This is a genomic window from Fibrella rubiginis (assembly GCF_017353185.1).
In the GTDB taxonomy this organism is placed as follows: domain Bacteria; phylum Bacteroidota; class Bacteroidia; order Cytophagales; family Spirosomataceae; genus Fibrella; species Fibrella rubiginis.
In genome coordinates this window covers 115344-211073 of record NZ_JAFMYV010000012.1, presented here as the reverse complement: position 1 = coordinate 211073, position 95730 = coordinate 115344, and the positions used below count along the sequence as shown (strand labels likewise).

At 55.1% G+C, this 95730-nt stretch carries 88 protein-coding genes (1 of these 88 cut by a window edge); 35 read left to right on the top strand and 53 right to left on the bottom strand.

The window, feature by feature from the left end:
* The first annotated feature begins 100 nt into the window (after window positions 1-100).
* The gene (locus tag J2I47_RS21720) at window positions 101-448 is read left to right on the top strand and encodes a hypothetical protein (RefSeq protein ID WP_229374852.1); all 348 of its coding nucleotides are present in this window, start codon (window positions 101-103) and stop codon (window positions 446-448) included.
* A gap of 103 nt (window positions 449-551) precedes the next feature.
* On the opposite strand, the gene J2I47_RS21715 is transcribed toward J2I47_RS21720, so the two are convergent.
* Window positions 552-707, bottom strand: a complete 156-nt coding sequence (locus tag J2I47_RS21715) for a hypothetical protein (RefSeq protein WP_207338255.1) — start codon at window positions 705-707, stop codon at window positions 552-554.
* A gap of 123 nt (window positions 708-830) precedes the next feature.
* Here J2I47_RS21715 and hisS point away from each other — a divergent pair, with 123 nt between their 5' ends.
* The 3 genes from hisS to J2I47_RS21700 all read left to right on the top strand — a co-directional run bounded on the left by hisS (window position 831) and on the right by J2I47_RS21700 (window position 3311).
* On the top strand, window positions 831-2195 hold the full coding sequence (gene hisS, locus J2I47_RS21710) for a histidine--tRNA ligase (RefSeq protein WP_207366717.1): 1365 nt from the start codon (window positions 831-833) through the stop codon (window positions 2193-2195).
* A 43-nt stretch (window positions 2196-2238) separates the two neighbouring features.
* Window positions 2239-2745, top strand: coding sequence for a hypothetical protein (locus J2I47_RS21705; protein ID WP_207366716.1), 507 nt, complete (start codon window positions 2239-2241; stop codon window positions 2743-2745).
* A 143-nt stretch (window positions 2746-2888) separates the two neighbouring features.
* The gene (locus tag J2I47_RS21700; protein ID WP_207366715.1) at window positions 2889-3311 is read left to right on the top strand and encodes a response regulator; all 423 of its coding nucleotides are present in this window, start codon (window positions 2889-2891) and stop codon (window positions 3309-3311) included.
* 17 nt (window positions 3312-3328) lie between these two features.
* On the opposite strand, the gene J2I47_RS21695 is transcribed toward J2I47_RS21700, so the two are convergent.
* From J2I47_RS21695 to J2I47_RS21685, 3 genes are all read right to left on the bottom strand, one after another.
* Window positions 3329-4261, bottom strand: coding sequence for a PhzF family protein (locus tag J2I47_RS21695; RefSeq protein WP_207366714.1), 933 nt, complete (start codon window positions 4259-4261; stop codon window positions 3329-3331).
* 61 nt (window positions 4262-4322) lie between these two features.
* On the bottom strand, window positions 4323-4937 hold the full coding sequence (locus J2I47_RS21690; protein ID WP_207366713.1) for a hypothetical protein: 615 nt from the start codon (window positions 4935-4937) through the stop codon (window positions 4323-4325).
* A 133-nt stretch (window positions 4938-5070) separates the two neighbouring features.
* Window positions 5071-7773, bottom strand: a complete 2703-nt coding sequence (locus J2I47_RS21685) for a sodium-translocating pyrophosphatase (RefSeq protein WP_207366712.1) — start codon at window positions 7771-7773, stop codon at window positions 5071-5073.
* A gap of 186 nt (window positions 7774-7959) precedes the next feature.
* Here J2I47_RS21685 and J2I47_RS21680 point away from each other — a divergent pair, with 186 nt between their 5' ends.
* From J2I47_RS21680 to J2I47_RS21655, 6 genes are all read left to right on the top strand, one after another.
* Entirely contained in the window at window positions 7960-9231 is a 1272-nt protein-coding gene (locus J2I47_RS21680) for an N-acetylmuramoyl-L-alanine amidase (protein WP_207366711.1), read from the top strand.
* A gap of 122 nt (window positions 9232-9353) precedes the next feature.
* Window positions 9354-11900: a PIG-L family deacetylase gene (locus J2I47_RS21675; protein WP_310587709.1), complete on the top strand. Its 2547-nt coding sequence runs from the start codon at window positions 9354-9356 to the stop codon at window positions 11898-11900.
* A gap of 107 nt (window positions 11901-12007) precedes the next feature.
* Entirely contained in the window at window positions 12008-14182 is a 2175-nt protein-coding gene (locus tag J2I47_RS21670) for a TonB-dependent receptor plug domain-containing protein (RefSeq protein WP_207366709.1), read from the top strand.
* A 65-nt stretch (window positions 14183-14247) separates the two neighbouring features.
* Window positions 14248-15183 carry an endonuclease/exonuclease/phosphatase family protein gene (locus J2I47_RS21665; protein WP_207366708.1) on the top strand — a complete coding sequence of 312 codons (936 nt, stop codon included), beginning with the start codon at window positions 14248-14250 and terminating at the stop codon, window positions 15181-15183.
* A gap of 77 nt (window positions 15184-15260) precedes the next feature.
* The gene (locus J2I47_RS21660) at window positions 15261-16109 is read left to right on the top strand and encodes a hypothetical protein (protein WP_207366707.1); all 849 of its coding nucleotides are present in this window, start codon (window positions 15261-15263) and stop codon (window positions 16107-16109) included.
* A 106-nt stretch (window positions 16110-16215) separates the two neighbouring features.
* Window positions 16216-16422 (top strand): hypothetical protein, encoded by a 207-nt coding sequence (locus tag J2I47_RS21655; protein WP_207366706.1) that lies wholly within the window; start codon window positions 16216-16218, stop codon window positions 16420-16422.
* A 102-nt stretch (window positions 16423-16524) separates the two neighbouring features.
* On the opposite strand, the gene J2I47_RS21650 is transcribed toward J2I47_RS21655, so the two are convergent.
* Window positions 16525-17577 carry a spore photoproduct lyase family protein gene (locus J2I47_RS21650; RefSeq protein ID WP_207366705.1) on the bottom strand — a complete coding sequence of 351 codons (1053 nt, stop codon included), beginning with the start codon at window positions 17575-17577 and terminating at the stop codon, window positions 16525-16527.
* Between the two features lie 318 nt (window positions 17578-17895).
* Here J2I47_RS21650 and J2I47_RS21645 point away from each other — a divergent pair, with 318 nt between their 5' ends.
* From J2I47_RS21645 to J2I47_RS21635, 3 genes are all read left to right on the top strand, one after another.
* Window positions 17896-18621 (top strand): hypothetical protein, encoded by a 726-nt coding sequence (locus tag J2I47_RS21645; protein ID WP_207366704.1) that lies wholly within the window; start codon window positions 17896-17898, stop codon window positions 18619-18621.
* A 213-nt stretch (window positions 18622-18834) separates the two neighbouring features.
* Window positions 18835-20565, top strand: a complete 1731-nt coding sequence (locus J2I47_RS21640) for a glutamine--tRNA ligase/YqeY domain fusion protein (RefSeq protein WP_207366703.1) — start codon at window positions 18835-18837, stop codon at window positions 20563-20565.
* Between the two features lie 218 nt (window positions 20566-20783).
* On the top strand, window positions 20784-21590 hold the full coding sequence (locus tag J2I47_RS21635) for a hypothetical protein (protein ID WP_207366702.1): 807 nt from the start codon (window positions 20784-20786) through the stop codon (window positions 21588-21590).
* Window positions 21591-21658: 68 nt separating this feature from the next.
* Here the strand turns inward: J2I47_RS21635 and J2I47_RS21630 are convergent, their stop codons facing one another.
* From J2I47_RS21630 to J2I47_RS21620, 3 genes are all read right to left on the bottom strand, one after another.
* On the bottom strand, window positions 21659-23761 hold the full coding sequence (locus J2I47_RS21630; RefSeq protein WP_207366701.1) for a vWA domain-containing protein: 2103 nt from the start codon (window positions 23759-23761) through the stop codon (window positions 21659-21661).
* Between the two features lie 107 nt (window positions 23762-23868).
* A complete protein-coding gene (gene fabG / locus J2I47_RS21625; protein ID WP_207366700.1) occupies window positions 23869-24615 on the bottom strand; it encodes a 3-oxoacyl-[acyl-carrier-protein] reductase in 747 nt (248 codons plus the stop codon).
* Between the two features lie 184 nt (window positions 24616-24799).
* On the bottom strand, window positions 24800-25258 hold the full coding sequence (locus J2I47_RS21620) for a hypothetical protein (protein ID WP_207366699.1): 459 nt from the start codon (window positions 25256-25258) through the stop codon (window positions 24800-24802).
* Between the two features lie 147 nt (window positions 25259-25405).
* Here J2I47_RS21620 and J2I47_RS21615 point away from each other — a divergent pair, with 147 nt between their 5' ends.
* A complete protein-coding gene (locus tag J2I47_RS21615; protein ID WP_207366698.1) occupies window positions 25406-27262 on the top strand; it encodes a carboxypeptidase regulatory-like domain-containing protein in 1857 nt (618 codons plus the stop codon).
* A 163-nt stretch (window positions 27263-27425) separates the two neighbouring features.
* On the opposite strand, the gene J2I47_RS21610 is transcribed toward J2I47_RS21615, so the two are convergent.
* Entirely contained in the window at window positions 27426-28931 is a 1506-nt protein-coding gene (locus J2I47_RS21610) for a glycosyltransferase family protein (RefSeq protein ID WP_207366697.1), read from the bottom strand.
* Between the two features lie 149 nt (window positions 28932-29080).
* On the opposite strand from J2I47_RS21610, the gene J2I47_RS21605 reads away from it, so the two are divergent.
* Complete coding sequence (locus J2I47_RS21605; protein ID WP_207366696.1) at window positions 29081-30496, top strand: glycosyltransferase; 1416 nt, start codon at window positions 29081-29083, stop codon at window positions 30494-30496.
* 65 nt (window positions 30497-30561) lie between these two features.
* Here J2I47_RS21605 and J2I47_RS21600 read toward each other — a convergent pair whose 3' ends face one another.
* A complete protein-coding gene (locus tag J2I47_RS21600) occupies window positions 30562-32064 on the bottom strand; it encodes an ATP-dependent DNA helicase (protein WP_207366695.1) in 1503 nt (500 codons plus the stop codon).
* Between the two features lie 181 nt (window positions 32065-32245).
* Here J2I47_RS21600 and J2I47_RS21595 point away from each other — a divergent pair, with 181 nt between their 5' ends.
* From J2I47_RS21595 to coaD, 4 genes are all read left to right on the top strand, one after another.
* The gene (locus tag J2I47_RS21595) at window positions 32246-32683 is read left to right on the top strand and encodes a CBS domain-containing protein (RefSeq protein WP_207366694.1); all 438 of its coding nucleotides are present in this window, start codon (window positions 32246-32248) and stop codon (window positions 32681-32683) included.
* Window positions 32684-32774: 91 nt separating this feature from the next.
* Window positions 32775-33272, top strand: a complete 498-nt coding sequence (locus J2I47_RS21590) for an NUDIX domain-containing protein (RefSeq protein ID WP_207366693.1) — start codon at window positions 32775-32777, stop codon at window positions 33270-33272.
* A 21-nt stretch (window positions 33273-33293) separates the two neighbouring features.
* The gene (locus J2I47_RS21585; RefSeq protein WP_207366692.1) at window positions 33294-34178 is read left to right on the top strand and encodes a DUF3822 family protein; all 885 of its coding nucleotides are present in this window, start codon (window positions 33294-33296) and stop codon (window positions 34176-34178) included.
* Window positions 34179-34513: 335 nt separating this feature from the next.
* A complete protein-coding gene (gene coaD / locus J2I47_RS21580) occupies window positions 34514-35005 on the top strand; it encodes a pantetheine-phosphate adenylyltransferase (protein WP_207366691.1) in 492 nt (163 codons plus the stop codon).
* A gap of 45 nt (window positions 35006-35050) precedes the next feature.
* Here coaD and J2I47_RS21575 read toward each other — a convergent pair whose 3' ends face one another.
* The 4 genes from J2I47_RS21575 to J2I47_RS21560 all read right to left on the bottom strand — a co-directional run bounded on the left by J2I47_RS21575 (window position 35051) and on the right by J2I47_RS21560 (window position 39049).
* Window positions 35051-36106 (bottom strand): saccharopine dehydrogenase family protein, encoded by a 1056-nt coding sequence (locus J2I47_RS21575; RefSeq protein WP_207366690.1) that lies wholly within the window; start codon window positions 36104-36106, stop codon window positions 35051-35053.
* A 204-nt stretch (window positions 36107-36310) separates the two neighbouring features.
* On the bottom strand, window positions 36311-36874 hold the full coding sequence (locus tag J2I47_RS21570) for a 50S ribosomal protein L25/general stress protein Ctc (RefSeq protein ID WP_207366689.1): 564 nt from the start codon (window positions 36872-36874) through the stop codon (window positions 36311-36313).
* 139 nt (window positions 36875-37013) lie between these two features.
* On the bottom strand, window positions 37014-37955 hold the full coding sequence (locus J2I47_RS21565) for a ribose-phosphate pyrophosphokinase (RefSeq protein ID WP_207366688.1): 942 nt from the start codon (window positions 37953-37955) through the stop codon (window positions 37014-37016).
* A gap of 62 nt (window positions 37956-38017) precedes the next feature.
* Window positions 38018-39049, bottom strand: a complete 1032-nt coding sequence (locus J2I47_RS21560) for an AMP-binding protein (protein ID WP_207366687.1) — start codon at window positions 39047-39049, stop codon at window positions 38018-38020.
* Window positions 39050-39193: 144 nt separating this feature from the next.
* On the opposite strand from J2I47_RS21560, the gene J2I47_RS21555 reads away from it, so the two are divergent.
* Complete coding sequence (locus tag J2I47_RS21555; RefSeq protein ID WP_229374849.1) at window positions 39194-41422, top strand: carbohydrate binding family 9 domain-containing protein; 2229 nt, start codon at window positions 39194-39196, stop codon at window positions 41420-41422.
* A 103-nt stretch (window positions 41423-41525) separates the two neighbouring features.
* Here the strand turns inward: J2I47_RS21555 and J2I47_RS21550 are convergent, their stop codons facing one another.
* Entirely contained in the window at window positions 41526-41981 is a 456-nt protein-coding gene (locus J2I47_RS21550; RefSeq protein ID WP_207366686.1) for a QcrA and Rieske domain-containing protein, read from the bottom strand.
* Between the two features lie 137 nt (window positions 41982-42118).
* Between J2I47_RS21550 and J2I47_RS21545 the strand changes: the two genes are divergently transcribed.
* The 7 genes from J2I47_RS21545 (at window position 42119) to J2I47_RS21515 (ending at window position 46928) form a co-directional block, all read left to right on the top strand.
* Window positions 42119-42574: a DUF2452 domain-containing protein gene (locus J2I47_RS21545; protein ID WP_207366685.1), complete on the top strand. Its 456-nt coding sequence runs from the start codon at window positions 42119-42121 to the stop codon at window positions 42572-42574.
* A 126-nt stretch (window positions 42575-42700) separates the two neighbouring features.
* Window positions 42701-43522 (top strand): 1,4-dihydroxy-2-naphthoyl-CoA synthase, encoded by an 822-nt coding sequence (gene menB / locus J2I47_RS21540; protein ID WP_207366684.1) that lies wholly within the window; start codon window positions 42701-42703, stop codon window positions 43520-43522.
* A gap of 108 nt (window positions 43523-43630) precedes the next feature.
* Window positions 43631-44353 carry a bacillithiol biosynthesis deacetylase BshB1 gene (gene bshB1 / locus J2I47_RS21535; RefSeq protein ID WP_207366683.1) on the top strand — a complete coding sequence of 241 codons (723 nt, stop codon included), beginning with the start codon at window positions 43631-43633 and terminating at the stop codon, window positions 44351-44353.
* 74 nt (window positions 44354-44427) lie between these two features.
* Window positions 44428-44652: a helix-turn-helix transcriptional regulator gene (locus J2I47_RS21530; protein ID WP_207366682.1), complete on the top strand. Its 225-nt coding sequence runs from the start codon at window positions 44428-44430 to the stop codon at window positions 44650-44652.
* Entirely contained in the window at window positions 44636-44959 is a 324-nt protein-coding gene (locus tag J2I47_RS21525) for a HipA N-terminal domain-containing protein (protein WP_207366681.1), read from the top strand. The genes J2I47_RS21530 and J2I47_RS21525 overlap by 17 nt, the downstream gene beginning before the upstream one ends.
* Window positions 44956-45897: a HipA domain-containing protein gene (locus J2I47_RS21520; protein WP_207366680.1), complete on the top strand. Its 942-nt coding sequence runs from the start codon at window positions 44956-44958 to the stop codon at window positions 45895-45897. Before J2I47_RS21525 ends, J2I47_RS21520 begins: the two co-directional genes overlap by 4 nt.
* A 17-nt stretch (window positions 45898-45914) precedes the next feature.
* Complete coding sequence (locus J2I47_RS21515) at window positions 45915-46928, top strand: ABC transporter ATP-binding protein (RefSeq protein WP_207366679.1); 1014 nt, start codon at window positions 45915-45917, stop codon at window positions 46926-46928.
* A 352-nt stretch (window positions 46929-47280) separates the two neighbouring features.
* Here J2I47_RS21515 and J2I47_RS21510 read toward each other — a convergent pair whose 3' ends face one another.
* The 10 genes from J2I47_RS21510 to J2I47_RS21465 all read right to left on the bottom strand — a co-directional run bounded on the left by J2I47_RS21510 (window position 47281) and on the right by J2I47_RS21465 (window position 59916).
* Window positions 47281-50448 (bottom strand): DUF5689 domain-containing protein, encoded by a 3168-nt coding sequence (locus J2I47_RS21510; RefSeq protein ID WP_207366678.1) that lies wholly within the window; start codon window positions 50446-50448, stop codon window positions 47281-47283.
* A gap of 226 nt (window positions 50449-50674) precedes the next feature.
* Complete coding sequence (locus J2I47_RS21505) at window positions 50675-51982, bottom strand: hypothetical protein (RefSeq protein WP_207366677.1); 1308 nt, start codon at window positions 51980-51982, stop codon at window positions 50675-50677.
* Entirely contained in the window at window positions 51963-52694 is a 732-nt protein-coding gene (locus tag J2I47_RS21500; RefSeq protein ID WP_207366676.1) for a hypothetical protein, read from the bottom strand. Before J2I47_RS21500 ends, J2I47_RS21505 begins: the two co-directional genes overlap by 20 nt.
* A 20-nt stretch (window positions 52695-52714) precedes the next feature.
* Entirely contained in the window at window positions 52715-54040 is a 1326-nt protein-coding gene (eat, locus tag J2I47_RS21495) for an ethanolamine permease (RefSeq protein WP_207366675.1), read from the bottom strand.
* Window positions 54041-54152: 112 nt separating this feature from the next.
* Entirely contained in the window at window positions 54153-54923 is a 771-nt protein-coding gene (locus J2I47_RS21490) for a hypothetical protein (RefSeq protein WP_207366674.1), read from the bottom strand.
* Window positions 54924-54978: 55 nt separating this feature from the next.
* Window positions 54979-55380, bottom strand: coding sequence for a hypothetical protein (locus J2I47_RS21485; RefSeq protein WP_207366673.1), 402 nt, complete (start codon window positions 55378-55380; stop codon window positions 54979-54981).
* A 10-nt stretch (window positions 55381-55390) separates the two neighbouring features.
* Entirely contained in the window at window positions 55391-56641 is a 1251-nt protein-coding gene (locus tag J2I47_RS21480; protein WP_207366672.1) for a sulfite oxidase, read from the bottom strand.
* Between the two features lie 85 nt (window positions 56642-56726).
* On the bottom strand, window positions 56727-56945 hold the full coding sequence (locus tag J2I47_RS21475) for a YgaP family membrane protein (RefSeq protein ID WP_207366671.1): 219 nt from the start codon (window positions 56943-56945) through the stop codon (window positions 56727-56729).
* Between the two features lie 308 nt (window positions 56946-57253).
* Window positions 57254-58144, bottom strand: coding sequence for an N-acetylmuramoyl-L-alanine amidase-like domain-containing protein (locus tag J2I47_RS21470; protein ID WP_207366670.1), 891 nt, complete (start codon window positions 58142-58144; stop codon window positions 57254-57256).
* 50 nt (window positions 58145-58194) lie between these two features.
* The gene (locus tag J2I47_RS21465; RefSeq protein WP_207366669.1) at window positions 58195-59916 is read right to left on the bottom strand and encodes an alpha-amylase family protein; all 1722 of its coding nucleotides are present in this window, start codon (window positions 59914-59916) and stop codon (window positions 58195-58197) included.
* A 228-nt stretch (window positions 59917-60144) separates the two neighbouring features.
* Between J2I47_RS21465 and J2I47_RS21460 the strand changes: the two genes are divergently transcribed.
* On the top strand, window positions 60145-60303 hold the full coding sequence (locus J2I47_RS21460) for a winged helix-turn-helix transcriptional regulator (RefSeq protein WP_207366668.1): 159 nt from the start codon (window positions 60145-60147) through the stop codon (window positions 60301-60303).
* A gap of 24 nt (window positions 60304-60327) precedes the next feature.
* Entirely contained in the window at window positions 60328-61350 is a 1023-nt protein-coding gene (locus J2I47_RS21455; protein WP_207366667.1) for a quinone oxidoreductase family protein, read from the top strand.
* On the opposite strand, the gene J2I47_RS21450 is transcribed toward J2I47_RS21455, so the two are convergent.
* From J2I47_RS21450 to trhO, 6 genes are all read right to left on the bottom strand, one after another.
* Window positions 61274-62479, bottom strand: a complete 1206-nt coding sequence (locus J2I47_RS21450; RefSeq protein WP_207366666.1) for a DUF6786 family protein — start codon at window positions 62477-62479, stop codon at window positions 61274-61276. The two genes, J2I47_RS21455 and J2I47_RS21450, sit on opposite strands and share 77 nt — an antisense overlap.
* Before the next feature lie 358 nt (window positions 62480-62837).
* Window positions 62838-63692 (bottom strand): SDR family oxidoreductase, encoded by an 855-nt coding sequence (locus tag J2I47_RS21445; protein WP_207366665.1) that lies wholly within the window; start codon window positions 63690-63692, stop codon window positions 62838-62840.
* A 70-nt stretch (window positions 63693-63762) separates the two neighbouring features.
* Window positions 63763-64341 (bottom strand): TetR/AcrR family transcriptional regulator, encoded by a 579-nt coding sequence (locus J2I47_RS21440; RefSeq protein ID WP_207366664.1) that lies wholly within the window; start codon window positions 64339-64341, stop codon window positions 63763-63765.
* Between the two features lie 184 nt (window positions 64342-64525).
* Window positions 64526-65338 (bottom strand): GLPGLI family protein, encoded by an 813-nt coding sequence (locus J2I47_RS21435; RefSeq protein WP_229374847.1) that lies wholly within the window; start codon window positions 65336-65338, stop codon window positions 64526-64528.
* A gap of 45 nt (window positions 65339-65383) precedes the next feature.
* Entirely contained in the window at window positions 65384-68227 is a 2844-nt protein-coding gene (locus tag J2I47_RS21430; protein ID WP_207366663.1) for an outer membrane beta-barrel protein, read from the bottom strand.
* 277 nt (window positions 68228-68504) lie between these two features.
* Window positions 68505-69455: an oxygen-dependent tRNA uridine(34) hydroxylase TrhO gene (gene trhO / locus J2I47_RS21425; RefSeq protein ID WP_207366723.1), complete on the bottom strand. Its 951-nt coding sequence runs from the start codon at window positions 69453-69455 to the stop codon at window positions 68505-68507.
* 520 nt (window positions 69456-69975) lie between these two features.
* Here trhO and J2I47_RS21420 point away from each other — a divergent pair.
* Together J2I47_RS21420 and J2I47_RS21415 are read left to right on the top strand one after the other, a co-directional pair.
* Window positions 69976-70677, top strand: coding sequence for a hypothetical protein (locus J2I47_RS21420; protein WP_207366662.1), 702 nt, complete (start codon window positions 69976-69978; stop codon window positions 70675-70677).
* Complete coding sequence (locus J2I47_RS21415) at window positions 70674-71000, top strand: hypothetical protein (protein ID WP_207366661.1); 327 nt, start codon at window positions 70674-70676, stop codon at window positions 70998-71000. The genes J2I47_RS21420 and J2I47_RS21415 overlap by 4 nt, the downstream gene beginning before the upstream one ends.
* A gap of 33 nt (window positions 71001-71033) precedes the next feature.
* Here J2I47_RS21415 and J2I47_RS21410 read toward each other — a convergent pair whose 3' ends face one another.
* The 4 genes from J2I47_RS21410 to J2I47_RS21395 form a co-directional block, all read right to left on the bottom strand.
* Window positions 71034-71504: a hypothetical protein gene (locus J2I47_RS21410; protein WP_207366660.1), complete on the bottom strand. Its 471-nt coding sequence runs from the start codon at window positions 71502-71504 to the stop codon at window positions 71034-71036.
* Window positions 71505-71534: 30 nt separating this feature from the next.
* Window positions 71535-72500, bottom strand: coding sequence for a glycoside hydrolase family 16 protein (locus tag J2I47_RS21405; protein WP_207366659.1), 966 nt, complete (start codon window positions 72498-72500; stop codon window positions 71535-71537).
* A gap of 115 nt (window positions 72501-72615) precedes the next feature.
* Window positions 72616-73371, bottom strand: a complete 756-nt coding sequence (gene cobA / locus J2I47_RS21400) for a uroporphyrinogen-III C-methyltransferase (protein ID WP_207366658.1) — start codon at window positions 73369-73371, stop codon at window positions 72616-72618.
* Between the two features lie 103 nt (window positions 73372-73474).
* Window positions 73475-75664: a ferredoxin-like domain-containing protein gene (locus tag J2I47_RS21395; protein WP_207366657.1), complete on the bottom strand. Its 2190-nt coding sequence runs from the start codon at window positions 75662-75664 to the stop codon at window positions 73475-73477.
* A gap of 254 nt (window positions 75665-75918) precedes the next feature.
* On the opposite strand from J2I47_RS21395, the gene J2I47_RS21390 reads away from it, so the two are divergent.
* Window positions 75919-76626, top strand: coding sequence for a WD40/YVTN/BNR-like repeat-containing protein (locus J2I47_RS21390; protein ID WP_207366656.1), 708 nt, complete (start codon window positions 75919-75921; stop codon window positions 76624-76626).
* On the opposite strand, the gene J2I47_RS21385 is transcribed toward J2I47_RS21390, so the two are convergent.
* From J2I47_RS21385 to J2I47_RS21375, 3 genes are read right to left on the bottom strand one after another with little or no spacing between them, the layout of a single operon-like run.
* Window positions 76623-77471 (bottom strand): CHAD domain-containing protein, encoded by an 849-nt coding sequence (locus J2I47_RS21385; RefSeq protein ID WP_207366655.1) that lies wholly within the window; start codon window positions 77469-77471, stop codon window positions 76623-76625. The two genes, J2I47_RS21390 and J2I47_RS21385, sit on opposite strands and share 4 nt — an antisense overlap.
* Window positions 77472-77502: 31 nt before the next feature.
* On the bottom strand, window positions 77503-78084 hold the full coding sequence (locus J2I47_RS21380; protein WP_229374845.1) for a DUF1003 domain-containing protein: 582 nt from the start codon (window positions 78082-78084) through the stop codon (window positions 77503-77505).
* A gap of 26 nt (window positions 78085-78110) precedes the next feature.
* Window positions 78111-78470 (bottom strand): DUF3471 domain-containing protein, encoded by a 360-nt coding sequence (locus tag J2I47_RS21375; protein WP_207366654.1) that lies wholly within the window; start codon window positions 78468-78470, stop codon window positions 78111-78113.
* A gap of 159 nt (window positions 78471-78629) precedes the next feature.
* Here J2I47_RS21375 and J2I47_RS21370 point away from each other — a divergent pair, with 159 nt between their 5' ends.
* From J2I47_RS21370 to J2I47_RS21360, 3 genes are all read left to right on the top strand, one after another.
* Window positions 78630-79190, top strand: a complete 561-nt coding sequence (locus J2I47_RS21370) for a (2Fe-2S)-binding protein (protein ID WP_207366653.1) — start codon at window positions 78630-78632, stop codon at window positions 79188-79190.
* A complete protein-coding gene (locus J2I47_RS21365) occupies window positions 79187-80194 on the top strand; it encodes an FAD binding domain-containing protein (protein WP_207366652.1) in 1008 nt (335 codons plus the stop codon). The genes J2I47_RS21370 and J2I47_RS21365 overlap by 4 nt, the downstream gene beginning before the upstream one ends.
* 98 nt (window positions 80195-80292) lie before the next feature.
* The gene (locus tag J2I47_RS21360; RefSeq protein WP_207366651.1) at window positions 80293-82539 is read left to right on the top strand and encodes a xanthine dehydrogenase family protein molybdopterin-binding subunit; all 2247 of its coding nucleotides are present in this window, start codon (window positions 80293-80295) and stop codon (window positions 82537-82539) included.
* Between the two features lie 100 nt (window positions 82540-82639).
* Here the strand turns inward: J2I47_RS21360 and J2I47_RS21355 are convergent, their stop codons facing one another.
* The 15 genes from J2I47_RS21355 to J2I47_RS21285 all read right to left on the bottom strand — a co-directional run.
* Window positions 82640-83557 carry an NmrA family NAD(P)-binding protein gene (locus J2I47_RS21355; RefSeq protein ID WP_207366650.1) on the bottom strand — a complete coding sequence of 306 codons (918 nt, stop codon included), beginning with the start codon at window positions 83555-83557 and terminating at the stop codon, window positions 82640-82642.
* An 18-nt stretch (window positions 83558-83575) separates the two neighbouring features.
* Window positions 83576-84160, bottom strand: coding sequence for a nucleotidyltransferase family protein (locus J2I47_RS21350; RefSeq protein WP_207366649.1), 585 nt, complete (start codon window positions 84158-84160; stop codon window positions 83576-83578).
* A gap of 11 nt (window positions 84161-84171) precedes the next feature.
* Window positions 84172-85431 (bottom strand): sulfate adenylyltransferase subunit 1, encoded by a 1260-nt coding sequence (locus tag J2I47_RS21345; RefSeq protein ID WP_207366648.1) that lies wholly within the window; start codon window positions 85429-85431, stop codon window positions 84172-84174.
* Window positions 85431-85865: a HepT-like ribonuclease domain-containing protein gene (locus tag J2I47_RS21340; protein ID WP_207366647.1), complete on the bottom strand. Its 435-nt coding sequence runs from the start codon at window positions 85863-85865 to the stop codon at window positions 85431-85433. The genes J2I47_RS21345 and J2I47_RS21340 overlap by 1 nt, the downstream gene beginning before the upstream one ends.
* Window positions 85858-86154 (bottom strand): nucleotidyltransferase family protein, encoded by a 297-nt coding sequence (locus J2I47_RS21335; protein ID WP_207366646.1) that lies wholly within the window; start codon window positions 86152-86154, stop codon window positions 85858-85860. The genes J2I47_RS21340 and J2I47_RS21335 overlap by 8 nt, the downstream gene beginning before the upstream one ends.
* 26 nt (window positions 86155-86180) lie before the next feature.
* Window positions 86181-87077, bottom strand: coding sequence for a sulfate adenylyltransferase subunit CysD (gene cysD, locus J2I47_RS21330; RefSeq protein WP_207366645.1), 897 nt, complete (start codon window positions 87075-87077; stop codon window positions 86181-86183).
* Window positions 87078-87207: 130 nt separating this feature from the next.
* The gene (locus J2I47_RS21325; RefSeq protein ID WP_207366644.1) at window positions 87208-87921 is read right to left on the bottom strand and encodes a phosphoadenylyl-sulfate reductase; all 714 of its coding nucleotides are present in this window, start codon (window positions 87919-87921) and stop codon (window positions 87208-87210) included.
* Between the two features lie 2 nt (window positions 87922-87923).
* The gene (locus tag J2I47_RS21320; RefSeq protein WP_207366643.1) at window positions 87924-89015 is read right to left on the bottom strand and encodes a Gfo/Idh/MocA family protein; all 1092 of its coding nucleotides are present in this window, start codon (window positions 89013-89015) and stop codon (window positions 87924-87926) included.
* A gap of 150 nt (window positions 89016-89165) precedes the next feature.
* Window positions 89166-90356, bottom strand: a complete 1191-nt coding sequence (locus J2I47_RS21315) for a trans-sulfuration enzyme family protein (protein ID WP_207366642.1) — start codon at window positions 90354-90356, stop codon at window positions 89166-89168.
* Window positions 90357-90495: 139 nt separating this feature from the next.
* Window positions 90496-91563 (bottom strand): sulfite exporter TauE/SafE family protein, encoded by a 1068-nt coding sequence (locus tag J2I47_RS21310; RefSeq protein WP_207366641.1) that lies wholly within the window; start codon window positions 91561-91563, stop codon window positions 90496-90498.
* Window positions 91564-91685: 122 nt separating this feature from the next.
* Window positions 91686-92270, bottom strand: a complete 585-nt coding sequence (locus J2I47_RS21305; protein WP_207366640.1) for a YdeI/OmpD-associated family protein — start codon at window positions 92268-92270, stop codon at window positions 91686-91688.
* A gap of 23 nt (window positions 92271-92293) precedes the next feature.
* Window positions 92294-93586: an acetylxylan esterase gene (locus J2I47_RS21300; RefSeq protein ID WP_207366639.1), complete on the bottom strand. Its 1293-nt coding sequence runs from the start codon at window positions 93584-93586 to the stop codon at window positions 92294-92296.
* Window positions 93587-93644: 58 nt separating this feature from the next.
* Window positions 93645-94334, bottom strand: coding sequence for a uracil-DNA glycosylase family protein (locus tag J2I47_RS21295; protein WP_207366638.1), 690 nt, complete (start codon window positions 94332-94334; stop codon window positions 93645-93647).
* 88 nt (window positions 94335-94422) lie between these two features.
* Window positions 94423-94956 (bottom strand): GNAT family N-acetyltransferase, encoded by a 534-nt coding sequence (locus tag J2I47_RS21290; RefSeq protein ID WP_207366637.1) that lies wholly within the window; start codon window positions 94954-94956, stop codon window positions 94423-94425.
* Window positions 94953-95730, bottom strand: partial view of a helix-turn-helix domain-containing protein gene (locus tag J2I47_RS21285; protein WP_207366636.1) — the 3' portion only. Its footprint extends 716 nt past the window's final position; the window shows 778 of its 1494 coding nt (coding positions 717-1494); its start codon lies beyond the right edge, outside the window; its stop codon occupies window positions 94953-94955. The genes J2I47_RS21290 and J2I47_RS21285 overlap by 4 nt, the downstream gene beginning before the upstream one ends.

The window sequence follows — 95730 nt, the reverse complement described above, 5'->3', positions numbered from 1 at the left end:
CTGAGCCTGTCGGGGACGCCTAGTCGAAGGGCCTCGCGACAGCAACCTTCAGTCCCTGGCCACCAGCGTCAGCAAAAATCGTTATTCGTACATTTCCAACATGGCCAATCCAGGAAAACCGCCGGGACAGCGTTTAGTCAACCGGATGAGTGCACGTACCAAATGGCTCTTGCTGGCCCCCGCCGGGCTGTTGCTCATTGGCGCGGGGCTATGTGTGCTGGTGGGCGCGGGCTACGAAATGAACGCCGGGGTACCGTTTATGCGCTGGTTTATCAAAGGCACCTATAGCCTGATCCTGGTCAATGGGGGTATCTCCATCTTTGGTACGGCTATCCGGTTTCGTGTCATGATCGACACCCGGCAGATCATTCGGCAAGAGCTAAAACGCAACTACAAAAAATACGACAAGCACAAAAAAGCCCCGTCGCAGAAGAGAGACGGAGCTTAAAAGAGGTTTACCGTTCAATGTCTGAGGTTTAACGTTGGCTGACGCAAGCGTATTCTAGCGTCAGCCAACGTTAAACCTTAGACATTGAACGGTAAACTTATGTTTACGCTGCTTTTTTCTCAGCGAAAGAGGCTTTGATGGCTTCTACGTCAACATTTTTGAGCGTTGGCTTCAGCGTCAGTTGCTTGATGGCGTTCACCTTGTTGGTGGCAATGGCGCGGTTGCGGCGGCCTTTACGAAGTAGTTTGGTAACTCCCATTGTGGTATGTCGTTAATTGTCGGTTCTTTTTCGGAACGCAAAAGTAGTGATTTCCGGCCAAAAAGGGAATCCTGTCCATTCTGAAATCCTGTCTAAGCGCCTCTTTGTCCGTAATTTTGCGGCATGAAACCATCCGTTGTTAAGGGTACGCGTGATTTTGGGCCGGAGCAGATGAGCAAACGCCTGTTTATTTTCGACACCATCCGGCAGACCTTCCGCCGGTTTGGTTTTCAGCCCCTCGAAACGCCCAGCCTGGAAAACCTCTCGACGCTGACGGGTAAGTACGGCGACGAGGGCGACCAACTGCTCTTCAAAATTTTGAATTCCGGCGATTTTGCGGGTGGCCTTACCGAGGCTGATCTGGCCGAAGGCAGCAAGAAACTGACCCCAAGAATTGCCGAAAAAGGGCTACGGTATGACCTTACGGTGCCATTTGCCCGCTATGTGGTCATGAATCGGCACGCCCTGCCCATGCCCTTCAAGCGGTATCAGATGCAGCCCGTTTGGCGCGCCGACCGCCCCCAGAAAGGTCGCTACCGTGAGTTTTACCAGTGCGATGCCGACGTGGTGGGTACCGATTCGCTGCTGTGCGAAGCCGAAATTGTGCTGATGGTACACGAGGTCATGCGCAACCTGGGTATCGAAAATTTCACGCTGAAAATCAATAACCGAAAAATTCTGGCGGGCATCGCCGAAGCCATTGGCCGCGCCGGTGATGAAGGTGCGTTGGCCGTAGCCATCGACAAACTCGACAAGATCGGTCCCGAAAAAGTAGCCGACGAGCTCCGCGAGCGCGGCTTTTCGGACGAAAATCTGGCCGCGCTGCAACCGTTGTTCACCATCAATGGCGCACCCAATGAGGTGCTGGCAAGCCTGAAAACATGGCTTTCCGGCTCAGAAACGGCGCAAAAGGGTATTGCTGAATTGGAAGAAACGCTGACGCTGGTGGAGCAGCTGGGCCTCGAAAAGCCGCAACTGGAACTCGACGTGACCCTGGCGCGGGGGCTGTCGTATTACACCGGGGCTATTTTCGAGGTAAAAGCAGATGGCGTCAGTATTGGCAGCATCAGCGGCGGTGGTCGCTACGATAACCTCACGGGCGCGTTTGGTATGCCGGGCCTGTCGGGGGTGGGTATCTCGTTTGGCGTCGACCGGATTTACGATGTCATGGACGAGTTGAACCTGTTTCCTGCGTCGGCAGGGCAGGGAACACAAGTACTCCTTGCTTGTTTCGACGCCGACGGACGGGCCGTAGCCTTGCCCTTGCTGAGTCAATTGAGGGCCGCCGGCGTACCCGCCGAGTTGTATCCCGATCTGACCAAAGTGAAGAAGCAACTCGACTACGCCAACGCCCGGCAGATTCCGTATGTCGTGCTGATTGGTTCGGATGAAGTGCAGTCGGGGCAGTTATCAGTAAAGAACATGGTGACAGGAGAACAGCAAAAGCAGACTGCCGACGAGGTGGTAGCGATGCTAACAAACCTGTAACACTAATTTAACTGCGTGTTAGTGCCTTAAAAATCAATCGCTTATGAAATATACGCTCATTCTGTTCCTGCTTTTTCTTGCCGCCATTAGCTACGCTCAAAACCCGTATGCGGCGGTGATCCGGCAGCAGGCTACGGAACTGGCCGAAGCGCTGCCCAGGGGGCAATATCAGAAGGTGCCGCTGTATACGCACCCAAAAATCGTGGGGTTGATGGGTGGTCCGGCTAAGATGGTAGCCCGCATGACCGAACAAACCACGACCATGAAACAACAGGGCATCCGGTTTGTGAGTGCTAGCATCGGGCAACCGTCGGCGGTGGTAACGGTAGGGAAGGAACTACAATGCGTGGTACCGCAAACCGTAGTGCTGCAAATGCCGCAGCAGCGCATTGCCCAACGCTCGTCGCTTATCGCGTTTTCCGAAGACGGCGGCAAACGGTGGGTCTTTATCGACACGCAGCCGGGTATGGAAAAGGTGCGGCTGGTACTACCTACCATAAGTAGTAAACTGATTATCCCCGCCCGGCAGGAACCGCAGGTATTGAAGTAGCGGAAAGAAGGACGTCAGATAGGCTGGTTTTCAGCTGCTACATACAGAAAACAAAACAAGTTGGCCACTTGTGGGTATAAGTGAAGACCGTTTCTTTAGACTATCTATCCTATCTAAAAAGATTATTATACCCGACGCTGCTGATGATTACCGAGGCCATTTTTGTCGTCGATGATTCGGATGACTACCGCTTCTTGTTACAGCAAATTTTTGCCCGTTTTCTCCCTGCCTATCGCGTCCATTTCTTTACCAGCGGCAGCGAGCTATGCGACTATATGATGGCGCAAATCGACGGCCCGCTACCGTTGAAAACCCCACCCCAGCTTATTTTAATGGATTTGAATATGCCGGGCTTTAGTGGCCAGCAAACCCTGTCGTTCGTCAAAAAATCGGTTTGGCAGGCCGTACCTGTTGTCATGATTACCAATGAAGGCTCGGAGCAGGAGCGGGCGGCCTGTTATAAGGCGGGTGCCAACTCGTTTCTGACAAAGCCAATTGGGCTGGAAGCCACCAAAGACATGCTAACGCAACTCTGCCACTATTGGGTCGATCTCAACCAGACCTAGCTTAGTCACTCAGGAAGTTAGATAAACCAACTGCCCGCTGCCACCAGTTTGGTGTGGCCACCTACATTGAGTTCGTACCGATCATGCTGGAAACGACCGTTGATGTAGACGTATGACTTTCGGTTGATCTGAAATCCCTGTTCAACCGTAGCATTGATAACGTCGCCCGGCCGCAGATTACGCTGATAGCGAAGCAGGTAGGCCAGAAAACAGCCATTGGCACTACCCGTTGCGGCATCTTCCGACACCACCTCATTCTCGATCAGTCGCATTCGCGTGTTAAACGAACTGGCTGGCTCGTAGGTCTCGGTTGTGAAAAAGAAGAGCGACGTTGAATGACCTGTGCTGCTGTTGGTCCGGTACTTATTTCTTTTCTCTAAAAACCCCCGAAACGACGTGTAGTCGAGGGTCAGTTCATTCATAGCCGCCAAATTTTTGAGGGGAATAATAATGTAGGGTAACCCTGTGCTTATTTCCTGAACAGGCCATGATTCATCCAGTTGGTCGAGGCTGATGCCCAGCTCGTCGGCCACGACGGCATGTGGTAATTGCTCCCTAAATTCGGGCTGCGCCTGCCGCATAAACAAAACACTGTCGTCGATAGCGTTGGGCTGTAAAATAGTGATGTCAATCTGGCTATGAGCTAATTCCAGTACCAGTCTGACAGGTACGTCTGGCAGCAGAAATTTGGCAATAACGTAACTGGTACCAATAGACGGATGCCCCGCAAAAGGCACCTCATGCTCCGGCGTGAAAATTTTGACCACGAAACGACCGCCTCCGTTATCGGCTTTGACAAACGTCGTTTCGGCAAAATTGATCTCCCGCGCTATTGCCTGCATTCGATCATCGGCTAGCTCATCAGCCAGGTCTACAAACACGGCCAGCTGATTGCCTTCATACCGGCTGGATGCAAACACATCGACTATATAAAACGGTAGAGTCGTCACGCAACTGGTGTTAGTTGATTTGCTGCCAATCAGAGAAGGCACACCTACTTATCAAGGCAACTTATTCGTTGCCCAACGCTCTCAGTACGGCTAATTTAATCGAGCTCAGTTTTTTGTCTCCCGGATTTTGAGCTGTCATCACGTCGAGCATTTTCTCAACGTTAACACGATTCATGTAATTGTAGCCCATCTTGCCGGGCTTTTTATCGTTCGGCAAGAACTTGGTGGCTTCTGTATGGTCGCTTAGATTAATGGGATTTGGCAGCAGATGAATGTGCTTGGCCAGCGACTTTATATTGGTTTCAACGTCATGCGTTATTGCATCGGTTGGCGATTGAACACGCTCCTTTTTGAAAATAGGAAAGGCATAGAAGCCAACCAGGTAGGTTTTGCCGTCATGCCAGTCTTTCGACTTAATAAAGACGATGGCAACATGCCTGGACTTTTCGGCGTCCGGCGATTTTGTGAACAGGTGTGGCAAAAAACCCCGATAGTATCCAGACTCGTCGGCTGGAAAGAGCAGGTGCCCAAAATTCAACGACGTGTAGGTGATGTCTTGTTCTTTGACAAAATTGAAATTGGCATTAGCCAGGTCTTCGGGCGTAGAGGGGCCTTGCCAACCCTGTGAATTCCAGTCGACCGCTGCCAGAACACCGTAAAACGCATCTTTTGTCATAATAACATCTTTTAAAAACTACGTAGAATAGCTGCGTTGAGTTCTGTAAAGCAAAGTCAACAAGCGTGAAAAAGGCCAGTCCCTCCCAGAGACTGGCCTTTGCATTGGCAATTTTACCCAAAAAAAACGGGATTTACTTCTTTGTCACGCGAATAGCGATGCGGCGGTTTTGAGCGCGACCTTCTTCCGTATCATTCGATGCCACAGGGTGTTCCTGACCGTAGCCTTCCGATTCCAGGCGGCTGGCGGCAATACCAAGGCTCTGGAGTTCGGCTTTTACTGAGGCGGCCCGTTCGGCTGAGAGCTTCATGTTGGCCGCCGCGTTGCCCGTATTATCAGTGTAGCCACCAATTTTAACGTTCACATTTGGATAGGCCTTCAGCACCTCCGCTACGTTTTTCAACTGCTCCTGCGATTCGGGTTTCAGCGTAGCCTTGCCTGTATTGAAGGTTAGCCGGTCGAAATCGAACCAGGTGTTTTTGTCAACGGCCTTGTCTGACTTGATAAAGTTTACCAGGTTCGACTCGATGCCTTTCACGTCTACCCCTTTCAGCAACGCGCCACCGGCCAGTGTAAGATCGGTAGGCGTGAAGTCCCGGTTGGGGGTGCTGACGTCGTTATTGTCGGCAGCCGTTGACTTTTCCAGATCAACGCCCTGCATGCCACCCGCCGCCGTGATGTTCTCTTTGGCATGTGCGCCCTGATCCGTTGACTTGATAGCGATGTATGGCGCGATTACCAGCGACACAATTGACATCAGCTTGATCAAAATATTCATCGACGGACCCGACGTGTCTTTGAACGGGTCGCCCACGGTGTCGCCCGTTACCGAGGCTTTGTGCGGCTCCGATTTTTTGTAAAACATCTCGCCGTTGATCAGCACACCCTTCTCGAACGACTTCTTGGCGTTGTCCCAGGCACCACCGGCGTTGTTCTGGAAAATACCCATCAACACACCCGATACTGTAACGCCCGCCAGCAAACCGCCCAGCACTTCGGGACCAAAAATGAAGCCGACAATGATGGGCACACTCAGGGCAATGGCCCCCGGCAAAATCATTTCGCGGATGGATGCCTGCGTCGAAATGGCCACGCATTTTTCATATTCAGGCTTACCCGTACCCTCCAGAATGCCGGGAATCTCGCGGAACTGACGACGTACTTCTTCTACCATCGCCATCGCCGCACGACCCACGGCAGCAATGGCCAGTGATGAGAAAATGAACGGGATCATGGCCCCCACAAACAAACCCGACAGCACATCGGCCTTGTAGATATCAATAGCCGAAATACCCGAAATGCCCACAAATGCGGCAAACAGGGCCAGGGCCGTCAGGGCAGCCGATGCAATGGCGAAACCTTTACCCGACGCGGCGGTGGTGTTACCCACGGCGTCGAGGATGTCGGTACGACCACGAACCTCTTCGGGGAGGTAGCTCATTTCGGCAATACCACCGGCGTTGTCGGCGATGGGACCGAAGGCGTCGATGGCCAGTTGCATGGCCGTAGTAGCCATCATACCCGCCGCCGAAATAGCCACCCCATAGAGGCCGGCAAATTTGTAGGACATCATGATACCCGCGGCCAGCACCAGAATGGGCAGCACGGTCGATTCCATACCCACCGACAACCCGCCGATGATGTTGGTGGCTGCTCCCGTTGCCGACTGCCGGATGATCGACAGCACCGGCCGCCGACCCATGGCCGTATAATATTCGGTGATCACGCTCATCAGCGCCCCCACAATAGAGCCGGTTACGATAGCGTAGAACACGTCCATACGGGTGAATTCGATGCCCCGAATTTGCATTGGGCCTTCTGGCAACACCGCGTTAACGAGAAAGAACGAGGCCACTACCGTCATAATAATAGACCCCCAGTTGCCCAGGTTCAGGGCTCCCTGTACGTTACCGTTGTCGTCTTTTACGCGCACCAGGTAGCAGGCAAGAATCGAGAAGATCAGACCCATGCCAGCAATCAGTACGGGTAGTACAATGGGCGCGTGGCCCACAATGGGGTCGTTCTGGATCACGATCTCGCGGCCCAACACCATCGTGGCCAGGATCGTGGCAACGTATGAACCAAACAAGTCGGCACCCATACCGGCCACGTCACCTACGTTGTCGCCCACGTTATCGGCAATAGTAGCGGGGTTACGCGGGTCATCTTCTGGAATACCGGCTTCTACTTTACCCACTAAATCGGCCCCCACGTCGGCGGCTTTGGTGTAGATACCGCCCCCCACACGGGCAAACAGGGCAATGGATTCGGCACCCAGCGAAAAGCCCGCCAGCACCTCCAGCGCCCGTTCCATGGGTACGCCATTGACGGCCAGCTCACCATCTGCCGAGGCCACGCCCGCTACAAAGTAATTGTACAGCAAAATAAACAGCACACTCAGGCCCAATACGGCCAGACCAGCCACGCCAATGCCCATCACCGAGCCGCCCGTAAACGACACGTCGAGGGCGCGGGTGAGGCTGGTGCGGGCGGCATGCGCCGTGCGTACGTTGGCTTTGGTGGCCACCTTCATGCCAATGTAGCCCGCAAAGGCCGAGGTGAAAGCACCGATGGCGAAGGCCACGCCAATGAACCAGTGTGAATTGGCCACTTGTGACCCGGCAAAAGCCAGGATGGCAGCCACTACCACGCCAAAAACGATGAGTACGCGCCATTCAGCCTTAAGGAAGGCAATGGCGCCGTCGGCGATGTAGCCGGCGATTTCCTGCATGCGGGCATCACCGGCGTCCTGACGGTTCACCCAGCTAAACTTGGCGATCATGACCGCCAATCCCACCAAACCCAGCAAGGGGACGATGTAAAGACTATTCTGCATACTACGTAAAAAAAGGTTGGTTGAATGGCCGCAAAGATAGAATTTGCCGTAGCATAACCATGCGCAGCTAAGGCTATTCTTGACTTTTTACATGGTTATTTTGCCCGTTTTCGGGATAAATCGTCACCATTTGGCGCAGTCTGTAACCTGTTTACCGGCTAACCCGATCAATAAACACGACAATGTATGAAGGCCTCTTTACTCGTATGTATCGGTTGGCTGCTGACAGTCAGCGTGGTAGCACAGGTGCCGAAGGAAACGGAAACGCGCAGCCTGACCGTACAGCCCAATCAACCAATCCAGGTGGCGTATGAGCAGCCTTTTTCCAGCGCCATTTTGCTGCTTCAACCGGGGCAGTCGCTAACCAATTCGTACCTGATTGCCGGTGCCGACACGCTGCGCCTTTACCCCGAACCGCACCCCGAACGCGGCCCGTCATCGGCGTTGTGTGTGTTTCGGAAGCCCGTTTCCCGCCTGACGCTGCTGACGGGTGAACTGAGGGGTATTGTTTCGCTGGTGAGTTTATATGCTCCCCCCTTACCAGCGGGCTACGTCGATAACGCCATGCGGTCGGCGGCACGGCAGGACTGCGGCAAGCCCCCTGTAGTACCGGCTGCGATATGGCGAACGGGCCTGGCCCCGCCCAAAGAGGCTCCTGTTGCCACAAAGGTGCAGTTTGTCATCGTCCATCATTCGGCGGGGGGGAACACCGTGGCTGATTATGCCGAAGAGGTGCGCAATATTTATTTGCTGCACACCCAGAACAACGGCTGGAACGACGTGGGCTATAATTTCCTGGTCGGTCAGAACGGCGTGGTCTACGAAGGCCGCGATGGGCAGGGCGTTATAGATGGCGATAATGTACTGGGCGCACACTTTTGCAGCCAGAATTCGGGTACAATGGGCATTTGCCTGATGGGTAATTTCAACGACGTGCCACCCAATGCTGCCTCGTTAGCCGTGCTGGAGCAGTGGATTGGCTGGAAGCTGAAAAAAGAAGGCATTGCCGACCTCAATGCCCGTGCCATCCATGCCAGTTCGGGCAAGCTGCTTGGCTTGGTTTCGGGCCACCGCGACGGCTCCTGTGCTACCGAATGCCCCGGCGAAAATCTCTACGCGGCCTTGCCCGCTGTTCGGCAACGCGTAACCCAGACGTGCTCCTTTACCATGGCCGTGAGCCCAATGCCCCTGGCTACTGAACCTCTTGCTGGAGCAACGTGGACGGTATACCCCAATCCCAGTAACGGACCAGTCACCGTTTACCATCATGCCGCTGACCCCGCCCAGGTTCACTTCACATTACTGGACGCGCTGGGGCGGTCAGTAGCCATAACAGCGCATCAGTCAACCGCCGATACGTGGGTGCTGGAACCGGCGGGGCGTTTGTCGGGCCTGTACTGGCTAAGGGCGCGCGACAAGACAGACGTGGTGGTGAAACCTGTACTGATTGGGCAGTAATGGACTAATTAGTTATTAATCGGCTTGATTGAACCAACAAATGACCAAATTATCGTTGGCTGACGTTGCGCTGACAGCGGGCAACCTGTTTCTTTGCTCCATAACCCATAATGACAGCCATCGTGATTCGACGTATCCTCTTGTTAACCTGTTTGCTGAGCCATTGGCTTACTACCACTACCTACGCTCAAGTTCCCTTCGGTAAACCCCGCCCCGCCACGTCTGGCGACATTCAACAGGGTATTCGTCGGCTTAACGTGCTGGGTAGTGTGCTCTACATTGCCGCTCACCCCGACGATGAGAATACCCTGCTGCTAACCTACCTGCACAACGAGCGTAACCTGCGCACGGCCTACCTCTCGCTTACACGCGGTGACGGTGGTCAGAACCTGATCGGCTCGGAGCAAGGCGAAGCCGTTGGCGTGATACGTACCCAAGAATTGCTCGCCGCCCGCCGCATCGACGGTCCCGAACAGTTCTTCAGCCGCGCCTATGATTTCGGCTTTTCGAAATCGACGGAAGAGGCCGTGAAAAACTGGGGACGCGAACAGGTGCTGGCCGATATGGTCTGGCTCATCCGCAGCTACCAGCCCGACGTTATCGTGACGCGTTTCCCCCCCGACAGCCGGGCCGGGCATGGGCACCATAGCGCGTCGGGTGCGTTGGCCGAAGAAGCCTTCAAGCTGTCGAATGATCCGAAAGCCTACCCTGAGCAACTAAAGCTGGTGAAACCCTGGCAGGCCCGGCGGCTATTCTGGAACGTCTTTATTCCGGGGCAGTTTCTGAGTAATAAAAAGCCCGAAGAGGCCGGCACGATTCTGGGCATCGAAACGGGGTTGTACAACCCCCTGTTAGGTAAATCATACGGCGAAATTGCTGCCGAAAGCCGCAGTCAGCACAAAAGCCAGGGCTTCGGGGTGGCCGCCAACCGGGGTGCCAAGATCGATTACCTCCTTCTGAAAGCAGGTGATACACCGCAGGTGGATTTGATTGAGGGCATCGACATGACCTGGAACCGGGTGCCTAACTCTGAGCGTATTCAGGAACTGATCTACCAGCTCAACACGCAGTTTGTGCCCACCCAGCCCGCCAGCATTGTGCCTGCGCTGGTGACGCTGCACCGCGAAATCAGCCAGCTCGATACCAGCCAGATCTACGTCAGAACCAAGCGGCAGGAAGTAGAAAACCTGATTCAGCAGTGCCTGGGCCTGGTTTTTGAAGCGCTCCCCGCCGACTACGCCAGCACTCCGGGTGGACGCATGGACGTGCGCCTAACGGCTATCAACCGCGTTAATTTCCCGGTGAAACTCACCCGGCTCCGGTTGCCACAAATAGGCCGAGATACCACGTTTACGCTGCCCCTGAAAGCCAATGAACAGGCGTCGTTCACGTTTTCGGCCCTGCTGCCGAAGAGCCTGAAACCCACGCAGCCGTACTGGCTCGAAAACCCGCGCAACAAGGGTCTGTTTACCGTGCCCGATCAGCGGCTCATTGGCAAGCCCGTAAACCCGCCCGCCCTCACTGCCGAGTTTACCGTGGAACTTGAAGGCCTTTCGTTCACCTTCACCCGTCCGTGGTTCTACAAATACACCGACCCCGTAGACGGCGAGTTATACCGCAACTTCGAGGTTCGCCCCGACGTAACGGCCACGCTCACCGAACCCGTATACGCCTTTGCCGACAACCTGAGCAAAACAGTAGACGTAATCGTGAAAGGCAACCGCCCCAATGCCACCGGCTCCGTGTGGTTGGAGGTGCCCGCCGGCTGGCGCGTAAGCCCCTCAACGGAAGCATTCACGTTCACGGATAAGTTTCAGGAACAGCGGTTCACCTTTACGCTCATGCCCCTCAGCAGCACCGCACCGGAAGGTAAATTAACCGCCGTAGTCATGAGCAACGGCGGGCGGTTCAGTAGTGGTCTGCGCACCATCAGCTACCCTCACATTCCTCCCCAAACGTTGTTTCCCCCCGCCGAAGCCAAAGTAGAACGGCTGAACATCACGGTGAAAGCTAAAAACGTGGGTTACATTGCCGGGGCAGGCGACGAAGTACCTGCTGCCCTGCGGCAAATGGGTTGCACCGTCACTATGCTCGACGAGGGTGAACTGACCAAAGATCTGTCGCGCTACGACGCCATTGTGGTGGGTATCAGGGCCTACAACACCGAAGACCGCCTGAAGTTTTACCAGGAGAAACTGCTCAGCTACGTCCAGAAAGGCGGGACTATGGTAGTGCAATACGCCACGCCGGGTGGTGGGGGCATTAGTCAGTCGGGGTTGAAAGTAAGCCAGATAGGACCGTATCCGTTTACCATTGGCCGCGACCGTGTGGCCGAAGAAGACGCCCCCATCTCGATTCTGAACCCAAATCACGTGCTGCTCAACAAGCCTAATAAAATCACCGACGAAGACTTTAAAGGCTGGGTGCAGGAGCGGGGCATCTACTACGCTGTTGACTACGGGCAGGCCTACGAATCGCTGTTTGCCATGAACGACACCGGCGAAGCGCCCAAGCTGGGTAGTCTGATTTACACCCCCTACGGCAGAGGCCATTTCATCTACACAGGCCTGTCGTTCTTCCGTCAGTTACCCAACGGTGTGGCTGGCGCCTACCGCCTCTTTGCCAACCTCATATCGGTTGGGGCAGGGACATCTGGCGCTCGGAATTAGGTCACTGGTTGTTTTGGATGACAGGGATCATCCAAAACAACCAACAATCCGTGAGCGCATAGCGGGTACCCAATTCGTATCTTGCCAGCCCATTGTCGACTGGCTTTATGAAACACGCGTACCTCCTCTTTTCACTACTGACTACCCTTACCTACGCCCAAACCGATACCGTCCGGCTTAACACCGTTACCGTGTCGGCCACGCGGTTTGTGCAACCTGCCCGCCTGTCGCCCTACCAGATCGAGACGGTTTCGCGGGAACGTATTGCTTTCCTGAATCAGCAAAATACCGCCGACCTGCTGCAACAAACGGGTAATGTGTTTGTGCAGCGAAGTCAGGGTGGGGGTGGTAGCCCGGTGTTGCGCGGATTCGAGGCCAGCCGGGTGTTGCTGGTGGTGGATGGAATAAGGCTGAACAACGCCATTTTCCGGGCGGGGCACCTGCAAAACGTGCTGCGCATTGACCCCGCCATGCTGGAACGGGCCGAAGTGCTGTTTGGTCCCGGCTCTACACTCTACGGCTCCGATGCGCTGGGCGGGGTGCTCTATTTCCAGACGCGCAATCCTGACTTGTCGGCGGGCGGCACCACCTTCCGGCCCAACGCCTACGTGCGGGCCGCCTCGGCCACCGGCGAACGTACCGCCCATGTAGACCTGAGCATTGGCACGCGGCGGCTGGGGTTTCTGACGGGCGTGACGGCGGCAAGCTACGGTGACGTGCTTCAGGGGGCTAACCGCAGCGCGGCTTATCCTAATTTTGGTAAGCTATTACAGTATGTCGACAATGCGTCGGCACCGGATCAGATCGTGGTCAACCCCGACCCAAACCGGCAGGTGGGCACCGCCTACCAGCAGTTGGATTTATTGCAAAAAGTGCTCTTCCAGCCGGCAGAGGGTATTCGGCACACGCTGAACGTTCAGTATTCGACCACCGGCAACGTACCCCGCTACGACCGGCTGAGTGAAGTAACAGCCGGCAGGCCCAGCTATGCCGACTGGTATTATGGCCCTGAAAAACGACTGCTCACCGCCTACCAACTGGCCGTCACCCGGCCCACAACGGCGTATGATCAGTTGCAGGTATCGGCGGGATATCAGGCCATTGAAGAAAGCCGCAACAGCCGCCGCCTGGGTGCCGCCACCTTGAAACGGCAGGTGGAAAACGTAGGTGTCTGGTCGCTGAACGCCGATGCCCAGAAACAACTGGGCAGCCATGCGTTTCAGTATGGGCTTGAGCTGACCCACAACAACGTTGCCAGCACCGCCACCCGCCTGAACGTGAAAACGGGGGCTATTACGCCTGCCGACACCCGCTACCCCGACGGGGGCAGCACCCTGCAAACGGTGGCGCTCTACCTCAGCGACCGGCTGACGATCTCGCCTGTTTTGAATTTACAGGCAGGGCTGCGCTTCACACTTACCAACCTGAAAGCCACATTCCGCGACAAAACGTTTTTCCCCTTTCCGTATAACGACATACAGCAGTCGCCCACGGGGTTGGCGGGATCACTGGGCGCGGTGTTTACGCCAACGACAGCTTCCAAAATCAGTTTGCTGGGATCAACGGGTTTCCGCGCGCCCAACGTAGACGACCTGACGAAAGTGTTTGAATCGTCGCCGGGAACGCTCATCGTACCCAACCCAACCATCAAGCCAGAATACACCTACAACGTCGAACTGTCGGCTAGTCAGTGGTTGGGCGATCTGCTTCAACTCAGTGGAACGGTTTATCACACCTGGTTCGAAAATGCCATTGTGGTCGACGCCTTCACGTTCAACGGTGCGTCAACGGTGGTGTATGACGGGAAAGACAGCCGGGTGCTGGCCCCCCAAAACAAACGTCGGGCCGCTCTGTCCGGCTATAACCTCGGCGCTACACTACGCCTGGGTAACGCGCTGACTGTCAGCGGTTCGGTAAACGGAACAACGGGTAGGATTAGCGATGACAAGAACACACCACTCGACCATATTCCCCCCACCTACGGCCGGGCGTCGGTTAGCTACCGCCGGGCGGGCGTGCAGCTTGAGGCGTTCACCCTGTTCAGTGGATGGAAACGCATTGCCGATTACAGCCCCGATGGGGAAGACAACGGAGCCTACGCCACCCCCGACGGCATGCCCGCCTGGGCTACGGCCAACCTGCGCGGCAGTGTGCGTATTGGTCGCATCGGCAGCATTCAGGCCGCCTGCGAAAACCTTTTTGATACCAATTATCGCACCTTTGCCAGCGGTTTCAGTGCCCCCGGCCGCAACTTCATGCTCACTCTTCGGCTAGGGAAATAAAGTTGTCGGGTTGACGTAGTAATGGGATTGCACCCCGCTCCGCCAAACTGCCCACTGGTACTCATATGCGTCGCTTTTCTTTCTCATTCTACCTCAGCTGGGCCACCATCGGCCTTGCGTTAGGCACCCTGCTGGGGCAATTGGCTGGCAGTTATTTCTTTCTTTTTGAGCTGCTAAGCCACTTTTCGGTGCAGTATGCCGTGCTTGGCCTGGGGCTGGCCGTGGCCTGGTTGTGGCAGCGGCAGTGGCTATGGGCCACATTGGCAGCAGCCTGCCTAAGCTGGCACATAGCCTTGATTATCCCCTGGGTACTGGCCGAAAAACCGGTATCAGCCGGGCAGCAAGCCGACCTGCGGGTACTCCATGCCAACGTGCTTTTTACCCGGTCAGACCTAAGCAAAACAATCCGGTTTGTGCAGGAGCAACGGGCTGATATTGTGGTGTTGCAGGAAGTAACGGTAGTGCATATTCCGCAGGTCTGGGCAGCCATGCGGGGCGAATTCCCGTACCGCGATACGATCCGGTCGAAGGGGCCGTGTCATATACTGGTCCTGAGCCGAACGCCGATACAGACCGACTCGGCGGCGCGGTCCCTAAAAGTCATTCACCTGACTACCTCTGTTCGGGGGCATTCATTCGATCTGTTTACGGTGCATCCGCGCACGCCGATCTGGTACCCCTGGTTTCGGGAGCGCAACAAACAGCTTGCCTTTGTAGCTGCTGGCCTAACCCAAACCAAAGGCCCCGCCCTGCTCACCGGCGACTTCAACATCAGCGTGTTTTCACCCATTTACCGCTCCCTGTTTGCCGCGAAAACGCCCGTCACAGCCTGCCGACGTGGTTTTGGGCTGCAACCTACCTGGCCCCGTTTTCTTCCCCCAGCCTACCTGCCCATCGACCATACGTTTATCAACGAGGGCTTTGTCACCACCCGGTTCACCACCCTCGATCAGCCTGGCTCAGACCACAAAGCCGTGCGCGTTGATCTACGATTCCGATGAGTAGCCGACGGTAAGTGTATCTTTGAGAAGTACAATGCAGTACGCACATGTATTCACCCGTTAAACCGGCTCAACCCATGAAAAAAGTAGTCGCCGCCTCGCTCATTAGCTTCATTATCAGTACGCCGTTGTTTGTCCAGGCACAAACCGTTAACCTAAAACCGGTCTGGGAGACCGATACAACGCTGCGAACGCCCGAATCGGTGCTGGTAGTCCCTGGCTCGAAGGTGATGTACGTGGCCTGCATCAATGGCAGTCCGAAACTGGAAAACAAAAGCAGCTACATCGCCAAACTTGGCATGGATGGTAAAGTGATCCAGCCAAAATTCACCGAAAACCTGAATTCAACCAAAGGCATGGGTATTTTGGGCGACAGGCTCTACGTGACCGAGATGGATCAGGTGGCCGAAATTTCGCTCGCTACCGGCAAGATCCTGAACCGGTACCCCATTGCCGGTGCCAAGTTCCTGAATGACATTGCCGTTGACACAAAGAAGGGAATCGTGTACGTCACTGATTCGGGCGATAGCAAAGTGTGGTCATTGACCAAAGGAAAAACGGGTCTTGTGCGTGATGGCGCACCCATCAAAGGACCCAACGGCCTTTTGTTTGAAGACGGACAATTGCTTATCGGCAACGGTGATGGCTCGTTGCTTACCATGGACCCCGCCACGAAGCAGGTAAATACAGTTGCCAAAGTATCGGGCGGTATCGACGGCATTGTGGCGCTGGGTGGTAAGCAGTACATCGTAACTGAGTGGGGAGGTAAGGTATGGCACGTCCGTTCCGATGGCACCACCGAACTGAAAATGGACACCTCGGCCGAGAAAATCAACTCGGCAGACATTGGTTATGACCCAACCACCAACAGGCTGTTTGTACCTACCTTTTTTCATAACACCGTTAAGGCCTACTCCCTGAATTGAACCAGAGGTACTTTTCGGTCTTTTCAAGCAAAAGACGATTACTTACCAAAACACCCCACTAGATAAATGGGTTAAGTTGGTCAGTCAATTCAACTGAATCAACGTTATGGCAACCAAAAACAGCAAGACCCTGGAGGTCGTTGAAGAGGAGTACAAAGACCAGCATGCTGGCGGCAAAGAAGACAACGGCGCAGGCCATGGCAGCAGTGGTGCAGGCCGCAACAGCACCTCGCACAAGAGCAGCAAAAAGAGCAAGGGTGGCAGCAGTGCCGGTAGCTCAACGGGTGGTTCTAAAGGTGGCCACAGTAACTAAATAAGCAGAAGCAAGAAGTGAGAGTTAAGACGCAAGAACTTGTGCAATGGAAATACTCCTGCGTAAGCGCTTGCTTCTCAACTCTCACTTCTTGTCTCTCCCTTAAAAAATATACCGAATCCCACACCAGGGAATCTCTTCGGCGACCATGCGTTCAAAAACAGCCACCATTTTGCCCTTAAGCTGATGGTCGTAACGGATGTTCCAGCCGCCAAACTGACTCTGTTTGTTTTCCTGAAGTTCTGGTACCCACAGTAGCTCTTCGGCTTTGGGGTTGATAGCCAGATTAGCCTGATGCTGCGCCTGGTTGTGCGTCAGAAAAATCACCTCGCTTTGCAATTGCGCCTTCACGTCGGGCCGCACCGCCGCATCAAGCTGACGGAACAGGTCGCGGTAATCTTCGCGCCATTGCTTACGATCTCCGTTAGGACTACTATAGACAATCACGGGCGAAAAGTTAACGTGCACATCATAGCCCGCATCATAAAAATCATTGATGGCGGCAATACGCTTCTCGATACTATCTGTCCGTACGTCGACAAGCTTGCTGACGTGAGCAGGCATAAGGCTAAACCGGATACGCACCTTCCGTTTCGGGTCGAAATCAAGCATAGCCCGGTTCACAAATTTGGTAGCAAACGTAGCCTTTGCGCGGGGATGATCGCGGTAGAAGGCAAACACATCGCGAATGCCATCGTTCAGGTCATAATCAACTGAAATGTCTGAATTACAGCCAATGTCATATGTCCAGTAGGTAGGGTCGGTCTGGTTGGCAGGCTTGGGCCAAGGCAGCGTGTGCACGTGCTGATCAACGGCGGTGGTGATCTCGCCGACGTTGGTAAAAAGCGTGATGGGGTTCACCGTTTTGTGCCGGTCTACATAGCAGTAAGCGCAGCCTGCAAAGCAACCGTTCGCCAGGCTCGGTGCGATGTAGTCTGAGCTACGGCCACTCCACTTACAGGTGGTGGTCTTCAGTTTACCCAGCACCAGCACATCTGATTTCACTTTGAAATGCGACATGCCCAACTCAGGAAGGCGGTTGTGCTGACCCACCTGCAGCGTTTCGGCATCAGGGTACTGCGCTAAAATAGCCTCACCCTGCTCGTTCATAGCATCGGCGGTATAGAGAACAATAGATGGCTTGAAGTCAGGCATAGAAACGTGTTGAGTACTGCACTTTAATAACGTGCCCGTTGCGTCAATAGTTCATACATTAATACAGGTAATACATTGACTATAAGGTAGTTAAAAAGTGAAAAGCACTTAATTGTGGATGGTTATCCTGCACGCTAAGCCTTCATTTTGTTTCCAGTATAGCGGCGCTTTCAGGTCTTGTTAATTGATTATAGCGGTTAGCTGTCTACGCCATTCGATTATTTTTTTCGTCAATTCCTTTGTATGCATTAAACGACTTAATATCTTGCTGACGATCAATCGTATGATCATATATAACAAACCTTATCTAACTTTTGTATGAAAAAACTTGTATGTGTTCTGGGCTTCAGCACTGTGCTGTTTGCCGCCTGTCAGCAACCCTCGTCCGACTTAGCGCCGGTTACTCCCGATGCTGCCCGTGCGGAGGCTACACCCACCAAATGCAGCTCGCCACTGTCGGTTAAAATCAAAAGTTCGTATAAAGACTACGACCGGCTGTATCTGTTCGAGGCGATGTATGTGGGCCGCAATGGCAAGGATTCTACGTTGGCCGCGTCGGTGTATCAGGATCTGATTAATGGTGACGAGGTAACCTTCGCTGATTTGGCTTACAATAAGCCGGTGCGGGTGCGCTTTTACGAAAATGAGCAGGATAAAACCAAATTTATCAGCTCGGGCATATTCTCCTCATGTGGGCAGGGTGGGGCTGATTTCGACTTTAAGTCGTTCAAACCAGCGGTGACAGCCTCCCCGGTTACGTTTCAGGTAAAATTCCCCTGCACAGATGTCGACAACAAGAAATTGCCTGCAACAGTGGCCGTTGAGTTCCGTCAAACCGGCACGAGCCAGTGGTTACCGCTTACGACGCTTAACCGCAATGATGTAAAGAAAAATCTACTGGAAACTTCGACATACCGGGTTATCAAAGGCAAATCGTATGACGTTCGGATGCTCGTATTCTCATCCCTGTTGACGCAGAATGCAACGCTGCTTAACAAGGATGTTTGGGAGGTTCCGGTCAAGTCAACAAACTTCTGCAAGTAAGCAGGCCACGTCAATCGTTCTTTGAAAACCGCTTCCGGCCCTGCTGGAAGCGGTTTTTTGCGTTTATCGACGTTAATCTGATCGGGAGAAAATTATGGATTGACCGGTGGTCAGGTTCATGTCAGCGCACCTGTTAGCCAGCCCTGAGGGTTGCCAAACCGGCCCAATGGGCGTAATTTTGACCTTTTCCCGACGCGACAACCTGAGCGCATTATGACATCACCTGCCAATGAATCACCAACCGAACACAGCCATGCTGAACGGTCGCTGAACTTTATAGAACAAATCGTTGAGGAAGATATTTCGGCGGGCCTCCACGAGGGGCGTGTGCTAACCCGCTTCCCACCCGAGCCCAACGGCTACCTGCACCTGGGTCACGCCAAATCCATCTGCCTGAATTTTGGCCTCGCTCAACGCTACGGCGGACAGACCAACCTGCGCTTCGACGATACCAACCCCGTCACAGAAGACACCGAATACGTGGATTCCATCAAGGACGATGTACGCTGGCTGGGCTTCGAGTGGGCGCAGGAACTGTACGCATCCGATTACTTCGATCAGCTTTATGCATTTGCTGAAACACTGATAGAGAAGGGGTTAGCTTATGTAGATGATTCTACGGCCGCAGAAATTGCGGCCCTGAAAGGCACGCCTACTACGCCGGGCCAGCCCAGCCCATTCCGCGACCGGACCGTGGCCGAAAATCTGGACTTATTCCGCCAAATGAAAGCAGGCGCCTACCCCGACGGGGCCAAAGTGCTACGAGCCAAAATTGACATGGCCTCGCCGAACATGCACTTCCGCGACCCCATCATCTACCGCATCAAGCATGCGCACCACCATCGTACGGGCGATACCTGGTGCATCTACCCGATGTACGATTTTGCGCACGGACAGTCGGACGCGATTGAGCAGATTACGCACTCGATCTGTACGCTGGAGTTTATTCCGCACCGCCCGCTGTATGACTGGTTTATTGAACAACTGGGCATTTTTCCCTCTAAACAGTACGAGTTTGCCCGCCTGAACCTGACCTACACGGTGATGAGCAAGCGCAAATTGAAACGGTTGGTAGAAGGCGGGCACGTAACGGGCTGGGACGACCCCCGCATGCCCACGCTGGCGGGTATCCGTCGCCGCGGCTACACCCCCGACAGCCTCCGCGAGTTCTGCGAGCGCATCGGCGTAGCCAAGCGCGATAACCTCATCGACGTGGGTTTGCTGGAATTCTGTATCCGCGAAGAGCTGAACCGTACTACCCACCGCGTGATGGCCGTAGTCGACGATAAACCGATCAAGCTGGTGCTGACCAACTACCCGGAAGGGCAGGAAGAGATCATGCACATCGAAAACAACCCTGAAGATCCTGATTCAGGCACGCGTGAGGTGCCTTTTGGTCGTGAGGTGTATGTGGAGCGCGACGACTTCATGGAGATACCGCCGAAGAAATATTTCCGGCTCGCACCGGGCCAGATGGTCCGGTTGAAGGGTGCCTATATTGTGCGTTGCGACGAGGTGATCAAAAACGAAGCGGGCGAGGTGACGGAATTGCATTGCACCTATATTCCCGAAAGCCGCAGCGGTTCCGACACGTCAGGCATTAGCGTCAAAGGCACCATTCACTGGGTGTCGGTGGCGCACGCCATTCGGGCCGAGGTGCGGTTATATGACCGGTTGTTTGCAGCCGAAAACCCGGCTATGGAGGAGAAAGAAATGGAGTCGGAAGACGACAATGCGTTTCTGAGCCTGCTCAACCCCAACTCGCTGGTGGTGGTGCAGGCGCTGGTCGAGCCGAATCTGGCGCACCGACCCGTTGGCGACCGGGTGCAGTTTATGCGTAAAGGATACTTCACCGTCGACGCCGATTCAACCACCGACCAACTCGTTTTCAACCGCACTGTAACGCTCAAAGACACCTGGGCGAAGGAGACGAAGAAGGGGTGAAAGGAATGAACAATGAACAATGTACAATGTACAATGGCTTCGCGCACTACACTCAATGCGCGAAGCCATTGTACATTATACATTGTACATTGTTCATTCTTTTCCCTTTTATCACTATTTAATTCCCTGAATACAACCTTCTTAGCAAATTTGTACTCGTTCGTTTATTAAACTCCGGCATGTCCGGTTTGTCTTACGGGCAACCAACTCTGTTTGCTATGAAAAACAAGGCTCTACCTATTCGTTTTGGCATTTTGCCACTAATTTTTCTCTTCTTCCTAAGCAACTGCGCCACGCAGTATTACCAGCTTCGACCGGTATCGGGTGAGGTGGCGCAGATTGACGGTCGGTCGGTGACGAAAGCCACTGCTGATAGCCTGGAAGTGGTGGCGTCATTCGAGCGCGAAGACATGGAATACATGGCTCTCGACATTGAACTCAAAAACCGCACTGACCGGCCCCTCGATATTGATCCCTCGAATTTCCGCATGGTGGCCCTCGATGCCAACAAGCAGCCTATTGTAACGCCGGGCATGGTCGATTTCAAACAAGCCGCTGACCCCGACTATGAGGCGGGCAAGATGGGTTATAAGATTCAGCGCGAAGAAACCCGCCTGAAACGGGCTAAGATCATGAACACGGTGCTGGCCGTGGCGGTGGTAGCTGCTTCTGTGGCAGCAGCCACGTCATCGTCGCCCCGGAGCCGCAATGGTCGCGACATTGCCAATTATTACAACACGCAGAATAACCTGTCGTTGGCCTATAGCGCACTGCAGATGAAGCGGGTGATTGACTACGGCACCTTCGCCGACCGTATGCAGCGCCTTGATTTCGAGGCGTACCGCTGGCGCCAGTTGGCCCTGAAACGGTCGGTAGTACAGCCAGGACAATCGGTCCGTGGGTTTGTGTACCTGCCCAAAGCGGCTAAAGAAGCGGCTTTCCTGAACCTGACCTACCCCATGCCCAGCGGCTCAGCAGTCGAGATCCTCTTCCAGCAAAACCTGACGAAGCAGCGGCCGCAATAGGGGAGGCGAGTTTAAAGTCTACTGTTGCTCCGTCAGACACTGGCGAAGCAATAGTAGACTTCACTTCCTCAATACCCTCCGTTATACTTCCGAAGTGCCCACTCGGCTCCGGCCAGGGTCAGGATGATGAAGAAAATCCAGCGCCAGTTGATGATCTCATTCAGGGATTCGGTACTGCTGAGGCGGGCGGGCGTGGCGCGTTTGGTGAGGTCGTTGACAATGGCTCCGGCGTCGGCTCCTTTGTAGAACGTGCCGCCGCTTTGCGCTGCCAACTGCCGCAACAAACCATGATCGGCGGTAGTGTTAACGGCTTCCAGTTGAATATCGCGGACAATAAACTGCCCTGCCGACTGCTCCGCGCGGTTGTTGAGCGTAGCCGTGGCTTTGAATCGGTACACGCCTTCGGGCAGGCGGCTCACGTCGAATCGGCTGTTGGCTTCGGTGGGGGTATAGTTGAAGGTGCGGGTTACGTCGCGCTCATCAACCAGGTCGAGTCGGATGGGCACACCGTATTGGCGTTCGTAGATGTCGTTGTAGAGTTCAGTTTCAAACGACACGGCTTCTCCCGCCAGAAACTCGTTGCGAACAGGGTAGACGCGCAGCTTACGGCGGTCTTCTTTCACCGAAATAAGCTGCAACACCTTCTGCATCAGCTCGTCCACGATCTCCTGTTTGCCGGTGAGTGCGTATTCCTCCAGCCGCCACTGCCAAAATCCTTCGCCCAGCAACACCGCTGTTTTGCGGGTACCGGTGGTATTGATGGCCAGCAGGGGTTTGGTGGTACGCACTGTGCCAATCTGTTGCCAGAGTACCGTTTCTGATCCCGGCAACAGCTTGTATTCGCCGTAGGGGGTCGTGAGCGGGGGTAGTTTGTCGAGCAGGTCGAGCCGGGTCTGGTCGAGGTTAAGCTGCTTGAAATCGGGGTTAAAGTAGGCAGCGGCTTTATCTGATTGGTTGGGCGGCCCCAGCACACTGATCACCGGGTTGAGTGGATTCAACGCCGCTACGGATGACTGCACACCCACCACAAACAGGGTCGGCGTGTTTTTTGCCAGCAGCTTAGCCACCGCCGCGTTGCCGATGTTGGTGATGTCGGGCAGTTGGTGCAGAATCAGCAGGTCATACGTCTTGTCAATCGGGATGCTCGTGCCTTCGGCGGTGCTGAGCGTGCGCACGTCGACGTCGTAGTTCTGATTTTTCTCCAGAATAGCCCGGAACGCTTTCAGGTCGGGGTGGGGGGAGAGGCCCAGCAGCAGTACTTTTTCGCGCCCGTCGATCACCTCGATATACACGTCCTGCCGGTTGTTGACCTTGCTGAATTCGCCCTCCTGCGGCAGCACGTCGACCGTGAACCGCTGCACCCCTTTTTGCGTAGCCGTAGTCTTGAATTCGACGGATGAAAAGGTGTCGTTTTTGTCGAAACGCACCGTTTGCCGCCCCACCTCGCGGGTGCCTTGCCGCAGCACCACCACTGCACTCCGCCCGGCGAATCCGTTGCTGGTAATTTCGGCTTTTACGGGAAATGAATTGTTGAGATACGCCACGCGGTTAGCCACTACGGCCTTCAGCAGCACATCCTTTTTGGGCACGGTGTCGCCCACCCCCACGGCCCGGATAGCAAACGGATAGGTGCCAAACGTAGGCGAAAGGCCCTGATTACTAAGGCCATCGGTCAACAGAATAACGTCGGTCAGGTGCCGCCCTTCGTAGTCCGACCGGATGCCGTCGAGCAGTTTCGACAAGTCGGTGGTGCGCTGCCGGAAGGCCAGTTGCGTCAGCTCTGCGGGGGCAGCGGTGTCTGAGAGGGTGCGCACCGACACGTCATAACCTTTGTCGGTCAGTTGCTGCCGTACGGTTTGCAGCATCGTCAGCGTCTGATTCAGCGCGGGCCGCCCGGCGGCGGTCATCGACTCAGAATTGTCGATGGCCAGCACCACTTTTGGCGCTTCGGTGCGGGTTTGCAGGCTGCGAATGAGCGGGTTGAGCAGGAGCAGGGCCAGCAGGGTCACGGCCAGAAACCGCAGAGCCGCCAGGCCATAGTTTAATCCCCGGCTCCAGCCTTCGGCCACAGCCTTTCCCGGCAGCGGCTGATACAGCAACGCTGCATAGCCCACCCCCGCCAACAAACACACCAGCACCCACCAGGGCGACGTTTGGAAGATTAGAGACATACTTGAATGAACAATGTACAATGAACAATGTACAATGAACTGACTGGTCCAACAGGGTATGCTTGCGCAAGCCCATTGTACATTATTCATTGTACATTGTTCATTCGTTAAGTCAACATCCCCCCATCTACCTGCAGCACCTGGCCGGTGATGTAGCGCGAGAGGTCAGAGGCAAGGAACAGGCAGGCGTCGGCTACTTCGTCGGGTTGGCCACCACGCCGGAGGGGAATGGACTGTTTCCACCCTTCGACCGCTTTTTCGTCTAGTTCGCCCGTCATTTCGGTTTCAATAAAACCTGGCGCGATGGCGTTCGACCGGATATTCCGCGACCCCAACTCCAGGGCCACCGACTTGGTAAAGCCAATGATGCCCGCTTTGGAGGCCGCATAGTTAGCCTGCCCTGCATTACCTCGTATACCCACCACCGACGTCAGGTTGATAATAGAGCCTGATTTGGCTTTCATCATGGGCTTGATAACGGCTTTGGTCAGGTTAAACACCGACTTCAGATTAACCGTAATCACCGCGTCCCACTGCTCTTCCGACATCCGCATCAGGAGGCCGTCGCGGGTGATCCCGGCGTTATTGATCAGGATGTCGAGCGACCCGAAATCGGCAAGGACCTGGGTAGCGAGGTCTTCGGCAGCTTTGAAGTCGGAGGCATCGGAGCGGTAGCCTTTGGCGGTGATGCCGTAGGCGGCCAACTCGGCGGCGAGGGCCTCCCCTTTTTCGACGCTTGAGAGATAGGTGAAGGCCACGTTGGCACCTTCCTGGGCAAAACGGTGGGCAATGGCCCGCCCAATTCCGCGTGATGCCCCCGTGATGAGGGCGACTTTTCCGGCAACTAGATTCATGAACGAAATGAATTGTCAAACTGAACGGCTGGCCTTCCAACGCTCAAGCAGGCCAACGGGTCTTGTTGGCAGGTGAGCGGTGACGGCACAAAAAAACCGTAATTACGAACCGTTCGGGCTGGTCTGGCAATACGTGCCTAGCCAACCCGAACGACCAAAATTACGGCTTTACGACGGATGACAACTACTTTTTTGTGCCCGTCATGGTCGTGACTTTTTTGATCTGCGTGTATTCGGATACGCCCGTCAGGATAAACTCATTTTTGGCCGTAATCTGTCCTGAACCTGTGTACTGACCTACAAATGACTGTCCGTTAATGTAGATTGGCTCTGTTTTTTTGTCGATGATCGTATAGTTTGTATCATCTTTCAAGGCTGCCGTTACGCGTTCTTTCCCGTTGGGTAGCTCAAAATCGAAGTACAGTTCTCCCGCGTTGGGTGCTTTAGAAAGGGTTACCGAGCCGGTTGAGCTTTCTGGCTGCAATTCGATATTACTGATGGTAATCCGCATGTTGAAGCCAATGGCGTAGCTACCGAGCATCCGGTCGCGGGGATCAACGGGGGCAATAATGTCTCCGCCAGTTTTCTTGCAGGAAGAGGCAAAACCTGCTACGAAGAGCAGAAGAAGAGCAATGCGTTTCATAAGTTCTTTTTATGGGGTAAGCAAAACGAACGGGTTCAAAAACCGTGCCTGTCTTAGACCCCGAAGTGTGTCGATGGATTAACGCAGAATACACCAAAATTGAGGTTGAATAACTTCATTACTTTTACTAAACCTGACTGACCGTTCATGATCCGCCTTCTTTTACTCTCGTTTTGCCTGCTGTGGCCCATGTTTGTATCCGCTCAGAACCGAACCATTCGTGGCCGCGTGGTTGACGACGATAACGGCGATCCATTGGCCGGCGTTACTATTCAGCTTAGAAAGCCGGTCCGTTCGGTTACGTCGGGTGCCAACGGGTGGTTTAGCCTCGTCAGCCCGCCGGGTGCGGCTACATTGCTGGTTGGATTCCTGGGTTATGCGCGTCAAACGGTGGTGATCAAACCAGGACATGACACGCTCACGATCCGGCTGCGTCCCTTTGCAGAGGTGCTGAATGAGGTGGTCGTAACAGGTTATGGATCAAGCCATAAACGAGATTATACCGGAAGTGTAGCTGTCCTATCAGCGGCAGAATCAGGCGCGCCGCGTGCTACTTTTAGGTCATCAGCCACACCGGGCGTAGCTTCCTCATCGCGCACGGTCGCCTATACGCCCGGTGACTGGCAGCAACAGGCGGGGCAGCTGACGGCGGGGGAAATTTATGACTACAGCAAATGGACGCTCTGGCAGGACATCACCAAACGCGATCTGAGCCAGTATCGGTCGTTATGGCGGCAGTCTCCCGCCGAACGCTACTCGGTTCAACTCGTTACGCCCGATGGTTTTCCGGTGATCGACGCGCCCATGCGTCTGCTCAACAGTGGGCGGCAGGTGGTCTGGGAAACCCGCACGGATAACACCGGCCGGGGTGAACTCTGGGCCAATATGTTCCGGGATGAGCTTGACTCAATCAATATAGGGAGGGAGAAATATACCGTAGAAGCCACCGTGGCGGGCAAGTCGTTTACGCTCAAAAAACCAGTGCTATTCGGGCGGGGCAGTAATACGCTCACTGTTGAGCAACCCTGTCAGGGTGCCTCGCTGCTGGTTGATGTGGCGTTTGTGGTCGATGCTACCGGCTCGATGGGCGACGAAATCGCGTACCTGAAAACCGAATTGACCGATGTCATCAACCGCGCTTCCGAGGCCGCGCCGGGTAGCAAAATCAGATTGGGCACGGTGTTCTACCGCGACCATCAGGACAACTACCTCACCCGCCACCACGACTTTTCGGAGCAGGCTGACTCCACGATTTCGTTCATCAAACGGCAAAAAGCCGAAGGTGGCGGCGACTTCCCCGAAGCGGTCGATACGGCCCTGGCAGTAGCCCTGACGCAGTTGTCGTGGAGTAAAGTGGCCAAAACGCGGCTGTTGTTTCTGGTGCTCGACGCCCCGCCGCACGATGATGAGGCGTCAAAGGCGTCGTTGCAGCGGTCGGTGGCCAAGGCGGCGACGATGGGCATCCGCATTATCCCGATTGCGGCCAGCGGCATCAACAAAAGCACCGAATACCTCCTGCGGGCTATGGCCCTGGCCACCAACGGTACCTACGTATTCCTCACCGACGACAGCGGCATTGGCGACACCCACATCAAACCCACCACCGACCAATACACGGTCGAAAAGCTGAATGCGCTGTTGGTGCGGCTCATCAGCAAATTTACCCAAACGCCCGACTGCCGCCCCGTAGCCAACGCCAAACCCACCGAACGCTATACCGAGCAGGGGACTTCCGCTGATACGATGGCTGTCAAGCTACCCGTACCTGATGAGATCAAGTTCCGTTTCTTTCCCAACCCCACCCGCGATTACCTGACCATCGAAAACCCAGATACCATCCGCGAACTCTACGTCATGGATATCACCGGCAAACTGCTCATGCGCGAAGCCCCCGCCCAAACGTCTGTCCGCCTGGATATGCAGCCATACCCCACCGGCACCTACCTCTTCCGTTTCGAAGCGGCCAATGCCTGGCAAGCCGGGCGGTTTCTGGTAAACAAGTGAAAGGAGGCGGAGAAGAAGTAGCAGTGGGCAGTGGCTTCGCGCAGGTCGCCCTTCGACAGGCTCAGGGTGACAGTCCATCTGATACAGTTCAGTGAACATGATTCTAGTTTCCTGTCACCCTGAGCCTGTCGAAGGGCGACCTGCGCGAAGCCACTGCCCACTGCTACTTCTTCTCCGCTTCCACCACATACCGCTCAAAGCCCGGCGCGGCGTAGATGACGTAGTTGTTGAGGGGGAAGGCCCGATAGGTTTTGGGCATGGCGGCGGTTTTGGCCAGACCCTGAAAATCGGTGACGGGCAGTATGGCTACGTCGGCGGGTTGGTAGTGGTTGCCTGTGGGCCAGATGCCGTAGTGCTTATGGAAAATGGGTACTACATAGTCGAACGCCAATACGCTGCTGTGAGCTGGCAGGGTAATGGCCAGTTTCCGTAGCACGGCCATGTCGGTGGGGAGTACAAGCTGGGTCTGCTTGTCGGCGGCGGGGCGTAACCGGGCCAGGTTTTTCCAGTCGGCCAGCGTAGGCAGATCAGACCGGACAAAGTAGACAATGGGTATCTGGATCAGGGACAAACCCACCATCAGGGCCAGCGAACGCGTTTTTGGTATAAACAACAGGCTGTTGGCGGGTGCCGTGAGCAGATAAAGAACGCAGAATGACGTGGCAAATGACCACACCAGCACAAAGCGAGGTGGCCACGTGAGGGCTACCTGCATAAACGCCGACTGTCCAAAATAAAACGCACTCTGTACCGTATTAAGGGCCGTGAGCACACCCACGCCCAGCGCGAACACGAACCAGATCAGGCGTTTCCTGTCCGTCGAAACGGTCCGCAGCAGGAGAAACAAAAAGATGACCACGCCCAGCAGCAACAGCAGCGATTGTCCAATCAGCGAACCCATTTGCCCCAAAAAAATGCCCGTAGCCCCGGATTGACTCAAAATGGCTAGTGTGTTCTTGAGCCGGGGTTCGCCCGCCTCGTTTTTGGCCGATAGCCACACCATGCCCAGCAGGAATACCAGTACCCATCCGCCCAGCGACAGCCATAACCGGCGTGAGCGCAGCAACGGCCAAAGAGAGGGTTTGTCTTCCTGTTGTAACGTGGTCAGCGCCAGCCAGGCCATGTAGATCAACGCGGCCAGAATGGCTCCATCTTCTTTCACCAGAACCACCAGCGCACCCGTCAGCCAGATCCAGATTCGCTTGCCGTCGGCGAGGGCCAGGGCAAATAGCAGGGAAAAGGGCAGATATGACAGTTCGGTATGCCAGCCAATGTTGGGGTGGTCGTTGAGCCAGAGGGACACTGGCCCGATCAGTATGGCTCCCAGCAAGCCCCACCGCGCCCAACTTGGTGACGACTGCCGGATGAGTCGCTCGCCCACCAGCCCGTAGGCCAGCATTAGCAGCAACACCTGCGCCACAAACAGCCCGTAGGCCCCGCCTAGGCGGATAAACGGTGCCCAGAGCAGTACCGTATAGTAATTATGAATGCGGTGGTGATAGCTCCAGATATTGTCATACATGAACGGCCGCCCATCCAGCCAGCTTACCGACATCTGGAGGAACGCGTACATGTCGTTGAAAATGTAATTGAGTGTATAAAACCGTGCCCATTTGAACAGGCAAAAGGCTATAAGACAGACCAGAATGGCCCCGGTGGAACGGTGCATAGTAGGGAAAAACAGCGGCGAAAGGCGGGAGAACTGGTTCAAATGTAGGTATGTCGGCGGAGTAACCTATCAGGAAATGGGTGAATTAAGCCCGTTAAGCCCTATTTTTGGCCTATATTTTAGCTACTCTACATTCAGGCCCACGCTACATGATAGCACTAACCGATAGTCAAGTAAGTGCCCAGGCGGGTCAGGAGCGGCAACGCTGGATCAACCGAAATAACTACTATTATAAGAGCCTGACGCGCTTTTTGCAGTATAATGTACCCGCCGGAAAGTCGGTTTTGGAGGTGGGTTGCGGTACGGGTTACATGCTCAACGCTCTCCAGCCCAGCCGAGGCATGGGCATTGATATCCGCGCCGATTTGATCGAATTTGCCCGCACCACGTATCCAGATTTGATTTTTAAACAGCAGGACGCCAACCAGCCCGATTTCGACGGCGAAACCTTCGACTACATTATCCTTTCCGACACTATCGGCTACCTCGACGATGTTCAACAGGTGCTTGTGCAACTTCACGCCGCCTGCCACGCCGACACCCGCCTGATCATCACCTACCAGAACGCGCTGTGGTGGCCGGTGTTGGAGGTTGCTGAGTCGATAGGCCTGAAAATGCCCGAAAAGCGCCAGAACTGGCTCGACAAAGGCGATATTGCCAACCTGCTTACCATCTCCGATTTTGATACCGTACGAACCGGAAAGCGGATGCTGATGCCGCGCTACATCCCCCTTTTCTCTGGCTTTATGAACCGCTACGTAGCCAACCTGCCGCTGTTCAACCGGCTGGGCCTGTTTACATTTGTGGTGGCCCGGAGCCTGCGCCATGCCGTACCCGCCACTGTGCCCAGCGTAACGGTGGTGGTACCTGCTCGCAACGAGGCTGGTAACATCGACGACATTGTGCGCCGTACACCACAGATGGGCTCGCACACGCAATTGATTTTTGTGGAAGGTAACTCAACCGATAATACCTGGGCCGAGGTGCAGCGCGTGTGTGCCACCTACACCGATACGCTGGAACTGAGTTGCATGCAGCAGCCGGGAAAAGGCAAAGGCGATGCCGTGCGCAAAGGCTACAGCCACGCTACCGGCGATATTCTGATGATTCTGGATGCCGACATGACCGTGCCGCCCGAAGACCTGCCAAAGTTCTACGAGGCCATTGCCAGCGGTCGGGGCGAATACATCAACGGTTCGCGGTTGGTGTATCCTATGGAAGATCAGGCCATGCGTACGCTAAACATAATGGGCAACAAGTTCTTTTCGATGGCCTTTTCGTGGTTGCTCAGCCAACAGATTAAAGACACGCTCTGCGGCACCAAAGTGATGACGCAGGCCAATTACAAACGGTTGGCAGCCGGTCGTGGCTATTTCGGCGAATTCGACCCCTTCGGCGATTTTGATCTCATTTTCGGCTCGGCGAAGTTGAACCTGAAGTTCGTGGAAATACCAATCCGCTACCGGGCACGCACCTATGGCGAAACCAATATCTCGCGCTTCAAGCACGGCTGGCTCCTGCTTAAAATGACCTTCTTCGCCCTGAATAAGATCAAGTTTGTGTAAAAGGGGCTTGGGCACAGAGTTTTTGTTCTTTTCCGCGAAAACAAAAACTCTGTGCCCAAGCCCCTTTATACGAAGAACTCCGGGTTGAAATTCATCAGGAAGGCCTCGTCGGTGGCACGGGTGAGGGCGGTGTAGAGCCAGCGGATGAACTCCTGGTTGGTCTGGCCTTCGGGCAGGTAGCCTTGGTCGATAAAGACGGCGCTCCACTGGCCACCCTGCGCTTTATGAGTGGTGAGGGCATAGGCGAACTTCACCTGCAACGCACTCAGGTAAGGGTCGCGGCGGATGGCTTCGGCCCGTTCTTTCTTGTTGGTGATGTACATGTAATCTTTCGCCACGCTCTCGTACAGGGCTTTGTTCTGCTCCTGACTCAGCGACGGCGTAGCCGAATGCAGTGTGTCGAGAATGATTTTGGCCTCGAAATCGGGCTGCTCTTCATAATCAATCATGTGCAGCACCACCGTGGCAAACCGGAAGCCGTGCATCTCTTCCTGCCGCCTAATGCGCTGCACTTCCACAAACTCACCGTTGGCCAGAAAACCCGCGGGCGAATCGTCGCCCAGAACGGTGTAGTTGTTGCGGGCAATCATCAGCATATCACCTGCGTCGAGCTCCTCTTCACGCTGATCAATCATGCGGCGCACAAACTGATTATACTGCACAGCCGTCTTGTTCGACCGGCACAGAATAGCCGTGTTTTCGCGTCCGTATTTGTCGTAGGCATACCTAACCCCATCTTCCAGCTTCATCAGGGGCATTTTGTACAAGTCGTTGAAGGGCCGCGTGGCAATCTGAATTTTCACCTCCGGAGCGGGTGGCGCGGCGGGGTTGTCGCTCATCAGGTGCTCGAAGGAGACCGGCTTGGGTGGCGTGCCGGGGTTCAGAATCTCGTCGGCCAGAAGGCGGCGGAGTTCAGTGGCATTATACAGAATGCCCGACTCTTCGTCCTGCCGCATTACCTCGGTCAGTTCCTGTTCAATGACCGTCATGTCGAACGACCGGGCCAGAAAACCCCGGTCCAGGGCGGGACTGCCATCGCGGCCTACGGGGGGGAGCTGGGCGGTGTCGCCCACGAGCATAAGCTTGTTGCCTTTGTTCTCGAAGACAAAGTGGATCAGGTCGCTGAGCAGGCCCTTGCCGCCAAATTCGGCCTCGTCGGAGATCATTGAGGCCTCATCGACAATGAAAAGCGTGTCTTCGTGGTAATTTTTTTGCCGCTCAAACGCCAGCGTCCCCGACCCCTGTTCGGCCACCTGCCGGTATATTTTGCGGTGGATGGTCTGGGCGGGTTTTTTGGCGTAGTTACTCATCACCTTCGCCGCGCGGCCCGTAGGGGCCAGCAGTACCGATTTATAGCCAAAGCGGGGCAGCACTTTAATGAGCGTACTAATCAGGGTGGTCTTGCCGGTACCGGCGTAGCCGCGCAGTAGAAAACAGTCGCGGTATTTGTCAAACTCTTCGCGGGTGATAAACTCGCCGATTTTCCCGAAAAACGCTAACTGACCGTCGGTAGGCTTATAGGGGAACCGTTTGGTCAGCAATTGAGCCGCCGTTTGCGTTTCATTCATACCCCTAATTTACGAAAATTTGGCCAGTCGTGGAAGCCCGTCACCCCAGCTTTTGCGTCACCGATCCCTGTAGTTCGTTGGTCGGCACCGACTAATGAAAACCCGCACTTTTTTGTTGGTGTCGCTTGCCTTCGATCAGACTAATGTGCAACTTAGACCCTCTCATAACCCCTTCATAGCCATGAACATCCGTCAGGTTCTACAGCGTAAAACGATCAATACCATCTATTCCGTCGTGCCCGACGAAACCGTTTACCAGGCCCTGGAACTGATGGCCGACAAAAACATCGGTGCTGTGCTGGTGCTGGAAGGCGACAAGCTCGTCGGGATCTTTTCTGAGCGCGACTATGCCCGCAAGGGTATTTTGCAGGGGCGGGCCTCCAAAGACACCCTCATCCGCGATGTGATGACGGGCAACGTGATCACCATCACGCCCGAACAGTCGCTAGAATCGTGCATGGTCACCATGGCCGACAGGCACATTCGTCACCTGCCCGTAATGGATGCCGACAGGCTGGTGGGCATCATCTCTATCAATGACGTGGTCAATACGATCATCCACGACCAGAAAGCCCGCATCAGTTCGCTGGAAAGCTACATTTCGGGAAGCGCATACTAAAGCAGTGGTGAGTGGTAAGTGGTGAACGATGAGTTTACCACTGCCTTCATCTTATCTTTGCGTCTCTTTTTGATCGAAACAATACCATACCGTGACGCAAATCGTTGATGCACCCCGACAGCAAGTGGTGAAATTATATGGCAACCGGCTTCGTACCCGCGTGTGTGGCCTGTATCGTGATGGTGACCGTTTGTTGATGGTGCGCCATCGGGGCATCAGTAAAACCGATACTTTCTGGTGCCCGCCCGGTGGGGGAGCACAGTTTGGTGAAACAGCCACCGACGCCCTCAAACGCGAATTCGATGAGGAAACGGGGCTGATTATCGACGTAGGTAAACTACTGTTTGTCAACGAGTTTCTGGAGCCACCCCTGCACGCGCTCGAACTGTTTTTTGCCGTCGATGCCATCGGTGGCGAACTACGCCTGGGGTCTGACCCCGAAATGGACGCCGCCGGACAGATTATTTCTGAAGTGCGCTGGATGACGTTCGACGAAATAAAAGCCTACCCACCCGCCGAAGTCCATACCTTGTTTAGCCGTTGCCAGTCGCTCGATGATGTGTACCGGCTGTCGGGATACCTGAACTGATTCCGTAACCGTTACCTGTATATGCGTGCTACCTCTACGCTTGACGCCACCCTGTCGGTTCGCCCTGAAGTGTTCACGGCGGGTCAGGCTGAAAAGTCTATTTTGTGTTTGGAGATGGCCCCGCAACGCCTGCGCCTAACCCTGCTCGACCCACAGCGGCGCATGGTGTGGCTCGACGAATTTACGCAGCCATCGTTGCTCAACGAGCCGCTGCTCACCGACCAGTTGCCCCAGTTGTTTAGCCAGCATCCACTGCTTAGCTACGAACGCTTCGAGGCCATCTGGGTGTCGGTGAATAGCCCGGCGTTCACGCTGGTTCCGGGCGAATTATACCGTAAAGAATATGCCACCAGCTACCTGTCGCTGATGCGGGGCTATCCACAGCCGCCTACCGAGCAGGCTTTTGGCTTTGCGCATAACGAAGGATTTGTAGCCGTGTTTAGCCTGGAACGTGCCCTGATCGAGTTCATGGGTGGGCAGTATCCGTTGCAACCCGTCACCTACGTACATCAGAGCAGCGCGCTGATTCAGGCTACCTACGCCAGTGACCGGCAGATGTTGTCGCCCAAAAATCTGTTTCTGTTTTTTGAAGATGAATACGTCACGATCCTGTTTCGGGAGGGTCACGCCCTGCGCTATTGCAACCGCTTTGGTGTGAAAAGTGCCCAGGATCTAGCCTATTACGTACTTTATGTTCTCGACGAGCTACAGACCCACCCTGCCGACTGTAACCCGGTTGTCTACGGTGAAATTACGCCGTTTGCTGAAGGCTACATTGCGCTGCGACGGTTTCTGCCTACGCTTAGTATCGGCACAATGCCGCCCGGACTACATCTTTCCTCAGACCTCGATGAACTGCCCGAACACCGTTTTTTAAGCCTTCAGGGCCTGTGTTTGCTGGCGTAAATTTTTGGAGAAGGTTTGTTTTGACAGGCTTATTAGGATTTCATCGGACGCCGCGTGGGATTGACAGTATTTTTTAGCTGCTCGTTGTCGCTTGGCTCCTGCCGAGTGACCCATATCAAAGGGCCTCCGGCCCGTACTTGGACATAGGAGCTGTTTGCCTGACATGACTCAACGTCGCACTACGGGCCGGAGGCCCTTTGATATGGGTCACTCGGCTGGAGCCAAGCGACAACGAGCAGCTAAAAAAGCCTGTTCATCCGCAACGTTGATATCCTGTTAAGCCTGTCCATCCTGCAATCCTGTCCAAAAAAACCTTATCCAAAACCCCTTACCTAATGGCCAATATTGCGCTCTTCCCCGGTTCGTTTGATCCCTTCACTAAAGGACACGAAGACATTGTGCGGCGGGGCTTGCAACTCTTCGATGAGGTCATCATCGGCATTGGCCGCAATGCCAGCAAGCAGCGGTACTTTGCGCTGGAACAAATGACCGCCTGGATCGAAGAAACTTTCCGGGATACCCCGCAGGTGCGCGTAGTGGCCTACGATGACCTCACGGCCAATGTGGCCCGCAAGCTGGGCGCCCGTTTCCTGCTCCGGGGCCTGCGCAACACCACCGATTTTGAATACGAAAACGGCATTGCCCAGGTGAACCGCTACGTCTACGAAGAAGTGGAAACGGTATTTCTGATCACCTCGCCCCACCTCGCGCCCATCAGCAGCAGCATCATCCGCGACCTGCACCGCTACGGGCAGCCAGTAGAGGCGTTTTTGCCCTATAGCATAGAGCTAAGAGATGAGAGCAAAGAGTCAAGAACCACTACCTGAGGGTAATGCAACGATTCTTATCTCTTGCTTCTCACCTCTTATTTCCTACTCCTTAAAAAACCCCCCATTCACCGTTTTCAGGTACGCCTCAAACGGAATATCTTCCTGTTTCAGGAAACCCTGTTGGGGCAGGGCGCCGTCGGCAACCATTTCTACCACGGCGGCAACGGAACCGGCGGTGGTCCAGGAGATGGCCCGCCATGATTGGCCGTCGATGAGGCGGGGGTGGTAGGCGCGGTAGAACTCTTCGCGGGCGAGCTGACCGTTGCGCCAGCCTTCCACCACCGCATACACATAGACCACGTCGTCCTGCACGGGCGGTTTGGCTTCGGTCAGGATTTGTTCTACCAGTTCGCGTTTGTCTTTGAGGATCAGTTCATAAAGCAAAAAGCGCATCAGCTTGCAATGGCCGGGGTAGCGGATGGTCTTGTAGTTGAGCGTGTCGACCTGACCCGCGTAGGTTTCGCAGAGGGTACCCAGCCCGCCCGACGTGCTAAAAGCCTCGAACTCCTGTCCTTCGATGTTGATCACTTCAATGCCGTCTAGTGCTGGCACGAGTTTGCGCTGCCCGTTGGCAATTACTTCGCAGTCGTTGATGTATTCGTTAATAACCCCCGCCGGCGACCAGGTAAACGAGTAACCCAGCAGCCCATTTGGGTAGCGGGGCAGGGCTCCCACGCGTAGTTCGATGTCGCGCAGCCGGTCGAACCGTTTGGCCAGGTGCGAACCCACAATGCCGATCAGGCCGGGGGCCAGGCCACACTGCGGTGCCATGACGCCCTTCGCCGTGATAGCCATCAGCCGGATCGCGTCGGTGGTGGGTACGTCTTCGGTGAGGTCGAAATAGTGAATGCCCAGGTCGTAGGCTACGCGGGCAATGGGCAGGTTCAGGTTGTAGGGTAAACAGGAAACCACCCCGTCGGCTCCCTGAAGGGCTTTTTTAAGCGCAGCCGTGTCGGCTACGTCGCCATGACTGACGGGGAAGGGAAGGAGGGTGGCGGGGGCTTGCCGGTCGAAACCGGTGACCGAAAACCGTTTACTGAGCAACAGCCCAACCAGCGAGCCAACTTTGCCCAAACCAACCACAACTAAGGTATGCATACGAGGTAGTGTTATGTTGATGAAGCGGGCAAGATACACAAAAAGCCAGCCCTGAAGAGGGCCGGCTTTTCTGTAATCTATTAGCAAAATGAGTTACAGGTTTAACGTCTAAAGTTTAACGTTGCTTCGCGCTACGGTGGCTACGCACGGAGTCATTTCAGCGCGAAGTAACGTTAAACTTTAGACGTTAAACCTGTAACTTACTTATTTGGCTACCGTACCACGCAGGGCGCGTGGGATTTCGATGCCGGCAACGGGGTTAGCCGCCTGCTCCAGCACCTCAATACCGTCGACTTTGATCTCGCCAACCCGAACAACTTTGCCCAGGTCAAGTTTCGACACGTCGACGTCGATGTATTCGGGGATGCTGTCAATAGGCCCCCGAACGCGCAGTTTGCGAATGCGCGTCACTAATTTACCACCCTTCTGAACGCCGGGAGCCGTACCCAGCAACCGAACAGGAACCGCAACGGATACCGGTTTGTCGGTCACTTGCAGAAAGTCGGCGTGGATCAGCGCGTCGCTGACGGGGTGGAACTGAGTAGCCTGCAATACAGCGCGGTACTCATCGCCTTCAATGTTCAACGTGATGTCGAACACGTCGGGCGTAAACAATAACGGGCGGAACAAAATACCAGGCACGGTGAAGTGTACCTGTTCGGCGCCACCATACAACACACAGGGTACATTACCTTCGGCGCGTATGGCTTGTGATTCCGTCCGGCCGAGATTCGCTCGTTGATACCCTACAATCTCGATTTTTTTCATAAAAGTAAAATTTAATGAGTGAATTAGTGAATGAGCGAATGAGTGAATGTTTGGACCGCTACGCGGCACGACTTTGTGAAATGCGCCGCATAGCGGTCCAAACATTCACTCATTCGCTCATTCACTAATTCACTCATTCCTAATATCGTATAAAAAGTGAACTAATAGATTCATGGTCACGGATGCGGCCGATGGCTTTGGCGAAAAGCTCGGCAACCGACAGCACCCTGATTTTCGGGTTGGCCTGACTTAGTGGCAGCGTGTCGGCTATCACCAGTTCCTCCAACACCGAGTTGGCAATGTTTTCGTGCGCCTTCCCCGACATAATGGGGTGGGTACACACCGCCCGCACCGACTTGGCCCCTTTGTCGAGCAAAATCTGCGCGGCTTTGCAGAGCGTGCCGCCGGTGTCGATGAGGTCATCGACGAGCACCACGTTCATACCTTCCACATCGCCGATTACCTGCATGGAGGCAATCTCGTTGGCCCGTTTCCGGTGTTTGTCGCACAGCACGATTTCGGCGTTGAAGTGCTTGGCAAACGTCCGGGCGCGACCCGCACCACCCACGTCGGGCGAGGCGATGATCAGGTTCTCAAGGGCCAGGCTCTTGATGTAGGGAACAAACACCGAGGTGCCTTCGAGATGGTCGACAGGGAAATCGAAAAAGCCCTGAATCTGCCCCGCATGAAGGTCAATCGTCATCAGACGGTCAACGCCCGCTGCCTGTAGCATGTTGGCTACCAGCTTGGCGGCAATGGCTACGCGGGGCTTGTCTTTCCGGTCCTGCCGGGCATAGCCGAAGTAGGGAATCACCACCGTCACGTAGTGGGCCGAGGCCCGCCGCGCCGCATCCACCATCAGCAGCAGTTCCATCAGGTTGTCGCCCGGTGGGGGAGTAGACTGAATCAGAAACACATCGCACCCTCGCACTGACTCCTCAAAACTGGGCGACATTTCCCCGTCGCTAAACCGGCGACAGGTGTACCCGCCGAGGTCTTTTCCGTAATAGTGGGCAATTTTCTCTGCCAGGTAGGTAGACTGACTGCCGGAAAAAATCTTGACGGGATTAAACGAAGCCATGCGGTGAGGTGCCTGAATTTCCCGCAAAGGTATGGATTTTGAGGCAGGAAAGCGAAGGGATATTACACAACCATTGTTATAACAGTCCCCTTCCGATCAACTTTGCCCGTAGCTGTCTCACTGAAGCGGTCGACCGTGAACCACGCTTTCGGCACGGCGTATGGCCCTACCGCGTCGCGCACGGCGGTTTGAATCGCTATCCACTCGTCAGTGGCAAGGGGTTGGTTTTCCAGGAAAAGCACCACCCGTTGGCCCAGCCGTTCATCCGGCAGGCCTGTGATGAACAGGCGCGGTGCGAGATGCCATTGAAGCAGCTGCTGCTGAATAATGGCCTCTACGGCTTCGGGCTGCACCTTTACGCCGCCCGTGTTGATGATCGAATCGGCCCGGCCCAGCAGACGGAAACGGACCGTATCTTCTGTGTCAATCAATTCGACATCGTCGTTGGTCTGAATGCGCTCGTGGTTGGTGGCGGCGGCGGTGATGTGCAGGCAACCCCGCTCATCGGTGCCCACCCTCACGCCGGGCAGCACGGTAAATAAGTCGCTTTTTTGAGGGCCATTTAGCCGTCGGATGGCAATGTGCGAAACGGTTTCGGTCATGCCGTAGGTGGCATAAACGGGTGATTCAATCACCTGAAGGGCATTTTCAAGGGCCGCACTAGTGGCCGCACCGCCAATGAGGATGGCCTTCATCCGGTTCAATAATGGCAATGAAACAGGTACGTTGTCCGGGCCAGCATCGGCCAGAATAGTTTGCAGCTGCAGGGGTACAAAGGCCGCAAAATCGAACTGCGTAGTGGCCGGGTCGAAGCCCACAAGCGGGTTACCGGCCGGGGGTACGATGGTCAGTTCCAGGCCCAGCACCTCGCCGCGCACCAGCATCATCACTCCGGCAATATAGCTGGTGTTGAGGCATACCAGCGCCCGGTCGCCGGGGTGCAGCCCGAAGGTCTGGCCCGTGAGCCGGGCGCTGGCTTCCATCTGTGCCCGCGTCAGGGTGATGGGTTTCGGGGCACCCGTTGAACCCGACGTTTGAAGGGTAAACTGCGTATTGCCCGCCCGCCAGGCTGTCAGAAAATCGGTTGTTGTCATGCGTTAACATTGGCAGTCGGTTTCGGGTGGGTGCCATCCACCTGCTTTAACAAAGAAAAGCGGCAGTACCCAGCAAGTAAACGCCTTTCAGGCTGCACTTTTGCAACCGAAGAAGGCATTTTTACCCTTGTACTCCAGCTACCATTGAAACAAATACTCTACGTTTTATCGCTAGTTCTGTTTTCCCTGACTGCCTTCGCGCAGAAGAAAAACGACGCATACCAATATCATATTCAACGTACTACATCGCCCATTGTTCTCGATGGCAAGGTAGATGAACCGGCCTGGCAGACAACCCAACTGGCGCAGTCGTTCTGGATGGTGCTGCCCATGGATACCTCCCGCGCCCGTGTCCCGACCGACGTGCGGATGGCCTATGACGACCAATATATTTACCTCAGTGCGGTCTGTTACCTCGACACGGTTAGTCGGGCGCAGCAGGCCAATTACATGGTCGAATCGCTGCGCCGCGACTGGAATTTTGGCCGAAATGACAACTTCATTTTCTTCATTGACTCATTTGATGATCAAACCAATGGCTTTGCCTTTGGCACCAACGCGGTTGGGGCGCAGTGGGACGGGCTGATGTATGAGGGCGGCAAAGTAAACCTAAGCTGGGACAACAAATGGACGTCGGTGGTGCGCAACTACCCTGACCGGTACGTGCTCGAACTGGCTATTCCGTTTAAAACCATCCGCTACAAGGCGGGCATCACACGGTGGGGCATCAACTTCAGTCGGCAGGACCTGAACTCGACCGAAAAATCGGCCTGGGCACCCGTACCCCGGCAGTTCCCAACGGCTTCGCTGGCTTATGCCGGTATTTTGGTCTGGGATCAGGCACCACCCGTACCGGGGCCAAATATCTCGCTTATTCCCTACGCCCTCAGCGGTTTGTCGAGCAATTATCAGGCAAAGACGCCGACCCAAACACGCTTCGACGCGGGCCTCGATGCCAAGGTAGCCGTGACCACATCGCTCAACCTCGACCTAACGGTAAACCCCGATTTCTCGCAGGTGGACGTTGATCAGCAGGTAACCAACCTGGACCGGTTCGAACTGTTCTTCCCCGAAAAACGGCAGTTTTTCCTTGAAAACGGCGACCAGTTTGCCAACTTCGGGTACACCAACATCCGTCCGTTTTTCAGTCGGCGCATTGGCCTGGGCGGGGTGCCCATCCGGTTTGGTGCACGGCTCAGTGGCAAGCTTAACAAAGACTGGCGGCTGGGCATTATGGACATGCAAACCGGGTCTACCGATGGAGCCGGGCCAGGTGGGGCACCGTTGCCTGCCCAGAATTTTGCCATTATGGCCCTGCAACGGCGGGTCTTTGCCCGGTCGAACATCGGTGTACTCTTTGTGAACAAAGAGACGCTCGACAATGTGGTGGTCAATGACAAGCCGCTCTACAACCGCTATAACCGCAACCTGGGGTTCGAGTACAACCTGGCGTCGGCCAATAATCTATGGTCGGGTAAGTTGTTGTATATCAAGTCGTTTACGCCAAATCAAACCATAGACAACGCGGTGTATGCGGGTAATCTACAGTTTACGGACCGCCGCTGGCTGTTGCTCGGGCAGTGGGAAACCGTTGAGCGTAACTACACCGCCGAAGCCGGGTACGTGCCGCGCCGGGGCTATGGCCGGGCCACAGGGTCAATAGGGTACACGTTTCTGCCTAAAGAGGGGTCTATTCTTTCGCACGGGCCGCTGGCACAGTCCAGTTATGTGTTCGACCCGGCTGGTCGGGAGACAGACAACACCAGCTACATCAGCTACAGCTTCACCACCCGGAGCCGGAGCGTGTTTACGGCCTGGACGGCCACCGATTTTGTGCGTTTGCTGCAACCCTTTGATCCAACTAATTCGGGCCGCGAAACCCTGGCTACGGGCACCGAACATAGCTGGAAATCGTGGGGAACGGTGTTTGTTTCGAAGCCACAGCGGCTGTTTACCTACGGCTTCACCACGCGCTACGGCGGTTACTACGCCAACGGCACCCGCCTGAACCTGACCGCCGACGTAGGCTACCGGTTTCAGCCCTATGTGAGTCTGGCGGCCAGTGCCAGCTACAATGACATCCGGCTGCCTGCCCCCTGGAACCGTACAACGTTCTGGCTCGTCGGGCCGCGTTTCGACCTTACGCTGACCAACACGCTCTACCTGACCACGTTCGTCCAGTATAATGAGCAGGTAAAAAACATGAACGTTAACGCCCGCATCCAGTGGCGCTACAAACCCGCCTCTGACCTCTTTATTGTCTACACCGACAACTACCTGCCCACAGTAGGTCAGCCAAACAACGACGTAATTCCCTTTGCCATCAAAAACCGCGCCCTGGTCCTGAAATGGACGTATTGGTGGAACATTTGATTTACGACTTACGATGGACGATTTACGATTTGTTGCTGACGCATATCTTCTCATGCGTCAGCAACAAATCGTAAATCGTCCATCGTAAGTCGTAATTCGTAAATCACCCTTTCACTCTCACATCGCCCGTGGTTTGGTCAACGCTGACGGTATATTGTTTCAGGTTCGATGCTGCCGGGCCGTTTTGCAGGGCGCCTGTTGTGCTGAAGGCAGATTGGTGGAGGGGGCAATAGAACCGATTGTTGTTATTCTGGAATACTAACGTAGTGCCCTGGTGGGGACATGTGGCCTCAACGGCGACAAACGCGCCCGCCTGCGTTTGGGCTACAATCACCCCTTTCTCCACGAAATAGCCTCCTTTCGTTTTCAGGTTGCTGTAGGGACTCTGGTTCCAGTTTACGGTGAAATCGACAGCATCGGGTGCCTTCTCGATGGCCTCTCTGATGCAGCCCGACGCACAGTTGGCCATGGCTATTACGCCTAGGCTGGTGCCCATAAGCCGTAGGAAATCGGTACGTGTCAGGGCAGGTGGGCTGGTAGGGATGGGGGTATTTTCCATGGCAGAGCTGATTGAGACTGCCCCAAATAAACTACTTTTGCGCCATAATTCAGTGACCAGTTCTGCCTGACTTTATCAGCAAAACTACCCGGACAACCAGGCCAAACAATCCCTTTGAACGGGTAGTTACCAACTCTATGGAAGAAGCCCAAATCGTCAACCCGATCTCACCCGACAAGGTGACGGACCGGCCCGGCCTACTCGAATATGCCCATACAGCGGGCGGTGCTGTCATCCGGCCGGAAGACAAAGGCAAGATCACCGGGCGAGCCGTGTCGGCCATGCGTGAGCAAACCGATATGCAGATTGCACAGCTCTATAAGCAGATGCAACTACTGGCCGAACAGGCCACGGCCATCCGCAACCGCGTCGACGTGTCGGAGCGGATTTATAGTGCGCAGATGAGCTTCGAACCCATTGTGGGCCATACGTATTACTTCTATCTGCGCAAAAATGGCACCGATGCCCTGTCTATGATTGCCCCCAACGAGTGGGGTCGCAAGTTCCCCTTCGAGCGTTGCGTGGCTACGGTCCGCATGCTTGCCGACCACACCTGGGATGTTTTTTATCACGAAACTCCAATGAGCGAATGAGTGAATGAGTGAATGAGCGAATAGGTTGGTCGCTGCGCGGCTGTTTATTTTTATAAATAAAAGACGTCGCGCAGCGACCAACCTATTCGCTCATTCACTCATTCACTCATTCGCTCATTCACTTACATGAGCAACTACAACTGGCAATCCATCCGCGAGTACCGCGAGATTAAGTTTGAGTTTTTTGAAGGGATCGCGAAGATCACCATCAACCGGCCCCACAAGCGTAATGCGTTTACCCCACTGACCGTACAGGAGATGTCGGAGGCAATGGAGATTGCCCGGCAGGACCCGGCGGTGGGTGTGGTGATCCTCACCGGCGAAGGTCCCGATGCGTTTTGCAGCGGTGGCGATCAGTCGGTGCGGGGGCATGGCGGCTACGTTGGCGAAGATGCTGTGCCGCGCCTGAACGTGCTTGATTTCCAGATGCAGATTCGGCGCATTCCCAAGCCCGTGGTGGCCATGGTGGCGGGCTACGCCATCGGCGGTGGGCACGTATTGCACGTGGTCTGCGACATTTCCATTGCTGCTGATAACGCCCGTTTTGGCCAAACCGGACCCGTTGTTGGTTCGTTCGATGGCGGCTTCGGGGCGTCGTATCTGGCGCGGGTGGTGGGTCAGAAAAAGGCCCGCGAAATCTGGTTTCTCTGCGACCAGTACAACGCCCAGGAAGCCCTCGACATGGGTCTGGTAAACAAAGTGGTGCCGCTGGACAAGCTCGAAGACGAAACCATTGCCTGGTGCCGCAAGATGCTCGCGAAAAGCCCCATTGCCCTCCGTATGCTCAAAGCCGCCTTCAACGCCGAACTCGACGGACAGGCTGGTATTCAGCAACTTGCCGGTGATGCCACGCTGCTTTACTACCTCTCTGAAGAGGCCAAAGAAGGCAAAAACGCGTTCCTCGAAAAGCGCAAACCCGATTTCAGCAAGTTTCCCAAGTTTCCTTAAATGAGTTCAATGTTTAACGTTTAAGGTTTAACGTTGCTTCGCGCATGGATCAAGCAGAGCGCCAAGCAACGTTAAACCTTAAACGTTAGACATTGAACTTCCCTTCCCATGAACGTAGACGTACTTTGCATTGCGGCGCATCCCGACGATGTTGAAATGACCAGCGCAGGCACGGTACTGTCGCTGATTGACCAGGGTAAAACGGTGGCCGTTATTGACCTCACGCGGGGTGAACTCGGCACACGCGGAACGCCCGACATTCGGGAGCAGGAAGCCGCTGAGGGCGCCCGCGTGATGCGGCTGTCGGCGCGGCACAACATGGGTTTCAAGGACGGGTTTTTTAAAAACGACGAGGAACACCAAAAGGCGCTCATTGCCTGGATTCGGCATTTCAAGCCCCAAATTGTACTGACCAATACCGTCGATGACCGGCACCCCGATCACGGGCGGGCGGCACAACTGGTAACCGATGCCTGTTTCTACAGCGGTCTGCGCATGCTGGAAACGACCGATCCCGAAACCGGCGAGGTTCAGGAAGCGCACCGGCCCACATACGTCTATTATTTCATCCAGGACCGATCACTAAAACCCGATTTTGTGGTCGATGTGTCGCCGTACTGGAACCAGAAACTGGATGCCATCAAGGCGTATAAAAGCCAGTTTTTCAATCCTGAGAGTGACGAACCGCAGAGCTACATTTCGGGTGAGGCGTTCATGAAATTTCTGGAGTCGCGTACCCGCGAACATGGCCACATGATCAACGTCGAGTTTGGCGAAGGCTTTATCAGCAAACGCATGTTGGGCGTACAGGATCTGTTCGCGCTGAAATAACAGATTTGACGTTATACTAGAAAGGGTATAAATTGGCCTGAAATGGGTCAATTTATACCCTTTCTGGTATAGCTATGCCAACAATACTGAGTGAATTTGTGAAGCAACGCCGCCGGGTCAATAAGTTGACGCAGGAAGACTTAGCCTATAAAGCGGGCGTGGGTTTGCGATTTATACGTGATCTGGAACAGGGAAAAGCCTCGTTGCGCCTCGATAAAGTGAATCAGGTGCTAGGCTTATTCGGTCACGAAGCCGGGCCAATACGTAAACCAAACAAACCCGATGAGCCGACAAGCTGATGTATGGGTTGATGACCGAAAAGCGGGGCTTTTGGCAGAAACCGACGAAGGGTACACGTTCCAATATGATCCCGTATACCTTGACAATGTTGATTCGTTACCGGTCAGTTTGACGATGCCATTACGCGAACAACTGTATCAAAGCGCAGTGCTTTTTCCTTTTTTCGACGGGCTTATCCCCGAAGGTTGGCTGCTGCAAATAGCAGAAGACAATTGGAAACTGGCTGCCAAAGATCGCTTTGGGCTGCTGTTGGCCTGTTGCCGTGACTGTATTGGAAATGTGTCTATCATGGAGCGAATCTCATGAACCGTTGTTTAGCCTGTTACCAGCCATTGCCAAAAGACGAGATTGATTTTCACGAACGGTGTAGTCTGGCGTTTTTTGGGCAAAAAAAGCCGCCGATCTTACCCTATACGCTGGACACCATGCATCGGCTAGCCGAGCAACTGGTGCGACAGCAAATTTCTGTTACAGGTGTGCAACCTAAACTGTCTCTTACGCTGGAAGGAGGCATGGGGCAGTCGAGGCTAACGTTTGTAGGCTTATGGGGGAATTTTATCTTGAAGCCCCCCTATGCGTTGTACCCGGAAATGCCCGAAGTGGAAGATCTGACGATGCATTTAGCACAGTTGTTTGGTATTCAAACCGTTCCGCACACACTCATTCGGCTCGAAAGTGGCGAATTGGCCTACCTTACAAAGCGTATTGACCGCACGGATGATAGAAAAAAACGGTCGATGGAAGATTTTTGCCAGTTGGCTGGTCGGGTAACTGCCGACAAGTACAAAGGGTCAATGGAAACGGTGGCCAAGTTGATAAAACAGTACAGTCAGCAACCTCAGCTTGATGCCGTGACCCTGTTTGAACTGACGCTTTTTTGCTTTTTAACTGGCAACGCAGATATGCACCTGAAGAATTTTTCGTTGTGGCGTAGCGAAGCAGGAATCGCCCTGACACCTGCTTATGACCTGCTGGCCACCAAGCTGCTACTGCCAACAGATACAGAAGAACTGGCCCTGCCGCTCAATGGAAAGAAGAGTCGTTTTCGTAGCACCGACTGGGCCGCTTTTGGTAGTTACCTTCAACTCACTGAACGGCAACAGGCAAATATATTTGGCCGAATTATGGATCGGGCAAAGAAGGTTCAGCCATTTGTGGGGCGTAGTTTTTTGACGTTAACTATGAAACAGGCTTATGGTGAACTGTTTCTTGAGCGCTATGATCGCCTGTTTTACCAGCACTAATTCCGGCGAAATACACTATGCTCACTGCACACAACCTCACCAGATCATTTGATGACCTGACTGCCGTTCGGAACGTGACGTTATCGCTGGCGGCGGGGCAGCTAGTGGCGTTGGTGGGAGCAAGCGGGTCGGGGAAGAGCACGTTGCTGAACCTGCTGGCGGGGCTGCTGGATGCTGATAAAGGCACTATTGCGCTGAACGGGCAACCCGTGGCCGGGCCGAAAGACCGGCTCGTGGCGGGGCATCCGCAAATACGGGTGGTGCATCAGGAATACCAGCTAATGCCCAATGTGAGTATCCGCGACAATATCGCATACGCCCTGCGCTATTACGAACGCGCCTACCGCGACCAACGGGTAAATGAACTCCTGCGGTTATGCAGACTGGAGGCGGTGCAGCATCACAAACCCCGCGAAACGTCGGGCGGCGAAAAGCAGCGCACCGCCATTGCCCGCGCCATTGCCGAACCCGCCCGCGTACTGCTGCTGGACGAGCCGTTCAGCCACCTCGACCTGCCCAACCGACTTCTCATCCGCGACGTACTGATCGACCTGGTCCGCGGCACTGACAGCGCCACCAACCCCGGTTCGGGCACGGCCTGCCTGTTTGTGACCCACGACGCCTCCGATGCGCTGTCTATTTCCGATCAGATCGGACTGTTGCAACGCGGGCGACTCATCCAGCTCGATACGCCGCGCCGGGTGTATAGCCAGCCCAAAAACGCCTACGCGGCCAGCCTCACCGGCCCCATTAACCTTATCCGGGGGAAGCACCTGCCCGCGCTGGGGTTGCCCGCCGTAACCAACGGCGACACAGAATACGGCATCCGGCCCGAACACATACAAATCGACCCTACCGGACCGGTGTCGGGCCGGGTGGAGGGGGTGTTTTTTCAGGGGCGCGACACCGAACTGCTGGTGCGCATCAACCGGTTTGTGTGCCTGCGGGTGCTGACCTCGCAGCCTGATGTAGCCGTTGGTGATGAAATCAGGCTGCGCATCGTGGCGAAGAATCTGTTGACGTTCAGTTGATGCTGTGTAGGCACACGTTTTTGCTCTTAGGTAGCAAAAAAAGCACTACGTACTTCACAAACGTGCTTATCTAAGTTGGTTTTGACGCAAAACCCCGTCCGGCATATCCTATTTATTGACAGGATACTCCAGACGGGGTTTTGGTTGCAAGAGGCAAATTAAATAAGCTATATAACTTATGTATTCGCCGTATCTGTTGCGGTAGCGCTGGTGGCTACGCGCATCGTGCCCTTCGACAGGCTCAGGGTGACAAGCCACCAGAACAATCCTCCTGTGTTGATTCAAGCTCGTCGTCACCCTGAGCTTGTCGAAGGGCATCACGCGCGAAGCCTGAACGAACTTAACCTAACCATCAGTCGGCCAAAATTTTCACGACCTGTTGCGCCGTGCCGATGGTACCTTCCAGCAGGTAGAGACCCGCGCTGACGGGCTGACCCAGTTGCAGTTCAACCAGACGGTCGTTCTGGTTCGTTACCGTAGTCCGAATCGTCTGCCCCGTAATGGTGCGAAGCTGGTAGGTAGCTCCGGCCATGTTGCGCACGGCGAGCCTGATTTTGCCGTCAGTAATGGGATTTCCCGTCACGGTCATCACGGGCGTCACGTCGTCGATGGTGGCGGCCACCACTTTGCTTAGCTGACTGGTACCGTCCTGGTCTACGGTGCGAAGGCGGTAGTAGTTGGTGCCGGGGCGGGGGGCCTTGTCAACCAGCGTGTAGGTTTGGCGCGTGGTTGAATTGCCTACGGGCTTTAGCTGCCCAATAGCGCCAAATTCGTTTAGGTCTGCACTCCGCTCCACCACAAACTGAGCCGCGTCTTTCTCCATCGCTGTTTCCCAGCCCAGCGACACCTGATCACCAACTACCGTGGCCCGGAAATCGACCAACTGCACGGGTAGGGCACTCGCCAGGTTGAATTTGGCGTAGATCGGGTAGTGGTCGGTGGTGGTGTTGCCGTAGTTACTGATGTTGGGCGTGATCCGCGTTACCGAGTTGGCGACGTAGGCTGGGGCCATTTCGTTCGACACGATGATGTGGTCGATGATGTCGGGGTAGCTGACCGTTGAGGCACAACCCGCGTCACTCAGGGCTTTGGTGATGGCCACAAAATTGGCATTCGGCCGGGTGCCGTTGATGTTCGTTTCGTTCGGATCGGTGTAGAGAAACGGCTTGTAGCTGCTGATGGCGGCCACGTTATTGGTTGGGTCGGTCAGGTAAATAGACTTGTCTACGTCATCGTTGATATCGCCCGCGTAGATGATCAGGTCGTTGGGGTATTGGGCCACCAAGGTATCGTAGAGGGCCTTTGTGTCATACACCCGGCGATTATAGGACGTCTGGTCAGACCCCGACTTGGCATGGATACCTATGAAACGAACCGTTTTGCTATCACTGTTGATCGTGACCTGACCCGTAAACATAAATGGCAGTCGGCCTGAAGCGTAGAATTGCGATGGATTGCCTGTGGGGTAGCCCGTCACAGTAGCACCCGTCAGCAGTGGGCGGCTGGCCACTTTGGTCACTAGGGCAGATTTGTAGATGATGCACACCCGCTGTGGGTTGGCATCGGGCACACTACCCGACACTGCCGGTGAGCATTCGCCCGCGTAGGTGCCAGCGCCATATTGGCTGTTGAGTCCGTTGATCAGCTGACCAAACGCGGTGCTGTTGTCGGTTGGGTTGGCAGCGTTATACTGACACACCTCTTCGAGCATAAACACATCGGCGTTGAGGTTTTTGAGCACGGTGGTCACGTTGGCAATCTGCGTAGCATCGCCCGCGCCGCTCTGGCTGGGACCGTTGGCGGGGTTGCCCAGCCACTCTACGTTCCAGATGATCACATCCAGTGCGTTGGGGTCAGGCGTAATGGTTGGCACACCACATACCGCCCCCGAATTGGCTACCGCCCCGTCAACGTCGGAAATAAAGCGGGGGAAAATCTGGCAGGTCGAGTTGAACACGCCTACTACGCCCGTGATGCTGGTGGTGCCGGTTGGGCGCAGTGAACTGACAAGGTTGGTGGTATTGTATATCCGTACCTGACCGGGGAGGCCGGTGAGCGCGTAGTTGGTGCTGCCCACAAACGTTGTTCCGGCAGCAGCGGCAAACGATACGTTCGAGATAGACACCAGTTGCCCCTGGTAATTGCAGAGGTCAGCAGCGGCAATTGGGGTAGGCGTTACGGGTACATTGTCCGTACCGATCCGGCCAAAGCAGGTGATGGTTTTCAGCTGTTTGTCTGAATTAAACGCATCTGTGGTGCCCGTTACCTGAATAAAATCGCCAAGGGCGTAGTCGATGCCCCGGTTATCGGGCGAATCGAAAATGGCGATGCCTCCCCCTGCATCCTGCAGGTAATAGTTCCGCCCATTGGCAAACTGCCCGGACACCGTCAGTCGACCCGAAATAGTGACCACCTGACCCGTACCGAGTTGCCGTGCCGAGAGGATAGACTGGCTCGTGCCGCAGGGGCCAACCTGCCCGCCGCCCGTGTCGACCAGACCGCTCACGCTGACCGACGCCACTGCCGTAGTACCCGTGGTGTGGGTGATGGTACCGCTCACCGTGCCTGCCCCTGCCCCCGACAACCGCACATCGACGGGCTGACTAATCGTGCCGCTGGTGGTTGGCAGGGAAAGAGTCGACGCGAAGGACGTGGTGCCGCTAACGGCCAGTTCGTAGCCCGTTGGGGCTGTAGCCACTACGTTGCCCGCTCCCAGATTGGACCCTGTCAGCGTATAGGATTTAACCGCCGATGGAGTGCCCTGCAGGGTGAAAAAGCCCGTTAACGTGGCCGGGTTAGCAAACAGCGAAGGGGCTGTTGCCGAAACCGTAGAGTAGGTAAGGGTAAAATCGTCAATACCCGTTGAGGCACGGGTACCGCTGCCGGTTGTCGCGGCTAATGCCACTATACGTATCCAGACTGGCCCGGGCTGGTTGTCTAACACGTTGCTAAAATTGACTGTAACGGTCTGGTTGGCAAAGGTGCCATAGGTGGTTGTGAGCGGTGTAGGCGTGGTGGCAATGGCTGTGTAGACGGTGGGTGATGCGCCAAAACCGTAGTCTACGCGCCAGGTTGTTTGCCGACCTACGGCCGTGGCGTCCAGGCTTTGAAGTTTAAACGTCAGGTTAAATGCCTGATAGCCGGTTGTGTTGGCCAACTGAAGCGCAAAAGCAGCGCCGGGATCGCCAAAGGCACCCGTTTGCCGCAAGCCCAGGGCCCGGTCAGTTGCCGAGGCTTGTGTACCCGACGCGCCAATATCACCCGATGCGAAGTTTTTGAACGCTCCCGCCGTGTTGTTCCACGAAGTGGTTGCTGTAGTTAGCACAACGGCATTACCCAATGATGTGGCCGTTGCCCCTGTGTAACTGGTCCAGCCCGTGGGGTAGCCAGTGCCAATACCATCAAACGTTTCCGTGTAATTTCCGGAATTGTTCAGGGTGACTTGCCCAACAGAAACCTGGGCAACCATAAAAAAAGCTCCCGTAATAAGGAGCCAGAGAAACCGTAGTGGTTGGTGCATAAACAGCGGGAAGAACGTTGATGGGTCTATTTTTCCTCCAAGATAATTGCCTATAGTGATCAGACTATTACCACGAAATTATCTCTGGGTTTTGGTCTGCAAAATAGTGCATTAGTACATGAAGCTGCCCACTTATACAGGGTAAAGTGAGTTATCGGTATGTAGCCGCTGCCCTGAAGCGTTACCCGAATTCATTGAGTATTACCCGAGCCGGCTGCCCTGTTTTCTACTGATCGTTTTGCTGATCGAGACGTTGCCGAATCAACTGCCGGATGGCCTGATGGGGGCGGGGCATCAGCGCGTTGATTTCGTCCTGACTATAGCGTGATTGAGGCAGGTCGCGGGCGGCTTCTCCTTTGGCATAGCCGTCGTTATAGTGGGCAATGCGCCTGTCGGTAATGGCGAGCCGGAGTTCGTTAGCCAGACCCTCTGTTTCTGTGATTAACGCCTGCCTCTGCTGATGCAATTCGGCACCCACGGGTAGTTGGGCTAGCTGTTCAGCCAGTGCCAGCCGGTGTGCATCATGCTCACTGTACGTTGCTTCCAATGGCGTCAGTTCACGCAGCAGCGCCTTTTCCCGCTTGCGCAACACGGCCCGTCGGCGGTCAATTTGTAGCCAGCGTGTCCAGAACAGGGCCAAGACGGGCAAACCAATACCCAGACAAACAGCACCCGCCAGCGCAAACAGCAGTCCGCTCAGCACAAACGACAGCATGGCCCACGGGCTGCTCACCAGTGCCATGTTCATCGCGCCGGACTGCTGCAACTTTACGTCTATCTGGGCCAACATAGCCGGGTCAACCCCCACCGAAACGGCGCTGTCGTCGGTAGGTTGTGCGTTTTGCTGCAACTGCCGGATGCTGCGGTTGATGGCCGCTTTAAGCTGATCGGTGCGGTAGGCTTCGTACCGAAACCAGCCGAGTACCATCAGGGTAATGAGGGCAAAACCGGCCATCATGAGCTTGAAACGGCTATACCGCGCGCCATACCGGGCGGGGTCCGTTTGGTAGGGGCGTTCAAGCAGTCGGTCATAAGCAGGTTTCAGCAGCACCGTTACCATGGCCAGCCCGGCAGCAAAGGCCCAGGCTTCTACGTTATCGCGGATGTTGAGCGCATAGGCCACAATCTCGTGCGAGATTACCAGGTCGCCCAGCAAAAACGACAGGCCCGCCACAAAGAAAAATAGCCCGCCCACTACGGAATATTCTGGGGTACTGGCGGCGCGACGAGCCAGTAGCTGAGCCTGTTCGGCCTGAATAGCAGCGTGTTGCTCACGTATTTGTTGGAGAGGTGCTGTAGCCGCCGCCAGTGAGCTGATCAGCGGAAGAATTTGTTGCTGAAGATTTTCCCGTTGGGTCGTAGTCCGCTCGATCTGCGCATCCAGCCACTGAATGTCGGCTTCGCGCCGGGCAATTTGTTTGACCAGAAAAACCTCGTGCTCCTGGCTGGAAACCAGGCTTTCAAACGAATCGCGGGGTGCTCCGTCGCGACCACTGTCGTAGCCATGCTGGTAGTCAGACATAGGGGGCGTCATCGGGTTTGAGGCTGTAGCGCAGGCTGCGGGCCAGATCGAACTCACTCTCGAACAGGCGAATCAGCCGGTCGCGGTGGGCGTATTGCGCGTCACGATGGGCCTCAGCCTGGTACAGACTGCTGATTACTTGTTGCTTAGCCAACTGAAGATCAGCCACTTCGGCGCGTGCCTTGGTCGTTTGTTCGTCATGATGCAACCGGTCGGCCCGCTGTTGCTCCAGGCGGGCTTTCTGGTCGAAACGGTAGCGAATCAGGGCCACGCCAACGCCAGCCATACCCAGTAGGGCACCCATCAACAAACCTACTGATGTGGCCGGAAACAACGTATCTACACTCCAGAAAGCCCCGGCGCTAATCAGCAGCGACACGACCAACCAAAGCAGGAACCGTTGCCCCGCCACCGAAAACAAACGTTCGGCACGGGGCGGTTGTGGGCCTGATCGACGCTCATGTAGTTGGGCATGGGCTGTTTCGATAGCCAGGTTAAGGTCGCCAACCTGCTCCTGTGCCTGCTCGATCTGCTTTTCCAGCCATACCGTTCGTTCCGCAAAGGCCAGTCTGATTTGGGCTACGCGCTCCTCAGGCCGGGCTTCTGATAGGCCAAACAGCACCGCTTCGTCGGCCAGGCTAGCCTCGTCGGCAAGCCAGCCAGGCAACGGAGGTAATACCCGCGACAAAGCGACGGGCGCGTATGGGAAAGACGATGCAATCATAATGAGGCAAGCATAATCGGCTAGTCGAGCACATTGACCTTGACAGGAACAGCCCGACGGCCCACCAGCCGGAATAGTAACAGCGACAGTCCGCCAAGGCCAGCGAATAAGCCGCTAAGCCAGGGATTGAAGTAGATGATGGCAAGTAAGCAAATTAGGGACAGAAAGAGGGCTAAGAGCGGCAAAAACGGATAAAATGGCGTTTTAAAGGGTCTTTCCAGGTTGGGCTCCTGTTTCCGAAGGGCCAACAGACTAAGCAGACTGATCGTATACATAGCCATGGCCCCCAGTACCGAAAGCACAATAATCTGGTTGGTGCTGCCCGAAAAAAGGGCCACCAGGCCAATGCCCCCGCCCGTGACGAGTGCCCAGTGCGGCGTACGAAACCGCTCGTTTACCTGCGCCAGAAACGCAGGCAGGTAGCCGTTGCGGGCCAATACGTAAATCTGCCGTGAGTAGCCCAGCGTGTTGCAGTGAAACGACGCAATCAGCCCAAACAAACCAATACTGGCAAACAGCTTTGTCCAGACGCTGTTGTGGCCCAGCACCATCGACAAGGTTTCGGGCAGGGGGTAGTCGATGGTGGCGAGGCGCCGCCAGTCACCCGCCCCGGCGCAGAGCAGCATGGTACCCACCGCCAGCAACACCAGCGTGCCGATACTGAGCAGGTAGGCGCGGGGGATGGTACGGCGGGGGTCGCGTACTTCTTCGGCCACCATCGCCACCCCCTCGATAGCCAGGTAGAACCAGATGGCAAACGGCAGGGCCGCAAAAACACCCGTCCAATGAAAATCTTCGGTATGCGCCACCACGTTACTAACGTTGAACGCCGGAGCCACCAGAATCATGAACACCAGCAGTTCAACGACCGCGAGGATGGTCACGACAAGCGAAAAATTAGCCGAGTCGCGTACACCGAGCATATTGATGCCCACAAAGACGACGTACGAAACAACGCTCACCCACAGCGACGACAGGGCCGGGTTCAGAAAGTGGGCGTAGGCACCCAGGGCGGCAGCGATGGCGGGCGGGGCCAGCAAAAAATCGACCAGCGTAGCAAACCCGGCCAGGAATCCGCCGGTGGGGCCGAAGGCGCGGTAGGCGTAGGCAAATGGCCCACCCGCATCAGGAATGGCCGCCGTCAGTTCGGTGTAGCTGAAAACGAAGGCGATGTAAAACACCGTGACAATGGCCGTGGCTATTCCGAAACCAATGGTGCCCGCTACAGACCAGCCATAATTCCAGCCGAAATACTCACCAGAGATGACCAGCCCCACTGCGATGCCCCAAAGTTGCGCGGTGGTCAATACGCGACGTAGGGGTGGGCTATCAGGATGGTTAGGCATCGGTTGTTGAGTTGTTTGTGTGTTTGTCCGTTGGGTTGTTGACTTCAGGCTGGCACGTTAAAACGACAGATAAACGCACAAACAACCCAACAGACAAACAATCACCCCCTGGTCATCGCCACAGAAAAATCTTCTTCAACGCTTCCCAGAGCTTCTTTTTCAGGGCCACGTCGGTTTCAATGGCGGGCAGCGAATCGGCCATGAGGAACGTAATCCCATCGAAGCGGACGGGCTGATAGCGATCCATCAGGATGTCGAGGTTGATGCGGCTGAAGGGGACGCCGAAGGTGAAAAAGTGATGAATGTACTTGCCCTTCAACAGTTCGCTGAAATTGACGTTGCTCGTACCATGCACGTTCAGCAGATCAACACCGTCGATGTCGAGATGCACTGCTTTCAGGATTTTTTCGAGGAAGAGCAAATCGCTCGCCTGCATCTCCTCATCCACCAGAATCAGCACTTTCTGGCTTATCTGCGGCGATACCGGCTTTCGCGAAACGGGTGGTTTAGAATCGTTTGGCTGACCAGTAGATTGAGTCGGTGGCGTTGCTGCCGGTGCCGCAGGCGCAACCGGAGCAGGCTCAACAAGGATCGCCGCCGTTTCAACAACGGCTGGTTGCACTAGCCCCGCTGGCTCAGTTACCGCAACGTCGGCTACCTCGGTTTTTGCCGGTACAGGTGGAAGAACAGGGTCGCTGATGGCAATGACAATGGGTTCAATATCAACGGATTCTGCGTCAACAAGCAGCGATTCTGTAGTGACTGCCGGGCTGAGCTGCTCGTCAGGCGTGTTGTGCAGGGCTGGAAAAGACAGGGCATCGTCGGCACGCCGAAAAAGTTGTTCGGTCTGGAAAAACGTCTGGTAAAAAGCTTTGGCAGACATACGGCGGGTGGAAAAAGCGGTGTGGTAGGAGCAATACTGACGAACAAAAATAAGGCTAGTTCATGGCATGCCAGCGGTCGGTGCGCAGGGGCAGCCGCCGACCATCGAACGGCTTGTCGTCGGGGCCGTAGTATTTGGTCAGGTAGTCGAGTACGGCGGGTTCTGCTTCGCCCAGGTCCCAGAGCTTCTGGGTGCGTTGCATCCAGCGAATCTTTTGTTTCCAGCCGTCGCGGGTAAAGCGGTTTTGCCGAATTAGCTTCGTCGAATGGCAGCCTGTGCAATGCGTCCGGACCAGGGCCAGGTTGTTATCAACGGCCAGCCCGGTTTCGGGATCGGTCTTCACCGTATCAGCCACCGAAGTCGGCGCTCCGGACGCTCCTGACAAAGCCGGGGGCGTACCGGTCTGCAGCGACAAAAAGCCGATGGCTACCAGCGTGAGAAAGAGAATAGACTTCATAATCAGTTGGTTAAGCGCCTACCTTTACCGCTACCCGGTGGCAGGCATTGTTGCAATAGCCTTCCGGGTTCCACTGGGGCATCACCATCGGCTGCGACACGCCCGCGTCGTCGGTAGCGCGTGCCCAAAGTTCGTAATAGCCCGGCTGGGGCAGCGTAATTTTTGCCGACCAGTGTTGCCACGCCAGCCGGTTTCGGGCGGGCTTCAGGTCGGCCCGTTGCCAGGTTGCGCCAAAATCGTGCGATACCTGCACCTCACGTACGGTCCGGTCGCCTGCCCAGGCATGACCTCGCAACGACACCGTGCGCCCGTCGGCAGGTAGTTGCAGGCCCGTTTGCGGAAACGTGATCACCGATTTCACCGGCATCGACTCGATAATTTTGAACTGATCTTCGGGCGGGTCTACTCCCGGTGCGGTGGGGTTGATGGGTACTTTGTAGCTCTTACCGGTCATTTTGGTCCCATCATGAACCTTGTTCCGCACCGCGATAGTGTGGAGCCACTTGCCCGACACCGACGCGGGCCAGCCACCGATTACCAGCCGCAACGGTGCGCCGTGCGCCGCCGGGATGGGTTGCCCGTTCATGGCCCAGGCAATGAGCGTTTCGTCTTCCAGGGCCTTCTTCATAGGCACCCCCCGTGAGATGGGCGACTTGGTCGGGTCGAGGCTAAGGTGCTGATCGCGACCATAGTAGCCAATGTAAACTGCGTCGGCTTTCAGGCCCACGTCGGCCAGCAGGTCTTTGAGGCGGACACCCGTCCACTCGGCGCAGCTTACGGCCCCCTCAGTCCACTGGTTGCCCGCCGTTTTCGGGAAATACCCCGCCCGCCCGTTGCCCGCGCACTCCAGCACAAGTTGGTAGGTGTAGGTTTTGAAACGCTTTTTCAGGTCGGCCAGTGAATATGTCTTCGTTTGCTTCACCGATTCACCATTAACGGTGAGCGTCCAGTTGGCCAGGGTTTTCTCGGAAAGGTCGGCGGGATAGAGGCCATTATTACGGACAAACATCCGGCTGGCGGGGGTCACCGCATCGTCGAGCAGGTGAGGGGGCGTCTCCACGTTCCAGGGCTTGTCGTTGAGCACGATCATAGCCTTGTCTTTGTCGAGCAGCGGATTGGGGTCAGGTTCCAGAACCAGTGGCAAATAGTGCGCGGGCAGGTTTCTGGCATAGACGATGGGTGCGCCCAGCAATCCTGTTATACTGGCCAGCGCACTTTGGCGCAGGAAACCACGCCGGTTGAAAAGAGAAGAGGAAGCCATAACCAAAGATAGGGTCTTCTACGCGAAAGCGCCCCGCTTATGGTCTATAAACGGGGCGCTTTCGCGTAGAAGACTGGAGGCTATGTTACGGTTCGGTACGTTGGCGGGTGTTGATGCCTAGTAGCGAGTAAATAAAACAGCTACCCAAAACGCCGGTGATGGCGGCATAGGTGGCGATGAGTAAAGCGAGGGTAACAGGCGGCCCAATAAGGAAACCTGCCAGCCAGAGAGCCAGTAAATCGATGGCTAGCAATCCACGTACCAGTCGGTCGATAAAGCCGACGTTCAAGTTGTTAGGGATCATCCGAGAGAAGGTTAGACGACCAATATAAAGGAGGAAAAGGGCAGTTTAGTACGTGCCTTTGGAAAAAAGAACCAAAAAATGACGTAAGGCAACACTGCTTTAGCGGTTTGTTAACCCTATTGTAACTGATAAGTATAAATTGCTATAGATTATTTTTATTGCGTATTTTTTGTTAAGTCTTGTCTAACTAATTAGTAAGCTGCTCATGCAATGTCAACTACCCAGACTCTGGCTGAAAGGCCAAACGACACTACTTACCGCCGCCGTTTCAATAAGGAATCGTTGATTTAGCTGACCCTCCAGCCTACTTATTGTTTCACCAGCAGGCTCATCAGGCGGGCATGTTTGGGGCGGAACGCTACTTTATTCGGTATCGACCGGATGCGGGCCACCCGAACGCCCGACAGCCGTTTGTTGCCGAGCAGGTAATCGGCCAGGGGTTGTGGGGTGATCACGACTTTGTGATAGTCAGATGAAGCGTGGAGCAGGTACACACGACCATTGCGCCAGGTAGCATAGCCCACGTGGCGGGTGTCGAGGCCGGGGCGGGCCGCCGTGAGCAGGATAATGTCGCCTTCACGGAGTTTGGATTCGATGGCCCGAAACTGATCTTTCCGGATAAACCAGAACGGCTGCTGACTAATGTCGGTCTGTACCTGCGTGATCTGCTTGTACACCGCAGGATCGCTCATGTGCGGGTATTTATGCACGGCAGTGGTCATGTAGTTCACCGCCTTCTGCACCTGTACGCCACCAATGTCGTGCGTTACGTCCTGCACAAATCCCTTGCGTTCATTATCGCGGAGCCAGTCTGAGAGGTAATGCAACCGGCTGGCGTAGCCGTCGATCTGTCCGTTGCGATACCGAATTTTAGTCAGGTATTTCCGGAAAACAGGTTCAGCCTGGGCGGGGCTGTAACTGGCACCTAACTCCTGGTCGGTGAAGGCCAGCGCCAGTGTGGTTTCGATAAACGTGGTACAGTCGAACTGCTGCAGGTTTACCACTAACTGCTCGGTGGCATTGCCTTCCAGCGTATAATGTACGTAGGGCCTGCCCAAAAACGATTCACCAGTACGCACCGCCGTTTCGGCCGCTGTTTTGCCGGGCACAATAGTTACGTACTTAAGATCGTCGGCGGTTTGCGCGGTTGCTGGTAGGGCAAAAACGGCCAGTAAGAGGCAGAGAAGACGTGCATTCATACGTATCAGACGGCGCTAGTTCGATAAAGATACCTGTGAGAACGGTTATTTTAACGGACGTCGAGCTGATATACGCGTACTCCAAACGAGGGGATTTGCACGCTAAAACCGGTATTTCCGTTGCCGGTGACAGCCTCGGTGGTTAAAAACTGATCGACCCACCGAAGCGACTGCCCCATCGATCTGCCCAATAACAGCAAGGCGTGTTCGGGGATGATGAGGTTGACCGACAACGAGTTATGTGGGTCAAAGTTACACACAATCAGCAGTGTTTGGTGTTCGGTGTAGCGAAGGTAGCTGTAGGTCAGGTGCAGCTTGTAGCCCGGTGTGGTCCCATTGGCCCATTGTAGATCATAAAAACCACCCTCCCGAATAGCGGGTGACCCATTTACCAACTGGCCCAAATTCGCGTAAACGGCCCGAAGGTCACGTTGGGTTTCGGCAAGGCCCGCCCCGTCATAGCGGTGACCGTTCAGGTGCCCCTGCCAGTCGGTGAGGCCCCAGTAATCGAAGATGGTGGTGCGACCATCGTGTCCGCTGAATCCTTCGGCATCTTCGCCCCGCACGCCCACTTCCTGCCCGAAGTAGACCAGGTATGGCCCCGTATGCATGGTGGCTGTGATCACCATAGCCGGAATAGCCCGCCGGGGGTCAGCCGCGAAAAAGGACGACGCAATGCGCTGCTCGTCGTGGGTTTCCAGAAAGCGCAGCATGTGTTCGGCAAAATCGCCGGATTCCTCCTGCCACACCCGCGTGAGGTCGTAACATGACCCGTGGCCCTCTACAAGCCGACGAAGCGAATCGTAGAGGCCTACTTTGTCGTACAAATAATCAAAGCCGCCCTCGAAAATATAGGTCCGGTACAGGCCAGGGTCATAAATTTCGGCAATGAAAATCAGATCGGGATGCACTGACCGCACACTGGCCGTTACCCACTTCCAGAATGCTACCGGTACCAGATGCGCCATGTCGCACCGGAACCCATCGACGCCCTTTGCAGCCCAAAACAGCAGGATATCGCGCATTTTGATCCACGTGTTGGGCGCAGGATCGGTATGTAGCGTACCGTCGAATACGTTGTAGCCGTAGTTTAGTTTGATGGTTTCGTACCAGTCGTCGATGTGTGGGGCCTCAGAAATGGAACCGGAGCCGGTAACGCGGGCGGGCACTTCGTGAATGGGCGGGGCCGAGTTGGTGAGCGGAGTATGGGCGTCGATGCTGCCGGGTACAAACGGGGGAACAAACTGTGTACCAGGCAGGTAGTAAAAATTGTTTTCGGTTGAAAAAGGCTGCCGCACGTCGTCGCCTTCGCCCAGGTCCTGTACGTTGGCCGGTTTGGCATCAGACCCATATTGCCGGGCTACGTGGTTGGGTACAAAATCAATGATCACCCTCAGGCCGTGCGCGTGTGTGCGGGCTACCAATGCTTCGAACTCCGCCATTCGATCGGGCACCGAAACGGCCAGGTCGGGGTCAACGTCGTAGTAATCTTTCACGGCGTAGGGTGACCCGGCGCGACCCTTTACCACGGCGGGGTCATCAGGCCGGATGCCCTGCGCCGCATAATCGGTCATGGTGGCGTGTTCGGGTAGGCCCGTATACCAGACGTGGGTGGTGCCCAGGGTTTTTATACGTTCCAGTGCCGCATCATTAATGTCGGCCAGCTTACCCGACCCGTTTTCGGCCAGGGTGCCCCAGGGGCGATTGGTGGTATTGGTATTGCCAAACAGCCGGGGAAGCAGTTGGTAAATAATCAGTTTGTGCGAAGCCATAAGGCCGCAAAAGTAACGGGCGAATAAACAATGAACTACGCAGTGGCACCTGTCCGGGCTCAAATCAGTATCAAACGGCTTCATCTGATGCTTCCTGACCGGTTGTTGTCACAAAGGCGATGGACCTGATTGACGGCAAGTGGAAACCCATTATTTTGTGAGCCGTTTGTGGGGGTATCAACCGCTTTGGTGCCTTGCAACGGGCTATACCGGGCGTATCGAAAAAAGATGCTGACCAGTCAGCTTCGTGAGATGGAAGACGACAGTCTTGGTCAGCGGGTGATCTATCCGGTCGTGCCGCCCAAAGTTGACTACTTCATAACCGATCTGGGCAAACGAGTGGTGCCCGTTTGCCTGGCCCTGCGCGATCTGGGGCTGTCGCTGTAACGCACCACACTTACCTCCCCGCCTATGAATGCGCTGACGTTTTCCGCCTTCGGCGATGCTTCTGTACTGATCTATCAGGTGGTGCCCGATCCGGTGCTGAAACCCGGTCAAGTGCTGGTGTCCATGAAAGCCATCGGCCTGAATTTTGCCGATATCTACCGCCGCAAGGGAAATTATCACCTTACGGGCCAACCACCCTACATGGCGGGCTACGAAGGGGCGGGGGTGGTGGTCGATGCCAACAATGTACCTGCCGTACGGGTAGGTGACCGGGTGGGCTTCGCCGACGTACCCCTGGCCAACGCTGAGTTGGTGGCTGTACCCGCCGACCGCCTGATTCCCTTGCCCGACGTGGTGTCGTTCGAGACGGCAGCCGCGGTGCTGTTGCAGGGGTTGACAGCCCATTACCTGGTCACCGACAGTCACCCAGTGCAACCGGGTGAGGTGCTGTTGGTGCACGCGGCCGCGGGGGGTGTGGGGCAGTTACTGGTGCAGATGGGTAAACGAAAAGGCGCTACCGTTCTGGGGCTAAGTACCTCGGTGGCCAAATTGCCCATCATTGAACAGGCGGGGGCCGATGCCGCGTTTGTGCTCTCGCCGGGCTGGACAGAGGCCGTTAGGCGCTGGCCCGCGCCCATCGATGTGGTGTACGATTCAGTTGGCGCTACCCTGAGCGATAGCCTGGCGGTGGTGCGGGATGGTGGCCGGGTGGTCTTCTATGGCATGAGCGGCGGCAATCCTGCTCCGGTAGACCCGCGCTACCTGATGGACACCAGCAAAACCCTGACCGGAGGTGATCTGTGGAGCTATCTGACGTCAAAGCACGAACGCGTCCGGCGTAGCGCTCAACTCTTCGACTGGCTGCAGTCGGGGGCGATAAGACTAGCCGAGCCAACCCGCTTTGCCCTGGCAGACGGGGCTGCGGCCCACCGATTTCTGGAATCAGGACAGAGCGCGGGCAAGGTATTGCTTATTCCCTCATACCCTTCAACGACGTACCCAGCACTTTCTGCGCGATACCGTCCAACTGGGCCTCGTTACCCATGAGGTGCAACACGGTATGGCTATGCGTCAGGCCCTGCCCCGGCTGAAGAAAGGCTGCGGGCGAGACACTTTCGAGTTCGTAGAACGGTCCCATCTGGGTGCCGTCGGGTAGCGGGCCGTCGTTATAAGCATTCACGGCATCACCGTTGAAGGGGTCGGGCACCAGCTTCCAGGCCTGATTCAAGTAGGTCCCTTTTTTATCAACGTCGAACAGGGTGATGGTTAGGGTGTGCCGGTCTGGATCGTAACTGCCCGCTACGCCTTTGGCCCGTTGGGGCGTCAGTCCAAGCTTGCCCCGGCTGTTGCCATCGGCGCTGAACGTGAGCACCCCATGCTGGTAACGTACCCGGTCGGGCGGAATGGGACCAAAATAATCGGTGGTAGCAACGGGCCCCGTTCCGGTAGTCTGATAAGGAATCAGGATGGTGGTGTGGTTACCCGGTACAAGCATGTCGAGAACCCACAGGCAGGGCGCGCCGGTTTGGCGGGTCCACGCAGCCGGGCCGGTGTTGGTCAGGGTGTTGCGGGTCTGGTAGCCCACCACCTGCACCGAGTCGGGCAGGGGCGTACCCAGTCCTTCGCTGATGACGGCCCGATTCAGCAGGTTCACCGCCCGGTCGACGCGCAGGTTCAGGCGGGTACCCGCGTAGTTGGTGAGCGCCATGGCTTTTTCCAGCGCCACAGACTCCCCCGTTTTCGAGACCACAGTCCACGGTTCGGTATCGAAGGCGGCGGGGGTTTGCCAGTTGGCAAAGTCCATCCGGCTGCCTGGTTTAAAGAACAGGCTGAACTGCGCCCCTTCCGGCCCCAACCATAGCCGATTTTCGCCTCCATAGGCATTGAAATGGGGTTGCGGTTTTTCGCTCAGGGCCTTGTAATTAATCCAGCCAAAGCTGCTGCCGTTCAGCCCGTTGGCCGTGGAGGTAAAGACTTTGCCCTGATACTTCGCCGACACGATCACCCGCGCCGAACTATCGGCACTGCTCAAAACGGCCAGGGCCGAATCGTGCCGCAGGAGAAAGGCCAGATCGTAGCCGAACGTACCCGCAGCCCGGCTGGTTTCGGCGGCGTTGTTGCCCGGCGAGCAGGCGTTGAGTACAAGCAACAGCAGGGCGGGAAAGCAACGCTTCATAGACGGGTCGACAAGGTTCAGTAAACCGTAGAGTCGCCGGGGGGCTGACATTTACTCAATTGACGCCACAAACGATTATCAGGCCAGTTGACTTCCAGAAAATCCTTGCCAGGCAGCAGCAGAAACGAATCATGGGGTTCGACACCCCCCTGACCAGTTCGGGTTTCAGCCTTTTTCAGACAGCTGCGACTACAACCGCATCAACCAGGTCTATCAGTCCATATTTACCAATGTCAGGGTCCGCAGTAGGCACGCCTGTAAACAGCTCATGGAAACTGACCGGAGCCTAGCGGACATCGGCATACCAGTGACTACAAAAACCTCCCGAATGTCTGTAAATCACTATAGTGTCTACTTCTCACCCCATCGTGGAACGGTATCCTTTCTCGACGACACGCTTCACGATGCCGTGAAACCACGTGAGCGGCAACAGGCGCCGCAGCAACAGTAGCATACCCGTCTGGCTATTACCGCTCACGTAGCGCATGCGGTCAGAAGGGTCATTGGCGGCCTTAAAAAGTGTTTTGGCAACCACCTCCGGTCCAGGCGCGTTGGCACCCGCTTTCTGCGAGTTAGCCATCGCCACCCGAACATACTCGTCGTAGTCGGTTAAGCCGGGCTTGGTGAGCACATCCTGCGAGCGGTCATAAAAGTCGGTTTTGATGGCCCCCGGCTCAATATTTTTGATGCGGATGTTAAACGGTTTCAACTCAAATGACAGCGCTTCGGTAAAGCCTTCAACGGCCCATTTCGTGCCGTGGTAAATGCTATAGATGGGAAAAGTAATCAGCCCACCCATCGACGTGACGGTTAAAATGGTGCCCTCTCGCTTCTGGCGGAAGTAAGGCAGAATGGCACGGATTACGTTCATCACGCCAAAAACATTGGTGTCGAATTGTCGCTGCACCTGTTCGGATGTGGCTGCTTCAAACGGGCCCACGGCCCCATAGCCCGCGTTGTTAATAAGAACGTCGATACCCCCAAAGGCGGAGATAGCGTCTGCCACGGTTTGCCGAATGGAGTCGGCGTCCATCACGTCGAGCCGAAATAGTTTCACATTGGGCAGCGCGGTCAGCGAAGCGCTACCCAGTTCACTTTCTTTTTGTGGCGAACGCATCGTGGCGGCAACGTTCCAGCCCTGCTGAGCGAAATAAGTGGCGGTTGCCCGGCCAATGCCCGACGATGTGCCGGTGATTAAAACAGTTTTAGTCATGGCTAAAGTGATTATTTATTCATTTAAAAGGTAAAAAAAGGGCTACAAGTAGTCAGTTCCCCCAAACGCATTATCGTTTAATCCCGTCCCAGAGGACCGAAAATGTGGCTTCCCAATCTGCCTTGGTAAAGGCTTCCCCCGTATACAGCGATAGTTTGGCTGCCTCATTGAGCATCCCGCAAACAAGCGTGACCAGTAGGTCGGGTGCCACGTCTTTGATGACTGTCTCGGCCTGGCCGCGGGCAATCACGTCGTAGATTGGTTGCAGCGCGGTGTTTTCCTCGGTCAGTATATTATCGGCTTTTGTGTAGAAGGGAGATCGGTAGTATTGTTCAAAAAAAGCACCAATTTCGGGTCTCTCTATATTCTCTGTCAGGTAGTTGTGAGCAATCTTCTGCACTTGAATACGCACCGGGTCGCTTGCCGCTACACCGGACGTAAGATCACGCCAGGCGGTGCGTATCAGGTAAATATACAAACGGCTGATCAGCGCGGTTTTGTCGATGAAGTAGATGTATACCGTGCCGGTAGCTACGCCTGCCTCCCTGGCTAAATCAGCCATTTTCAGGCCTGCCAGTCCAGTTTGAGTAATAAGCCGTAGGGCCGCTTCCAGGATCTGACTTTCTTTCCCTTCGTCTTTCGTCCGCATTCGTATTCTTGATTGATGGGACAAAGGTAAGTGAATAAAAATTCATTTAGAAAAGAAAAATGACTATTTTTTCAGTAATGAGTGGTCAAGCTGGATGATCCGCCGGATACTTGCTGCTGACATCCTGGCACTATAGCGTCAGCAATCTATACCCGGCGAACCATCCCATGACTATCGCTTAAGGCTAATAGCGAATACTCCAATACGGGTTTTGCTGTTCTTTCATCTGCTCGGCGATGTGGTTTTTCAGCAGTTTGTCGAACTCAGCCTGAGTGGTACGCTTGGTTTTTGCCTTCACCTTGGGTGGCTTCAGCACGTCGGCTACCGGTTTGGCGTCGATGCTCATGGCTTCAATGATCACGTCGCCGTCGTTGATGTCCAGTTCCAGAATGAGTCCCGGCAATCCGCAATACTTTTCGGGACCGGCGGGTACGGGAATGTCCTGCGCAAACCAGGCTGTAATCGACTGACTGCGGATGGGATCTGAGGTGGTGGCCTTCATGCACAGGTGCCCGGCAATCTCACGTATCTGGTTGCCGATTTTCCAGGAGGGAAGCCGTAATGAGTCAGACACAATGTACGTTTTGCCCAGGGTCTCTTCAATGTCGAGCAGGCGTTCTTTATCAAAGTCACGGTAAAAAACTAGTTCTTCATTACGCCCCTTAAAATCAAAATCTTCGTACTCCGCCGATTCCGAGCCGTGGGTATACAGGCTCTGCGTACCCGAAAACGTCAGGTTCATCTTGATCTTTTGCTGCGTGAAATTGCGAGTCAGGTTGGCAATCCGGTCTTTCTGTTCCTGGCTCAGGTACGTCATCCGGGCATAGATTTTGGGCCAGAAAGCCCGCCGTTCGTAGTGCACCACCCCCTCGGTGATCGGGGCGGCATTGGCCGCCGGCGGCACGGCGGTAGTGGCAGCGGGGGGTGTTTGTGCCAGGGCCGACAGCGTCAGCAGGCAGCTTAGGAGGATGTGTTGAGCAAATAGACGCATGAGCATAAAAGGAAAGTCGATTAGTCTTAAATCAGAGGTGAAACGCACTGACTACCAGCCATCATTCCGGCGCACTTTGGCCGTTACCCCCCGCATGTTGTAAGTGAAGCTAAGCAAAAAATACCGGGCCAGGGTGCGGGTGCGTTGCTGCGAGACGTAGTTCTGCCCCGCATCGAGGTTGACGCCTACGTTGCGGTTAAGCAGATCGAAGGATGATAACCGTACCTCCATTTTCTTCGCCTTACCAACAACCCGGTAGATGGCCGAATTGAGGATGGGAACGCCCTGGTTGAACGCAAAGCGGCTGTTTCGGTACAGCTGGTAGTTGAACGACGAGCTGATAAATACCTGACCGGGCAGCTTAACGGTGGCTTCGGCATTGTAATTATTGGTCACGAGTTGTTGGTTTTGCCCTGAACTCAGTGAGTAACGCGTATTGCCAATACCAATGTTGGTGCCACCGTAGAACGCCAGCCACTCGGCGGGCGTCAGGGCTATTGACAACCGGACGTTGTAGTTGGTGGCGTTGGTCTGGTTCAGGATGCCGTTGATAGGCGTAAACGACCGCCCTAAGTTCAGGTTACCGCCAACGTCCATGGTCAGCTTGGTCTTTTTGATCGGAAAACTCACGTTGGCACTGAAACCACCGTTTTGTCCACCCGTAATGTTTTGCGGTATGGTGTTGGTAATCAGCGTTTGGGGGTCAACGGTCTGGGCGTAAACCACTTCGTTAATGTTGTACGAATAATTGAACCCGCCATACATGCTCAAAAACGAGCCGGGGTTGAAGTAATTGAAGCCCGTGTAAACACTATGCGACAGGGCGGGCAGCAGATTGGGATTACCCCGCGAAATGTAGAGCGGATTACTATTGTCAACAATGGGCTGCAGTTCCTGCGGTGAAGGTAGCCGAACATCCATGTTATAGCCCAGGTAGGCATACTTGTTGTTTTTCAGGTCCAGGTTAACACTCACGTTGGGGATCACCGTGGTAAACACCCGGTTCAGGCGTTGACGGTTTAAACTGGCCTTATCCGTGGCATATTCGCCGTTCAGTTCAAAGCGCTGCACCGCCCCACCTACGCCAACGTTGATGCCCTTATACGCGTAGCGGAGGCCCGTGCCCACCCGGTTGTAGGTGTAGTTATTGGTGTAGTACCGGCTCAGCGAGTCCACCCGCAGGAGTTGATCAGTCGATTTGTCCAGCACGGCGCGGTCGGCTTCGTCGTAGCGCAGGCTGAAATTGTAGAACGATTCCAGCGACAGTTTCTTCGACAATGGTTCGGTGTACTGTGCGCTGGCTTTGAACTGGGCCACGGTACTGTTGGTGGTTTGGCGCTGGCGCAAAAGCCGCAGTTGCTCGTTGACGGTGGTGGCATCGAAAAAGCGCAAATCGGCCTGTAGGTTCAGCAGGGCATCATTCTGGTTGTAGTTATAGCCCGCGCTAAGCGCAAAACTACGGCCTTTGGTCTTGAACTTGTGGCGGTAGAGGGCTGTATTGGCCATAGCAAAGGCCTGGTTGTTGCCATTATTATTGGTCAGCCTGAACGTGCTGCGGATGAGGTCGTTACGCAGCAGTTCGCTGGTGTTGAGCAGATTCTGAGTGCCGTTGTTAAGGCGGCTGTTGTGAATGACCACGAGTGTGTTGAGCGAGTCGAGTTTTTTCTCATACCGCAGGCTCAGTCGGTGGCTGTTGCTGCCCGTTCGCTGGTTAGTCGTGTCGCGGGTGGTGAACGAGCCGGTTTGCAGGAAGTTCTTTCGCTCGGCCAGCGTTTCGGTTATAAACGTGGAACTGCTACCGTAATAGCTGGTGCTGAATTTAGTCTTTGGCGTGTCGAAATTGTAGTTGACACCCGCGGCCATGTTGTTCGACAGTCCACCCCCCCGGCTACCCCAGTTGACCGGAATAGACAAACCCTCGTCGCCATTGCTGGAGAAATAATAGCCCCCACCACCGCCAAAACCAAAATCAGCATCTTCGTTGCGCGTAAACGAGTTGCTACCTCTAAAGTCTTGATAGTCAGCCCATGATAAGCCCGTCTGGTTGGTGTTGTTGGCCAGCCCAATGGCCGATAGTTGCTGTTTCTGGTCGAATTTATTGTAGTTACCCCGTACTTCGCCGCGGGCGCTGAGGTTGGTGGCCGGCCCGGCCCCGGCGGTTATTTTGCCAAAACCACCCTTCTTGAATTCTTCCTTCAGTTCCAGGTTCATGGTTTTCTCTTTCTTGCCATCGTCGACGCCCGTGAGCTTGGCTTTTTCGCTCTGCCCGCTGAACACCTGTACCTTCGAAATGGCTTCGGCCTGCAAATTTTTGGTGGCCATTTTCGGGTCGTCGCCAAAGAACTGCTTGCCGTCGACCGTTACGCGTTTCACCTCCTGCCCCTGCGCCCGGATATTGCCTTCCCGGTCTACCAGCACGCCCGGCAGCTTACGCAATAAATCCTCGACGGTAGATCCCGGCGGCACCTTAAACGAAGCCGCATTATACTCAACGGTGTCACCCCGGATTGTGAGCGGTGCCCGCGCCGTACGGATCACCACTTCGTAGAGTTCCTTCGCAATGGGCTTCAGCTTAATCGTGCCGAGGTCTACATTAGCCTCGGTCTCCAGCGTTACGCTCTGGTTGATGGGCATCATCCCCACATACGTCACTTTCAGGATATAGTTACCCCGCCGAATACCTTTCAGCGTAAATTGACCGGTTTCGTTGGTACGTCCGTAGTTGCTTAATACAGAGTCTTTTACGGTCTGTAGCATCACTGTAGCGCCGTTGAGTTTAGCGCCCAGCGTGTCGGTGACGGTGGCCTGCAACTGGAAGCGGGAGGGGGCCGTCTGGGCCAAAACTGATCCTGACAGAAAGCACCAGATCAGCAGTTGGAGTAAGCGATGTTTCATACAAAAAGGGAATAGGAGTTGAGTTGCGTGTCTAAATGTACTGACGTAACTATTTCTGGATTGTTGCTTAACAAAATTTAACTAACTCAATAGTTATTAAGCGGTAGTTACACCCCCACGATGCAAAAAGGCCTCACATTCCATACGGATTGTGAGGCCTTTTTTGATTTGGGATTTGGGCGGTCCGCCGCGGTTGGGGATTTCGGATTGGTTGCTTACGCCAGTATCTGCTCTGGCGTAAGCAACCAATCCGAAATCCCAAATCCACAATCCCAAATCATACTGCTTTACTCCGCTGCCGGCTTCTGTAACCCTGTTCTGGCGTGTAGCCAACGGGCTTTTTGCTGTAGTAGCCGGTACCGTCGTAGGGGCGGAGGAGGGGGTCGGCTTTGCAGGCGTCGGTACAAGTGCCCGCGTGGGCGTCACCGCAGGCTTCGCAGAGGGCCAGGTGGTTGTTGCAGGCGGGCGAGGCGCAGTTGATCATGCGCGTGCTGGGTGTACCGCAGCGGTGGCAGGTGGAAATGACAGTGGGGTTGACCTTATTCACGTCAACAGCCAGCCGATTGTCGAACACGTAGCACTGCCCGTCGAACCCTTCGCCCTCGGCTTCAATACCGTATTTGATGATGCCGCCGTGTAGCTGGTATACGTTCTCAAACCCCTGTGAGAGCAGGTACGCCGAGGCCTTTTCGCACTTGATGCCCCCCGTGCAATAGGTGATAACTTTCTTGTCTTTCAGGTGCGCAATTTCGGCCACGTGGTCGGGCAGTTCGCGCAGGTTTTCCATATCAAAGGTAACTGCCCCGGTAAACTTGCCCATGCCATGTTCATAGTTCGACCGCATGTCGACGAGCACTACATCGGGGTCGTTTTTCAACGCCCGGAATTCGGCGGGTTCGAGGTGAATACCCGTCTGCACCAGCGGGTCTACGGGTAATTCAGAATGAACAATTTCGGGCTTCACCCGCACGTGCAGTTTCTGAAACGCGTGCTCTTCGGCGGTGTCGATTTTAAACTCCAGTGCATCAAAACGTGGGTCGGCTTTGACGGCGGCCATATAGGCGTCGCAGTCGTCGGCCAGGCCCGAAACAGTGCCGTTGAGGCCTTCGGGCGCCACGATGATACGCCCCAGCAGATTCAGCCGCAGGCAAAGCTGATGGTGCTTCTCCCGAAACGCTTCGGGGTCAGCAATGGGTGTGTAGCAGTAATAAAGAAGAACGCGGTACATATAGCCCCCTAACCCCCGAAGGGGGAATTTTAGTTTGGTTAGAAGGGCAAATTTACGAAAAACGGGCTGTTTTTGGGGTAAAGCCACCTCAATGTCCCGGCTGTAATCCGGTGGGTAAAAGGTCATAGCCATCCCCTGAGAGGCGGTCTGCAATGACCGTTTGCTTTACCTGTAAGCCGTTTACTCGGCTCGACAGCGCAAAAATTGGAAGTGTTTCGGCTTCCTGTCTTCCTTAGTTGTCAGAATCAGGAATTCGACACTAGCCATGATAACCTCCCACCCATTCCGGCCCTACTACTGGCTCGTGCTGGTCAGTATGTTAGTTGGATCCCAATCCTGTAAGCAGGATGTTACGGCACCAATTGAGCGATTTCAGAAAAGCACATCAGTTGCCACAGCGGCCATTGCTACGTTGTACAATGATCTAAACGCTTTTGAGCGTCGGCTATATTTTCAGGAATTAGCGTATGATACCACAAAACGATTAAGCAGAAAACACGATGGCCAATTAACACCATTTATGGATGACCCCTTCAGTATGAGCGCTGTTCAAGCCCGACTGGGGCTTCTCCGTCAGCTTGGCACATACGCCGAACGGTTGTCAACCTTGTCGGGTAATAAAGCGCCTGAGCAGTTTCAGACCAATACTGCATCGTTGGCCAACAGTTTAAAAGCCCTACAGGGGACGTTTGTCAGCTTAAGTGCTATCAATGGCACCAACGACGCGGCTCGCTACGTTGGTCCGCTTGGCACCATAGTGGGCATCGTTGGTAAACTCGCACTGGATCAGAAGCGAGACGAAGCCCTGCGAAAAGCCATTATTGATGGCGAACAACCAGTTAACCAATTGCTTGATTTTCTGAAAGAAGACCTGGACAAATACGTAGCGACGACCCGGCTGGCGGGCATGGCCCAGCAACTCAGTACAGCAAGTCTCTTTTACAACGGTGAAAAAAATAGTCTGACCCGCGAACAGCGACAGCTACGCCTTGCTGAAATTGCCCAATTAGCCGAAGCGTATAAGCTACTTCAGACAGCCAGTCCGTCCAGTGTGGTTAGGCAAATGAAAATTACGCACCAGACATTAGTGCAGGCCACAAAGGAGAATAGTCCACTTTCGGCGGGCTTAGTCCTAGGCACCATCGACGAATACGAATCCAGCGTAGCAGGCCTGCTGGATGCCATTCAACAGTTACACGCAATAAACCAAACTAAACAATGAAAACTGTCGATTCAGAAAAAATAGCTTCATGCGTTCAGGAGTGCTTTATGCTCTCACTCGATGACCGCCTGACCATTGATGAGCAGAAACAGATGAATGTGTTGGGTAAGCGACTACGCGGGCATTTGATCAACCTGCTCTCGGCCACGTTCGATGATGGTGTGAAGGAGGTGGAGGCAGCTAACAAACAGCTCCAGGCCGTTAATCAGCAGCTTTCAGATACGAACGAGGTCATCAACAAGGTAGCAGCAACGGTAAAGACAGTCACGAAATTGGTTCAAACGCTGGATAACCTACTAACGATGGTTGCCAGGTTTGTCTAATGCGCTTGTTGTCTAACTACTATATAAACCTTGTCATCGAGGATTCGTCACCCGCACATACTTCTCCATATTGATCCGATTGATTCCCGCTTTTTCAACGACTTCAACGCCCTGCTGCGTGAGTGTGTCGTTTTTGATGCTAACGGTGAAATTGAATAGGTGGTTTTCCCATTCGCGTTCGGTGCAATAATCCAGCTTTTCGGTGTACAGGCTGTCTTTCAGGGTGTAGCGTCCACCGCCCGAATCATACGTAGTGGTTTTGCCTTTTCCACCAGCCAGGTCGTGTTTCAAAAATGCAAAATGTGTGTCATTAATGATTTTGATAAATGACTGGTCTTTGGTGTAATCCGTCACCGTAGTATCGCCTTTGTCAATGGTCGTTCCTGAAATAAGCTGCCAGGTGCCAACAAGGGGAATGCCTTGTTTTCTTGCGGTTGCCTGATCTGTGTTTTTTGTGCCACAGGCTAGTAACAAACAGGCAATAATTAATACCATTTTTTTCATGAGTCAAGACAGCAGGTAAGGTCGCGTCATTTACTGAAAAACACGGATATAGTCTACTTTCAGTTGCTGTGGAAATACAGTAGCTGAGTTGGGTTTGCCGGGCCAGTCGCCACCAACAGCGAGGTTGACAAGCAGGAAATACTCTTCCTGAAATTCGCTCAACCCGGCGGGTGTTGTATCAATGATATGAAACTGTTTATCGTCTACGTACCAGACAATTTTCTTAGCATCCCAGACGATGGAAAATACGTGAAATTCATCGGCGAAGATGCCAGAGGCTAGTTTTGTGTTGCCGCCGTACTGCGCATGGCTGTTGTTATTGTCCCAGTGGGCCGTGCCATAAACGGTGTTGTCTTTGTCGGTGCCGCCAATCAATTCCATAATGTCGATTTCACCGCATTTGGGCCAGCTTACCTGCTTGATGTTTTTGCCCAGCATCCACAAAGCAGGCCAGATGCCCTGTCCCTTCGGCAGCAGCGCCCGAATATCAACGCGCCCGTATTTAAAATTGAATTTATCCTGCGTCGTTAATCGCGATGAGGTATAATTACTGGCACCATTACTCTCTACTCTGGCTTCAATAGTCAGATAGCCATCTTTAACGGTGGTGTTTTCTTTTTTATAATATTCTAATTCGTTATTTCCCCAGCCGTTATTATTGCCAATTTCGTAATTCCAGTATTTATCATTTAAACTGGTGCCATCAAATTCATCAGCCCAGACCAACGTTAAATTTTGGTAAGATGTAGGCGTTTTGTAGCCCTTATCAACAAAAGGAGCGGGGGCCACTACGTCGTTGTCATCGTCGGCATTATCAACGTAGCCAACGTATTTTTCGCACGACTGGATACTGACGTTTTTGTCTCCCTTGCCGTCGCCATCGGCATCTTTATACCACGTCTTTTTAACGCAGGGCGTATCTTCTTTTTTGCAGGAAGCAACGAAGGTGGTTGCTATAAAGAGCAACGACAGCAGGGTAAACCGGTAGCGTTTCATGACGAGCAGTTGTTGTGTGATGATTAATACCCAACGCCTGCGTAGACTTACTTACAGGTGTTCTGGTTGCCAAACATACAACACCGCCGCTCGTAGCCAATAGGTCATCCGTACTTTATTGCGTCAGGCCATTGGCCGACGTCTGCTGAACTATGTCCGTCAGATTAGCCAGGGTAGCCACCGCCCCAACCACAATCACGGCGGGGTTTTCGATGCCAGTGCGGGCTACCTCGGCTACGATGTTTCCCACGGTAGCCACCACCACGCGCTGTTCGGGTGTGGTGCCGTTCTGGACAATGGCAATGGGTGTGTCGGCTTTGCCCAGCCCGATGAACAAATCAGCAATGAGCGGCAACTTATGCATGCCCATCAGGATCACGACCGTGGCCGATGACTGCGCGGCCAGTTGCAGGTCTTTCGAGAGCTGACCTTCTTTGGTGGTGCCCGTTACCACCCAAAAACTTTCCGATAACCCCCTGGTTGTGAGTGGGATGCCCGCCGCCGCCGGTACGGCATAGCTGCTGGAAATGCCGGGAATCACGGCCACCGAAATACCGTGTTGCGCGGCGTAGTCCATCTCTTCCCAACCCCGACCAAACACAAACGAGTCGCCGCCCTTAAGCCGCACTACGTGACCGTACTGCTGCGCATAATGCACGATCAGCGGGTTAATGTCTTCCTGTACACACGAGTACGCACCGCGCCGTTTGCCTACGTATACCTTCAGCGCGTCGGGGCGGCAATAGTCGAGCAGTTCAGGAGCCACGAGCGCGTCATACATGATCACGTCGGCTTCCCGAAGTACCTTAATCGCCTTTACGGTAATGAGGTCAGGATCACCCGGCCCCGCACCAATGAGTGTGAGCTTCATAAGGGATTGGGGATTGGGGATTTCGGATTTTGGATTGGGCTGGCGCAAGCGTATTCGTGCGTCAGCCCAATCCAAAATCCGAAATCCCCAATCCAAAATCTGTTTAGCTGTCTTGCGCTTGGGTCAGTTCCTGGAGTTCGGGTAGGCCTTCCAGAGCAATTTGCTGCTGGCGGTGGGCCTGGGCGGCGGCGAGGAACGTGGTGGCTTCGGTGATGAACTCGCGGGCGAAAGCCTCCGATGGTTCGCGCTTGTTGATGCTGTATACCAACGACTTAAACTGTCCTTCGGCAGCATGGAAACCGTGGGGCCGGTCTCCCGGTTGCCCGGCAAACTCGCGGTCGAAATCAGTGACAATGCCGTGGTGCGTGTTTGTGTTGATGCCGCTGCCCATGAGCATGGCTTTGGCACCCGTGATCAGCACGTTATACGCATGGTAGAGCGCATCACTCCAGCGGCTTTCGCCCAGGGCTTCGTTGGCCCAGGCCAGCTTTTCGGCGGCCTCATCCAGCGTAGTTGCAACCAGATCGATCATCACGCCGGCGCACTCACCCACACCCACTTCCGTCACATAGGCATCGGTATGATCCCAGTCGATGTAATCGCTGTTTTGGAGCGTCTTCAGGTCGGCCAGAGGTTTTAGCAGTGTGTAGAAGTAGTTTTTGCCCTGCCGGTTGTAGTAGTCGTTGTAATACTCCCCGTCGATGCTATTGGCTTCGTAATCGGTGAACAACGCCCGCAACGCCTCTGGTCCGCGCTTGGCGGGAATCTTAATCACCTTATCGCCAATCTGCCCCTCGCCACGCTGTTCACCAGCCCCGTTGAAGCCGCCACCGAGCAGCACCTGCAACGCGGGCAATACGTAGGCCCCGTTCTTGAGCGACGCCCCGTGGAAACCGATGTTGGCCGCCGAATGCTGGCCGCAGCCGTTCATGCAGCCGCTGATTTTGATCTTGATGTCGTTGTTGTAAATGATGTCGGGAAACTCCGCTTTCATTACTTCTTCGAGTGCCCGCGTGATGCCGTAGCTGCTGGTAATGGCCAGGTTACAGGTGTCGGTGCCGGGGCAGGTGGTAATATCGGCGGTGGTGTCGAAGCCGGGTTCGGCCAGGCCCAGCGCGTCGAGGGCGTCAAACACGGCGGGCAGGTCTTCGGGTTTGATGAACCGCAGCAGATAACCCTGATTTACCGTTACCCGAATATCGTCGGCGGCGTACTGCTTCACGATCTGGGCCAGCGCCCGCGCCGTATCCGACGACATGTCGCCCAGCAATACCCGCAACTGTACGGCATACCAACCCGCCTGTTTTTGTTCAAAGACGTTGGTGGCAAGCCAGGTTTGGAAGTTGGATGCTGAATGTTGGACGTTGGATAAAAAAGTAGCGGCTTCGGGGCGTGGCTCCGGCAGTATGTCCGGCGTCCGGGATCCAACAGCCAGCGTCTTGTTTGGCAGTGCCGTCCACTCTTCGTTTACCCGGTTCAGGAATTCGGCCAGACCGAGGTCATTGAGGAGGTATTTCATGCGGGCTTTGTGGCGCTTGGTGCGTTCACCATAGCGGTCAAACACCCGTATTACGGCCTCGATGAAGGGGATAACGCGCTCTTCTTCAATGAATTCAGCGGCGGTTTGGGCCGCAAAGGGTTGCGCCCCCAGGCCGCCGCCCAACAGCACTTTGAAGCCCCGTTTCTCCGTTCCTCCCGCCTCTGTACTCCTTACTCTTGGAATCAGGCCAATGTCATGCATGAATCCGTAGGCTGTGTCGGCTTCGGAAGAAGACAGCGCGATCTTGAACTTTCGGCCCATTTCCTGGCAAATGGCGTTGCGCAGGAAGTACTCAAAAACGGCCTGTGCGTAGCCCGAAATATCGAACGGCTCGTTGGGGTCGATGCCCGCGCGGGCCGAACCCGTCACGTTGCGTACGGTGTTGCCGCAGGCTTCTTTGAGCGTAATGCCCGCGTCTTCGAGGTCAGCCCAAAGCTGGGGCGAATCGGCGAGTTTGACGAAGTGAAGTTGAATATCCTGCCGGGTGGTGGCGTGGAGGTTGCCCGTAGCGTAGCGGTCCGACACATCGGCAATGCGGATGAGCTGATCGGCGGTGATGCGTCCGTAGGGAAGTTTAATCCGAATCATCTGCACCCCCGCCTGCCGTTGACCGTACACCCCCCGCGCCAGCCGGAACTTGCGGAATTGCTCATCGGTCATCTGACCGGAAGCAAAGGCCGTTACTTTCTTGTCGAGGTCGAGGATGTCGCGCTGGGCCGCGGCTTTAACGTTGGTAGTGAAAGCGATAGACATAATAGTATTAGTCTATAGAGTTTATATACTGCTTATGTAAAACAAATGCCGACAGATGAGGTCGGCGAAAGTGCTGATGAAGGAGGTACAAAGGTAATGCCAAAGTGGGGCAAATCGTTCCTGCACGGCTGCCGATGCGGTTTGAGTAGTGATGTTGCGTAACTGTTAACTTTTCTACAAGTGTATACATGCCTGTCAGCATCAATTGATTCTATTGAACAGCTGGATTAACTTGCGTACTCAACAAAAACGGTATGAAACACGTCATTTACTGCCTGATGATCCTGTTTGTCATGGCCTGTCGACCTACTTCTATAGACATCGTGGCTCCGGAATACCCAGACTGGACGGTAATTCGAGCCCCCGAAAACAAAACCATCATGGGCGTTTGGGGTGACCTGGATAACACACTGCTGATTTCGACCCTGTCTGCTATCTATCGCTCAACAGACAGGGGTGCCAACTGGCAACTCGTACTTAAACAGTCGATCGGTATGTTTAATGTGAAGGCTTATCGGGACACGCTCTTTACCCTGACTAGCCTGGTCAATGGACGATATTTAACCTCGGCAGACAATTATAGTATCGATGACGGGAAAACATGGCTGCCCTACCGGCGTTATAATCCCATGTTTGAGTTGACGAACGTGGTTGATAACTCCCCTGCGTTCCTGTCCATTAATCCGGTTACGACTACCTCCGGCGAAACCTACCGTATTCGCCGTCAGTTTTTTCCTGACTCAACGGCCACGCTGGGTTCATTTAGAACGCCTGGTGTCATCACGACTACCAACCGGCGAATCAACCTGCCCGTGTCGCATCAGCTGGAGAGCCTATACATTGACGGCAAGAACCGGTTATATATTACTGGTTCGGATAATGTTTGTGAGGAACAGCCAACCTTTCGCTTCTGTAACGGTGGCCGCGGGGTGGTCTACATCTCGAAAAAACCGATTCCTTAATCTGTACTGCGCCACGGAGCCAGGTCTTCGACCAGGTTGCGGAGGCTATCGTTTAGCTGGTCGAGGCGTTGGGTTTGCTGGGTAGCCAGTTGCTGTTGCCGGGCAACAAGGCGGTCTGCGGTGGTAGGGGGGAGGTCGTTGTCGGTAGCAATAAATGCCTCCAGCTGCTGTAGAAGCACTATTTTATCGTGCCACGTACCAATCTGCGTTTGGAGCTGCTTAGCCGTAGTCAGTACTTTGGCCAGCGCATCATCGGGAGTGTGCTGAATGAGCAGGGTGCCAATTTCGAGTAGGGCTTTCAGGTGTTTCCGGGCCTGATGCGTGCTTTCCGGCGTTCGTTCGGCCCGTTGCAGGGCGTCGATGGCCAGGGCTTCGCGGTCGATGAACGCCCGCAGCCGCCCGTCAATTTTGGCCGGGGTGGTTTTTTTGCCCAGCCGCCTGACGAGCCTGGCGGCGGGCTTAAGGTCCTTTTTATGAAACTGTCCCAGGGCTTTCTTCAGCTTCTTCCGGGCTTTATGTTCGCGCTTTGCCAGAAAAAGGCGGTACTGTTTTTTCACGTCGGCGGGTACCGACAAGTGAGGCAGAGCATCCTGACTTACCTGCAGTTCGCGCACCCGCCCGGCCTGTTTAAAGAGCTTTCGCAACGCCCGTTCGTGTCGACGGCTTTTGAACCGATGAGGCCGGATTAGCTCGATCAGCCGAAACAGGGAACGCAGGCGTTTGATGCCCACCCGTACCCGACGGATGCGCTCGTCGGTGGGGTGATGGCGAGCGTCACCAATGCGTTCCACGAGCGAGTGGGCACGGTGCCTGAAGAAGTCGTGGAGCGTGTTGGTTGTTTCCATTATCTCTACAACAAATGGCCCGGTGGGGTGTTCAGGCCGTTTTTTGCAATAGGAGGTCAACCTTTTGCTGAAGTAAACGGATTTCGCTCTCGGCTTTCAGGTTTACTTCATAATCCTGCCGGGCGCGTTCGCGGTCGCGTTCTTCCTGCCGGTTCTGGCTCATCATAATCACCGGTGCCTGCAAAGCGGCCAGGCACGACAGCACCAGGTTAAGCAGGATAAACGGATAGGGATCGAACCCCCGGTTGGCAAACACCCAGACGTTGAGGCCTATCCAGGAGATCATAAGACCCAGAAACGTGAGAATAAACGTCCAGCTGCCACCAAAATCGGCAATACGGTCAGCCAGCCGCTGCCCCAGCGTGAGGTTGGCATCCACGTCGGGCGGGGCACTGAGCAACTGGCCTTTTGGCATGAGCTGTACCCTGTCGACGGCCCGGTTCACGTAGGTCAACAACCGATTCAGCGAGATGTAGCTTCCAGGCTGAAACTGAGGAAAATCGTTCCTGATTTCGGCAAACACACGTGGGTGGAGCTGACTGCCCGGTACGGCTGCTTCCATGGCCACCTGCTCACCCGATACGTCGCAAAGTACATACAGTGTGTTGTCCATGACTAAGGATAGGCCCCGAATTGCCGCTATTTTTCTTTGACTGCGCTCAGTTCCTGGCCTTGTGCGGCCAGGGTGAGGCCGGTAACCGCCTTGGTGGTGGCATCGCGGATGAACGTGATGATGGAGCCGTACGAACTAGTCGACTGGAAGGTGTCGGCTTTAGGTTGTTTCACCAGTTTGAAATTTCCCATGCCTGCGTCGCCAGACAGGCTGCCGTCTTTGACCACTACGGTGTAGGAACTGATGGGGCTACCGCTGGCAAACGTATAGGTACCAGCGTAAGCCGCCAGGTTAGTGGTGTCGGTACGGGCGGGAGCGGGCGTCTGGGCGAAAGATGGGCTGGCTATGAGGCCAAAAACAAGGAGCAGGGGCAGCATAAATTTCATTGGTAACAGGGGTTTGTTTCCGGAAAGATCGAAAAAAACGGCGCGTTATCAAGCCTTCACTGTACAGATGGTAAGTCGCAGGCACCGTTTTAATCTTATTTTAAAACATAGGGCTACTAGGGTGGTTGAGTTGGGAATTGGATTAAGTCATTCTTCGCTATGATTGCCGAAACCCGTTCCAAACCCGCAGGCCGCTCGCCGCTACAGACCGCTGCGCCCGCCAAACCTTTACCTGGCGTTGAACCTGGATCCGTTACACTGACGGTAAATGGTCAGGCCAAAACCATTCAGATTGCCCCCTGGACTACGTTGCTGGATGCGTTGCGCGAATACATGAACCTGACGGGCACCAAAAAAGGCTGTGACCACGGCCAGTGCGGTGCCTGCACAGTGCTGGTTGATGGCAAGCGGATCAACGCCTGCCTCACCCTGGCCGTGATGCACGACGACCACGCCATCACCACTATTGAAGGGCTCGCCAGCCCCGACGGCGGGCTGCACCCCGTCCAACAGGCGTTTATTGACCACGACGCCTTTCAGTGCGGCTACTGTACCCCCGGTCAGATCTGCTCGGCGGTGGGCATGCTCCACGAAGGCCACGCCAAAAATAAAGCCGACGTCCGCGAAGGCATGAGTGGCAACATCTGCCGTTGCGGTGCCTACCCGCACATTGTGGATGCTGTCTTGGAGGTCATTAATAAAGCAGAAAAGCAGCCATGAACCCATTCACCTACGCACGGCCCGATTCGGTCGACAGCGCACTTGACGAGTTGAAAGCCCAGCCCAACGCCAGGTTGATCGGTGGTGGCACGAACCTCATCGACCTGATGAAGGAGAATATCGAACACCCCACGCGGCTGGTCGATGTAAACCGGTTGCCCCTGGGCGGAATCAGCGAATTGCCCGATGGTGGCCTGCGGCTGGGCGCTACCGTGACCAACGCCGAAACGGCTTATAATGCATTAGTTACGGCGCGGTACCCGTTGCTGTCGGAGACGATTCTGGCGGGAGCCTCGCCGCAACTGCGCAACATGGCCACCAACGGCGGCAACCTGTTTCAGCGCACCCGCTGTTATTACTTCTACGATACGGCCATGCCCTGCAACAAGCGCGAACCAGGCTCAGGCTGTGCGGCAATCGGCGGCTACAACCGCATCCACGCTATTCTGGGCACTGAAGGCTCGGAGAACCAGCCAACGGCCTGCATCGCTACGTACCCATCTGACATGGCGGTAGCATTGGCCGCGCTCGAAGCGGTAGTACAGGTGACCGGTTCCAACGGAGAACGCAGCATTGCTTTCGCCGATTTCCATCGCCTGCCCGGCAACGAACCCTGGCGCGACAATACACTGGAACCCGGTGAGATTGTGACCAGTATTGACCTGCCCGCCAAGGGATTCAATCAGCACCACACCTACCTGAAACTCCGCGACCGGGCCTCCTACGCCTTCGCGCTGGTATCTGTGGCGGTAGGGTTGGAGATGGAGGGCAATAGCGTAACGGACGCCCGTATTGCCCTGGGCGGCGTGGCGCACAAACCCTGGCGGAAGCCCGAAGCTGAGCAACTACTAATTGGCAGGGAAGCCACACCCGACAACTTCCGGCTCGTGGCCGAGAACCTGCTGGCAGGCGCGAAAGGCTACGGTCACAACACCTTCAAAATTGACCTCGCCAAACGGGCCATAATCCGGGCGTTGGGAGAGGCAATGAGGTCCAAGGTTTAAGGTTCAAGGTCTAAAGTTGCTTCGCACTATGCTTATCATGCGGAGCAACTTTAGACCTTGAACCTTAAACCCTGGACTTCTTCTAAACACTCCAAGATATGACCTACATTGGACAGCCCGTCAAGCGCGTTGACGGCAGAGATAAAGTGACTGGCAAGGCGAAATACGCCGCCGAGTTCAACGTGCCTGACCTGACCTACGGGTATGTGATATCGGGTACGATTGCCAAGGGAAAAATCACCCGCATCGACTCGTCGAAGGCGCTGGCCCTGCCCGGCGTGCTGACGGTGTTTACGCACGAAAACCGGCCCCACACCGCTTGGTTTGACATGAGCTACAAGGATCAGGATGCCCCGCCGGGGTCACCGTTTCGGCCTTTGCACGATGCGAAAATCAAGTACAGCGGCCAGCCTGTGGCCCTGGTCGTGGCCGAAACGTTTGAACTGGCCCGCTACGCCGCGTCGCTGGTTGAGGTGAGTTATGACGAAGAGACCCACGAAACGGACCTGGAAGCTCATTTATCGGAAGGCCGTGAACCGAGTATTGGCATGGCGACGCTCATAAAGCCATTGCCACCCAAGCCCCGCGGTGATGCCGACGCGGCGATGGCACAGGCCCCGGTCTCGATTAAAGCGCACCACGTACACGGCCCACAGCACCACAACCCTATGGAGATGTTTGGCACAACGGTGGTGTATGAGGGAGAAAAAAAGGGCAAACCGTACTTCACGATTTACGACAAAACACAGGGTGCGCCCAACAGTCAACTCTATGTGAAACAAATCTTTGGCCTTTCGCTCGACCAGGTCAGGGTCATCTCTCCCTACGTGGGCGGCGGCTTTGGATCGGGGCTACGCCCTCAGTACCAGCTGTTTCTGGCTGTGATGGCGGCGAAAGAACTGAAGCGGTCGGTGCGGGTTACGCTCACCCGGCAGCAGATGTTTACCTTCGGCCACCGCCCCCAGACGGTGCAGGACGTTGAATTGGGCGCTGCTGCTGATGGTACCATCACGGCCCTGAAACATGGAGCCATTGCCGCTACGTCGCAGTTTGAAGATTACACCGAAGTGGTGGTCAACTGGTCGGGTATGCTCTACGACGTGCCGGACGCTACGCTGGAATACAAACTGAAATCGCTCGACCTGTATTCGCCCCTCGACATGCGCGCTCCCGGCGGCGTCACCGGCGACCATGCCATTGAAACGGCGATGGATGCCCTGGCCTACGAACTGAACATGGACCCGGTGGAATTACGGCTGAAAAATTACTCGGAGAAAGACTGGACGGAGGATGATAAGCCGTTTTCGAGCAAAGAACTCCGTGAATGTTTCCGGCAGGGGGCTGAGCGTTTTGGCTGGGCCAGTCGCAATCCCGAACCCCGCGCTACCAAGCGTGGCGATGTGCTGGTGGGCTGGGGCATGGCCACCGGCATCTGGGATGCCAGCCGGATGTTTGCCCGCGCCGAAGCATTGCTGACCGTCAACGGAAAGCTCCGTGTCAGCAGTGCCACCGCCGACATTGGCACGGGTACCTACACGATCATGACGCAGATTGCCGCTGATACCATGGGCATGCCCATTGAGGATGTGATCTTCAGGCTTGGCGACACGGACATGCCCATGGCCCCCATTCAGGGCGGCTCCTGGACGGCCTCAACGGTAGGGTCTGCTGTGAAGCAGGTGTGCGAGGATTTGAAAAAGACACTCTTTAAGCTGGCCCGAAAAAGTAGCCAGTCGCCTTTTCACAATGCTGATTTCAAGGAGGTTATCTTCAGAAACGGACAGATGGCCCTGAGAGAAAATCCATCGATTGCCATGTCGCTTACCGACATCGTAAGCCTGAACGGAGGTCGGGCTGTAAGTGAAACGTCGACGTCGATGCCTAATCCTCTGGAGTTGAAAAAATACTCGCGCCATACCCACTCGGCGGCGTTTGTGGAGGTGGAAGTAGACGAGGACCTGGGCACGGTAACGGTGACGCGGGCGGTGAGTGCCATTGCCGCGGGTAAAATTCTAAACCCACGCACGGCCCGCAGTCAGATCATCGGGGGTATGGTGTGGGGCATCAGTCACGCCTTGCAGGAAGACAGCAAAATGGACCATCGCTATGGCCGGTTTATGAACCACAACCTCGCCGAATACCACATGCCCGTTTGCGCTGATATTCACGATCTCGACGTAATTTTCGTGGAAGAGCACGACGAGATCGTAAACCCGCTGGGTGCCAAAGGCATTGGTGAAATTGGTCTTGTTGCCATGCCCGCCGCTATCGCCAACGCCGTTTTCCATGCCACCGGCAAACGCATCTACGACCTGCCCATCACGATTGACCGGGTGTTGTATTAAAGCAACGCAAGTGCACAAACGCGCAAGGCCCGGATCGTCATGTCCGGGCCTTGCGCGTTTGGCATAGCTGTGTGCCTGGCTTAGAAACAGGTCATTTCTACTACTTCATAGTCGATTTTTGGACTACCTGATGCGCTGCCAGTACGTCCCGCGCGGTTGTCCACTTAATACCCGGGTAGCGGTTGTTGTCGAGGGTCTTCATTTCGGCGCGGCCATCGAGCATGTCGCGCATGTATTGCATGCCCTGCCAGGCGGGGTAGAGGTCATTACCACCGGGAGCCACGGTGCGGGCGATCTTGATCAGCATACTGAGCAAACCCAGGCCACCGGGACGGAGCAGGCTGAATTTGGTACCGGTCACCTCACCAGCAACGGGCACCAGTTGGCGGGCACTGATCTGATCACCGGCAATGTGCAGGTAGCGCGGTGTAGTAGGATCGAGGGCGGCGTTGGCGGTAAACGTGGCTACGTTGTCCATGGTGGTGAAGTCCATGCGCTGATCGGCGTTGCCCCAGTAGAGAATCTGCTTTAGTTTAAACAGAACAAGCGGCATGTCGCCCGTCAGCAATTCGGCAAAGGCACCGTTGAAAATGGTCGTAGCCGCAATGGGGGCCTTGTCCAGGTACGTGTGGAACTCGCGACGGAGGTCCAGGTTGCGGTTTCGGCCAGCGGGGAGCCGGGTAAAATCAATCGAAAAGTCGGATGGAATAAAGCGGAGTACGTTTGCGTTGACAGCGGCATCGAGCAACACCTTCTGCGCATCGACAACCACGTCGTGCAAGCCCGACAGCGCCGACACAATACAGGCTGCACCCCGGCAGGCTTCCGTCAGTTCAGCTACATTCCAGCTGCGGATGGTGATCACCACCGCCCCTTCTTTTTGCAGATTGGCTACCCTTTCCCGGTCACTACCCGGCCGGACCAGCACGCGTACATTAGCCTCTTTTTTGAGCAGTTCGCGCACAATGCGTCCGCCGAGATTACCCGTTGCTCCGGCTACTACAATTGGTTGTTTCATTACGCCCAAGGTAGTGGTTTATTGTTCCTCCCGCCATTTCGCCACGTCTTCTGGCGTGTCCAGGTCAATAGCACCCTCCTCGAATGGCACAGTAGCAACATCGTCGGGGTGGTTTTGGACGAGTTTACGGGCACCAGTATCGCCGGTGAGGGATTTCAGGGCCTCGAAATAAGCGGGTCGGAAAAGGATGGGCACGCCATGCACGTCGCCGTATTGACTGGCAATAATCGCTTTGTGGGTTGACGTAGCCTGTTCAACGAGTCGCTCCAGCAGCGCGCGGGTAACGTAGGGTTGATCCGTCAGCAGCACCAGGATGGCCTCTGGCCTGGTCTTTTCCAGCAATTCCACGCCAACCCTGATCGAGCTTGCCATGCCTGTTTCCCAGTCGGGATTCAGCAAATGACGAACCCGGAGGTCATGCAGGGCCTCGGTCACGGCGTCGGCATTGGCCCCTACCACCACGACCACCGGTCCGGCATTAAGGTCAATAGCCATTTGGGCCATGCGGCGCACAAGGGGCTGCCCGTTTTCGAGCAGTAATTGTTTGGGCTCGCCCAGGCGGGAGGATGCCCCGGCGGCGAGAATGATCGTGGCGATTTGCATAACTAGTGGACTTAGTTTGCCAGCATCAGCGCACCTACTGTCACGTTGCTGGTTTCGTCGATGAGAATGGCCCCACCGTTGGCGCGGTTTTGGGTGTAGGGATCAAAGGCGATGGGCTGGGCGGTACGGAGCACCACACGGGCCAAGTCGTTGAGCTTTAACGTATCTACGTCTTCAATTTGCTCATACGTTTCAATGTTGAGCTGGTAGGGGATGGCCCGTACCGAGCAGCGTGTGCGGGCCGTGCCTACCTGCAACACGTATTTGCTGCCCACGGAAAACGCCTTGGTGTCCATCCAGCAGAGCATGGCTTCTACGTCCTGCGACACCACCGGCTGGCCCACCGAGGGCACAATCAGATCACCCCGACTGACGTCAATGTTGTCGGCCAAGTGCAAAATGACAGACTGGTTGATATGCGCTTCCGCCACGTTGGTTTCATTGCTTTCAATGCGCGAAACCGTGGACGTCTCGCCGGATGGCAGCACTGTAACGGCCTCGCCCACGCGAAACGATCCGCAGGTGATTTTGCCCGCATAGCCCCGGTAATCGGGCAGTTCGGCCGTTTGGGGCCGAATCACCAGTTGCACCGGCAGGCGCCCATGCAGCAGACTTTCGTCTTCATTGATCGTTACGGTTTCGAGGTGATGGAGCAACGTCGTGCCCGTATACCACAGCATATTCGTCGACGCATCGACTACATTATCGCCGTTGAGGGCGCTCAGCGGAATGTAGGTAATGTTGGGGATGGTCAGCTTCCGGGCCAATTCGGCATATTGAATGCAGATATTGCTGAACACGTCTTCCGAAAAGCCAACCAGGTCCATCTTGTTCACGGCCACCACCACGTGCTTGATGCCCAGCAGCGAGGCAATCAGCGAGTGCCGCCGCGTCTGCTCTACCACGCCATGCCGTGCGTCGATGAGCACAATGGCCAACTGGCAGTTCGACGCGCCCGTAACCATGTTGCGGGTGTATTGAATGTGCCCCGGCGCATCCACAATGATAAACTTCCGGGCCGTGGTCTGGAAATACCGGTAAGCCACGTCGATAGTGATACCCTGTTCGCGTTCTGAGCGCAGGCCGTCGGTCAACAGCGCCAGGTCAACTTTCCCGTCCGCACCGGCGTTCCGGTCGCGACTTTTGGAGGCTTTTTCCACGGCCTCCAGTTGGTCGGCCAGGATTGATTTTGAATCATAGAGCAGTCGGCCAATGAGGGTGCTTTTCCCATCATCAACGCTACCGCAGGTAATAAAGCGTAAGAGGTCCATCAGGCGATTTTGTCAAATTCGATATGCCGATAATAGCTGCTGTCTTTCGACAGGGTGTAATCCATTTTGTCGAAAGTACCTTGCTGAAGTTCTGTTCGAATAATATGTTCGAGGTATTGCTTTAGTGCGGGAAGTTGCTGCTGGAGTAGATCAAAAACTATGAGTCGGTCAACGCCAACATAACCGTGCGCGATCAGATTGCGAAAGCCTTTGATTGCTTGCCAGGGTAACTGCTCGTACGTGCGTTTCAGCAACTCACTAATTTTGTTAACCTGTTCGCCAATGTGAAGCAGCATCAACAGACAGGCGTTAAAATCCTTCTGATCATTCGCCTCGAAAAATGCATATGGTTCCGAATAGCCTGATGCGTATAGCTCAATCTTGCCTACAGCTTCCCGTATACGCAGGCAATAAACAAGGTCTGTTTTAGGCATTGACTGCATATTGAATATCCCTCAGCGCACTTCGTAGAATGATTGGTTCGGCGTAACGGCGAATCATCAAATCAACGGGGACTGTCAGGTCGGTCTGCAATTCGTCGCGGAGGGCAATTAACTGCTTGTATGGAATGTCATCGTCAATCAGCAGGTCAATATCCCGGAATTGCTCACCCCTGACAAACGACCCAAACACACCGATTCGACTTAGGCCGAATCGACCAAAGATGTTGTGTTCTCTCAGGTAGGCCTGCAATGTCTGAAAGTCGCTGATACTGATAGTCATAGAATAAAGATAATGGGTTACTCCGTTTAAAAATAACCGCCTTTCTTCCGGTCTTCCATGGCGGCTTCGGAGAGTTGGTCATCCATGCGGGTTTCGCCGCGTTCGGAAATGCGGGTAGCCTGAATTTCGGCGATTACATCGTCCAGACTTTCGGCTCCTGACTCGGAAGCGGCGGTGCAGGAAATGTCGCCTACGGTGCGGAAACGCACTTTCCGGGTCACGCGCTCGTCATCGGCTTCGGGCTGAATTACATTGCCGGCGGTCGCCATCAGCTTGCCATCGCGTAGCAGCAACTCGCGGTCATGGGCGAAATACAGGCTCGGCAGAGCGATGTTTTCGCGGCGGATGTAATTCCAGACGTCGAGTTCGGTCCAGTTTGAGATGGGGAACACACGCACGTTCTCGCCCTTGTGAATGCGCCCGTTGTAGAGGTTCCAGAGTTCGGGCCGCTGCCGTTTGGGATCCCACGAGCCAAACTCATCGCGCACTGAAAACACCCGCTCTTTGGCCCGCGCTTTTTCTTCGTCGCGTCGTGCCCCGCCAATGCAGGCGTCGAACTCAAACTCTTCGATGGTGTCGAGCAGGGTGAATGTTTGCAGACCATTGCGGGTGGCGTTGCGGCCCGTTGGTTCCTTCAGCTTTTTGGTCCTGATCGTGTCTTCCACATACCGGACAATGAGCCGTTCGCCCAGACTGTCGGCCAGCCAGTCGCGAAAATCGAGGGCTTCCTGAAAGTTATGCCCTGTGTCGATGTGCACAAGCGGAAACGGAAATTTGCCGGGACGAAACGCCTTCCGGGCCAGGTGCACGAGCGTAATCGAGTCTTTCCCGCCCGAAAACAGCAGCGCAGGCCGTTCAAACTGCCCGGCCACTTCCCGCATAATGTGAATCGCTTCCGATTCGAGTTGATCGAGGTAATCCATAGGTCAATGAGTGAATGAGTGAATGAGTGATTGAGTGAATGTCTGGAAGCCGCTACGCGGAGCGTTTATATGTACATCCGCGTAGCGGCTTCCAGACATTCACTCAATCACTCATTCACTCATTCGCCAATTATTTTGCATGTAGTCCGCATTCCTTTTTTGAGTTGTCTTCCCACCACCAGCGGCCCGCGCGGAAGTCTTCGCCGGGTTGGATGGCGCGGGTACAGGGCTGGCAGCCAATGCTCACAAAGCCCCGGTCATGCAGCGGATTGTAGGGCACGTTATGCTGCTTTACGTAAGCTTTTACGTCGTCGAACGTCCAGCGCATAAGGGGGTGGAATTTGAACAATTGATGTGCTTCGTCCCACTCCAGTTGCGGCATGTCGTGTCGGTTGTTCGACTGCTCGGCGCGGATGCCCGTGATCCAGATTTTCTGCCCCGCCAACGCTCGGTTTAGTGGCTCTACTTTGCGGATACCGCAGCACTCCTTCCGGTTCTCGACCGATTCGTACATGCTGTACGGCCCTTTGGTGGTCATCATGGCTTCTACCTTCGCCGCGTCGGGGTACATCGTGTCGATGGTGATGGCGTAACGGCCGAGGGTTTTGTTCCAGACCGAATACGTCTCGCCAAACATCCGACCGGTGTCCAGCGTGAAAAAACGAACAGGTACATTGTTAGTCGCAATCAGGTCGGTGATCACCTGATCTTCGTAGCCCAGACTGGTCGAGAAAACAACCTGGCCGGGAAACAGATCGGTCAGCTTCCGCAGAGCGTCTACTTCGTTGAGACCAGTTAGCTCAGCGGTGAGGGAATCGAGAGTATGTGAGGTGGTTGTGGTCATGGTTATTTCAGCATCACCGCCCGTCCCGTTTTGGCAGACTCGCGGGCGGCATCTAATATTTGAACGACAATCAGGTTGTTTTCGAGCGATGTCAGGGCGTCGGGTTTGATTTCGTTGTGCAGGAGCTTGCTCAGGTACGTAAACGGGTCGGTGGCGGGAGCTTCGGATTGGGGTACTTCAACCGCCTTTTCTGCCTTCTCGCCCTTCAGCCGAATCCGCATCCGCGTACCGTCGATGGTATTGACATAGCCGGTTTGGCCATACACTTCCATGTCTTTGCGCGAAAAAGGCCAGTTCCACGACGCCTGAATGATGGATTGTGCTTTGGGGTAGTTCAGCAGGATCGTGGCGTCATCATCCACTTTCGGGTACACGTCGGGCTTGATTTGCTTCGTCACCGCCTCCACCGACAGGGGCTTTTGACCCTGCATCAGCCACGTCGACAGGTTAGCCCCGTAGCAGCCGAAATCGAACAGGGCACCCGCGCCATTGCCCACGGGGTCGGTGAGCCACGCCAGAAATTCAGGATTGCAGCCAATCTCTTTCGGGCCTTCGTGGCCATCATGCACTACAATCTTGCGAATGTCGCCGATGGCTTTGTCGGTATGGGCCACGGCGTAGGCGTGGTGATTGCTGCCGTACCAGGTGGTTTCGTAGTTGGTCAATAACTGTACCTTGTGCTTCCGCGCCAGCGCCGCCATGTCTACAGCGTCCGTGTATTTTGTAGCCAGTGGTTTCTCTACCATGATGTTGATACCCATCGGCGCGGCCACCTTTACGGTGGTCACATGGGTATTGATCGGACCGAAATCCAGCACAGCTTCGGGTTTGGTTTTCTCCAGCATAGCCTTCAAATCAGGCGAGACCAGCGCCATGTCGAAGCCATATTGTTTCGACAGCGTAGCCGCGCGGTTGCGGTCGGTTTCGTAAATGCCCACCAGTTCCAGACCGGGCCGTTTCAGCCGATTCAGAATCTCATGCACGTGCGCGTGCGACAACCCCGCAATGGCCACCCGCAGTGGTTTCTGGGTCGTTTGCGCGATGGCAATTTGGGCGAAAAGCAGAGATAAGAGGATGAGAGAACGGATGAGCATGATGGATAGGTAATAGCTTGTATAGTTTGTTTTGGCAGTGGTTGGGGCGGTTTTTTGTCATCCCGACGACAGGAGGGATCTACTTTCCTGATTCACAGTTACGCGTTAAGAAAGTAGATCCCTCCTGTCGTCGGGATGACAAAAAAGACATTACACCCGCTCCTTCACCGCGTCTGCGCTCACCGTAACAGCCTGCTCAAAATCGGCGATCAGGTCGTCGATGTGTTCGAGGCCGACGGAGATGCGGATTAGGCCCGGCGTGATGCCCAGTGCGGCTTTTTCGTCGGGTTTCAGCTTCGCGTGGGTGGTCGTGTTGGGGTTGGTCACGATAGTGCGCGAATCGCCGAGGTTAGACGAAAGCGTCGGGATTTCCAGGGCTTCCATAAACGCCTGTACCCGCTCGAAACCGCCTTCCAGTTCAATCGTCACGATGGCCCCACCCGCGCTCATCTGATCTTTTGCCAGCTCATACTGCGGGTGCGACGGTAAAAACGGGTACTTCACTACGGCCACGTCGGGGTGACTGTCGAGGCTTTCGGCCAGCGCCAGCGCGTTGGAACAATGCCGTTCCATCCGTAATTCAAGCGTCTCCAGGCTCTTCGACAAGGTCCAGGCATTGAACGGCGAGAGCGACGGACCTGTGTGCCGGGCAAAGAAACGGATGGGGGCAATCAACTCGGCGCGGCCCACCACAATGCCCCCAAGCACCCGGCCCTGTCCGTCCATGAACTTAGTAGCCGAATGGACCGACAGGTCGGCTCCGAAGTCCAATGGGGTTTGCAGAATTGGCGTGGCAAAGCAGTTGTCGACGTTGAGAATGAAACCGTGTTTTTCCTTCAACCGCCCCAGCATGGCCAGATCAACCAGTTCCAGACCGGGATTCGAGGGCGTTTCCAGGTACACCATCCGCGTATTAGGCTGCATGGCGGCATCCCATTCGGCTTCCGTGGCGGTGGCATCGACGTACGTATGGGTGATGCCCCACTTGGGCAGAATCTGCGTGATGATCTGGTGCGCCGAGCCAAACAGGGCACGACAAGCCACCATATGGTCGCCCGATTTCAGCAGCGCGGCCATACTGGCAAACACCGCCGCCATGCCCGTTGCCGTGGCGATGCCCTCTTCGGCCCCCTCCAGCATACATACCTTGTCGACAAACTCGGTGACGTTGGGGTTGGAAAAACGGCTGTAGATATTACCCTCGATGCTTTCTTCAAACAATTCCTTACCCTGTTCGGCACTCTCGAACGTGAAGCTCGACGTCAGAAACAGCGGTGTTGAATGTTCGCGGTACTGCGTCTGCCGCGTTTGGGTACGAATAGCTTTGGTCTGTTTTTTCATAGGGAGAAGCAAGGTTTTTTGGACAGGATTATCAGGATGGCAGGATGAACAGGATTTCTCTTTTACTTCTGAGATGTCGGAAGCGCAAACTAAAAATCCTGTTCATCCTGCCATCCTGATAATCCTGTCCAAAAAACCTTTAAAAGAATAAGATAATCTTCCGCAAACTTACAATGATGACAACGATGCCCACGAGCACCATCATGGTTTTTACGGGCAACCGCTGAGCCAGATGGGCGGCAATGGGCGCGGCAATACTACCGCCCAGAATCAGGCCAAGGATCACCAGTCCGTAGTTGTCGAGACCCACATACAGGGCAAATACCACCGACGAAGCGAACGAGACAAAGAACTCGGCCAGGTTCACCGACCCAATCGTATAGCGTGGATGTCGGCCGCTGGCAATGAGCGTAGAATTAACGATGGGTCCCCAGCCACCACCGCCGATAGAGTCGAGGAAACCGCCCGTCCAGGCCAGCAGACCAATGCGGCGAATTGGCTTTTTCTTGATGCGTTTGATCAACGCTTTGCGGATAATCAGGATACCCAGAAAGGCGGTATATACCGAAATGACAGGTTGCAATAGCTTGGCGTATTGCTCAAAAGCAGACAGTTCAGAGATAAGCCAGGCGCCCAGTGCGGCTCCGATGACACCCGGAATGAGCACGGCTTTGAACAGACGACTATTGATGTTGCCGAACTTCAAATGCATATAGCCCGATACGCCCGACGTAAAAATTTCGGAACTGTGCACACTGGCCGTGGCATGCAACGGGCTGATGCCCACACTCATCAGAAACGTAGTGGCCGTTACACCGTAGGCCATGCCCAGCGCACCGTCGATCATCTGCGCCACGAAACCGGCCATCAGAAAATAAAAAAACTCCGGCTCTACCCGCACCGACGTGGCCAGCAATGTGAGCCGGTCGAGGGTGAAATAGCTGAAGAGCAGATGACCCACTACCATCAGCGACAGGGCGGCTGTGGCGTAGATGGCAATCTCTTTGCGGGTGCGCCTGCGCCACAGCGGCGGGTCGAGGTCGGTGCGCACCTGGGCGGTGGGGAAGGCCGCCCTGATGGCGTTGGCCTGCCGGTCAGCGTTAACGCCCTGCACCGTTACCGTAAAGCCGTTCAAGTCGAATGGTAACGGATTTTGTTGGATCGAGTCCGCAGATGAATCGGGCAGTGTAGCCGAGTCTGATTGCATAACGTATTATGTATATCGACTTTGTAGAGTATTGTTCTTATGAAAAACGCCACAACAGTTGTGGCGTTTTTTTGGGTGATGTGGGCAAAGGTAAAAGAAAAAGTCAGACGTAAAGGTTCACATTATCTGTCGGCCGGAAAATTGGCCCGCTTGCCCAGCGCCGCCAACCGGACCGTTTCGGCAATGCGGCTGGCTCTGGTTTCGGGCCGTTTTGCGGCGCCAATCCAGGACAAAATGATTTTGCGCGAACCCGGCGAAAATCGATTGAAGTTGGCCGCTGCTACACCATCAGCAGCCAGAGCCCTGTCAAGATCAGCAGGCATCAGCAGGGCGTCGCTGTCGTTGAGCGCATCCCAGGAGCCATCCTGTTTAGCCCGCTCAATTTTAGTCAGGCCGGTTGGGGTCATCAGGCCGTTGGCAACCAGTCTTTCCACGCGATCCTTGTTTGGCTTCGACCACACGCTTTTGGGTTTGCGGGGCGAGAATTTCAGGGCATGGCGCTCCTCATCCACCTTTTTGGGCAGACTGTCGACCCAACCGTAGCATAGGGCTTCCTCTACGGCCTCATCATACGTGAGGCTGGGTGTACCCGTCTTTTTCTTGTAAAAGACAAACCAAACGCCCGGTGCCGAATCGTGATGATCGGCCAGCCACTGCCGCCAAACCTGACGGTCGGGCGTGTAGAAAAAGGCGAGTTCAGCAGGCATAGCACTAAGGCGGTGATAGATCTTTACTTCTTTAGTTGCTCGAACAGCCAGGCGTTCATTCGTTCGCTTTGTTCAGGGTACGTCCAGTGCCCCTGATCGCGGAAAAGCTCAAGTGTTTTTGGGGCAGTGATAAGGTTGTAGGCCGCAAACATCGACGTGGGTGGGCAGGTTTCGTCGTTGAAGCCCCAGGTATACCGACCGGGCACCCGCACCCGCCGGGCGAAGTTGACCACGTCGTAATAACCCACCGTCTTCACCTTGTCGGCCTTATTGGTCCAGTTAGCGCTTTGACCCGTAAACAGATGAGGCCATCCGCCTGCTCGTCCGTGGAGGTAGCCCGTAACGTCGGAGAGGGCGGGGTAGTAGGCCCCCAGCCACTTCACGCGGCTATCCAGCCCTGCCGTGACTATGCTCAATGCGCCGCCCTGCGACCCGCCCGTTACGGCGATCCGGTCGGCGTTGCACTGCGGCAGGCTACTCAGGAAATCGACCGCCCGAACGCAGCCCAAATACACACGTTTGTAATAATACCGGTCGCGGTCATCGAGGTTAAAGGACGGATAATTTTGGATCGACCCGTTCGCCAGTGCTGTGTATACCGCCGGGTCCATATTAACCGGAACGCCGTGAATACCTATTTGCAGCGTGATCAGGCCCTTTTCGGCGTTGGCAATGTCGCCCTGATACGGCCTGACGCCCGCGCCAGGTACCTGTAACAGCGCCGGAAACCTGCCCTCTCCTTTGGGCACACACAGGATGCCATAGAAGCGTGACATAGCACCCGACGTGCCCCAGTTTTGCAGATTAACATGATACACGTTCACGGTCGCGGTGCAGCGTTCAGGCAGGAGCGTCATCTGGGCATCGACCGGAATTTTGGCCAGATCAGCTTTGGCGGCGGTCCAGAAGGCGTCAAAATCGGCGGGGTTGTCAACGGTGGGGGCAATAGCCGAGGGGTCGAAACCTGCCGTACCGAGATTGCGATAATCTTTGCCGTCGACGGTGGTAGTGGCCACACACCGCAAAAAACCAGGTGACGACAGGGTACCTCCGTCAACGGTCATTGTGCCGTTGGTAAGGGTAACGGTTTCCTTTCTGGTGGGGTCCATTTTTTCGGGACCAATCTCATAGCGGACCGTGGCACCCTTCACCGGGTTGCCGTCGTGCAGCACCATAAGGGTGAATTTAACGGGTTCGCCAACGCGGTAAGTCCAGTCGGTGTGGTCGGGAGCAACCACTACTTTGTAAAGGCGTTCGGCGGGTTGAGCCAGTAGAGTGGCGGGCAGCCAGATCAGGAACAGGAGTAGCTTTTTCATTGCGGATAAAAGCACCCGAAAGAAGATAAATACCTGATCCTTTGGCAGTCCGTCCGCACTATATCCGTTCCAGATCGGGCAGGGCCTCACTCAGCACCTGTAGGTAGGTATCAATATACTGATCAATAAATTTAGACCTGTATTGCAATATATAACGCGGATGGTCGAGGGAAACGATGCGGCCGAAAAAGCCCGTTTCGTCATTCAGCTTTTGGAGGAAACCCTCGTTTTTCCGACCAAAACAGATCACCGTGCGTCCATCGCAGCCAAAACTGATCTGCTCACGGAGGCCATTGATCATCACCGGCCAGAGCGTTTTGGTCGTGGCTTTGTCGTCGTAGAAATTGTAGTTCTTCCCTTCTTTGACCAGGGCCAGTGGGTAGAGCGATGACAGGAAAAAACGCCCATAAAAGGCTTCTACGCCTCCGAACGCTTCGATGACCCGGTACACAAACCGGCTCGACAGTTCGGGCGTAGGGGGCAGGTTGTTTGGGATGCCGCAATAGCGGGCCAGGTTCTGCGGCGTGGTAAAGGACAAGCCCGTCACGCCCGCCCCAAACCGGCCCGGATTGATGCCAAGGATGTAGACGCGGGGCCTGTTGTCGCTGTAAAATTTGGTGTAGAACTGCCGCACAATGTCCTGCACCGTGGGGTCAGCGTAGGGGTTCATGGCCGATACGCCCGCAGGCAGGCCGTCGGGTTCGTTCAGGCCAAGGTAATAGGCAATGGCGCGGTGGGCAAACGTCATGGTGGGGAATGTTGGCTATTGGACGTTGGACGTTAGACGCTGGATAGAGTTGTCCAACATCCAGTATCCAACGTCTAATATCCACTACCTATCGTTCAATTCGGTACTTAATCAAGGTCAGTTCCTGCCCCATGCCGCCGGTGCCGTCGAATTGGCTGATAATGGCGGCACCCAGCGATTCGGGAATTTTGCGACTCGATATATTGCGCGAATCGACGGGGTAGATGAGGTATTCGTAGGCCAGGTGTTCGTCGGCCCAGCGTTTCAGAGTGCGGATGGCCTCGCGTCCGTAGCCGTGCATGTGGGCCGACCCTTTCACCCAGATGCCAAACTCCGGTCGCGGAGCCAGCAGATCGTGCAGACCCACGCAGCCCAGAAACTCACCCGTGTCGCGGAGGGTGATCACCGTGTGCAGACTCTTGCCTTCTTTGTTTTCCCGTTCTGCCCAATGAACAAACGCCTCGCTGTCAGCCCGTTGATCGGCTGGTCGGGGGTACATGTACGTCGCTACGTCGGGCGTGAACTCAGTAAAAATAGCGTCGATATACGCGTCGGAAATAGACAGCAGCCGAAGCCGTTCCGAGTCGAGGGTAAGCGAAGTGAGGTTGGGGAGGCGTGTCATAGGCGGTCGACGGCGGCTTTCATACTATCAATCTGACGTTTTTTCTGCAAAAGGATGGGTTGCGCCACCCGCTCGCGGCAGTCGAAGATACCGCAGCGTTCGCAGGCTTCATTTACCGTCCGGCTCGGAATGCCCGCGTCGGGGTTATTGAGAAAACGCATCTTGCTCCGCAACGTATCATTCACCGCAAAGCACATCGACACGCTCATGTTCTGCCCTGCATTGCTCACTTTGTCGGACCGGTGGGGGTGGGCTACCGAGATAATCAGAAATTCGTTGCCCGTGTCGGCGTAGGTAGACCGCTGTGCCTGACAAAGTGAACCGCCAAAATCGCTGTGTACCTGCCGAAAACCCAGCTCCTGCAAGATGGTGAGCGCCACCCAGCGGCGGCAGAAGTGCTCGTCGACCATGCCGCGCGGACCCTGCTGCCGCGAGAGATGCATCTCTTTGGTCAGCGAAAAAATAGTTTGTCCGGGCGTGTTGTTGATCCGGTAGAAGAACAGCTGGTCGATGCCAAAATCGCGGGGCAGCACATTGCTGAGGCGATAGAAAAACCGTTCGGGCGTGGCCCCAAAATCGGCGATCAGGTCCAGGAATGCCTCATTGCTCCAGGTGTCTCTGGCAAATAGTTCGGTGAGCCGGTTCACGAGGGCATCGCGGCGGATGAGTACCGCCCCGGCAAAGTAGGAGGCCTTGAAATTGTTCAGAATCTGCTCAAACGAATCGGCTTCTACATAGGCATAGGTGAAGGGACGGTTTTTCAGGTTCAGAAAA

What these genes read in the sequence shown, in the direction of transcription:
- J2I47_RS21720 (WP_229374852.1), top strand. Translation starts at nt 101, where the DNA reads ATGGCCAATCCAGGAAAACCGCCGGGACAGCGTTTAGTCAACCGGATG.
- J2I47_RS21715 (WP_207338255.1), bottom strand. Translation starts at nt 707, where the DNA reads ATGGGAGTTACCAAACTACTTCGTAAAGGCCGCCGCAACCGCGCCATT.
- hisS (WP_207366717.1), top strand. Translation starts at nt 831, where the DNA reads ATGAAACCATCCGTTGTTAAGGGTACGCGTGATTTTGGGCCGGAGCAG.
- J2I47_RS21705 (WP_207366716.1), top strand. Translation starts at nt 2,239, where the DNA reads ATGAAATATACGCTCATTCTGTTCCTGCTTTTTCTTGCCGCCATTAGC.
- J2I47_RS21700 (WP_207366715.1), top strand. Translation starts at nt 2,889, where the DNA reads ATGATTACCGAGGCCATTTTTGTCGTCGATGATTCGGATGACTACCGC.
- J2I47_RS21690 (WP_207366713.1), bottom strand. Translation starts at nt 4,937, where the DNA reads ATGACAAAAGATGCGTTTTACGGTGTTCTGGCAGCGGTCGACTGGAAT.
- J2I47_RS21685 (WP_207366712.1), bottom strand. Translation starts at nt 7,773, where the DNA reads ATGCAGAATAGTCTTTACATCGTCCCCTTGCTGGGTTTGGTGGGATTG.
- J2I47_RS21680 (WP_207366711.1), top strand. Translation starts at nt 7,960, where the DNA reads ATGAAGGCCTCTTTACTCGTATGTATCGGTTGGCTGCTGACAGTCAGC.
- J2I47_RS21670 (WP_207366709.1), top strand. Translation starts at nt 12,008, where the DNA reads ATGAAACACGCGTACCTCCTCTTTTCACTACTGACTACCCTTACCTAC.
- J2I47_RS21665 (WP_207366708.1), top strand. Translation starts at nt 14,248, where the DNA reads ATGCGTCGCTTTTCTTTCTCATTCTACCTCAGCTGGGCCACCATCGGC.
- J2I47_RS21660 (WP_207366707.1), top strand. Translation starts at nt 15,261, where the DNA reads ATGAAAAAAGTAGTCGCCGCCTCGCTCATTAGCTTCATTATCAGTACG.
- J2I47_RS21655 (WP_207366706.1), top strand. Translation starts at nt 16,216, where the DNA reads ATGGCAACCAAAAACAGCAAGACCCTGGAGGTCGTTGAAGAGGAGTAC.
- J2I47_RS21650 (WP_207366705.1), bottom strand. Translation starts at nt 17,577, where the DNA reads ATGCCTGACTTCAAGCCATCTATTGTTCTCTATACCGCCGATGCTATG.
- J2I47_RS21645 (WP_207366704.1), top strand. Translation starts at nt 17,896, where the DNA reads ATGAAAAAACTTGTATGTGTTCTGGGCTTCAGCACTGTGCTGTTTGCC.
- J2I47_RS21640 (WP_207366703.1), top strand. Translation starts at nt 18,835, where the DNA reads ATGACATCACCTGCCAATGAATCACCAACCGAACACAGCCATGCTGAA.
- J2I47_RS21635 (WP_207366702.1), top strand. Translation starts at nt 20,784, where the DNA reads ATGAAAAACAAGGCTCTACCTATTCGTTTTGGCATTTTGCCACTAATT.
- J2I47_RS21630 (WP_207366701.1), bottom strand. Translation starts at nt 23,761, where the DNA reads ATGTCTCTAATCTTCCAAACGTCGCCCTGGTGGGTGCTGGTGTGTTTG.
- fabG (WP_207366700.1), bottom strand. Translation starts at nt 24,615, where the DNA reads ATGAATCTAGTTGCCGGAAAAGTCGCCCTCATCACGGGGGCATCACGC.
- J2I47_RS21620 (WP_207366699.1), bottom strand. Translation starts at nt 25,258, where the DNA reads ATGAAACGCATTGCTCTTCTTCTGCTCTTCGTAGCAGGTTTTGCCTCT.
- J2I47_RS21615 (WP_207366698.1), top strand. Translation starts at nt 25,406, where the DNA reads ATGATCCGCCTTCTTTTACTCTCGTTTTGCCTGCTGTGGCCCATGTTT.
- J2I47_RS21610 (WP_207366697.1), bottom strand. Translation starts at nt 28,931, where the DNA reads ATGCACCGTTCCACCGGGGCCATTCTGGTCTGTCTTATAGCCTTTTGC.
- J2I47_RS21605 (WP_207366696.1), top strand. Translation starts at nt 29,081, where the DNA reads ATGATAGCACTAACCGATAGTCAAGTAAGTGCCCAGGCGGGTCAGGAG.
- J2I47_RS21600 (WP_207366695.1), bottom strand. Translation starts at nt 32,064, where the DNA reads ATGAATGAAACGCAAACGGCGGCTCAATTGCTGACCAAACGGTTCCCC.
- J2I47_RS21595 (WP_207366694.1), top strand. Translation starts at nt 32,246, where the DNA reads ATGAACATCCGTCAGGTTCTACAGCGTAAAACGATCAATACCATCTAT.
- J2I47_RS21585 (WP_207366692.1), top strand. Translation starts at nt 33,294, where the DNA reads ATGCGTGCTACCTCTACGCTTGACGCCACCCTGTCGGTTCGCCCTGAA.
- coaD (WP_207366691.1), top strand. Translation starts at nt 34,514, where the DNA reads ATGGCCAATATTGCGCTCTTCCCCGGTTCGTTTGATCCCTTCACTAAA.
- J2I47_RS21575 (WP_207366690.1), bottom strand. Translation starts at nt 36,106, where the DNA reads ATGCATACCTTAGTTGTGGTTGGTTTGGGCAAAGTTGGCTCGCTGGTT.
- J2I47_RS21570 (WP_207366689.1), bottom strand. Translation starts at nt 36,874, where the DNA reads ATGAAAAAAATCGAGATTGTAGGGTATCAACGAGCGAATCTCGGCCGG.
- J2I47_RS21565 (WP_207366688.1), bottom strand. Translation starts at nt 37,955, where the DNA reads ATGGCTTCGTTTAATCCCGTCAAGATTTTTTCCGGCAGTCAGTCTACC.
- J2I47_RS21560 (WP_207366687.1), bottom strand. Translation starts at nt 39,049, where the DNA reads ATGACAACAACCGATTTTCTGACAGCCTGGCGGGCGGGCAATACGCAG.
- J2I47_RS21550 (WP_207366686.1), bottom strand. Translation starts at nt 41,981, where the DNA reads ATGGAAAATACCCCCATCCCTACCAGCCCACCTGCCCTGACACGTACC.
- J2I47_RS21545 (WP_207366685.1), top strand. Translation starts at nt 42,119, where the DNA reads ATGGAAGAAGCCCAAATCGTCAACCCGATCTCACCCGACAAGGTGACG.
- menB (WP_207366684.1), top strand. Translation starts at nt 42,701, where the DNA reads ATGAGCAACTACAACTGGCAATCCATCCGCGAGTACCGCGAGATTAAG.
- bshB1 (WP_207366683.1), top strand. Translation starts at nt 43,631, where the DNA reads ATGAACGTAGACGTACTTTGCATTGCGGCGCATCCCGACGATGTTGAA.
- J2I47_RS21530 (WP_207366682.1), top strand. Translation starts at nt 44,428, where the DNA reads ATGCCAACAATACTGAGTGAATTTGTGAAGCAACGCCGCCGGGTCAAT.
- J2I47_RS21525 (WP_207366681.1), top strand. Translation starts at nt 44,636, where the DNA reads ATGAGCCGACAAGCTGATGTATGGGTTGATGACCGAAAAGCGGGGCTT.
- J2I47_RS21520 (WP_207366680.1), top strand. Translation starts at nt 44,956, where the DNA reads ATGAACCGTTGTTTAGCCTGTTACCAGCCATTGCCAAAAGACGAGATT.
- J2I47_RS21515 (WP_207366679.1), top strand. Translation starts at nt 45,915, where the DNA reads ATGCTCACTGCACACAACCTCACCAGATCATTTGATGACCTGACTGCC.
- J2I47_RS21510 (WP_207366678.1), bottom strand. Translation starts at nt 50,448, where the DNA reads ATGCACCAACCACTACGGTTTCTCTGGCTCCTTATTACGGGAGCTTTT.
- J2I47_RS21505 (WP_207366677.1), bottom strand. Translation starts at nt 51,982, where the DNA reads ATGACGCCCCCTATGTCTGACTACCAGCATGGCTACGACAGTGGTCGC.
- J2I47_RS21500 (WP_207366676.1), bottom strand. Translation starts at nt 52,694, where the DNA reads ATGATTGCATCGTCTTTCCCATACGCGCCCGTCGCTTTGTCGCGGGTA.
- eat (WP_207366675.1), bottom strand. Translation starts at nt 54,040, where the DNA reads ATGCCTAACCATCCTGATAGCCCACCCCTACGTCGCGTATTGACCACC.
- J2I47_RS21490 (WP_207366674.1), bottom strand. Translation starts at nt 54,923, where the DNA reads ATGTCTGCCAAAGCTTTTTACCAGACGTTTTTCCAGACCGAACAACTT.
- J2I47_RS21485 (WP_207366673.1), bottom strand. Translation starts at nt 55,380, where the DNA reads ATGAAGTCTATTCTCTTTCTCACGCTGGTAGCCATCGGCTTTTTGTCG.
- J2I47_RS21480 (WP_207366672.1), bottom strand. Translation starts at nt 56,641, where the DNA reads ATGGCTTCCTCTTCTCTTTTCAACCGGCGTGGTTTCCTGCGCCAAAGT.
- J2I47_RS21475 (WP_207366671.1), bottom strand. Translation starts at nt 56,945, where the DNA reads ATGATCCCTAACAACTTGAACGTCGGCTTTATCGACCGACTGGTACGT.
- J2I47_RS21470 (WP_207366670.1), bottom strand. Translation starts at nt 58,144, where the DNA reads ATGAATGCACGTCTTCTCTGCCTCTTACTGGCCGTTTTTGCCCTACCA.
- J2I47_RS21465 (WP_207366669.1), bottom strand. Translation starts at nt 59,916, where the DNA reads ATGGCTTCGCACAAACTGATTATTTACCAACTGCTTCCCCGGCTGTTT.
- J2I47_RS21460 (WP_207366668.1), top strand. Translation starts at nt 60,145, where the DNA reads ATGCTGACCAGTCAGCTTCGTGAGATGGAAGACGACAGTCTTGGTCAG.
- J2I47_RS21455 (WP_207366667.1), top strand. Translation starts at nt 60,328, where the DNA reads ATGAATGCGCTGACGTTTTCCGCCTTCGGCGATGCTTCTGTACTGATC.
- J2I47_RS21450 (WP_207366666.1), bottom strand. Translation starts at nt 62,479, where the DNA reads ATGAAGCGTTGCTTTCCCGCCCTGCTGTTGCTTGTACTCAACGCCTGC.
- J2I47_RS21445 (WP_207366665.1), bottom strand. Translation starts at nt 63,692, where the DNA reads ATGACTAAAACTGTTTTAATCACCGGCACATCGTCGGGCATTGGCCGG.
- J2I47_RS21440 (WP_207366664.1), bottom strand. Translation starts at nt 64,341, where the DNA reads ATGCGGACGAAAGACGAAGGGAAAGAAAGTCAGATCCTGGAAGCGGCC.
- J2I47_RS21435 (WP_229374847.1), bottom strand. Translation starts at nt 65,338, where the DNA reads ATGCTCATGCGTCTATTTGCTCAACACATCCTCCTAAGCTGCCTGCTG.
- J2I47_RS21430 (WP_207366663.1), bottom strand. Translation starts at nt 68,227, where the DNA reads ATGAAACATCGCTTACTCCAACTGCTGATCTGGTGCTTTCTGTCAGGA.
- trhO (WP_207366723.1), bottom strand. Translation starts at nt 69,455, where the DNA reads ATGTACCGCGTTCTTCTTTATTACTGCTACACACCCATTGCTGACCCC.
- J2I47_RS21420 (WP_207366662.1), top strand. Translation starts at nt 69,976, where the DNA reads ATGGATGACCCCTTCAGTATGAGCGCTGTTCAAGCCCGACTGGGGCTT.
- J2I47_RS21415 (WP_207366661.1), top strand. Translation starts at nt 70,674, where the DNA reads ATGAAAACTGTCGATTCAGAAAAAATAGCTTCATGCGTTCAGGAGTGC.
- J2I47_RS21410 (WP_207366660.1), bottom strand. Translation starts at nt 71,504, where the DNA reads ATGAAAAAAATGGTATTAATTATTGCCTGTTTGTTACTAGCCTGTGGC.
- J2I47_RS21405 (WP_207366659.1), bottom strand. Translation starts at nt 72,500, where the DNA reads ATGAAACGCTACCGGTTTACCCTGCTGTCGTTGCTCTTTATAGCAACC.
- cobA (WP_207366658.1), bottom strand. Translation starts at nt 73,371, where the DNA reads ATGAAGCTCACACTCATTGGTGCGGGGCCGGGTGATCCTGACCTCATT.
- J2I47_RS21395 (WP_207366657.1), bottom strand. Translation starts at nt 75,664, where the DNA reads ATGTCTATCGCTTTCACTACCAACGTTAAAGCCGCGGCCCAGCGCGAC.
- J2I47_RS21390 (WP_207366656.1), top strand. Translation starts at nt 75,919, where the DNA reads ATGAAACACGTCATTTACTGCCTGATGATCCTGTTTGTCATGGCCTGT.
- J2I47_RS21385 (WP_207366655.1), bottom strand. Translation starts at nt 77,471, where the DNA reads ATGGAAACAACCAACACGCTCCACGACTTCTTCAGGCACCGTGCCCAC.
- J2I47_RS21380 (WP_229374845.1), bottom strand. Translation starts at nt 78,084, where the DNA reads ATGGACAACACACTGTATGTACTTTGCGACGTATCGGGTGAGCAGGTG.
- J2I47_RS21375 (WP_207366654.1), bottom strand. Translation starts at nt 78,470, where the DNA reads ATGAAATTTATGCTGCCCCTGCTCCTTGTTTTTGGCCTCATAGCCAGC.
- J2I47_RS21370 (WP_207366653.1), top strand. Translation starts at nt 78,630, where the DNA reads ATGATTGCCGAAACCCGTTCCAAACCCGCAGGCCGCTCGCCGCTACAG.
- J2I47_RS21365 (WP_207366652.1), top strand. Translation starts at nt 79,187, where the DNA reads ATGAACCCATTCACCTACGCACGGCCCGATTCGGTCGACAGCGCACTT.
- J2I47_RS21360 (WP_207366651.1), top strand. Translation starts at nt 80,293, where the DNA reads ATGACCTACATTGGACAGCCCGTCAAGCGCGTTGACGGCAGAGATAAA.
- J2I47_RS21355 (WP_207366650.1), bottom strand. Translation starts at nt 83,557, where the DNA reads ATGAAACAACCAATTGTAGTAGCCGGAGCAACGGGTAATCTCGGCGGA.
- J2I47_RS21350 (WP_207366649.1), bottom strand. Translation starts at nt 84,160, where the DNA reads ATGCAAATCGCCACGATCATTCTCGCCGCCGGGGCATCCTCCCGCCTG.
- J2I47_RS21345 (WP_207366648.1), bottom strand. Translation starts at nt 85,431, where the DNA reads ATGGACCTCTTACGCTTTATTACCTGCGGTAGCGTTGATGATGGGAAA.
- J2I47_RS21340 (WP_207366647.1), bottom strand. Translation starts at nt 85,865, where the DNA reads ATGCCTAAAACAGACCTTGTTTATTGCCTGCGTATACGGGAAGCTGTA.
- J2I47_RS21335 (WP_207366646.1), bottom strand. Translation starts at nt 86,154, where the DNA reads ATGACTATCAGTATCAGCGACTTTCAGACATTGCAGGCCTACCTGAGA.
- cysD (WP_207366645.1), bottom strand. Translation starts at nt 87,077, where the DNA reads ATGGATTACCTCGATCAACTCGAATCGGAAGCGATTCACATTATGCGG.
- J2I47_RS21325 (WP_207366644.1), bottom strand. Translation starts at nt 87,921, where the DNA reads ATGACCACAACCACCTCACATACTCTCGATTCCCTCACCGCTGAGCTA.
- J2I47_RS21320 (WP_207366643.1), bottom strand. Translation starts at nt 89,015, where the DNA reads ATGCTCATCCGTTCTCTCATCCTCTTATCTCTGCTTTTCGCCCAAATT.
- J2I47_RS21315 (WP_207366642.1), bottom strand. Translation starts at nt 90,356, where the DNA reads ATGAAAAAACAGACCAAAGCTATTCGTACCCAAACGCGGCAGACGCAG.
- J2I47_RS21310 (WP_207366641.1), bottom strand. Translation starts at nt 91,563, where the DNA reads ATGCAATCAGACTCGGCTACACTGCCCGATTCATCTGCGGACTCGATC.
- J2I47_RS21305 (WP_207366640.1), bottom strand. Translation starts at nt 92,270, where the DNA reads ATGCCTGCTGAACTCGCCTTTTTCTACACGCCCGACCGTCAGGTTTGG.
- J2I47_RS21300 (WP_207366639.1), bottom strand. Translation starts at nt 93,586, where the DNA reads ATGAAAAAGCTACTCCTGTTCCTGATCTGGCTGCCCGCCACTCTACTG.
- J2I47_RS21295 (WP_207366638.1), bottom strand. Translation starts at nt 94,334, where the DNA reads ATGACGTTTGCCCACCGCGCCATTGCCTATTACCTTGGCCTGAACGAA.
- J2I47_RS21290 (WP_207366637.1), bottom strand. Translation starts at nt 94,956, where the DNA reads ATGACACGCCTCCCCAACCTCACTTCGCTTACCCTCGACTCGGAACGG.